Genomic DNA, 115,343 nt, shown 5'->3' with positions numbered 1-115,343 from the left:
TGGGAAGGATAAAAACATTGTCATCTCTAAAAGTGATTTTAAAACAGGTTTGATGAGTCATTTTTTGTTAACCGATAATACCGTTATTAAGAAGAACAATTACAACATTCCAGAGCCAATTGACGGTATCGAAATTTTTCCTAACAAACTTGAGGTTGTTTTTGTTCCGCTTCTAGCCTTTGATAATCATGGAAACCGTGTTGGCTATGGCAAAGGGTTTTATGATCGGTTTCTGTCTGAGTGCATGCCAGAAACTATAAAAATAGGGTTAAGCTTTTTTGAAGCAGAAAATGCTATTACAGATGTTTTTGAAAGTGATGTGAAACTGAATTATTGTGTGACGCCTAAGAAGATTTATCAATTTTAGTTATTACAAATCTCACAATACGTTTCTCTTAAATATTCATTAGCTAACAACTGAAATGTAACACCCCCATTATCAACAGAATTAAATAATTTACAAAATCGTTCTTTATTCATATTACTGGCATTTAGTAAAATTGTTCTATAATCTGAATCTTGGGTTAGTTCTTTATTTATTAAGGTTAAATTCAAATAATAAAACAGCAAATCTTCATCAATTTCAATGCTTCTGGCTTTATTTTCTAGTAATTCTACCGCCATATCAGTATTGCCATAGTAACTAAAAAACTGAGCTAAACTCAAATAATCATAATCAGATAACGGAAAATTTTTATAATTATTCCTAATGTATGACACCGATTTATCCTTGTTTACATAGTCTCCTTTTCGCATTAAGTTTTCAGCTTTAATAATATGAAAATTAACCAGCATTCTTGAAATAAGAGAATTATCTATGCCATAATTCTTTAAGGCATTTATTTGATTCTTCAACTTTATTTCGTCAATTTCAATAGCATTAAAACGCCAAAGCTTTATTTTAATCGCGGTAATATTATATTTTACTTCACCATCTTTTGGCACTAGTTTTTCAAGTTCAATCAATTCATTATAAACAATAAGTGCTTGCCTTATATCCAACATGTATTTATAAGCAGCATTTTTGTTGATTATTTTTGCAAACATCGCTTGTTTTGGTATTCGCATTTTTCTTAAAAATTCCGGAGAGATTTCGCTTCCCTTTAACTTTTGGAAAATAGAATTTTGAATCTCTATTGCATCATCTAATTGTTCTTCATTTATAGCAGAATTAAATTTCGCTAACAGCTCATTGGATAACATGCTCTTATACTTATCTTTCTTCTCTAGTTCTAATTCTAAAACTGCTTTTCTATGATTATTTAAAATTGGTTCAATTTCTTTAGAAAGTGCTCCCACAAGTTTTGCCTTTACTTGATTTTTAGTCAATTCTGCTAACTCTTTATATTTAGTATCTTTAATATCATTTAAAAATTCTACCCAATTTTCAGAAGATGACACACTAGTTTTTATAGTTGGTTTTTGAAATTTTTGTAACGCTGTAACAATACTTTTAGCTCGTTGTTCCTGCAATTCAATGTTATGCTCTAAACTCCCTTCGACCGATGAATAGGCTTTTATTTTAATGCTCTTAATATTAAAATCTGTCAATCTTAAAGAATCATAAATTGGTTTGATATCTTCTTGAGAATATTCAGATTTATTTTTTTTAAAAGGAATTTTAAACTTCAAGATTTTGTTTCTGAGTATAAAACCTTCTTTTTCTGATGATTTTATTTGTTTTGTGTCATAAGTTAAAGAATCTAAATACATACCCATATCGAGTAAATCCCAAGGGTAAGATTCTAAATTATAAATCACGTAGTATTGACATAAGTTTTTATTGCTTAAAAACAATATATTATATTCTAATTCTTTATTTATTAAGGTATCTGGAATCCTTCCCACATGCACGCGGAAAAAGTTGTCTCCGTTAGGTTTTAATCCACTTTTTATTTTCTGCGCATAGATAGGTTTGGTAAGAAACCCTTTAATTTGACTGTTTTCAATAGTTTCTAAATCGCAGCTGTAAACATTCTTTGATACTACATCAACAGCAATTCCATCGCCAGAATTTTTAAACAATTGATTAAGCCATTTTTTGTCGTTTATTTGAAAATAAAGATTATTTCCTTGCCGCTTAATTGCAAATTTAACCTCTTTAGGTTTTTGATTAAATATTTGAATACACTGTTGACACTTCTGATCTCTATCGTTACCAGGAAAAATAATATCATAAGTATTTTGAGAAATTATAATATTGGAGCTAACTAGTAAGAATACTTTAAGAAATAGGTGTTTAACTTTCATTATTTATCTTTTTGAGTTATTTCTTGCAAAAAGATAAAGTTAATAAATACAAACGATGTAGAAAATACTTACTTATTAGTATTTAACCTTTTAATCACTTTTTTTAGAAAACGCTTTTTTATTAAACACCAAAAGCATCATAAACCCAGTACTAATAGCCATATCGGCTACATTAAAAACAGGTTCGAAAAACGTAAAAAACTTACCACCAAAAAACGGTAACCATTCAGGTAAAAACCCTTTCCAAAGCGGAAAGTACAACATATCAACCACACGGCCGTGAAGCAATCCGTCATAGCCACCTTCTGCCGGTAAAAACGTGGCTATTTGTCCATGACTATCACTAAACAGTAACCCGTAAAATACAGAGTCTATAATATTACCTAAAGCTCCGGCAAAAATAAAGGCAATCGCCAATAACAACACTTTAGGACTATTCTTTTTTGTGGCATCAAACAACCAATATCCTATACCAAAAATTGCAACTATTCTAAACACCGTTAAAGCAATTTTAGCTGTTCGGTCTGATATGAACGACACAAAATCACTTATTTTTGTACCCCATGCCATACCATCATTTTCTACAAAATAAACTCGAAACCATTGGAATACGCGATACTCATCACCTAATGCAAAATGGGTTTTGATGTAAAATTTACTTATTTGATCAACAAGTAAAATTAAAATAATGATGATGATAGATTTTTTTAAGGACATCTATACGTAGCTTTCTAAAAATAAAAAACGTCCCAAATACTGAGACGTTTCAATATATAACTTACTGTAATTATTGTTGCATATTTTTTGCCTCAATACTCAAGGTAGCGTGTGGCACTAACTTTAAACGTTCTTTGTTTATAAGTTTTCCTGTAACACGACAAACACCATAGGTTTTGTTTTCAATACGAATTAACGCATTTTTTAAATCGCGAATAAACTTCTCTTGCCTAATAGCTAGTTGCGAGTTAGATTCTTTACTCATTACTTCGCTCCCTTCATCAAAAGCTTTAAAAGTAGGCGACGTATCTTCGGTACCGTTATTATGGTCGTTCATATACGCACTTCTTATAAGCTCCAAGTCGTTTTGTGCTTTTTGTATCTTTTCTTTGATTAATTCTTTGAATTCAGCTAAATCTTTATCTGAATATCTTACTGTATCTGTACCCATAGTTTTTTAATGTTTTTTAATAAACAATTTTGTATTTACATCATCAAATACAACATCAATACCATTGTTTAATTGATCCATAATTTCAAGTTCTTCGGTTAAGGTTTCTGCCTTAATATACGACATATTTGTTTCTACAGCCTTAACAATCTTATCGTCTTTTAGAAGTGTTACATCAATTCTATCCGTTACTTCAAATCCTGAATCTTTTCGTAAATTTTGTATTCTGTTTACCAACTCACGTGCAATACCTTCTTTACGTAAATCATCAGTTATTGTAACATCAAGGGCTACTGTTAATGCGCCTTCATTTGCAACTAACCATCCTTCAATATCTTGTGACGTAATTTCTACATCATCGAGGCCTAAAGTTATATTTTTTCCATTAATAACAAAGTCTAAAACCCCACTTTGTTCTATTTTGTTAATATCTTCTGACGTAAAGTTAATTACTGCATTAGCAATAGCTTTCATATCCTTTCCAAAACGAGGCCCTAAGGTTTTAAAATTAGGTTTTATTTGTTTTACCAAGATATCAGACGCATCTTCTAACAACTCAATTTCTTTAATGTTTACTTCATGTTTTATCAAATCAGACACCGCCAAAATCTCTTCTTTTTGCTGTTTACTAGTAACAGGTATCATTATTTTTTGAAGTGGCTGACGTACTTTAATCTTTTCCTTAGCTCTTAACGACAATACTAACGATGATATTGTTTGAGCGCTTTCCATTTTGCGTTCTAAAGACGCATCTACGTATAATTCATCAAATACAGGGAATTCACCTAAATGCACACTTTCAAAAGATTCTTTATGAGTTACTGAATTTAAATCCATATACAGCCTATCCATAAAGAATGGTGCAATTGGTGCTCCTAATTTAGCAATGGTAAGCATACACGTGTACAGCGTTTGATAGGCGGAAATTTTATCAGCTTCATAATCACCTTTCCAAAAACGTCTTCTGCATAAACGCACATACCAGTTACTTAAATGATCTTGAGTAAAATCTGAAATAACACGTGCTGCTTTTGTGGGTTCATAATCGGCATAAAAGGCATCTACCTTTTTAATTAAGGTATGTAATTCAGATAAAATCCAACGGTCTATTTCTGGTCGTTCATCCAATGGAATATCACGTTCAGAATATGTAAATCCATCAAGATTTGCGTAAAGTTGGAAGAATGAATACGTATTGTAAAGTGTTCCGAAGAACTTTCGTTTTACTTCTTCAATGCCCTCTAAATCGAATTTTAAATTATCCCAAGGATTTGCATTACTTATCATATACCAACGTGTAGCATCTGCACCGTAAGTTGACAAGGTTTCAAATGGATCTACCGCATTACCTAACCGTTTGGACATTTTTTGTCCGTTTTTATCTAAAACCAAACCGTTAGATACCACGTTTTTATAGGCAACAGAATCAAACACCATGGTTGCAATAGCATGAAGAGTATAGAACCAACCACGAGTTTGGTCAACACCTTCTGCTATAAAATCTGCTGGATACGATTCGTTTTTATCAATTTTTTCTTTATTTTCAAAAGGATAGTGCCATTGTGCATAAGGCATCGAACCAGAATCAAACCAAACATCTATTAAATCGCTCTCGCGTTTCATAGGTTTGCCAGTTTCTGAAACTAATACAATCTCATCAACAATGTTTTTGTGTAAATCGATTTTTGCATAATTTTCTTCGGAATTATTTCCGACTTCAAAATCTTCAAAAATAGCTTTTGAAAGCACTCCTGCAGACACTGCTTTCGCCATTTCTTGTTTTAGTTCTTCAACCGAACCAATACAAATTTCTTCTTTTCCATCTTCAGTTCTCCAGATTGGTAATGGAATGCCCCAATAGCGAGAACGTGATAAATTCCAATCATTCGCATTAGCTAGCCAATTACCAAAACGGCCAGTTCCTGTTGCTTTTGGTTTCCAATTAATCGTATTGTTTAAAGCAACCATGTTCTCTTTAACATCTGTTACTTTAATAAACCATGAATCTAGCGGATAATAGAGAATCGGTTTATCGGTTCTCCAACAGTTTGGATAACTATGCTTGTATTTTTCAACCTTAAAGGCTTTATTTTCTTCTTTTAATTTGATAGCCAATTCTACATCTACAGAACGTTCTGGAGTTTCACCATCATTATAATATTCATTCTTTACATATTTACCAGCGTATTCGCCCATTTCTGGACGGAACTTCCCTTGTAAATTTACCAACGGTACTAGGTTTCCATTTTCGTCTTTCACCAACATAGGCGGCACTTCTGGAACAGCCTGTTTTGCTACCAAAGCATCATCAGCTCCAAACGTTGGAGCGGTGTGAACGATTCCTGTACCATCTTCAGTGGTTACAAAATCGCCTGAAATGACTCTAAATGCATTTTCAGGATTGTCATTTGGTAAGGCATATGGTAATAGTTGCTCATAGGTTATGCCTACTAAATCTTTACCTAAAAATTCTTTAATTATAAAATAAGGAATCTTTTTGTCATCAGGTTTATAAGTTGATAATTTACTTTGATTTTCAACCTGAACAAACTTTCCAGAAAATTGATAATTAACCAATTTTTTAGCCAAAACAACTTTGATGGGTTCAAAGGTGTATTGATTGAACGTTTCAACCAACACGTAGTCAATTTTTGATCCAACCGTCAAGGCTGTATTACTTGGTAATGTCCAAGGCGTTGTAGTCCAAGCTAAGAAATGAATAGTGCCTTCATTTTGTAAAAAGTCGGGAAGTGATGCTTCATTAGCTTTAAACTGAGCAACTACGGTCGTGTCAGTAACATCTTGATAGGTTCCTGGTTGGTTCAACTCATGCGAACTTAAACCTGTTCCCGCTTTTGGCGAATACGGCTGAATAGTATATCCTTTGTACAACAAGTTTTTATTGTAAATCTGTTTTAATAGCCACCAAACAGATTCCATGTATTTAGGTTCGTAGGTAATATATGGATTATCCATGTCTACCCAATAACCCATTTTTTGAGTAAGGTCGTTCCAAACATCGGTATAACGCATCACAGCTTTTCTACAGGCGGTATTGTAATCTTCAACCGAAATGGTTTTTCCTATATCTTCTTTAGTAATACCCAATTCTTTTTCAACCCCTAATTCAATAGGCAACCCATGTGTGTCCCAACCTGCTTTACGCTTTACTTGAAAGCCCTTCATAGTTTTATAACGCGGAAAAATATCTTTAATAGCGCGTGCTAAAACATGGTGCACTCCAGGAAGTCCGTTTGCTGAAGGAGGTCCTTCAAAAAACACAAAAGGGGTATGCCCTTCGCGTGTAGTGACACTTTTTTCAAATACCTTATGTTCTTGCCAATAGTCTAGGATTTCTTCTGCAACTTTTGGTAAGTCAAGTCCTTTATATTCAGGAAATTTCGCGTTCATTATATCCAATTTCTAATCGAGGTGCGAAATTAAGGAATTATCCTTAAATGGTTAATTTTTAAGCAAAAAAAAACCAAAACAATTGCTTTGGTTTTTTTATAGAAAAATTATGATTATTAATTTACTATAATCTTTTTAGTAAGAACTTGGTTTGTATCTGTTCTAAACCATGCAATATAGGCTCCAGACGATACATTTGGTATTTTAAGTCCGTTGTTTAATGTTTCTTGTGACACGTCATTAAGGTCAAAAACAGATTGTCCTGTTATATTAATTAGTGAAAATTTAGTCACTGACCCATTTAACTTTTTGACAAATAAAGAACGTGTATTATTTTGATAGTAAATAAAGTTTTCAGTAGCCTTTAACTCTTCAATACCAAGTGTTTTTGCTTCAGATTGGAAAACGATTTCAAATCTATTATTAAATTTCCCTGCTTCTGATGTAAAGCTATACGGTGTCTCTTGGGTTAAATCAAAATATTCACCTGTCATATTATCTTTTAAATAAATTTCTTGGCTACTGTCAATATTATCAAGTTCTGATATTTTAAGTTCAAAAGAATTATTTCCAGACGAACTAAAGTTTAATGGAACTACTTTATCTTCTGTAATGGGGCCATAAGCTTGAATATTCATGTTTTTACCCTCAAAATTTAAGTTTAAGTCGTTATTGTTTAGTTCTCCACATTCGGCATCATAGCCATAATCATAACCGTCTGAAGTAATATCGCTAAAACCTAAAAGTAATTCTCTGTGAGCTTTAGGACCTTCAACAGAACTAAAATCTAAGCGGATTTTTTGAATTTCATCGGCTTGTGAGTCTGTCGCAGCCACTTGTTCTGTTAATTTTGTATTACTGGTTTTAAAAAATGTGGAGCCATTATCGTAATTACCCTCTACAAAATCTCCTTCTTTTATAAAAACTCTTTGATTGTTGTTAAACTCTACAGTTCCATCTGCAACAACCTCAACTATAAAACCTTGACCAACAGGCAAGTATCGCGTTGGTGTTTTGGTTCCATCTTGAGAAGCTGTTGCTCCATTAAAACCAACAAATTGATAGGCTCTTACACCTCCCATTTTGTTCACCTGAGCATAACCCCCTTCATAATCTTTTAAGTTATGTGAACTCCCTGCCCATTGTTGCCATAATTGCAAATCTCCACTTATAACACCCTGGTTGTCATCAATAAATTTATGGACATCTAATGCCGACGGATAAGGGTTTCCTAATAAACTAGTAGTGGCAGAAACCGAAACTTCTGAACCAGGTCCACCTTTATCTTTTACGTCCACTAAAATAGTACCATTGTTAGGTTTACCTTCAAATATATATTGTTCTTGAGTCCCACCGTTATCTGAACCTTTTTGTGTATACCCTACCCCTGGTTTTATATTAGATTTAGGCGTTAATTTTGCCCAATCCCAATAGGTTACACCATTCATATATGAATATAACCAATATGTGCTTATATAGCCCGCTTTAGAATATGATGAAGTAAATTGTACTGGGAAACCTGTGCCATCTTTAAGTAATTCTAACCTGAAATCTGTATTGTTTAAATTATTGGTTGATGCATTATTATCTGTTAAGGTTGTTGCCCCCGTAGCTCCCACTGGTGAACACCAATAGTTATACCAATATGAGCTAGAAACACCTTCTTGTCGTCTTAAAAGTTTACCTGTAGCTGATGTTACTAAATCACTGGTTGTGGTTTGTATTAATTGTGAATCGCCCTCAAGATTTAATGTTCCATTGAGCTCAAAATACCAAGAGTTTTCAACAAGATTGTCTCCTTGTACTGTTAGTGTACGATCTGAATCTATGATTAAACCATTGGTTTTAATAGAATGATTTAATGTAATATTATTTGAAATTTTTATGATACACCAATCTTTATTGTTTGACACATCTTCTATATCCCACACATCTCCATGTAACCATGTTGATTGATTTGACCACATGCCATCTTCATGGGTTATATAAGGTAAAGGTGCTGTTTGTTCTTGAATATTAGATATGTTATGAATATTCAAAGCATATCCGTTACTTGAATGGTCTGAAATTGATCCACTATTTATTGACGTCATTGGGTAATACGCTAACAAATCTGACCAAGAAACTTTGTTTCCTGAAGATAAATCTGCTATATCCTTTTGAACAATAGCTCCTTTTAAGTTTCCTGAATTATTTTCAATTTCCTGATACACCATTTGTTGTATTTGGCTATCTGTTAAAGACATATCAAACACTCTAACTTCATCAATATCCCCTTTAAAATATTCGGAATCTGTTAATTTATTTGAAAATCGGCCTATTTCAAAAGTATTATTAGCGTCACTTGTTACAGCGATTGGACTTCCTTTTTTTCCTATATTTTTTATGTTAACTAAAACGCCATCAATATAAAGTTTGATTAATCCTGTTGAACTGGAAAAACTTCCTGCAAGGTGATGCCATTCATCAAAATTAATCGCGTTACAATTTTTACAGCCCCCAGCGGATCTTTCTCTGTCTTTGGTTCTGATAGTAAATGTTGGAATATTACCATTTTTTAGCCATAATTTACAAGCGGCATCTTCAGTAGCAATAGTCATATCTTTAGAATTACCTACGTCAGATTTTACCCATGCCATTATAGTAACGTCGTTTAATCCATCTAACATTGAATCTCGAGATAAGTAATTATCTATCCCATTAAAATCCAACATAGCCTCAGTTGGTGGTTTTGGATTAGAATTAAAATAATCTCTATAATCTAAATCTCCACCAGAATTTATATCACTATTAGCATCTCCAAATGCATTGACTAAATCGTTTATATCTCCGGTTGATACTTCATCATTAACATCTAAATAACTTATTATGGTATCAAAGTTATCATCAAGACCATCATTATCAACATCTTTATTGTTCGCAGTACTTGCCTGTCCATTTTCATCAATATCTAGCACTCCATCATTATCAGAATCTGTGTCTAAATAATCTTTAATACCATCATTATCGGTATCTGCCAACTGACTTATATCTGTTCCACCCATTGCAGTTTCGTAAGCATCATCTAATCCATTATGGTTAGCATCTGTAATACTAGCACTAATATTACTTGGTGGGATATATCCAATAGTTGGTTGTGCTTCAACATTATCGGGTATGCCGTCACCATCACTATCAATATCTAGAAAATTCAATATGTAATCAGAATCATCTGAACTTTCTGCAACAACGTAGTTAACTGTGCCCGAATTTGGCGATGTTTGAACTGCATCAGGAATACCGTCTGTTCCAACTACATTGCTAACAACACCATTGGTATTGCTTTGTCCATGACCAGCTTCATCAGCATCAAAAATGCCATCGTTATCACTATCAAGATCATATATGTTTGCAATACCGTCACCATCTGTGTCTAAGTTTGAATTGGTTACTTTTACAGATCCTTCATCAAAATTTCCATAATTAGACATCGTAACCACATATGAATAGGTTCCTGGACTTAACGTAACCGTGCCTTGAACTAAAGTCCAAGGTGTTGCCTTTGATGATCCATTTTGAACTGGAATCGCTATTGTGCCTGTATCAGCCACTAAAGTAGCTCCAGTTTTATTATTTCCTATACCAGAGTAAATAGCAATTTTGGCGGTTGCCGAATTATTATTATCTCTTGGCGAGAAATATCCTGAATACGTTATATTAGTTGTATTAGCAATTGTAAAAGATTGGTATATATCTGCATTACCATTAATATCGAAATAATGCTGTTTAAAACCAACTTCATTCGTGTTAGGGTCTGCATCAAATGGAGGCCCTCCATTTCCGTAATTATAAACATCTCCATCAACCTGAACAACGTTTGGTGTACCACCTGATCCTAAATCGCCAGGGATTAAAATCCAAGGTAAAATGGTATTTGCATTGACACCTTCTCCAGCTTGATTATTACCGTTATTTGTTACAGGAACATTTTCAAACCCACCGTAACTTAATATGCTATTTTCTTGTTTATCTAAAATACCGTCGTTATCATTATCTAAATCTACACTATCATAAACACCATCGCCATCTGTATCTTTATCATTCGATATAAAATTAATTTTATAATCTTCAACTTCTCCGGTATACCAAGGTCCCTTTCCATTAAAATTAAATTCACATGAAGAGAAATCTGTATTTGTGCTAGTTCTAAAAGCAATTCGCATTCTTGAAGACCCTAATTCTGCTGTGCTGGGTACTGGAATACTTATAGGCACATTTAACACCTTATTACCTGGTGCGTATTGATCACTTACAGTAAATAAAAAGCGTTCGCCACTATCTTCAAAATCATTATCACTATTTTTATTGAAGTTCATCCAAACAACAACCGTGTTTACATTAGTATTCCAACCATTAAGTGTTACACTTATAGACCCATTAATTGTTTCACCAACAACAACATCTGTTGCTGCTACCGAAGAATAATAAGTATAATTACCTGTTGTTCCAATACTCGAATTATTAATAGTTCCAAATGAAACATTGGAAATATAATTTGTGTTATTAGATATAATGTTATTAGGCTTACAATATTGGGCTTGAAGTCGATGCGCAGTAAAGAATTCAATAATAAGCAATGTTAATATCACATAAGTGATATTGTAGTAATTTAATTTCATAAGTCAAGCATCTTATTTAGGACTATTTCATAAGTACTACTTAACTCTTGCTAGTAAAATGGATTTTAAAACTACTGAGGGAAGTATATTAGTTATAAAGAGAACAAAACCGTTTACCTTACATCTAATTGTACAAATTTAATATATTCTTTGTATGCGCAATAGGGAAAAGTGATTTTTTTTCGATAAAGTGATTAAAAAATCCGATTAAAAACCGATAAAAAATATGAAATACTTAAATAAACGACTAAAAACACTGCTTATTTGTGTGTAAAAAGCTACAATATTTAAGTTTTAATTTATTGTTTTTCAAATAATTAAAAATTACCGCGATTTTTAAATGTTAGAAACCTATTTAAACCAAGATACTTACCAAATCTTCAATTTTAGAAACCAGCTGAATTTTAATAACGGTAGGTTTAAGTGAAATTTTATTGTATTTGGATACAAAAATAGTTGAAAAACCTAATTTTTCTGCTTCTAAAATACGTTGCTCCACCCGTTGTACTGGACGAATTTCACCAGAAAGACCAACTTCTGCAGCAAAACAATAATCCTTTGGTAATGCCATATCTTCGTTAGAAGATAAAATGGAAGCTACAACCGCTAAATCGATCGCTGGATCATCAACATTGATGCCCCCCGTAATATTTAAAAACACATCTTTGGCGCCTAAACGAAAGCCTGCTCGTTTTTCTAAAACAGCTAATAACATATTAAGTCGTTTGGCATTAAAACCCGTAGCACTTCTTTGGGGGGTTCCATAAACCGCTGTACTTACCAAGGCTTGTACTTCAATCATTAACGGACGCATTCCTTCTAAAGTAGCAGCTACAGCATTACCCGACAGCTCTTCGTCCTTTTTTGAAATTAAAATTTCTGATGGGTTTGATACCTCTCGCAAGCCTGAGCCCTGCATTTCATAAATTCCTAATTCATTTGTAGAACCAAACCGATTTTTATTAGCTCTTAAAATTCTAAATACGTGATTTCTATCGCCTTCAAATTGTAGAACAGTATCTACCATATGCTCCAAAATTTTAGGCCCTGCAATATTACCGTCTTTTGTAATGTGTCCAATTAAAATTACGGGAGTTGCTGTTTCTTTAGCAAATTTAATTAGCTCCGTTGTGCATTCCTTTATTTGTGAAATACTCCCAGAAGAGGATTCTATATAATCACTATGAAGGGTTTGAATAGAATCGATAATAACAATATCCGGCTCTAAAGCTTCAATCTGTTTGAAAATGTTTTGAGTTTTTGTTTCAGTTAAAATATAACAATTTGTACTCTCTGAATGAATACGTTCTGCCCGCATTTTTATTTGCTTTTGGCTTTCCTCTCCAGACACATACAAGGTTTTATAGATCATTTTTAAAGCCACTTGTAAAAGAAGCGTACTTTTACCAATACCTGGTTCTCCTCCTAAAAGTATTAAAGATCCGGGAACAATGCCGCCTCCTAATACACGATTAAATTCTGAATCAAATGTATCTAATCTTGCTTCTTTTGACGTATCAATATCCTGAATACGCAAGGGTTTAGAGACGCGTTTTGTTGATGAACTTGATAATTTCCAATCAGTTTTTTCTTCCTTCTGAATAACTTCTTCAACTATAGTATTCCACTCTTTGCAAGCAGTGCATTGGCCTTGCCACTTTGAGTACTGACTACCACAATTCTGACAAAAAAAAGTTGTTTTTACTTTAGCCATATATACGTCCCATAAATGTGGGAATCTTATTTTTTAGTACCCAAAATCTTCTTTAATCGCATCGGCTTTCTCGAGCATTAAATCTTTAGTAATTCCACCAATTTCTTCAAGTATATAAGCCGATTGATATGTTTTCATAGCTTTTTTTGGTTCTCCTGTTTCTTCGTAAAAACGGGCTAAATAATAATTCCCTAAAAGAGTTTTAGGATATTCTTTACGAGCTAACTTTCCTAATTCCTCAAAATATTCAAATTCTTCTTTCTTTTCTATACAAGCTTCAATAGCTTTAAAATCATTGATTAGAATTTGTTTTTTTATACCAAACAACTCATTGATATCTTGGTATTTATTTTCAAGATATTCTACCGGAGATGTTTCTAATTTAAGTATTGTTTCTTTATACTCATCTTTACTAATGGGTTGGTACACCGAAAAAATATCTTCTAAAGCGTTTGGAATGGCATGTGCTGGAACTGAATAATGTGAAGGACCTTCAAAATTATCGAAATAATAAAATACCTTTTCATTATCAACGGCAGAGATACTTTGGTTTAACTCTGTTGTTCCTTCTTTGATAGAAGCTATATCATTAGTAGTTGTCGCTAAATAATAAAATGTCTTGTTGTTAAGATTTGTTAACCTATCTGGAATATAGGTATTCATTTTAGGGGCCAGTTCTGGGCTAACCACAATGTATCCCTTAAAAATTGGCTGTTCTTTAAGTAAAAAATAGTTGATAAAATTAGCTGTATCTCCATGACCCACAGCAACTTTAAAATTACCAATTCTATATTTTTTTTCTAAATAAGGAATTAACTCCGTCCCAATAAATTCGAAAAACTTAGCACCTGTTTCGATAGGAAGTGAATTTTGTCCTGAATACATACAATCATCAAAACGTTTATCTGATTGATTAACGCCAACCACGATAGCTTCTGGCATATCTTCCCAATAGGAATAATAATCTACATTACCTGCAACGGCTTCAAACATATAATCGCCATCAAACACAATAAACAAAGGGTATATTTTATCTGTGTCTTCACCGTAACCTCTAGGTAATTGAATTTTTAGTTCGCGTGATTCATCTAGCTTAGTAGACATAAAAGGCTCGTAAATAACTTGTGCCTCCATAGTTTTTATTGAGACCACCAATACTAAAATATAAATAATTGATTTCATGTGTTAATTTGTTTGATTTGAGATTTTATACAGGCAAGGTAACAAATAAAGCGAAAGTTTAAAAGCAAAGTTTTAACTGTTCTTTTGTCTGTTATAAATGGGCAAGTATATTAACGATAAACCGCCGATAATAATAATTAGAAGTGTTTGTGATGACCAGATAATCCAGCCAAACGCCAAACTTGGTTCTTTTGCAATTCCGAAAATTGAAAATGCTGCATAAATGGCTAATGGATATGAGCCTATTCCGCCATTAGTTGCAGCAATACTAAAACTTGCAGAAATAAATCCAATTAAAATGGCTCCTATTGAAATACTATCTAATTCTTCAACAGCAAACGACGTTACATAGAACATAAGCACATACATAACCCAAATGAATAGTGTATGGAAAATAAATGCCCATTTTTTTTTCATTTTAAAAATACTTAATATGCCTTCAATTAATCCGTTAACAAACGCTTTAACTTTTAATGCAATTAACGAGTTGCTTCTTTTAATAAAAACTAAAATCAATATAGCCATAAAAAGAAGAACTAGTCCGCCAGTCATGATTTTAAAAAGATTAAATCTGGATACAAAAAAATTATAAATAAATTCAAATTGAAGAAAGAGAGTTATTGCAATAATAGCTAGCATTACTATAACATCTGCAATACGTTCTGAAACTATGGTCCCAAATCCTTTTTCAAAAGGAACTTGTTCATAGTTGCTTAAAATAGACGCTCTAGCAACCTCGCCGGCTCTTGGAATAGTAAAATTGATTAAATAGGCCGAAAAAACAGCCATTATGCTATTTCCCAATTTAATTTTGTAGCCTAAAGGCTCCAGCATGAACCTCCAACGATAAGCTCTTGAAAGATGACTTAATAACCCAAAAAAAACACCTATAAAAATCCATTTATAGTCAGCCTTTTTAAAATAAACAAGTAATTCATCAAAAGACACTTTTGACAATGAATACCAAACCAAAAAAACTCCCAATAATAATGGGAGTATAATTTTTAGTGTTCTTTTAGTATTTTGATTCAACCGATTATTTTAACAAATTAGTGGCTTCATCTGGGAAGACTAAAGAGGGCTTAAATATTTTAGCCTCTTCAATATCCATAAAGGCATAGGTAATTAATATTAATGTATCGCCTACAGAAACTTTTCTGGCGGCGGCTCCATTAAGAGTAATTTCACCACTATTACGTGGCCCAGGAATAACATACGTATCGAGGCGCTCTCCATTATCGTTATTAACAATTTGAACTTTTTCGCCTTGAATAATATTAGCTGCATCCATTAAATCTTCATCAATAGTGATACTACCAATGTAGTTAAGGTCCGCACCTGTACATTTTACTCTGTGAATCTTAGATTTTACAACTTGAACTTGCATGTGGCAAAGATAATTAATTTAATGCGATATTATCAATAAGTCTAATATCACCTGCATATACTGCTATAAACGCTCTATATACTTTATTTTTTGATTTTCGTTTTACTGTTTTTAACGTGTCAACATCTGCAATTATAAAATATTCCAGTTTTAATTGTGGATGATTTTTAAACTGCATTGTTACCCACTTAGTAACTTTATCAGCACTTTTTGTGCCAAATTGTTCTTTGGCAGCTTTTAAAGTTTTATAAATGAATGGTGCTGCATTTTTTTGCTCATCTGTCAGTCTAGTGTTTCTAGAACTCATAGCCAGACCATTGCGTTCCCTATATATGTCGCAACCTACTACGTTAACTGGAATATTATAATTGTCTACAAGTTTTTTAATGATTTGTAATTGCTGAAAATCTTTTTCTCCAAAATAAGCATTGTCTGGTTGTATAATTTCAAACAATCGTTTTACGACTGTACCAACACCATCAAAATGACCTGCTCTAAACTTACCTTCCATCTCTAATTCAAGTCCGTCAAAATTAAATTTTCTAGACTTAGTATTTCCTTTGTATATAGCATCTACTGACGGAGCAAAAATCAAAATTTCACTCGAAATAGCTTCAAGAAGCTTAAGATCATCCTCTAAAGTTCTTGGATACGTTTTAAGATCGTTAACATTATTAAATTGTGTAGGGTTAACAAAAATACTAACAAAAACCTTGTCGTTATTAAGTAATGCTTTTTTAACCAAAGCTAAATGACCTTCATGCAAAGCCCCCATGGTAGGAACAAATCCAATTTTTAAATGTTGAGCCTTAATAGCTTCAATCACTTCATTAATTTGCTCTGAATCTGAAAAAACCTCCATTATTTAATAAAATTTTAACGGGTGCAAACTTAAGATTTTACAAGCAATCTGCATAAATTTTTGTACTTTTGCGTGTTTTTTATTTTGATTTTTATAAAGCTAGCCCTTTTCTAAATAGGCAAATGGCAATTTTTGATTTAAAAAAACGTGGTTATTTATGTTATATAGAGCCATTGAAAATGCAACAAAAACGAACTTATGAAAGATAAGAGGATATTATATGTATCATCTGAAGTAGTGCCTTATTTACCTGAAACCGAAATTTCTTCAATGTCTTTTGAGGCACCAAGATTGGTGAATCAACAAGGTGGTCAAATAAGAATTTTCATGCCTAGATACGGAAATATTAATGAAAGAAGACATCAACTACACGAAGTTATAAGATTATCAGGGATAAATTTGGTTATAAACGATCTTGATATGCCTCTTATTATTAAAGTAGCCTCTATTCCAAAAGAACGTATTCAGGTTTATTTTATTGATAATGACGAGTACTTTAAAAGAAAAGCAACTTTAACAGACGAAAACGGAAGCCTGTTTCCAGACAATGATGAGCGTGCTATATTTTTTGCAAAAGGCGTTATTGAAACCGTTAAAAAATTAAACTGGTCTCCAGACGTTATTCATGTTCATGGTTGGTTGGCTTCATTATTACCGTTGTACTTAAAAGAGTATTACAAGGATGAGCCATTATTTAGCGACAGCAAAATTGTAACCTCTATTTATAGTCAAAGTTTCGATGATACCTTGAATAAAGATATGCTTAACAAAGTGAAATTTGATAACATTGATGAAACTGCAATTGAAGTGCTTAAAGTTCCTTCTTACACTAACTTGATGAAAGTGGCTATCAATTATTCTGATGCCTTAATAGTTGGATCTGAAAACATTCCAGCTGATTTAGAAACCTATTTAAAAGATTCTAAAAAACCTGTTTTAGAATACAAATATAAAGACGAATTTGGTGAAGCTTATACAAGTTTTTTAAATTCAAAAGTTATTGCATAAACCTGTTGTTCTTCACAAAAAAGATATGAAAAAAATATTTAAAGCCCTTAAATTTACTAGTGTTTTCTTGTTAATTGCTGCCACATTTATTGGATGTGATAAAGAATTTAACACTATTGAAAGCGACGTTATTGGTGTGAAAAACTTCGAGACAGACCATGCTTTGGTGCCTATAACATCGTTTAACAAAAAACTCGATTCTCTTCAAATAAACAATCTACCGACTACTGAGCTTGGTGTGTTTAACGACCCTGTTTACGGACAAACAAAAGCAAGTATTATTGCGCAAGTAGTCCCAACATCATTTAGCCCTAGTTTTGGTGATAATCCAGCTATTGACTCTGTAGTTTTAAGTATCCCATATTATAGTAAAACGGCTGCAGACTCACCTGATGCAGATGGAAATACTGTTTACTCGATTAGTGATTCTTTATACGGAACTGCACCAATAAAACTAAGTGTTTACCAAAACAACTATTTTTTAAGAGATTTTGATCCGAACTCACAGACTAACGAGGCTCAAAAGTTTTATTCTCATGCTAATGGAGACATTAATGCCACAGATAATTTTGCAATAACAGAAAGTGGCTCTATTAATTTTGACGATTTTAAAGGAGATCTTATCTATGAAAATGGAAACTTTACGCCTAGTAGTGACGCTATTGTAGAAAAAATAGTGAATGGAGATACAGAAACCCTTGAAAGATCAATTCCTGCTTTAAGAGTTATGTTAGATCCTACTTTTTGGAAAACTGCCATTATAGATAAAGAAGGAAGTACAGAATTAAGTAACGGTAATAGCTTTAAAAACTATTTTAGAGGCCTATATTTTAAAGCAGAAGCAATTGGTAATGATGGCAATATGGTTATGCTCAACTTAAGATCCTCTGCTTCTAAAATAACTATATATTATTCTTATGATTCTACCATTACAACTGGAGAAAGACTTCAAAGTACTTATACGCTTAACTTTACAGGCAATATATTAAATACCTTTATTAACGATTATACCCCAGTTCCTTTAGCTAATGGAGACAAGACTAATGGCGATGAAAAACTTTACTTAAAAGGTGCTGAAGGTTCTATGGCAGAAGTTGATTTGTTTACAGGTACAGTTGATTATAATGGTGAACAAATTAGTGCATTAGATGCATTTAAAAAAACCTACAGAGCGGTAGACGCCAATGGAAACTATATTGTAAAAAACGGAAAGTTTGAATTAAAAAAACTCATTAACGAAGCTCAATTAGTAGTTTACGAAGATGAAAACATGACTGCTCCAGTTGATTATCATAAATATGATAGACTTTACGCTTATGATATTAAAAACAATATATTTTTAACCGATTATGATTACGACCCAACAGGCAGCACAACAGATCCATTAAACTCGAAATACGTTCATTTAGGACAACGCCAAACGGATGACAATGGAATTTCTAAATACAAAATACGTCTTACCGAGCATTTAAATAATATTTTACTTAGAGACTCTACAAACACTAAAATAGGGTTGGTATTGTCAACAAACGTTAATGAAACTTCTAGCTCAGACATTTTAAATAGTCATGATGCCGTAACAGGTGTGCCCTCAGCATCAATTATAACTCCAAGAGGTACCATATTATACGGTAGCAATCAAAATGTACCAGATAATAGAAGAATGGAATTAGAGGTCTTCTTTACAGACCCTAAATAAGATTTTAATTATTAAACATTATTCGGTAAAATTCACTTCTAATATGATTATAGAAGTGAATTTCATCGTTTAAAACAATAAGTTTACATAATATATTAGAGTTCGTTAAGATTTTTTATACATATTTGTTCAAAATTAAAAACCCAAATTAATTATGTGTGGAATTGTTGGATATATTGGATACAGAGAAGCCTACCCAATTGTTATTGAAGGACTTAAACGATTAGAATATAGAGGTTACGATAGCGCAGGTATTGCTCTATTCGATAACTCAGAATTAAAAGTATGTAAAACCAAAGGGAAAGTTGCAGACTTAGAAAATAAGTTAGCAGATGAAATTTCCATAAAAGGAAAAATAGGAATTGGACATACCAGATGGGCAACGCACGGTGTTCCAAATGATGTTAACTCGCATCCTCACTATTCAAATTCTCAAAATTTAGTTATTATTCATAATGGTATCATCGAAAACTACGAATCACTTCGTAAAGAGTTAATTTCTCGTGGATATACATTCAAATCTGACACTGATACCGAAGTATTAGTGAATCTGATTGAAGAAGTAAAAAAACAGGAAAACGTTAAATTAGGAAAAGCAGTTCAAATTGCATTAAACCAAGTAATAGGGGCCTATGCTATTGCTGTTTTTGATAAAACACAACCTAACGAAATAGTTATTGCTCGTTTAGGAAGTCCTTTAGCTATTGGAGTTGGCGAAGGCGAATATTTTATAGCTAGTGATGCTTCTCCGTTTATAGAATATACCAAAAATGCCATTTATTTAGAAGATGAAGAAATGGCTATTATTAGGTTAAACAAAGATATTAAGGTTAGAAAAATAAAAGATGATTCCTTAGTAAATCCTTACATGCAGGCGCTTCAAATGAACTTGGATCAAATTGAAAAAGGTGGTTTTGAGCATTTTATGTTGAAGGAGATTTATGAACAACCTAAAGCTATTACAGATACCTATAGAGGACGACTTAACAGAAATGAAGCTATCATAAAAATGTCCAGTGTAGAAGACAATATGAAAAAATTTCTTGCTGCAGACCGAATTATTATTGTAGCTTGTGGTACATCATGGCACGCAGGTTTAGTTGCAGAATATATATTTGAAGATTTAGCGAGAATTCCTGTAGAAGTAGAGTATGCTTCAGAATTTAGATATAGAAATCCTATTATAACAGAAAGAGATGTCGTTATAGCTATCTCTCAATCTGGAGAAACAGCCGATACGCTTGCAGCTATAAAACTAGCAAAATCTAAAGGTGCTTTTGTTTTTGGAGTTTGTAATGTTGTAGGCTCTTCAATTGCGAGAGAAACGCACTCTGGGGCTTATACACACGCTGGTCCAGAAATTGGTGTAGCTTCTACAAAAGCTTTTACAACACAAATTACTGTTTTATCACTTATTGCATTACGTTTAGCAAGAGCTAAAGGCACAATTTCTAGTTCAGAGTTCCGTCATCATTTACTTGAATTTGAAATGATTCCAAAGAAAGTAGAAAAAGCGTTAGAGTCTGATGCTCATATTAAAATGATTGCAGATATTTATAAAGACTCACGCAATTGTTTATACTTAGGAAGAGGCTATAATTTCCCAGTGGCACTTGAAGGTGCTTTAAAATTAAAAGAGATATCCTATATTCACGCCGAAGGTTATCCTGCTGCTGAAATGAAACACGGCCCTATTGCTTTAATTGACGAAAACATGCCTATTGTTGTTATTGCTACTAAAAAAGGACACTACGAAAAAGTAGTGAGCAATATTCAAGAAATTAAATCAAGAAAAGGAAAAATTATAGCTATCGTTACTGAAGGAGACGTTGATGTAAGAGCATTAGCAGATCATGTTATCGAAGTTCCTGAAACATTAGAATCTTTATCTCCATTATTAACGACTATCCCTTTACAATTGCTTTCTTACCATATTGCTGTTTTATTAGGTAAAAACGTAGATCAACCACGAAATTTAGCAAAGTCTGTTACGGTGGAGTAATCTTGAAAGGGGGTATTTATCGGATAATTATAATGGAGAGGTATTCTTAACTTGTATTGTTGAGATTACCTCTCCAAAATTTTGGGTTCTTCCAATTTCCAAAAATCAAGAAGAAAAATTCAATCTCATTAAAAAAATGAGAGATGATGGATTTACTTTTCTTGAAATAAGTGATTATCTAAATACTTCCGAATATAAACCTCAACGAACTGATAAATTTACTTCCCAACAAGTTTTTGGATTGTTTGATAAAATGAATAAACGGATAAAAAGATTACAAAAAATTAAACCACCAAAAGCTGTAAGTGTTGGGTTGATATTAAATGAATAATTCTTAAATTTGGTTCATGGGGAAAGGTGTTGTAATTATGTTAATTGTTTTTATCAGTGTTGGAATTCTTCATTTTATTTCAATTAGAATGATGAAAGTTTCAGATAACAAAAAACAAAAAACCAGAAAAGTATTTTGGTATTTTTATGGAGTGATATTTACTCTCAGTGCTATTGTTAATTTGATTGAAAAAGAAGAGTTAAATTTTATATTCTTCATACAAATGATTGTTGGAATATTATTTATTATTCTAAACTTCTTAGGAAAGATTGAAACAAAACCAAGTTAGTTTTACATTAACTCATTTCAATCTGGAGAATTGTCAAGTTTAATTACCGTAGAATAAGTTGTAACAGACTTTTTTAAATCTACACATATTAAATTTACTATTCAGTTTAATATGCTAATTTCTCAATAAAAGGCTATAATTTTGCTGATGATGCAAGTATTAACGCCTTTTTTTGACAAGAAACTACTATGCGCGCATAATTTTTTTATATTTATGTAATTATACCTCATTTTATTTTTTATATTGCCACACTTAAATTAAACTAACTTATAAATGAAAACAATTCTCCCAATTTTAATGTTGTTTTTTTGCGGATTAGCAAATGCACAAACAACAATTACTGGAACCGTTGTTGATGATAGTAGTCAACCTTTACCAGGAGCCAACATTATAATTGTTGGAACTTCTACCGGAACAGTTACTGATTTTGATGGTAACTTTACCCTGAAAACTAATCTAAATCCTCCATTTGCCCTGCAAGCAAGTATTATTGGTTTTGAAACAGTAACAGAACAGATTACTAAAGATAATCAAACCGTTAATTTTGTTTTAACTGAAGGAACCTCATTAGATGAAGTCGTTATTTCTGCTTCTAGAACACCAGAACGTATTTTTGAATCTCCTGTTACAGTAGAACGCTTAGGACTTAAAGAAATAAAAAACACGGCTTCAGTCGATTTTTATGATGGCCTTGAAAACCTTAAAGGTGTCGATGTAAACACAAACAGTTTAACTTTTAAATCTGTTAACACCAGAGGTTTTGCGACTTTTGCTAATAACCGGTTTATGCAATTGGTTGACGGCATGGACAACTCCACCCCTGCATTAAACTTTCCTATTGGAAATTTAGTTGGTATGATTGAAACCGATGTTCAAAGTGTTGAATTGCTTCCAGGTGCCTCCTCTGCTCTTTACGGTGCAAATGCCTTTAATGGAATATTATTTATGCGCAGTAAAAACCCTTTTGATCACCATGGAATAAGCGCTTATTACAAACAAGGAATAACATCTCAACAAGCCGCAGGAGATAATCCATACACTGATTTTGGCATTCGGGCAGCCTATAAATTTAGTAACAAATTTGCTGCTAAAGTAAACTTTGGTTATTTAAAAGGAACTGATTGGGCTGCGAATAGCCGAGTAGATAAAAATTCAAATGGAGGTACAAGAGAAACTAATATAAATTACAATGGTGTTAATGTTTATGGTGATGTGGTTGCTACAAATATTAGATCTAAAGCTCCATTAGCCTACAAATCACTTGTTCCAGACGTTTCTGTGAGTAGAACAGGTTATGATGAAGCGGACTTAACAGACTATAATGCTGAAAGCATTAAAGCAGATTGGGGTTTATATTATCGCCCTTTTGAAAATGATTTTGAAATATCTTATGTGGGAAAAGCAGGTACAGGTTCAACTATTTACCAAGGAAGTAACAGGTATCATATTGATGGTTTCTTCCAAGAACAGCATAAATTAGAAATAAGAAATAATAATTTCTTTCTAAGAGGCTATGTAGTTGGAGATAAAGCTGGAAAATCCTATGATATGGTGGCAACAGCTATTCAGATTAACAGAGCATGGAAAAGTGATACACAATGGTTTGGAGATTATATTGGTACTTATGTTCAATCAACCCTTGGTGGGGCAACAGACGCGCAGGCTCATGCAGCTGCTAGAGCCGTTGCTGAATCTGGTAGATTTTTACCAGGCACTCCTGAATTTAACGCTGCTTATAATAAAAGTATCAATGATCCTAATTTAATAACAGGTTCTAAATTTCAGGATGCTTCTAAATATTACCATGCCGATGGAAACTACAATTTTAGCCATTTAATTGATTGGGCTGAAATACAAGTGGGTGGGTCTTATAGAAAATATAAGTTAAATTCATCGGGTACTATTTATACTGATACTCCAGAAAATGGTCCTATAGATTATTCAGAATATGGAATTTACACTCAAATTCAAAAACCAATTGAGTTGAATGATGCTTTAAGTTTAAAACTAACCGGTTCTATTCGTTATGATAAATCAGAATTCTTTGATGGTTTCTTTTCTCCAAGATTATCTGCAGGTTTAACCATCAATAAAAACCATAATATTAGAGCCTCTGTACAAACAGGGTTTAGAAATCCAACAACCCAAGATTTGTTTATTGGTCTAGATACTGGAGCCTATGTTTTAATGGGTTCTGCGCCAGATAATTTAAATCGCTATTCAAGACCCTACAACATAAGTGATGCTGGTCAAGCACTTGGTCAACCAAGTACTATTACACAAACAGGTGCTACAGCTTATACAAATTCATATTCAAGAAGATCTGTAGAGCAACTTGCTGCAACTGGTGATCCTAGTGTTTTAAAAGTGGCCAATCCGGGCTTAGTAAAACCGGAGCAAGTTACTTCTGCCGAGGTAGGTTATCGAGGGAAATTTAAAAACCTAATTGTTGACTTTAGTGCTTATTACAATAAGTATAAAGATTTTATCTCTCAAGGATATGTTATAGCCCCATTGTATGGGACAGCAGGAGATAATTCCTTATCAGTGGCTGCAGTGGCCAATGAAGATTATCAAGTATATGGCACTTATACTAACGCAGAAGCCGATGTTAAATCATATGGTGCTTCAATTGGATTATCAACTAAAGTATTTGGCAATTTTGATTTAAGCGGAAGTTATACATTTGCAAAATTAGACTTTGACCAAGCTAAATATCCAGACTTCGTAACAAATTTTAATACGCCTGAGCATAAATTCAAAGCGTCTTTTGGAAATACAGAATTATTCAAAAACTTTGGATTTAATGTGTCTTACAGGTTTAGTGATGATTACTATTGGGAAGCGACCTTTGGTGATGGTGTAATACCAGAATATCATGTGGTTGATGCACAAATTAACTTAACCATACCTAGTATGAAATCTATGTTTAAATTAGGTGCAACTAATCTTACTGGAAAAGAATATACTACTGCTTTTGGAACAGGCTACATAGGTTCCATGTACTATGTTTCATGGACTATTAACAACTTATAAAAAAATTATTATGAATGCAAAATATATATGGCTGTTAATAATCCTATTAGGATTTACAGCTTGTAACACAGAAGAAGATCTTTCTAGAACTCCGGTAGTAGAACCATTACCAGAATTAACTACTGGAACGGCAGACTTTTCAAACTATGTAGCACTTGGTGCTTCTTTTACCGCAGGCTATACAGACAATGCTTTATTTAAAGCAAGCCAAGAAAATTCGTTTCCAAATATCATAGCAAAAGAATTTGCAAAATTAGGTGGCGGAACATTTACCCAGCCTTTAATGAATGATAATTATGGTGGTTTGGCCGCTGGAGGAAACCGAATTACAGATCCAAGGTTAGTGTTTGGAGGTGCTGGCCCTGTATCATTAGAATCCGTAATTGGTCCAGTAACTGTTAGTACAGACATTGTACTTAACAACCCAACAGGAACTTTTAATAACTTAGGTGTTCCTGGTGCCAAAAGTTTTCATCTGCTAGCAAATGGCTACGGAAACATAGCTAACTTTCCAGCAGCAGCCAATCCATATGCTATTCGCTTAACAGGAAGTTCACCGAACGCCTCTATTTTAGAATTAGCAATGGCTCAAAATCCTACATTTTTTACCCTATCAGAAATTGGTGGTAATGATGTGTTAGGGTACGCTACATCAGGAGGCGATGGATCCAATCCAATTACAGATTCTCCAACTTTTGATTTTGCGTTTAACACTTTAGTTACTATGCTCACTTCTGGTGGTGCTAAAGGGGTTGTTACTAATGTACCATACATTACAGATTTACCACATTTTACAACGGTTCCTTATAGTCCTTTAGATCCATCAAATTCAAGTTTTGGTCCGTTAATTCCAACACTTAATGGAATTTTTGGTCAATTAAATAACGTCTTTGCTTATTTACAATCAGTAGGAGCAATTACTAATGCAGAAGAACGCTCAATTGTTTTTTCTACGACTGCCGCAAGTGCAGTTGTAATAAAAGATGAGACTTTAACAGACATATCTGCTCAAATAGCAGGAGTATTAAGTGCAAGTCCCGAATTTGCCGGGTTATTACAAAGTTTTGGTTTACCAACAGACCCTGTTACAGTTGGTACAGTAGCAGCTTTGTTTGGTGCTAGTTATGGTCAATCAAGACAAGCAACAGCAAATGATTTACTTGTTTTGCCTAGTATGAGTGTTATTGGAACTGTAAATACTACGGCAATGCAAGCCTTAATGGGATATGGTTTATCTCAACAATTGGCAGCACAGTTTTCTACAGAAGGTGTAACACTTCCTCTTGAAGATAAATGGGTGCTAATACCTAGCGAGCAAGCCGAAATTAAAGCAGCAACAGATGCCTATAATGCTACCATTGCAAGTGTGGCTTCCTCAAACCCAAATGTGGCATTAGTTGATTTAAATAGCATTCTTGATGAGGCTGCAACCACAGGACTTGTTTCTGATAATTTTACACTAACGACTAGTTTAGTAACCGGAGGTGCCGTTAGTTTAGACGGTATTCATCTTACTGCAAGAGGTTATGCGTATATGGCTGACAAATTTTTAGAAGCTATAGATGCCGCTTTTGGTTCTAATTTTGTTGAATCTGGAAATGTAGCTAATATTGGTGACTATCCAACAAACTATTCTCCATTACTACAATAAGGAACAGAATAAAATAATATTACATAACGCCTTCTAGTTGAAGGCGTTTTTTATATCAAAAAAGAAAAAAAACAGCTTTTATTTTAAATTAAAAAATCTATCTTTGCACGCGAAAACATAACGCGAATTTTTTCAATTAAAACGCATAATATTAAACATATAAGCAATGGCTAAAGTCACAGGAAAGGTTGCTCAAATAGTAGGTCCAGTTATCGATGTTGAATTCGGATCTGATTCAGAACTTCCAAAAATTTATGATTCGTTAGAAATTAAAAGACCAGATGGGTCACTTTTAGTATTAGAAGTACAATCTCACATTGGTGAAGATACCGTTCGTACAATTGCTATGGATTCCTCAGACGGTTTAAGTAGAGGTACTGAAGTTACTGCAACAGGAGCTCCTATTCAAATGCCAATAGGTGAAGATGTTTACGGACGGTTATTTAATGTTATTGGAGATGCCATTGATGGTCTTGGTAATTTACCTAAAGCTGGAAAAGCTGGTTTACCAATTCACCGTCAAGCACCTGCGTTTGATGAATTATCAACCTCTACTGAAGTTTTATTTACTGGTATTAAAGTAATCGATTTGATTGAGCCTTATGCAAAAGGTGGTAAAATTGGATTATTTGGTGGTGCTGGTGTAGGTAAAACGGTATTAATTCAGGAGTTGATTAACAATATCGCAAAAGGTCACGGTGGTTTATCAGTATTTGCTGGTGTAGGTGAAAGAACTCGTGAAGGAAATGACCTTTTAAGAGAAATGCTTGAGTCTGGTATTATCAAATATGGTGAAGATTTTATGCACTCTATGGAAGAAGGCGGATGGGATTTAGCCAAAGTTGATAAAGCCGGAATGAAAGAGTCTAAAGCAACGTTTGTATTCGGACAAATGAATGAGCCTCCAGGAGCTCGTGCTCGTGTGGCATTATCTGGTTTAACTATTGCTGAATATTTCCGTGATGGTGCTGGTGATAGCCAAGGAAAAGACGTTTTGTTCTTCGTAGATAATATTTTCCGTTTTACACAAGCTGGTTCTGAAGTATCTGCATTATTAGGACGTATGCCTTCTGCGGTAGGTTATCAACCTACATTAGCAACAGAAATGGGTGCTATGCAAGAGCGTATTACATCAACTAAAAAAGGATCTATTACTTCTGTGCAAGCGGTATACGTGCCTGCGGATGATTTAACTGACCCTGCTCCTGCTACAACATTTGCTCACTTAGATGCAACAACGGTATTATCTCGTAAAATTGCTGAGCTAGGTATTTATCCAGCGGTAGATCCGTTAGATTCTACGTCTAGAATTTTAACTGCTGACATTTTAGGCCATGAACATTATACTTGTGCTCAAAACGTAAAAGAATTATTGCAACGCTATAAAGAATTACAGGATATTATTGCTATTCTTGGTATGGAAGAACTTTCTGAAGAAGATAAATTAGCCGTATCTAGAGCAAGACGTGTACAACGTTTCTTATCACAACCATTCCACGTAGCTGAACAGTTTACTGGTATCCCAGGTGTATTAGTTGATATTAAAGAAACAATCAAAGGATTTAATATGATTATGGATGGTGAATTAGATCACTTGCCAGAAGCAGCTTTTAACCTCAAAGGAACCATTGAAGAAGCTATTGAAGCTGGAGAAAAAATGTTGGCAGATGCTTAATTTGGTTAATGGTTATTCGTTGATAGTTTTTAGTTAAAACAGACAACAAACAATCCACAACTAACAACTAATAAGAAATATGTATTTAGAAATTGTATCACCAGAAGCAACCATATTTAGTTCAGAAGTAGATTCTGTATCTGTTCCTGGAGTTAATGGTGAGTTTGAAATGTTAAAAGATCACGCTCCAATTGTATCGCTTTTAAAACAGGGAACTGTTAAAATTAAAACGCACTCTCAAAGCCATTTAGACTTTGATCATCTTCACGGTGAAGTAATTCCTCATTTTGATGATAAAAAAGTACTAACGGTTAAGATTAATTCTGGAACAATAGAAATGAAAGACAATAAAGTTATTGTCTTAGCAGACTAATGTATTTTATAAAATATAAAAAGACGCCAAGCATAGCTTGGCATTTTTTTTGCATCAAACTTTTTAAAATACACTACTTTTCACTTTTAACCCTAGCTTATGGCCCCAAATAGCATAGTATAAAATGATGAAGTAACAAGGTAGCAAAATCCAATATCCACTCGTTGCGGCTTCAGCAGCTGCTGAAATATCATTCATGCCTTGCGCAATTAAATCTGCTTTATTACCATCAACCAATCTTCCGTATAACGGCGGAATTATTGCTCCACCTGAAATAGCCATTATTAACAAGGCAGAAGCCGTTTTTGTAAACTTACCAAGGCCCTTTAACGTTAAGGGCCATACCGCAGGCCAAACTAGTGCATTTGCCACTCCTAAAGCAGCAACAAATAAAACGGATGTATACCCTGTTGTAAATACAATGCATATTGAGAAGACAATACCAATTACGGCACTTGCTTTTAAAGCTGTAGTTTGACTAATAAATTTTGGAATTAAAATAGCTCCCAAAGCATACGTGGCTACCATAGCCATTAATGTAAAGGTTGTAAAAAAACGAGCATCAGCAGCGGGTATTCCTAAAGAAATTCCATAAGCTATAATAGTATCTCCAGCAATAACTTCAACCCCAACATACATAAACAAGGTTAAAACCCCTAACCATAAATGAGGGAATTGAAAAATACTCGTTTTCGACGTTGTTCCATCCTTTGATTCCTCAATGGGTTCAGCTTCAACATGGGGTAAAGGCGCTTTTAATATCAATAGGCTTAATACAATCAAAACAACGGTCATAACTATATAAGGTGTTACAACACTATCGGCCATAGTATCTAGTAATTGTCCTTTTTCAGAAATTGTAACGGTACTTAATTTCTCTTTAATTTCATCGATACCAGATAACAAAATTGTACCAAAAATTAAAGATCCTAATGCGCCTGCTACCTTATTGGCTATTCCCATAATGGCAATACGCTTTGCAGCACTTTCAATAGGACCTAATATAGTAATATAAGGGTTTGAGGCCGTTTGTAACAAAGTCATTCCTGCTCCTTGAATAAATATTCCTGAGAGAAACATCCAATACGTTCTAGCTTCAGCTGCTGGAATAAATACCAATGCACCTAATGCCATTATAAACAGTCCTAACGACATTCCTTTTCTATAGCCTATTTTCGATAAAATATAAGATGCCGGAAGTGCCATCACAACAAAAGAGATATAGGATGCTGAGGCTACTAAAAATGATTGTGCTGATGTTAATTCACTAATAGTTTTCATAAAAGGAATTAACGCACCATTAATCCATGTTACAAAGCCAAAAATAAAAAATAGCCCAGCAATAATTAAAATAGGAACTAATGTGTTGTTTTTTGATGATGGTATTGTTGTATCGTTGCTCATATTCTTTGATTATTTTATGCATTTATAATTATCAATTTTCATATGATTTAGTTTTCAAAATCTTTCTTGAATGAAATAAATAAAAAAAGAGGTTGACACGTGTTCAACCTCTTTTTATAAACTAAACTTTATACTATATGATTATTTTGCAAACCATAATTTTGTTGCCTGTACATCTGCTCCTTGAGCAGAAACTGCAGCAGCAAAATTTGGATTTGCTTGTGCACTAGATCCATAACGTAATCTTTGAGGATAAGCGCCGTTCAAGTTACCTAATGCGAAAATTGTAGGATTTGATACACCAGCATATAATTCTGAAGGATATCCTGTATCTCTAACTACTGCCCAGCCTTCGAATCCATCTGTGTAAGCATTCAACCATCTTTGTAATGCTATTTTTTCTAATTTTTCATCCATAGTACCCGCTGAAATATCAGCAATAGATGAATTAGCAATATAAGTTTCAGCATCACCCGTAGAAATATTCCATAATTTCATGGCCTCTACAATACCAGATGCAAATAACGCTTGAGCATCCCCTGTTTCTATACCTCTAACAACTGCTTCAGCCTGTAAAAAGTAAGATTCAGCACTTGTAAGTATGATTTCAGGGTAAGCATCCACTTGAGTTCCTCGTTTATGTGTTATAGTTTCACAAACAACTAGTCTAAATGTGTTGTTGTGATTTACTATGTTTTTTCCATATTAAAGAGATTCTATGGATTTACTTAAACATAAAAATCACACCCTCTTTATTACATTGGTAACAATCCCCCAAATAAGAAAATCATTGTCTTCCGTAATTCTTATAATAGGATAATCAGGGTTTTCTGGTTGTAGCCAAACCTCATCTTTATCTACTTTTAAACGTTTTACCGTAAATTCTCCATCCAAAAAGCAAACGGCTATTTTATTGTTTGTAGGTTCTAGACTTCTATCTATAACCAACAAATCGTTATCGTCTAGTCCCGCACCAATCATAGATTGACCACTTACGCGTGCATAGAACGTCGCTAGTTTATTTTTAACAAGTATGCTGTCTAAAGATAGTCGTTCTTCTCTAAAATCGTCGACAGGTGACGGGAATCCTGCAGAAATCCCTGTATCAAAGAAAAAAGCTCCTGAATTATCACTATCATCTGGAGTAAAGAAAGTTAGCGGTTTAGCGTTATGTCGTATCATATTTTCATCGTTCTTGTAACAACAAATATCTTTTTTAAATTGTTTTAAAGGTATAGAAATTTAAGGTTTATTCTGAATATTTATGGATTCCAATTCCACTTTTAATTCTTGAAACATATTCATAATACTGCTCAGTTTTAATTCTTCGGCTTTATACTCTTGCGTATTTATACAACAGGTAAACTCCCATAATTCTAAAATTTGATCTTTTTTAACTTCGTAAGGATTATAAAATCTATTATCACTACTCAAAATTAAAGTATCCGCATCTTTATCATAAACACGCTTATAAACTAGACCATCATCTTTAGTTAAAACAATATAGGTTCTCCCATTTTTAATGTCTTGAATATCTTCAACAAACTTGGCTACAATAAAAGATCCATCTTTTACGGGTAACATAGAGTCGCCTTTTATCGGAAAAGCACGATGAGTTCCCGTAGGTAAAAAAGGTAATTTAATTTTTTGTAATTGCTCTATATATTCAGGGTCTGCATAACCAGCTAAATAACCTGCTGACGCTTGTGCAGGAATAATTTCAATAAGGTCTTCGTTATTTTCATTAACTGTAATGGGAAATAATACGCGCTTACTCCCTATTTCTATGAATGACGTGTCTTTTGCCAATCTCAAATCATTCTTAACTAAAATATCAATAGGGATATTAAAATAGTTTGACAAGTCTATAAGCCTCTCTATTGGAGGCTCGGAGCGACCTTCTTCGTAAGATCCAATCATCGAACGTGTACATTTCAGTTCTTCTGAAAAACGTTCTTGAGAAAGCTTTTTTAACAATCTTAAGTGTTTTATGTTAATCTGAATAGGCGTCATCTTATCTCAATTTTTAACATTAATTGCTACAAATATAAGCAACAAAAACTACTATTTGTAGTTATTTTTGTTTAAAAAATCTACATGTATCTTAATTGCCACACATATTATAGTTTACGTTATGGCACCATAAAGCCAGAACAATTACTTGCTATGGCTTCTGAAAATGGCATACAAACATTAGCGTTGACCGACATTAACAATACGTCTTCATGTTTGGACTTTGTAAGGTTATCTGAAAAATATGGTATTAAACCTGTACTAGGTGTCGATTTTAGAAATGGTGCGCAGCAACAATTCATCCTCCTTGCAAAAAACAATAATGGCTTTAAAAATATTAACGAATACCTGTCTGCATTTTTACATGACTCCAATTTAAGCATTCCTGATATAGCACCAGAATTAGAAGACACTTTTGTTATTTACCCCTATATACATCACAAAAACTATCAGTTAAAGCCTAATGAATTTATAGGCATCAAACCTCAAGACCTTAATCATTTTAAGTTCTCTAAATGGTCCAAACTACAAAACAAATTAGTGGTTTTACAAACGGTTACTTTTGAAAATAAAAAAGGATTCAACACCCATCGGTTATTACGTGCTATTGACAATAATACTTTATTAAGCAAGCTTCCAAAAAGTGAAGAAGGCAAGGAAACGGATAAGATGTTACCATATGATGAATTATGTGGTATCTATCAGGAATTTCCAGAACTTCTTAAAAACACGTCATCCCTTTTAAATGAGTGTCATATTGCATTTGATTTTTCGCAAGAAATACCAAATAACCAAAAATCGTACACAAATAATGAAGCTTTAGATTTTAGGTTACTAAAAAAACTAACCTACAAAAATCTGAATTATCGCTATAAAAATCCAGACGACATTATTTATAGTCGTATTGAAAAGGAACTTGAAATTATAAAACAAAAAGGGTTTGTCTCTTATTTTTTAATCAACTGGAAAATTTTAAAATACGCCCGAAGCAAAGGTTATTTTTATGTAGGCCGTGGTAGTGGAGCTAACAGTATTATTGCTTATTTACTAAGAATTACTGACGTAGACCCCATAGAACTCGACCTTTATTTTGAACGGTTTATTAATTTATATCGAAAAAATCCACCCGATTTTGATATTGATTTTTCATGGACAGATAGAGACGACATTACCGATTATATTTTTAGTCGATTTAAACACACGGCTTTACTCACCGTTTATAACACTTTTAAATTTAGAGCTGCAGTACGAGAATTAGGTAAAGTTTTTGGCTTACCAAAAGCCGAAATGGATATTCTAACGCGTGGCAAATACAACATACATCAATTAGACAAATTATCCCAATTAGTAATTAAATACAGCTCATATATTCAAGGGTTTCCAAATTATTTGGGTATTCATGCCAGCGGTATTATTATTTTGGAAAAACCCATTCATTATTACACCGCCACGTTTTTGCCTCCAAAAGGCTATGCTACCACACACTTTGATATGATTGTAGCTGAAGACATTGGACTCTATAAATTTGATATTTTAAGTCAGCGAGGCCTAGGAAAAATTAAAGACACGGTAGATATTGTCAAATATAACCATCCTGAAAAAGCACCTATTGATATTCATGATATTAAGCGTTTCAAACAAGATGAACGTATTAAAGATTTACTAAGAAATGCCAAAGCTATCGGGTGTTTTTATGTAGAATCTCCAGCCATGCGTATGCTTCTTAAAAAATTACAAGTAGATCATTATTTAGGGTTGGTCGCTGCCAGTTCCATCATTCGGCCAGGAGTAGCCAAATCGGGCATGATGCGCGAATACATTTTGCGTTACCGCTACCCCGAACGTATAAAAAATGCACATCCCGTTTTACTTAGCATTATGCCAGAAACGTATGGCGTTATGGTATATCAAGAAGATGTTATAAAAGTAGCTCATATTTTTGGTGGATTAACTTTAGGTGAAGCCGATAAATTACGCCGCGGCATGTCTGGTAAGTTTCGTTCTCGTGACGAGTTTTTAGCAGTAAAACAACTTTTTTTTGATAACTGCAAAAAAAGCGGAAAGTCCGAAGCACTCACAGCAGAAGTCTGGCGACAAACAGAAAGTTTTGCAGGCTATGCCTTTGCTAAAGGCCACTCGGCTTCTTATGCTGTAGAAAGCTATCAAAGTCTGTTTTTAAAAGCCTACTATCCGTTAGAATATATGGTTGCAACCCTTAATAATTTTGGTGGGTTTTATAACACAGAATTGTATGTGCACGAAGCCAGAATGCATGGTGGTATTATTGAAGCTCCTTGCATTAACCAGAGTTTTAATGAAACCATTATCAAAGGAAAAACTATTTATTTAGGCTTTATGTTTTTACATGCATTAGAAGCAAGAATCATAAAAAAACTACTTATAGAACGTCAAAAAAATGGTTTATTTAAAAGTCTAGACGATTTTATAGACCGTGTTCCTATATCGGTAGAGCAAATTTCTATCCTCATAAAGATTAATGCCTTTCGATTTACAACAATCAACAAGCGTGAATTGCTTTGGGAAGCTCATTTAAAAATTAGTAAAGTGTCTATTGAAGATCCTATTATGACCTTATTTAAAACTGAAAAACTACATTATAAAACACCCCAGCTCCCTAGTGATTATTTAGAAAATGCTTTCGATGCTATCGAACTACTAGGATTCCCACTTTGTAGTCCTTTTGAATTACTGGAAACTGAATTAAAATGCACGCTTAAAGCCGAAGACCTCATAAAATACATTGGTAAAACGGTTAGTATCGAAGGCTATTTAATTACTACCAAAAACACCGCAACATCAAACGGAAAAATAATGCATTTCGGTACTTTTTTAGATTGTGATGGTGACTTTATAGACACGGTTCACTTTCCGCCCGTAGCATCAAAATTTCCTTTTAGAGGCAGAGGAATTTATAAAATAACAGGTAAAGTTATAGAAGAGTTTGATTGCATTACTATCGAAGTGAGAGCTATGGCAAAACTACCTATTATACAAGACCCAAGATATAGCGACCCATCGCCAAAATTTCTATCAAGAAGAAAACATAACATTATAAAAACATTGTAAATGAGTAACGAACGTGCCATAGTACACATGGATTTGGATACTTTTTTTGTGTCTTGCGAGCGCTTGCTTGATAGTCGTTTAATAGGTAAACCCATACTTATTGGCGGTACAAGCGATAGAGGTGTTGTGGCTTCTTGTAGTTATGAAGCCAGAACCTTTGGCATCCATTCTGCCATGCCCATGCGTATGGCAAAAATGCTTTGCCCTGAAGCTATTGTACTTCGTGGAAATTCTGGGGTTTATAGTAATTTCTCAAAAGACGTTACCGATGTTATTAAAGAAAACGTACCCATATACGAAAAAACCTCTATCGATGAATTCTATATTGATCTTACGGGAACGGATAAGTTTTTTGGATGCCACAAATTGGCATCCGAGTTACGCCAACGCATCATAAAAGAAACAGGATTACCAATTTCCTTTGGGTTATCTGTTAACAAAACCGTTTCTAAAATAGCAACGGGAGAAGCGAAACCCAACAATGAAATCAGGATTATTACAGGTACCGAAAAGCCTTTTTTAGCACCACTTTCCGTTAGAAAAATCCCAATGGTTGGCGAAGTTACTTATAAATCTTTATGCGATTTAGGTGTAAAACGTATTAAAACCATACAAGAAATGCCTATGGATTTAATGCACAAAGTACTTGGCAAAAACGGATTATCCATTTGGAAAAAGGCTAACGGTATAGATAATAGTCCTGTTGTACAATATCACGAACGCAAATCTATTTCTACAGAACGCACGTTTAATAAGGACACTACAGATATTGCTAAACTAAAAAGCATCATTATTGCCATGACCGAAAACTTAGCCTATCAGTTACGCCGAGGCAATAAATTAACAGCCTGTGTTACTTTTAAAATTCGATATTCAGATTTTCAAACCTATACACAGCAGCAGCATATCCCCTATAGCTCTATGGATCATGTTATTATGCCTGTGGTTTTAGACTTATTTAAAAAACTATATCATCGTAGATTATTGGTGAGACTTATTGGTGTTAAGTTTAGCCATTTAGTTGAAGGCGGGCACCAAATTAATTTATTTGAAGACGACGAAAAACACCTTCATTTATGTAAAGCTATAGACAAAATGCGTGAGCGTTATGGAGACAGAGCTGTTATAGCGGCAGCTGGTATGGAAGCAAAAACAATAAGTAGATGGAATCCATTTAATGGAGAACCTCCCCCGCTTTTAGCGAATAGGAGGCAGTGAAAATAAAACTCGTTTTTATATTTATGTTATGGTTGAGAACATCATTATACCTGAAAGACAACGTCCTTTATAGCAAAGAATAATCTCTTCGCGAAATCATACAGCCATCGTTATTGCTTAAAACAGCAATAGGAGTAACAGTTGTTGCAAACTACTAAATGTAAATGGCTTTAAAAATACATGGTTTTCATACATTTGTTTTGATGTATGATAAAGAATTAACAATAAGAGAGCCCAAAGTACCTTGGTTCAATCGTATCCTGTTTTCTGTTATATTTTCAGCTTTTTTAACATTTATCATTTATTTTTTTAGCGATAATGTTATTAATGAATTGACCACTTTAGACCTTGCCAATGTGACTTTTCATTTAATTTGGCTTTTTGGGGTATTGATTGTTTTTATTCTTCCCTTGATATCGAGACACTATATTCATTTTAATTTTTCTAATTTTAAAATAATGCATAGTTACTCAATTGGAATTTTCACTTATAATGAAAAATGGCAAAATTTAGAAGATCTGAAATACATATCTGTTTTTAATGCATATAGTGGCTATGAAATAAACCTATGGTATAAAAAAAATAAATTTTTGAGGGTATTTGCCCTAGAGGATTCCAACGAAGCTTTTGAAAAAGCTTTTTCTCTTTCTGAAAAATTAAATATTGATTTACTTGATGCTAGAATAAGAGGAAACCACAGGTGGGTTTATAAATCAGCCTATAGAGAAACTGGTAAAATTGAATATATAGATTAACTTTTATATTAAACTCAACTACAATTTATCATCGTTTTAAAAAAGCTTAGGACTCTTAATAATAGCATTGCCTGTGCGTTTATAGGTTACTTTAGTGCCATTAGCACAAAAATGGTATACGGCCTTTACTTTTTGTTCTTTAAACGACATCAGTATAACATCTGATATTTCGCAATTATAATCGTTAGCCACTTTTTGCTTTACATCCTCAATAGCGGCGCGTCCCCTTTTTAATTGCAATTGAATTTTACTGTTCAATTCGGGTTCAACAAAATCCTCGGCTAGATTACATGTGTTATTAGTAGCTGGCTTTTCCATATCTATATACTCCCATGTATTATCTGCTTTAAGTAAGACACGTCTGCCATCATCTGTTTTTACAATGATATTGTTCTGAGCAAAGCTCATACTTACAATAAAAAACAGGAACATAAAAAAGGTGGTTTTCATAATAGCGAGAATATTTAGAATATTCCAAAAGTACATTTTTTAGGGTAAAAAGCATAAACTAATCCTCAACATACTCTAAAATATCACTTGGCTGGCAATCTAGCGCCATACAAATGGCCTCTAAAGTTGAAAAGCGAATGGCTTTTGCTTTACCTGTTTTTAAAATAGAAAGGTTGGCGGTTGTAATGCCTATAATATCAGCCAATTCGTTGCTTTTCATGTTTCGCTTTTCCAACATATTATCCAGATTTACTAATATTGACATGAGTTATATTGTTAAGTCGTTTTCTTGCTTTAAAAGATTCCCTTCTTTAATAAGTTTGGCGATAATAAAGATAAAAAGAGCATATATAAAAATGGGGAAACCATTTGATAGTAACAAATTAATAGTTACGCCAATTTTATACCCTAAGTCATAACTCGCAGAATATGCTAAACCCTTATTTACAGCAACCGCAGGAAAAGATTGTGTCATTCTTAATACGAATTGAATCAAAAATAGCACAACACCAAAAAAGAAAAGTCCCTTACTAATTTTAACCAATTGTTCAGCGTTTTCAGAAATAAATAATTGATTTTTAATCAGACCCTGAATAACTTTTCTAAAAACATAAAGTAGAAAAAACAAGTAAATTAGAATAGCACAACTAACAACAGAAACAATAAGAAATCCCGTTTGTGTAAAATCATCAGGTATTTTAATTCCAAAAAACACATGTTTCTCAACTGTTCCATTCAAATAACTCTGTATAACATACCAAATCTGTCTGCCAAATAAATATACCAATCTTAAAGAAAATAATATTATCAGCCATCTTAAAATTAAAGCTACTTTTTTCATGAAATTATCGTTTAACAATAACAAACATATAAATAATTATCGTAAAACAATAATTTTCGTCAAAAAATATAGGTTTTACAAAGTGAGTTTGAAGTCTTTTTACAGACCATACATAGTTAATTAATTGAGACTAAATCATAAGCAGCTCTTAACTTCTTGACCACAATTTCAATTTCTTCTTCGTTTAAATCTCCATATCCAAAACGAATGCTGCAGGTATTTTTATTTTGATAAAGAATTATTTTGGGAAGAAACAAATCGTATTTCTGAGCTTGTTCAGCTAACTTAACTAAAGATATGTTTGATTTAAAGCACAGCCATAATGCTAAACCTCCCGATGGTTTTTCCCAATATAAGTGTTCCTTAAAATTTTTGGTGAGACAGTCGCATAAAAAATCGCGTCTTTGTTTATAGATTATAATGTTTTTCTTAATTAACCGATGTATTTCTCCTTCAAAAATAAGTTCGGATAACATTTGTTCCTGAATTAAGTCTCCTTGACTATCTAATAGTTTTAAATAGTTTTTAGCTTCCGAAATTAAATTCTCTGGCGCTATTACAAACCCCGTTTGAAAACTAGGAAACAAGGATTGTCCTAGTTTTCCTAAATAGATAATAACGCCATTGGCATCTGAACTCGCCATAGGTAACATAGCAGAGCCATCAAACTGAAAATCGTAATCGAAATCGTCTTCAATAATAGCAAACTGATAATCTTTAGCAAGTTGCATTAACTGCAAACGGCGTTCTACACTTAAAGTACACGTTGTTGGGTAATGCCTATTGGCACATACATACATGCAGCGAATGGTATGTTTTGTAAAATGTGTTCTAATGTAGTCTACATCGATACCATTATTATCTGTTGGAATAGTTTTTATTATAGCGCCAGATTGTTGAAAAATCATATTGGCTGCATAATTACTTAAATCGCCAACCAACACAATATCTTTTGGTTTTAATAATAGCTGAGATACAATATACAGACTCATTTCTATACTTCTTGTACTCATTAAATTATGAGATTTTATATGAAATCCGCGTGTGGCATTCAAATAATTACAAAGTTGAACTTCGAAGCTAGAATAAGAAGGTAACGTTGTTTGATTCCATTTTGAAATTAAAGATTTTCGTTTCATGGAAGCACTATACCATTTTGAAAATTGATGTGTTGGGTGCAATCTCAAATCTGGTTGCCCATCATTAATGCTGTATGTTTTTTGATTCTGTTCACGCGTAGGTGCCAAATTAAAAGACGGTTGAAAGGGAAAACCTGTAGTTTTTGAATAATCGTGTACCTGATCGATACGCTGCGAAGTTGCTTTAATTGACGCTGTTTTTTGTTCCGGAACTAAAACACAAGTCCCTTTATTTGGTATAATGTCTACCCACCCTTGAGAGGCTAATTCATCGTAAATGGCAACAACCGTATTTCTGTTAATATTAAATAATTCGCTAAACGTACGCGTACCAGGTAACCAAGTACCTTCTGTTAAATACCCACGTTGAATGGCGTTAATAATTTGTTGTGCAGCCTGAATATAAATGGCTGTTGAATTTGATTTTTCAAGAAAAATTAACTGCTTTAAAAGTGTATTAACCGGACTATTCATTATTTTAAAACTGGACTACTTAACTAGTCCAGAAAGTTACGAATTTTGCATCGTCCAAAAAGAGTCTATTACTTATTTATGAAAAAATACTATTTCTTAGGAGTATCTATATTAATGTCTGTAATGTTAGATGCCCAAAACGAGCAAATTACAAAACAAGATACGACGGCACTTGGTGAAGTAATCATCAACTCTACTCGAATAAGTTTACCTTTTAAAGAAAACTCAAGAACCATAACGGTGATTTCATCTGAAGATATTAAACAAAGTGCTGCTACCAACGTTGCCGATGTATTACAACAATTTGCAGGTGTTGATATACGCCGTCGAGGGACTTCTGGTATGCAAGCCGATTTATACATTCGCGGTGGTAGTTTTGATCAAACTCTGTTACTTATTGATGGTATTAAAGTAGATGATGCCCAAACGGGACACCACTCTATGAATATGGCACTGCCTCTTGAGGTTATTGAACGTATTGAAATTATTAAAGGATCGGCTGCTAGAGTATTTGGGCAAAATGCCTTTACGGGAGCAATTAATATTGTGACTAAAAAAAATCAGGAAAACTCGATGTCTCTTGGTGTTGAAGCAGGTTCTTACGCACAAAAAAATGCCTCAGTCACGGTAGCCAATAACTTAGAAAATTCTTCACATTTAGTGCATGTTTCAAGAAATGTTTCTGATGGTTACCGATACAATACCGATTACGACAATCAAAACTATTTTATAAAAAGCACCTTTAATAAGTCCAAATTACCTATTAATTTGATGACCGCTTTTTCCGAACGAAAATTTGGAGCAAATGGTTTTTATGCAAGCCCTACAGCTACCAATCAATATGAAGAAACACAAACCAGTTTGGTAGGTGTTTCAACTGAAATAAAAAAGGAACGTCTTACTTTAAAACCCCGAATGTATTGGAGACGCAATCAAGATGAATATATTTTTGTGCGTCAAGACCCATCAATTTACAGAAACCTACACCAAACGAATAAGGTTGGTGCCGAAATGAACATGCAATACAACTCCAATTTAGGGATCACTGGTTTTGGTATTGACATCGCAAAAGTATATCTATCTAGTAATAATTTAGGAAACCGAAACCGTTTTATGACCACTATGTTCCTTGAACATCTCTTTAAATTGGCTGATAATAAATTGGATATTACGCCTGGTGTTGCCGTTACTTATTTTTCCGATTTTAAATTTCATGCTTTTCCAGGAGTTGATATCAGTTACAAATTAAGTGACCAGTTAAAAGCTTATGGAAATATTGGCTACACGTACAGAATTCCAACCTATACCGATTTATATTATAGCGATCCTACAACACTTGGAGATGCTAACTTAAAACCTGAAGAAGCCATTTCTGAAGAATTAGGATTAAAATTTTTTACCAATCATTTTAGCGCATCGGTCGCATTTTTTAACAGAGATGCAGACAAGCTTATTGATTTTGTTAAAGACAATGCAGATGACCCTTGGCAAGCAACAAACATAAGACAACTAAATACCAAAGGCTTTGAGTTAGCTACCAATTTCAATTTTAAACTAGGCAACTTAAATCAAGATTTAAATCTGTCTTATTCGTTTTTAGAAGATGATATTAAAAGTTTAAATGTAAACTTTTCTAGATATTCCATTAATTCTTTAAAACATCACGTTACCTCAAAATTAAGTACCAGTTTTATAAAAAATGTCACTCAAAATATAGTCTACAAATACGCCGAAAGAACCAACGGAGAAAGTTATTCGGTAGTAGACGCCAGTATCAATGCAATATTTAATGGTTTTGAAGTGTCTGTAATTGCAAATAATATTTTTAATACAGATTATACGGAAACCAACTTAGTCCCTATGCCTAAAGGAAATATGCTGTTTGGACTCACCTATCATTTTAAATAATTACCGAATTTATTGTAACGAAAAAATAGTTTAAAACACCTATTAATAAAATTATATTTTAGTATTGTAAAACTCTTTTTAAAGTTTTATCTTACAAAACTATTTAAGTTTTATTATTATGGTTGAGTGGTTTTCAAACTTAGAGTTATTTCCTAAAGTTTATTGGGGTATAGCGTTAATAGCATCTTTAGTCTTTATCTTCATGATGCTTTTTACCTTTATTGGTGCAGAAACAGATGGTCTTGATGCAGACGTAGATACAGATATAGAGTCTGACACTGGTATAGGATTTCAATTTATAACCTTCAAAAATCTGGTTGGATTCTTTACCATATTTGGTTGGAGTGGCATAGCCTGCATAGATTCCGACCTATCAAAACCTCTTACCGTTATCATATCCTTAGTTTGTGGTTTAGCAATGATGGCTATTATGGCAGCCATGTTTTATTATATGCAAAAACTTAATGACAGCGGTACGCTAGACTTCAAAAATGCTATAAATGCTGTTGGTGAAGTTTATTTAACTATTGGAGCAAAAAGGTCAACTATTGGAAAGGCACATGTGAGAATTCAAGGTGCTTTAAGAGAACTTGAAGCGCTTACCGACTCTGAAACCGATTTAAAATCGGGTTCTGTTATCATAGTAAAAAATGTTACCGAAAACGGAATTTTAATTGTAGAACCACTTAACAAATAATTTATGCTACCACTTATTGCACAAGATGCCTTTAGTTTTGGACTTCCAATAACCATTATTGCAGCAGTCCTTTTTGTATTTATATTTTTTATTGTCCTTGTAAGGCGCTATAAACGTTGTCCTTCAGATAGGATTTTAGTAGTTTATGGTAAAGTTGGTGGTGGTCAATCTGCCAAATGTATTCATGGTGGTGCTGCGTTTATATTTCCCGTTATTCAAGATTACGAGTTTCTAGATTTAACACCCATGTCTATTGAGGTAAATTTAATTAGCGCTTTAAGTAGACAAAACATTCGTGTAAATGTACCCTCTCGTTTTACCATTGGGGTTTCAACAGAACCTGGCATTATGCAAAATGCCGCTGAGCGTTTATTAGGGTTAGGCTTACAAGATGTTCAAGAATTGGCAAAAGAAATTATTTTTGGTCAGTTACGTTTAGTCGTGGCTTCCATGGATATTGAAGAAATCAATTCAGACAGAGATAAATTTTTAACCAACATTTCACAATCTGTTGAATCTGAATTGAAGAAGGTCGGACTAAAACTTATCAACGTAAACATTACCGATATTGTAGATGAATCAGGCTATATTGAAGCTTTAGGAAAAGAAGCTGCGGCTCACGCCATCAATGCAGCACGTAAATCGGTTGCCGAAAAAACCAGAGATGGATCTATTGGTGAAGCCAATGCGGTACAAGATGAAAGAACGCAAGTGGCAGCTGCTAATGCACAAGCCGTTGAAGGTGAAAACAAAGCAAAAATTGCCGTAGCTAACTCAGATTCTTTACGTCGTCAACGTGAAGCAGAAGCAGAACGTGTCGCCATAGCATCAGAAAAAGTACAAAGTGCAAAAGCTTTGGAAGAATCATATGCTGCTGAAAAAGAAGCAGAAACTGCCAGAGCAGAGCGAGAGCGTTCTTCTCAAATGGCCGATATTATAGTTCCTGCAGAAATTGATAAACGTAAAGTAGAAATTGATGCCGAAGCTGAAGCTGAAAAAATTAGAAGACGTGCAAAAGGGGAAGCAGATGCTATCTTCTTAAAAGCTGAAGCTGAAGCCAAAGGTCTTTATGAAGTCTTAACCAAGCAAGCTGCTGGTTTAGATCAAATTGTAAAAGCTGCCGGTAACAACTCTAAAGATGCCGTGTTATTATTAATTGCAGATAAATTACCAGAATTGGTTAAAATACAAGCCGAAGCTATTAAGAATATTAAAATAGATAAAGTAACGGTGTGGGATAACGGCAATGGAAAAGACGGGAAATCGTCTACAGCAAATTTCCTTTCAGGTATGTATAAATCGGTTCCACCATTACAAGACATGTTTAATATGGCTGGTATGGAATTACCTGAGTATTTAAAGGGTAAAAATGTTGAAGAAAAAACTAAACCAGATATAGAACCCTCCACTGACAAAGCGGATGTTAAGGATTCAAAAGACAAAGAATAATATGAAGCTGTCTAAAAGGTAATCAAAAAACGTCATTATGAACGCAGTGAAGTAATCTGTTGTTGAAATACTAATAACTTACAGATTGCTTCGTTCCTCGCAATGACCTAAAAATATACTTTTTAGACAAAAACCTTTAGAATCAGATACATCCATCAAACGGCAAAGAGATTGATGATTCTAAGAATGAAAATAGAATTCAAAAAAACCGCTAGTTAGCGGTTTTTTTATATAAATTTATTGCGACTCTATTTTTAAAATATCAACGTAACATATCACTTGACTATGAGATTTTTTGTTTTTACACTACTTATTTGCTCTTTGAGTTGTACTCAAAAAAACGAAGACCCTATTTTAGAAGTCCTTTCATCAGATAATCCAAAAATTAAAAACGTAGTTGACCATATTCAAGATCACGAAGTTCAAATTTTATATACAGAAGTTAAAAGAAATGGCGACTCAGTATCATTTCAAGACTATAGCTTTCAAGTAAATGATAGTGTTTATTTTTATCCTGCAAGCACTGTAAAGTTTCCCATTGCTATTCTTGCTTTAGAAAAATTGAATACCAATAAGCAAATTAACAGAGACACCCCTTTTTCTGTTGAAGGCGACACGGTAGTAAGCACTTTTGCTACTGAAATAAAAAAAATATTTGCAGTTAGTGATAATGAAGCCTACAACAGGCTATTTGAGTATTTAGGACAAGATTATATTAACGCTAAACTATCAGAAAGAGGCATCAAAGCCAGAATTTCTCATAGATTATCTGTTCCAAATTCTGATGTAACCACTACAAAACCATTGGTTTTTTATGATAATAATGAGGCGGTTTTTAAAACAGACTCCACAGTAAACCAACCTGTTAAACCTTTACAACTCCAAAAGATAATCAAAGGACAAGGCTATATGGTTGGTGATAGTTTGGTTAACGAACCCATGGATTTTTCTCGAAAAAACTATTTACCCATAACCTCCTTGCACAACATTATGAAACAGCTTATGTTTCCTGAATTGTATCCGTACGACAAACAATTTCATTTATCTCCAGATGACAGAGCCTTTTTAATAAAAACCATGACCATACTTCCTCAAGAAGCTGGCTATACCTCAGATGAGTATTATGAAAGCTATGTGAAATTTTTAGTGTTTGGCGATTCTAAAAAACCACTTCCTAGTTATATCAAAATGTATAATAAAGTGGGTGATGCCTATGGCTACTTAACCGATTGTGCCTATATCGTTAATGAAAAAACAAACAAAGAATACATTATTACAGCGACGGTTCACGTTAACAACAATCAGATTTTTAACGATAATCAATATGAGTATGATACGATTGGATTTCCTTTTTTAGCCGAATTAGGAAGACAATTAATTAACTACTAGCGTCTTATGACTGAGGGAACACCTCATTTAGTTTGTTTTCAAAATAAGTATCTTTACAAAAACTAACTTATTATGAAACGTACTACGTTAGCATTATGTTTAGGTATATTATTATCTTTTAATGCTTATTCACAAAGAGACCCAGACATCTTCAATAAATTTGAATCTAAATTCTATGTCATTGATAACTACAAGATTAATGTAGAAGTCAAAGGAACTGGCGATCCTATTTTCTTTTTACCTGGCGGCCCAGGAAATTCTCATGACTATATGCAAGCCAATTTTGGCCAGTATTACAAAACCAATACGGTCGTATTTTTTGATTTTTTAGGACGCGGAAAAAGTGATGATGCCAAAGATAAATCTGAATATTCAGTTGAAAATGATGTCGCTCTTATTGAAAAGCTAAGAACGCTTTTAAAGTTTGATAAAATATCGATTGTTGGGCATTCTTACGGAACTGTGCCTGCACAAGCCTATGCTATTAAATACCCCAATAACGTTGATAAATTAATGCTTATTAGCGGTTTCCATAGTGGCACCATGTGGCAAGCGAACTGCGATAGCTACAACTTTTATGCTAAAACTCATTTTCCAGAAAAATGGAAACAAGTTGATTCTTTAAGAGCCTTAGGTTACGTGTCGAGCCAAGAACCATTAAAATCATTATATGCCAATATTCCAACCAAATATGTATATTATCACGATACATCTATTCAAGGAATTGCACCTAAAGAACCGTATCGCGGTTGGGCGAACGATGTCTATACCACTATTATTGGGAGAGATGGTGATTTTGATGTTAGTGGCAGCATGATTAACCAAGATTTTAGGCAACAACTAAAAAATGTAACCGCTAAAACACTCATAGTTGCTGGTAGGTATGATGGCGTATCTACACCCGAATTTAATGTGCAGTATAAAACTTTTATGCCACAAGCACAGTTTGTAATGTTTGAGAATAGTGGGCACAATCCCTATTTAGAAGAACCTGAAAAGTTTTATGCACTTTTTGATACGTTTTTCGAGCTAAAATAGTTGTTTTTTTATCTCAGATGTCACGGTTTTATACATTTGTTAAAGCAAAATATCCTAAATTCCAGAAGGTAAAACCTTTAAGAGAATATCAAAATACTATTCTTAATTTGGTAACGTTTGCTTAACTTTACAGATTCATTAAATAATATTAATGGCACTTAATCTACAAGATATTCCTAGGGTAAAAACTATTACCAAAGAGGAGTTTTTAAAACACTATTTTAAACCACAAAAGCCTGTGGTTATTGAGCGTTTTATAGAGGACTGGCCAGCCTATAGCAAATGGAATTTAGACTATATGAAAACGGTGGCAGGACATATAACCATTCCGTTGTACGATGACCGCCCAGTAGATTATAAAGATGGTTTTAATGAGCCTCATGCAACCATGAAAATGAGTGATTATATTGACTTATTAAAGCGTGAGCCTACCAGATATCGTATTTTTTTATGGAATGCATTAAAGGAAATTCCGGAGCTTCAAAAAGATTTTACTTTTCCAGATTTTGGTTTACGCCTTATGAAAGATATTCCTATGCTCTTTTTTGGTGGTTATGATTCCTATACATTTATGCATTATGACATCGATTTAGCCAATATTTTTCATTTCCATTTTCAAGGAACCAAAGAAATCATTCTCTTTGATCAAAAACAAAGTAACTATTTATACAAAATTCCGCACTCTTTAATAACCAGAGAAGATATTGATTTTAACAACCCCGATTTTATAAAATGGCCTCTACTTACTAAAGCTAAAGGTTATAAAACCCAACTCAATCATGGTGAGATATTGTATATGCCCGAAGGCTACTGGCATTATATGCGGTATATAACACCTGGCTTTTCTATGAGTTTACGTGCCATTCCCCGAAACCCAGTAAATTTAAGTAAAGCTGTTTATAACCTGTTGGTTATGAGAAACTTTGACAACATGATGAGACGCCTAAAAGGACAAAAATGGATTGACTGGAAAAACAACCAAGCCATTATACGAGCTCATACTAAAAACAGAATAACTTCATAGGTCATTTACTTGGTAAAACCCATTATTATTTGTATATTTTTTAAGAAAATTATTACGATGTATTGGTATCTTTGCCTCGTAATTTTAAAATAAAAAAGACATGAAAAAACTAATTTTAATAGCTAGCTTACTTACTGTTTCATTGATCAATGCACAAGCCTTTAAAGGTAATGGCGATGACAAATTTCAAATAGGTGCTAGTTTTCAAGATAATGCAACCGGAATTAATGCTAGTTACGATGTGGGTGTAGGCGAAAACATTTCGTTAGGTTTGTCTTCATCGTATGCCTTAAATGTAAATGAGGCCATTGATGCCAAGTTTCAAGATCGGTTTGATTTAAAAGCACGCTTTAATGCTAACTTAGGAAATGTGGTGAATATAGATGAGAACTTTGATATTTACCCAGGTTTAGATGTGAGCCTAAAAAACTTTGGTGGTCATTTAGGAATGCGTTATTTCTTTACAGATGGGTTTGGAATTTTTACTGAATTAAGCACCCCTTTTGCTAAGTTTAATACCGATACGTTAACACCTGCTGAAACATTATACAATCAGTTTACAGTAAATTTAGGAGCTACATTTAATTTATAAAAGCTCTTTATATCATTTTAAAAAGTGGAAAGCAAAACAATTGTTTTCCGCTTTTTTTATATGCAACCGTCATTGCGAGCAAAGCGAAGCAATCTCTGTCTCATCGAACCGTCATTGCGAGCAAAGCGAAGCAATCTTATGCTTTAAACTACAATTCAAAAGATTACTTCAGTCATTCTTCCTTCGTAATGACGTGCCTCCTTCGTAATGACGAGCTCAATCAAAATAAAACAGCCAGCCATCAGATAAATCATTCCACTCTGGATTGCTAGAGTTAATCAAATCCTCCTTTCGTTTTCTGTTTCCAGATTTTAATTGTTTTTCTCTTAAAATAGCTTGGTTTATATCTGAAAACTCTTCAAAATAAACCAATTTATCACAACTATATTTCTGTGTAAACCCTTTATAAGATTTTGTTTTATGCTGATATACCCTTTTTAACAAATCACTGGTAACACCGATATAAATAACGGTGTTGTTTTTATTAGTCATAAAATATACATGTGATTTGTGCATGATTAAATATACTAATTTATTGGTGTTTTCATTGAACCGTCATTGCGAGCGTAGCGAAGTAATCTCTGTCTCATTGAACCGTCATTGCGAGCAAAGCGTAGCAATCTTATGATTTAAACTACAATTCAAAAGATTACTTCAGTCATTCTTCCTTCGTAATGACGAAATGCACGTCATTGCGAGCGTAGCGAAGCAATCTTACCCTCATTGAAACGTCATTGCGAGCGTAGCGAAGCAATCTCATGATTACCAACTACAAAACTAAAGACTGCCACGTCATCAATTCCTCGCAGTGACGAATTGGAACCGTCATTGCGAGCAAAGCGAAGCAATCTCATGATTCTAAACTACGATTCAAAAGATTATGAATTCCAATTCAAAAGATTACTTCAGTCGTGCCTCCTTCGTAATGACGATAGGTTATTGTATCAACTCATTAGCCTTTTCATACACCAAATGCGACTCCCAGCCTCGGTATAAAAAATAATCCACAAACTTTTTTCGTTTCTTAAAAACGTTGGACTCTTTGATTGAATTGGCTCTTTTCTCGGCTAAATCATTAAAAACATCGATGTAATCCTCGTCAGATATTTCTGTAAGTGCTTGATTTATATTAACTTTGGAAACGTCTTTTTTCTTAAGTTCAAAAGCAATTCGGCGTTTCCCCCAATTCTTAATTTTAAACTTACCGCTAGCAAATGTTTTGGCAAAACGTTCTTCATTAAGAAAGTTATGTTCCAGCAGGTGAACGATAATCACATCGATAGCCTCAGGAATCATATGCATATTGGTTAGCTTGTTTTTAACCTCTTGATGACAACGTTCTTGGTACGCACAATAATGCTCTAGTTTTTTGGTAGCTTCTTGTACAGTATATGTTTTTTTGGCTTGCATAAACCCAAAAGTAACAATTGAAACAGACATATTAGGCATTTAAAAAACACAAAGTTTAATTTGAACGCATATGAATACAAAAATTACTTCTATAAAATTCCTGTCTCTAGTACTAACACTATTTTTTGCCGTGAGTTTTGGGTTTGGGCAATCTCAAATAATTATTAGTCAATACATAGAGACTTCATTTGGGTCAACTCCAAAAGGTATTGAAATTTATAATATTTCAGGTTCTGATATTACTTTTTCAGGTACAAATAATTTACAAGTTTATGTTGGAAGAAACGGATATCCTTGTGCCGATGGTTTCCCTGGAGCAGAAATCACAAGTGGAACTTTACGTGCAAATGAAGTTTGGGTAATTGGCACAAAAAATTTAACAGATTATGCAATCGCTAACGGAACTAACCTCTCTGATATTAAAGAATACGGTTTCGATTTTAACGGTAATGATGCCTTACAGTTATACTTAGGTGGTGTGTTACAAGATGCCTTTGGAACTTGTGGTGATGATCCTATTACAGCCTGGAGTGGTGGAGGTGTATCAACAGAAGGTAATAATTTACAAATTATAAATGGCTTATGTGATGGGGACACTGCAGGTTGGACAGACCCAAGCACAAGATTTACTCAAATTGCAGATGGACAAAATATGATAGGTTTTGGAAACGCACCGGCAGCATGTTGTCTTAATTCCTCCACTTGGACTGCTGGAGGATGGATTCCTAGTCCACCGACAGCGAATACCTCTGTAACTATTGATGCTGACTATGACACAGCTACTTATGGTAGTTTTTCTGCGTGCAGTTTAACAGTTAATTCTGGTGCTACATTATCAATTAATGATGTTATTAATGGGGCTCTTTCCAACACTTTTATTGAAGTACAAAATGATGTTGTTGTCGATGGAGCTATTCTTGTAAACCCACAAGCAGCATTTGTTCAAGTTAATGATGATGCAACCGTTAGTGGTGCCGTTTTAACAACCCCTAATTTAATTCAAGTTGAAAAACTAACAGCAGCAACAAATGCTTGGTATGAATATACCTATTGGAGTTCCCCTGTTTTTGAACCACAAATACAAGTTGCTTTAAGTGATGCTAACCCTACTAGAATTTTTTCATTTAATGCTCAAAATTATTTAGATGTTAAGAAAGAAACAAATAATGATGGCACAGCAAGCACTGGACAAGATGGTATTGATGATAATGGAGATGACTGGCAATTGGTAAGTGGTACTGACGTTATGAAACGTGGTGTTGGTTATGCTGCTACTCTTTCAGAATTCGCATATAGTACAGCTCCAGGAACCTCAGACAAACACATCAAATTTACATTTTCTGGGCCCTTTAATAATGGTGTTATTTCAGTTCCTATTTACAGAAATGACTCTGAAAAAGCTGATGAAAACTTTAATTTTATTGGTAATCCGTATCCGTCTGCTATTGATGCTAATTCATTTTTAGCTGCTAATACGGTGATAGCAACAAATGGTAGCGGAACTGATATTAATGGAAACCCTTATACAAATGGAGCCATCTATTTATGGTCGCAAAACACACCGCCTTCATCAATAGCAAATGGTAACGAAGATCGTAATTTTTCTGATTCTGATTATGCCATCATTAATGGAATGGGCGGTGTAGCTGGTGGCGATGGCGAACAACCAAATGACTTTATACCTTCAGGACAAGGGTTTTTTATTACAATGTCTGATTTAGCTACGCCTGTTTCAACCACTCCTAATACTGAGGGACAACCTATTGCGAAAGGCTACGTAACTTTTAATAACTCCATGCGTGTAAAAGGTGCTTCAGATAATAGTCAGTTTTTCAAAAATTCAAATACAAAATCCTATACATCAACATCAACTATAAACAAACTTTGGGTCAATTTAACCTCTGATAACGGTGTGTTTAATCAAACTCTTATTGGCTATACAAAAGGGGCTACCAATAATTACGATGGTGCCTATTTTGATGCAGAAAAAAATTCCAGTAGTAAAGCTGCCATTTTATACTCTACTATTGAAGGGTCAAACAAAGTGTTTGCTATTCAAGGTAAATCTGAAAGCAGTTTAAATGAAGATGAAATTATAAACCTTGGTTTTAGCACCCAAATTGATGTACCCACCCTGTACACCTTGTCTATAGCAAAACTACAAGGTGATTTTTTAAGTACTAATACCATCTATGTACTTGACAACCTTACCAATATCTTACACGATTTATCAACTTCCGATTATACATTTACATCAGACGTTGGTGAGTTTAACGACCGTTTTCAAATTGTATTTAAAGCTAGTAACACCTTATCTACGGCAGACGTTCAATTGGATAACTCGACGGTAAAAATTTTGCAAATTGATGATACGCATGTAAGCTTTAAAGCATCTAACAACCTCAACATTAAAACAGTGACTATTTTTGATTTGTTAGGGCGTCAATTATATCAATTAAAAGGAAGTCATAACATAGAAACGTATAAGTTAGCCAACCTAAAAAATGCTGTATTCATTGCTAAAATAGAATTATCTAATGGTTCAGTAATTACCAAAAAAGCCATTAAAAAGTAACTTATTGACTGTACTTCTAGTGTAACCCAGAGTCTTTTGAGCGCAACTCAAAAGACTCTGGGTTTTTACGTACTTATTTAAAAATAAAAAAAGACTGTTTCTACCATTTTAACTCGTTTCAACAAATATATTAACCATTAATCTAATTTTTATTGAACAATCTATCCTATATAATAAATTTGCTAAGTATTTGATTATCAGTTGTTTGAAATGCAATAAATTCCGATAAACTGCAAACAAATATAAAAAAAACAGATGAAAAGATATTACATGTAAAAATCGTCGATAAAACGACCATACATTTAAAATTAGTCCCCAAAACTATTTTAATTATGAAATTTAACTTTACAATTACCAAATTAATAGCGTTTACAATACTTTTTTTAAGCAGTGTTGCTTTAAGCAATGCTCAAACCAGTCTATATAATGAAACGTTTACCGCTAACAATGGTACAACGTCTACTTCTAACTGGTCTTCTAATAATTATTATACGTCCTGGTTGAGCCCTTTTGATGTAAATAACAATCAAATGAGATCGTTTTACTCTCAAGGAGAGGATGTATGGACAAGTTCATCTATTGATATTTCTAATTATACAGATTTAAATATCTCGCTAGATGTGAGCGTTAGTGGATGGGGAATAAATAGTAGTGATTATATTAGTGCCTATTATTCTATAGACGGTGGAAATGAAGTTTTAATACAATCTAAATTTAATAATTTTAGTGATACAACCATAACACTCAGTAATCTTCAAAATAATGGCTATTCCAACTTAACTATTATTGTTAAACTACGTAATGACGGGTTTAAATCTCACACCTTTGATAATGTAAATGTAACAGGAACATTATTAGATGCTATTTGGAGAAACAACAGTTGGATTAACGGTGTGCTTCCATCATCTAATAAAATAGTGACTATTGACGATGATTTTAATACTGGAATAAGAGGAAGTTTTAGTTGTAAAGAACTAACAGTTAATGCTGGTAAAACACTAACAGTTGACAATGAAACCTATGTTGAAGTGGAAAATGATGCTGTTATAAATGGTGACCTTATTGTAGAAACTAAAGGTGCTTTTGTACAAGTAAACGATAATGGAACATTTACCGGAACAGGACATGTTAATAAAACAACTGCCAATAAAAACGCCTGGTATTATTATACGTTTTGGGGCTCGCCAGTAGCAAACATGACTGTAGCAGAGGCGTTTCCTAATGTGTCTTCAAGCAGAAGGTTTTACTTTGAGGCGAGTAATTTTTTAGATGCTAATAATGATAATTTTGATGATGACGGAAATGATTGGCAAATAGCTCCAGGAAATAGTGTTATGATTCCCGGAGTAGCCTATGCAGTAACATCGTCAACCTCATCAACCTTTCCTGGTCCAGACTATGTAACCTTTACGGGTACCTTTAATACAGGAATCATAACTACACCTATAGCATATACTGGTGATGCAAATTCTGAAGGTCATCCAAATTTAATTGGTAATCCTTATGCATCTGCTATTGATTTTGATAAGTTATACGCCGAGAATAGTTCTGTAATAGAAGGTACTGTGTCCTTTTGGTCTCAAGCAACTCCAGCAAATAGTAGTGGGAAATTTAGTCAAAATGATTATGCCACTTATTCTGTTGGAATGCATGCTGGAGTAGCGGGTGCAAGCGAGGTGATTCCTACCCAATTTATACCTTCGGGACAAGGAGTATCTCTAACTGCAAAAGCGGATGGAATTTTGACTTTTAAAAATAATATGCGTGTAAAAGGAACTACCGATAATACCCAGTTTTTTAAATCATCAAACACTAAAAACACCACAAATAACATCGTTTCAAATAAATTATGGATTGATTTAAAATCAAACAACGGTGTGTTTAGTCAAATTTTGGTTGGATATGTTGATGGCGCCACTAATGACAATGATGGCTTAATGTATGATTCGCCAAAATCAGATTCAGGGGCCGCATTATTATATTCAACTATTCAAAATTCATCTAAAAAGTATGTTATTCAAGGTAAAAATGTAAACAGTTTGACTGATGAAGAAGTTATTGCTCTAGGCTTTAAAACTAAAATTACAGAAGCAACTGTTTATACTATTTCTATAGCGCAAATGGAAGGTGATTTTTTGAAAGGACATACAATTTATTTAAAAGATAACCTACTTAACACAATTCATGATTTATCTGCTAACGACTACACCTTTAGTTCGGAAGTTGGAGAATTTAATAGTCGTTTTGAAATTGTATTTCAAACCGCTGCTTTGTCGACAGATACAGCTACATTAGAGAGTAATACTGTTAAAATTTTCAAACAAGGACAAAATCAAGTGTGCTTTAAAGTAGCGAACAATACGTCTATTAAATCAATAAATATTATTGATTTACAAGGAAGAATGTTATATAAATTAAAGGGTGTTAACAGCGAAGAAACTTACAATCTTCCTCATTTAAATCAATCCATTTTTATTGCGAACATTGAATTATCGAATGGTTCTTTAGTGACCAAAAAAGCTATTTTAAATTAAGTTTAAAACTTGTCATTGCTAACTCAGTTAGTCACTAATTTAATGCCATTGCAAGTAAAACAAAGCAATCTATAGACTTTTTAACTCCAAATAAAAAGATTACGTCATCGCTTTGCTCCTCGTAATGACACTAGTTAGCCAAAAACCTGGTTTAATACCTGTAGCGATTTTGGTTTTTTAAAATCACCCAAATGAAGTTCGTAATACTGTAGCATCATGTTTAAAAATGCTTGACGCTGCTTGGAATTTATCTTTAACTGAGATAACTCATCAAACTTAGTATCAAGTAATTGCTTTAAGAGATTAAAATTATCACCAGATATTGTATAAGGTCCCATTGGCTTCAATTGAAACTTACCATCTTGAAGGTTAAAAAACGGGAAATCGACGGTGGTGTTTTCAGGATAAAACCCGAGATATTTTGTTAAGTTTAATAAAAAAAGCAAATGAAAGTTTGAACATTCGGTATGGGTGTCTAGCCACAATAAAGTGGTTTCTATATAGCTAAAAAGCGTGCTGTTTTCTTCTTCCTCCTTTAATATGCTTGACAGCACTTCGGCCAAAAACATAACGATAGCACTTTTTGATACATTAGAATGTAAGCTGCTGTACAAATGGTTAAGTTTGGCTTCTTTTATAGAGTGCAACGACCTGTTAGGGTTATAAACAATAACCAATTGTAATTGCGTTAATAATTGAAAATAGGCTGTTTTGGCAAGTCCTTTTTTGCTTTTTAAAACACCTCGTAATAAAAAACTCAGCACCCCGTATTGCTGCGTGTAACATTTTACAATTAAATCATGATCGCGATATCGTAGTTTTGAAATTACAATTGCATGGGTTGAAACAATCATTATCTAACGACCATTAATTTTATAACTCTGGTTTCGTAGGTATCCAAATCGGAAAGCATCACTAAATAAACCCCAGACGCTACCACGTTATTAGCAAGGTTTTTACCGTTCCAATAGGCAGTTCCGCCATCAATTTCAAGATTATAGCCATTATAACGTAAATTGGTTCTCGATTGGGCTTCGGCCACCAAATTACCTTCAATATCGGTTATTTTAATATTTACATTTTCTGAAATGTCTTTAATTTTGACTTTCTGATCTACGATATTAAACGTTGGACGAACAGGATTTGGATATACATAAGCACTTTGTAAGTTTTCCTGCGGATTAGAGCCTCCTGAATGAAAGGATACTAAGCCTTTACTAGTTGCAATATAAACCTCTCCCGTTGCATTATCAATGGAAACATCTTGTATATCATTTGATGGCAGCGGTGAATTATCCTTAGTAAAATGATGGATTGTTTTTTGACCATCATAACTCAAATAAAAAAGCCCAGAACCAATGGTGCCTATCCACTTGTTATTAGATCCATCGACTTCAATATCCGAAATAAATTGTTCAAATAATAATTCTTTTGGAATACCATCTTCTAGAATAATAATATCATCGGCTTGCACATTATCATCAGTAAAAAAGTTGGACGTATTGTATAAAATTCGTAAGCCTTTATGAGTGCCTATCCAAAGTTGATTTCTTTTATCTAAAGCAACCGTCCTGACAGACTTATCTGGTAAATTAGCTTCCTCACTTATATTTTTTAATAATGGATTTCCATTATTTTCATTAAAACCGATAACACCTTTAGAAAATGAAGAGATGAATTTTGTTCCTGAAGGATCAATAACTAAATTATTAAACCCCAAATTATCTTGAATAGGATCATTAATAATATTTGTAAAATCGTAGCTTCTCCATTCTTTGGTGCTTGGGTTATAAGACTTTAAAGGCTTATTAAGTAAAGATGTTATAGACCACAGTAATCCTGCACTATCAAAAACTAATCCAGACAACCTTAAACTAATATAGTTTGGACTACCAGGCAAGTAAAGAGATTCTAAACCACTGTTAGTTTGATCGTACCTGATTACTGCTTGATTATTTTCGACTTCTAATAACCCATCCTGAAAAGAACTAATAAAAACTTGACTCGTATTAAGAGGGTTTATAGCAATCGTGTTTAAATTTCTTGAATTAAATAGACTATCATAAGGAATATTAACCCACCGCTCATCTTTCAAATGACTTATTCCATAAGTTCGAAAAGGTGAAGGGTTGTAATAAATAGTATAATCTCCATATGTTACCCAAAGATTGTTGGGTGTTGCTTTTATAGAAAACGGGGTGTTTAATAAGGGTCCATCAGGATGTACCTCTTCAAAAGTAACTGGCGATAGTAATACCGTTTTTAACACTCCAAAATCGTTTGTTCCTATATATACATTATCTGACACAAGGCTTGCTGAAGAATACGTTGTATTATAGTCTGCATTTAGGCCTATTTGAGAAAGGATATTAAAATTAGCATCATACACAAAAACATTGCTTTTGGTGGTGACTATTAAATTATCATTAACCGATTTTACATCCAGCGGTGGGTTATCATATAATACTAATTCACTTAAAACATCATTTATAACGCTATAAAGCCTTCTGTTGGTTCTTATGGCGTACAAATTATCTTGCACAGCTTCAACAGCCAAAAAATCACCCGTTGTAACGGTTTGCCAATTTTGATAATCTATGAGATTAGGATTTGAAATAAGTGCTTTTCGCAATCCGTTTCCATCTTGGCAAGCCGCATACATATAATCGCCAAAAATGCTTGTTTGATTTACTTTGGTCTGACTTCCTAAATTTCCAATAAAATAGGTGTCTCCAAACTCTAGCCTATCTAAATTAAAAACAGATATTCCATAATTTGTAGCCACATACACTACATTGCCATAAGCGTTAAAGTGATTGATTCTTTTGTTTGTTGGTGGTATGGTTGCCTTGTCTATAATATCTACAAGAGTTAGTACATTATCATCGTTATCAAATGCGATTTCTATGAGTCCGTTTTCATAACCGATCATCAATAATTGATAAGCTTCGCTGTAATAAATGGTAGATATTTGCTCTCCAGACAACCCGTTAACCGTCGTAATTTCTTTGATATCATGAGTCTGTGTATCATAGCTAAAAACAGCATTTTCTGAAGCTCCATAAATTTTATTATTGCCTTGAACAACGTCTTTAATATTGTAAAACGAAAAATAGCCTTTCCAAAGCCCAGAAAAGTCTTGAGCAAAATAACAGAGCGGAAAGAGATAAATTGCAAATACAACTATTCTTTTAAACATAGATACTGTTTTAAACTTTCAAATATATTTATATCTAACGAGTATTACTTGAAAATGATATAAATATATAAAAAAAGCTCCCTCAATAAAGGAAGCTTTTTATTATAAATTATAGTTTTTGTTATACAATACCTTGGTCTAACATAGCATCTGCTACTTTAATAAATCCAGCAATATTGGCACCTTTTACATAGTTTACATAACCGTCATCTTCAGTACCAAATTTTATACATGCCATATGAATTGATGACATCATATGATGTAATTTGGCATCCACTTCATCTACGGTCCAATTTAATTTCATGGCGTTTTGAGACATTTCTAAACCAGAAACACCAACACCACCAGCATTAACTGCTTTTCCTGGACCAAAAGGAATTTTTGCGTCGTGCAACACTTCAATAGCTTCTGGAGTACATCCCATGTTTGACACTTCAGCAACATATTTAACGCCATTAGCAATTAATTGTGCCGCATCCTCACCATTTAATTCATTTTGTGTAGCACTTGGCATAGCTATATCACATTTTACCTCCCAAGGTTTTTTGCCTGGAACAAATATGGCTTCTGGGAACTCATCTGCATACGGAGAAACAATATCGTTATTAGACGCTCTAAGCGCTAGCAAATAGTCTATTTTATCGGCATCTAACCCTTTTTCATCATAAATATAACCATCAGGACCAGATATTGTTACTACTTTACCTCCTAGTTCTGTTACTTTAAGAGCTACCCCCCAAGCTACATTACCAAAACCAGAAACCGTTACTATTTTACCTTTGAAAGAATCGTTGTTAGATACTAACATTTCATTGGTAAAATAGGTAGCTCCAAAACCAGTAGCTTCAGGTCTAATCAAACTACCTCCCCAATTGAGCCCTTTACCAGTAAGAACTCCTGTGTTTTCTGATTTAAGTTTTTTGTACATGCCATACATATACCCAATTTCTCTTCCTCCGGTACCAATATCTCCTGCAGGAACATCTGTATTAGGTCCAATAATGCGCCATAACTCTAGCATGAAAGCTTGACAAAAACGCATAATTTCCGTATCTGATTTTCCTTTTGGATTAAAATCAGATCCGCCTTTGGCCCCTCCTAAAGGCAACGTTGTTAATGCGTTCTTAAAAGTTTGTTCAAAACCCAAAAATTTTAAAATACTTAAATTAACACTCGGATGCAGTCTGATACCACCTTTGTAAGGGCCTATAGCATTGTTAAATTGTATTCTGTAACCTAGGTTAACATGTACTTGCTCATCATCATCTAACCAAGAAACTCTGAAGGTTAAAACACGGTCTGGCTCAACTAATCGTTCGATAATTTTAGCGGACTCATATTGTGGGTTTTCGTTATAAATACTTTCAATAGATTCCAATACTTCATGTACTGCTTGTAAGTATTCCTTTTCACCAGGATGCTTGGTTTCAAGGTTTGTCATTATGTTTTTTACATTCATGATCTTTAAATATAAAAGTGTTTAAAATATAATGCAAAAATACCAATATTAAAATCAATAATTCATGATTTATGTTCGCATTTTTTATTAATTCAATAAATTAAGTTGAAATTTTATAACACATTATGTTACGCGGTTTAAAGTATATATGTACTACCTAAAATTAAATAGATTTACATTACATAAACCCCTCAGGCGGTAAATCATCTATAGAATTTTCTAAGGATTCTAGGTGCCTTGTGATTTTAAATCCAGACTTGAAAATAGCTGCTTTATTGCTTTTACCTTCAATAATAATAGTTAATGGATCCTTAAAACAAATGTGTCTTAAGTACTCATCTTCATAACAGGCTTCTTGTTTATTTAAATAGTCTAAATCAAAAGAGCCGTCATTCATAAAAGGATTAATAGTAAAATAGCCAACCTTGAAAGAGGTTAAATTTTGAAAAAAATGTGTGCCTTGACTTGGGTCGATTCTAAAATCATTTAAACCAGCTTCGACTATTATTTTAGCCGAAGAAATTTGAGGCCAAATAACAGGAATTCCTAGCCAAGGGTCGCTTGAGCCCCATCGTCCTGGTCCAACTAAAATGTATTGTTCATCTTTGTCAGTAAACTTTTTATTTATATTCTCGACCGCATAAGCTATTTCTCTTGTGTTTGCAGGGTTAAATGTTTCTGGCTTTACATACACAAAATTCTTTATATAATCATAAGTGCCATTTCCTAATGCAGATTCTGTATATATAATAGTATCATCAACATTAAAGTCTTCAGGTAATTCATTATTGGTTACAACACTTTCAACAATGGGTCTTATTTGTAAAAAACTAAAAATTCTTGGTTGCCCTTTGGGAACATCTAGGTTTACAGCAAACTCAATTTCTATTGGGTTTCTCATTTCTCGTTGCCCAACGTGCAATAAATCTTTTAAGATTTCTGGCAACGGAAACGAACCGTATTTTAAAACATTATCAAAAGTTACTACGCGTATTCCATCGTGTAAAACACCAGGTCTGATGATATTATTTTGCAAATCGTAAGTGGAAGCAACAAATTTTAAAGATGGATGGTTTTTAGCTTGTCTTAAAGTAACCTTCTTTTTATTAACACCCTCATTTATTGAAACTTTATAACTTTTAGGATCTAAATCTAGACCGTAAAAATATTGCTGTGTATCACGCTGGGTTGAATCTGGCGAAGACAATTGCAAGACTTTTTTAGGATGGTAAGGCGAAAAACGCAAACTACGGCCACCACCAACTATAATTTCACCCAAACCTAAAGCAATATTCGCAATTCCTTCATTTGGTTTTTCATTTCCAATAGGATAGAAGTTAATAGATCTTGCAACTCCCGAAATATTTGGATAGTAAATATCATCATATTGTTTACCTGTTAATTCTTGAAGAATAACAGCCATTTTATCTTCTTCTATGGTATGCGATGTTGCCTTTAAATAGGCCTTACTTGCTTGAAAAAAGGCTGATGCCATCACCGATTTAATAGCATTAGATAGGGTTTCCAGCATTTGGCTGTCGTTGGTGTTTGGAATCATATATGTTGCAAACACACCCGCAAAAGGCTGAAAATGGGAATCTTCTAGAACACTAGAAGAACGAACTGCTATAGGTCTTTTTACAATATTTAGAAATGCTTGAATATCCTCTAAAACCCATTGAGGCAGAGGTTTTGAAATAAACTTATTTAATATTTCTTCATCGCTATTTGAGTTAGCAGCAAACCTAATTAAATCGTATCGTTCAATAAACTCATCAAAAACTTCAGTACTTATTACAACGGTTCTGGGTATAGAAATATAAACGTCTTCATATTTCCTAAAAAGCTTATGACGTTTTAAAAATGAATCTATAAAAGCTAGTCCGCGTCCTTTACCTCCAAGAGAACCATCTCCTATTCTGGCAAAACCTAAATATTCATCATACTTCTCTTTATCAAATTTTACGATAACACCTTTAGACCTATAAATACTATAAGCCCTTATAGCTTTTATTAAAAATTCTCTAATTTGTTCTAGGTCGTCAAAATCATCATACTCTACATTACTAAATAGATTTGCTAAAGGGAATAAGGCTCTAGATTTGAGCCATTTAGAATATTCACTTCGCTTAGCATGATACGCAATAGACGCTTTACTAACCGTTTTTAAAGCTTTTTGGAGTTCACTTAAATTTTTTACAACCGCCAACACTTTCATTTGTTCTGGATCCCAAAACTCAAAATCACCAAATGAAAAATATTTATTGATATAGTTTTTTAAATCTGTTCCTAATGTTTCTGAGTGCTTGTATAAAAATTTACCTTTTAATTCATGGGTTTTTTCTTCATTATTGTTATCGGACGATTGAATTAAAAAAGGAAAATAACGTTGAGAACTTCGTACATATTTTAAAAATTCAAACCCTGCTTCTGGGTCTCTTTTGCCATCTTTAAAATAATTAACATCAGAAATTACGCCTAGTAAATTACTTTTATACTTTTCAAAAAGTTCTAAGCCTTCTTCATAAGTTGTTGCCAATAACATTTTTGGGCGCCCTCGCATAAGCATCATGCTTCTGTGCTCATTTAAGCCTTCAGACATAAAAGCGCGCGTTTGTTTTAAAAGAATTTTATAGATAATGGGTAAATATCTTGAATAGAATTTTAAAGAGTCTTCTACCATCAAGATGGCTTTTACACCAATTTGATTAATATCTCTTTTAGCATTCATTCTATCTTCTGTCAATTTTATAATTGCCAAGAAAATATCAACATTACCATTCCAGTGAAACACAGTATCGATAATGCCTTTATTACTCTTTTCTAATTTACTTCTTAATTCTGAAGAGTAAAAACTTAGAGCAGCAATTGGGACCTCCGGAAAGGCCCCTTTTATCTCTTTTGAAGTTTCGAATGCGTTATAATTACCAATATCTAACCACGTTATGACTAAGTCTATTTTAACTTCAGCCATTAGTTTTATAGCTCTTTTAGCAGAGTTTGCATGTACGAAATTTGGAGGATATCGTAAGTTTAAATCTGTATATTCGTTAAAAATGCGTTCATCTATTCTACCATCTTCTTCTAACATATAAAAATCATAGTTAGAACAAACTATAAGAACTTTATTAATTCTGTTTTGCATTAATTCTCCAAATGCAACTTCTTCAAATTCGTAATTTCTTAAATCTGGTAGTCTATTTTTATGCATTTTTATTTAAACTATAACGATGTTTTGTTTTACACGATACCTTGCGCTAACATGGCATCAGCCACTTTAACAAATCCTGCAATATTGGCTCCTTTTACATAGTTAATATAACCATCTTCTTCTGTACCAAACTCTATACATGCATCGTGAATGTTAGACATGATGCTTTTCAGTTTTAAATCTACTTCATCTCTCGTCCAGTTAAAACGCAACGAGTTTTGAGTCATTTCTAAACCAGACGTTGCAACACCACCTGCATTAGATGCTTTTCCTGGCGCATATAAAATTTTAGCTTTTTGGAATGCATGTACAGCATCAATAGTTGATGGCATATTAGCTCCTTCACTCACACAAATACAGCCATTTTTCAACAGCATTTTAGCATCGGCTTCATGAAGTTCATTTTGTGTGGCACATGGTAAAGCTATATCGCACTTAACTTCCCATGGTGTTTTTCCTTTTACAAATTTAGCATGAGGATAGTTTTCTAAATATTCACTTATTCGCCCTCTTTTCACGTTTTTTAGATTCATTACATACGCTAACTTATCTGCATCTATTCCTTCCGAATCATAAATATATCCAGAAGAATCAGATAATGTTAAAACTTTAGCGCCTAACTGAAGACATTTTTCTGCAGCATATTGCGCTACATTACCAGATCCAGATATAACAACATCCTTACCATTTAAATCTTCCTCTTTAGTTTTTAACATACTTTCTGCAAAATAAACAGTTCCATAACCTGTTGCTTCTGGTCGTATTAAAGAGCCTCCCCAAGATAATCCTTTACCTGTTAAAACCCCAGTAAATTCATTTCTTAATTTTTTGTACATACCAAATAGGAAGCCAATTTCTCTGGCACCTACTCCAATATCTCCTGCTGGCACATCTGTATTAGGGCCTATATGTCTAAATAATTCACTCATAAATGAATGACAAAAACGCATAATTTCATCATCACTTTTACCTTTAGGGTCAAAATCACTTCCCCCTTTTCCACCTCCCATTGGTAGTGTGGTCAACGCATTTTTAAATACTTGTTCAAAAGCTAAAAACTTTAAAATACTCATGTTAACCGTTGGATGAAAACGCAAACCGCCTTTAAACGGGCCTATAGCTGAATTCATTTGAATTCTATATCCTCTGTTTACTTGAATTTCACCAGAATCATCTACCCAGCACACCCTAAAAGTTAACGCTCTTTCTGGTTCTACCATTCTTAATAGAATGTTTCTACCGTAATAAATATCGTGCTCGACGATGTAAGGAATTACTGTTTCTGCAACTTCCTGAACGGCTTGTAAAAACTCTGGTTCTTGACCATTTCTTTCTTTTACAAGATCTAAAAATGCTTCAATATTACTTTTCATTTATTCAAATTTGAGTTAATAATTATGAACTTTTCAATATATTATAACAAAGATACGATATCTTCAAAAAAAAGCCGATTTTTTTATAATTTCATAATAAATAATTTTATTGCTATTTCTACGTTTTTATAATGATTTGATTCTAAATTCTGTTTTTATATATTTGCTAAGTTAATGCCTCAAAAAAATAAACCATAGTATGTTTAATTTTAAACATTTAGCTGCTGCGTTTTGCGTGTTTATAATAACGCAAGCAGCGTTCTCTCAATTTGGTTTTTCACCAGAAATTGGCATTATTGCTGGTCCTGTCCAATTTAGATCAGATTTTGGTAGTAGAACTGACAAGGCGACAAACATTGGTAATATGGGTTTTGGTATAGGTGTTGTTCAATACTTTAACTTTTCTTACCGAAGAAATTACTCAAATTTAATTAATAGAGACTCTTATTTTAATGATCACTTTAAAGTGCGTAATGAAATATCCTGGAATAAAACTAAATTAGAACATTTTGGACAATGGGTTGACCCTAGTAAAACCTCTGAAGATGCCAAAAGGCTAAGAGGGCACAAAGGAGTGGCTAATAATTTTGATATTGGAACACAATTAGAATTTTATCCTTTAAGTATTCATGCTTTTGAAGCTTTTACGCCTAGATTTGCACCATTTGTTAGTTTGGGTGTGCATTATACCTTTTTTTCTCCAGAAGTTAGCACAACCTATGACAATCCAAACCCTCTTGCTTATGGTAATGTGTTAAACCCTACCAATTTTTATTCTCAATGGGCTCCGGGATCCGTTGATGCCTCTTCTGGAAGTACGTTTTCTGTTGTTTCAAGTGTGGGTGTTCGATATAAACTTAATACCACGTCTGATTTAATGCTAGACTTGAGATGGCAATATTATTTTAATGACTGGGTTGATGGATTAAACCATCAATTAGATTATAATAAATATAATGATTGGTTACTATGGTTTAATGTAGGCTATATTTTTTATCTGGATTAAGACAAAGCCTGTTGTAAATCGGCAATCAAATCATCTACATCTTCTATACCAACACTTAACCGTATTAAAGAATCTACAATTCCTATTTTTTCACGTTCCGATTTTGGAATACTAGAATGTGTCATACTTGCTGGATGACCACAAAGTGACTCTACGCCCCCTAATGATTCTGCCAAAGTAAAAACTTTAAGGTTTTCAACTGTTTTAATAGCTTGCTTATAATCATTTCCTGTTATTGTAAATGATAGCATACCTCCAAAATCTTTCATTTGAGATTTTGCAATAGCATGATTAGGATGATCTTCAAAACCAGGCCAAAAAACCTTATCAATTTTTGGATGCGTCTTCAAGAAATAAGCTATAGCTTTTCCATTTTCACAGTGACGCTGCATTCTTACATGCAAAGTTTTAATACCACGTAATACTAGAAAACTATCTTGTGGACCACAAATAGCTCCACTGGCATTTTGAATAAAATATAACTTATCTGCCAACGCCTTGTCGTTAACGACCAAGCCTCCCATAACAACATCGCTATGGCCTCCCAAATATTTGGTGGCGGAATGCATCACGATATCTGCTCCCAGTTCTAAAGGTTGTTGCAAATAGGGAGTGGCAAATGTATTATCGACTGCTAATAAAATATGGTGCTTTTTTGAAAGTATTGACACTGCTTGAATATCAATAATATTCATCATCGGGTTCGTTGGCGTTTCTACCCAGATAAGTTTTGTATTATCATTGATGTAGGTTTCAATATGAGATACATTCTCCATTTCAACAAAATGAAATTTAATGCCAAAGTCTTGAAATATTTTAGTGAATAACCTATAAGAGCCTCCGTATAAATTATTAGTTGAAATAACCTCATCGCCAGGCTTTAATAGCTTCATTACAGCATCAATAGCAGCTAACCCCGACCCAAATGCTAGTCCATATTTACCGTTTTCAATACTTGCAAACGCACTCTCTAGAGCATGTCGTGTCGGATTATGAGTTCTTGAATATTCATAACCCTTATGTCCTCCGGGAGTTGTTTGTGCATAAGTCGTTGTTTGATAAATTGGAGGCATTACAGCACCATAAGCTAAATCGTGCTCTTGGCCACCATGTATAACTTTTGTGTTAAACTTCATTTTATGATGTATTTGTACAAAAGTACTTTATAATTCGGTGTATTCAAATGCAATATTTACCTTTAGGGTGTTTAATCTTGTATCTCAATGAAACGCTATCTTTTTATTCTTTGTTGTTTTTTTACTTTCATTTCTTGTAAAGAGGATCCCCTAATTACTTTTAAAGAAACCAGCATAACCGGAGGTAATAACTCAGCAGTCGAAGTCAATATTCCTTTAGCTGAAGGAGATACACCTGCCGTAAATTCTATCAATTCAATTATTGAAAACAAGGTGATTGCTTCTTTACAAATTGGAGAATATGATGATGATTCTAAAATAGAAACAATCAAAAAAAGTATTGATGCCTTTAATCAAGAATTTGATGCCTTTAAAAATGATTTTCCTGATAGCGATCAACACTGGGAAGCTCAAATAGATGGCGATATTATGTACCAGTCTGAAAGCTTAATAAGCATTGCACTAACGTCCTATATGGATACTGGTGGCGCCCACGGAAACTTAAACATTTCATTTTTAAACTTTAATGCAAAAACAGGAAAATTAATCGCAAACACTGATTTATTTAACGATAAAAAAGCCTTTTTTAAGCTTGCTAAAACCTATTACCAAAATAATATTGACGAAAAAGATGCGGTTTTTGATTCTGAAAACTTTGTGCTTCCAGCCAATATTGGTTATACCGAAGATGGAATTATTTTATTGTATAATACCTACGAAATAGCAGCCTATTCTGCAGGTACTTTAGAATTCACCATCCCGTATGATGATGTAAACTCACTTTTAGTTTTTGACACCACGCAATAAGGCCATAACATAGCCTAAATGCATACCTTCATGAAATAAAATAAACTGGAAAGCCTCATCAATAGTTGTTAAGGTGTTGCCTGTTGTTGAAACCGTATATTCTTTAAAGTTTTTAAAGAGGCCGTTATTAAAATCTTCTTTTGTTTTTTCAATTGTAGAAAATAGTAGCTCTTTTATTTCATCAACTTCTTGTTGATTTATAAATCCTTCAGGTTTTGTATCTTTCATATACTTAGCAATTAACGTATCGCTAACCATCATTGGTAATCCTGATAGTTTATAGGCTAATAGCTGTTGCGTAACAAGGATGTGCCCAACATTCCAGATAATGTTATTATTAAAGCCTTCTGGGATTTTATTTAAGTCTTCAAGAGATAAAGTTTCTAAATATTTTTTGAAAAATTTCCGGGTATTTGAAAGTACTTCTAAGGTAAAATGCATGGTATTTATTTTTTTATAAATATAGGTTAAATGATATAATTGCTTTATTTTGTTTTTAAATTATTAACAGATGAAAAAAGTATATTACCTAAAAACATGTAGTACCTGTATTAGAATTTTAAAAGAGTTGAATCTGCCTTCAGAATTTGTTTTACAAGACATTAAAACTGAAGAAATAACGGTTAAGCAATTAGATGAAATGAAAGATCTTGCAGGTAGTTATGAAGCTCTTTTTAGTAAGCGTTCCAAACTTTACAAAGAAATGGATTTAAAAAACCAAGCGCTTGAAGAACGCGATTACAAACATTATATTCTTGACCACTATACCTTTTTAAGCAGACCTGTTATTATTGCCAATGACCACATATTTATTGGCAACTCAAAACAAGTTGTTGAGCAAGCCAAACAGTATATTCATCAATAATAATTAGCCAACTTTTAAAGAAATACTTCTAAAATTCTGGCGTTTTCAGATTGTAATTCAATAGTACTAACGGCTGCAGGAATAAGCATGGTTTGACCTACTTGTAATGAAAACTGTTTGTCATTACAGGTTACAACAGCATCCCCTTCAACACACATATAAATAACAAACGAATCTAAATTACTGTAATCTTTCTTAACGGCTCCTTCAAGTTGAATAATGTTAGTTTTAAAATAAGGAGAATACACTAACTCACTAGAGTCGTTTTTCTTAAGCTCATAAGATGTTTTGTAGTTATCATACTGTTTGTAATCTATGGCATCTACTGCTAAATCTGTATGCAGTTCTCTCTCTTTTCCTGTTGTAGCATCAACTCGTTTGTAATCATAAATTCTATACGTTACATCAGAAGTTTGTTGAATTTCAGCAAGCATAACCCCGGCACCAATGGCATGGACTCTTCCTGTTGGAATGTAAAACGTATCACCTTTAGATATTTTTTCGGAATTTAATATTTCCAATACGTTGCCTTCCTCTAACTTACTTAAGTAGGTTTTTTTGTCAATATCTTGATTAAACCCTACAATTAATTCAGCATTTTTATCGGCTTGCATAATATACCACATTTCATTTTTTCCAAATGAATTATGGCGCTCCTTTGCTAATTCATTATTTGGATGTACTTGAATAGACAGCGGTGTTTTAGCGTCGATATATTTTATAAGAATAGGGAAATCGTTACCAAACGTTTTATAAACTTTTTCTCCAACCAATGCGCCTTTATAGGTCTTAATTAGTTCTTTTAAAGTTTTTCCTTGTAATTCACCTGAAGCAACCACAGAGACATCTCCCTCAACATCTGAAAGCTCCCAACTTTCGCCAATATTAGTTTTATCTGATTCTTTTTTAAATACTGTAGTTAGTTTTTCTCCTCCCCAAATACGTTCTTTTAATATGGGATAAAATGTAATAGGTGCGTTTAAAATCATAATTTATAGTTTTTAAAAAATCAACTAGATTCGTTTTTTGTGACTCCACCAGGATTCGAACCTGGATCTAAAGTTTAGGAAACTTTTGTTCTATCCCTTGAACTATGGAGCCAATTATTGATTACTCGAAAAATATATTATGCAAAAGAAACAAAATAAATAACTATATCCACAACAAAATAAGAAGTAATTGTAAGCAACTTAAACAATTAATTATTATTCGGACGAAAGGATTATATTTGGAAGGTTTCGATTATTAGTTTTAACGCTTTGTAAATTATATAACATCATGAAAAAAATTTATATTTTTTTATTAGTTATTTTAGGTTTATATGTTTTACTGCTTATTCCCTTTCCCTCAAATGAAAAAAACATTCAAAAGGCAACCCATAACCCTTTTATTTGGAACCAAGATAGCCTTTGGGAAGGTTTAGAAATAAGATTTCAAGAAGCTAAAAGAATTCCTTCTATAGAATTGGATTCTATTGTAAATGACTTGAGTTATAACGCAGATGCTCTATTAAATACTCTTGAAAACACAATAAGCAAACCAGACGATAGCCTATACAGTTTGATTGAGACTAATTTCTTTAACATAACCCCCTTAATTGCCGCACAACCAAAGAAATCAGATTGGTATATTAACTACTATAATAGGGTTAGAAAAAAGATAAAATCAGATTCTCGCTTTTGGAATATGAATCATATAAATGCCCGTAATACATCTTACCGCTTACTATATGGTATGAGAGCATCTGTAGAAGAAGTTTTATTACAATCAAATAATAATGATTTTATCTCTACAATGTATGTAACTGAAGAACCATCTGTAACGCCTTCGGTTAATATCCTAGGAATAAAAGTTCATAGTGGAGATTTATTGATAAGTCGGGGTGGTGCCGAAGTTTCAGCATTTATTTCAAGAGGAAATGATTATCCTGGAAATTTTTCGCACGTTGCAATTATTCATATTGATAAAGCTACAAATAAACCTTATTTTGTGGAGGCTCACATTGAAAAAGGTGTTGCAATATCATCACTTAAAACTTATTTGAATGATAAAAAATTGCGCTTTATAGTTATGAGACCTAGAAATGATTTACCTCAAATAGAATCAAATCCCATGCTTCCATATCAGGTTTCTTCATATATTTTTAAGGAATCGCAAACTAGACATATCCCATATGACTTCAAAATGGATTATTACGATTCTAGTGCTATGTTTTGTTCTGAAGTTGGTTCTTATGCCTATAAACAGTTTGGGATATCGTTATGGGAGTTTAAATCGACTATCTCGTCAGATGGAGTTATGGACTGGCTTAATACTTTTGGAGTAGAGAATTTTGTAACTCAAATGCCATCGGACCTCGAATATGACCCTATGTTAAGTGTTGTTGCAGAATGGAGGGATAAAGATATTCTTTTTCAAGACCATCTAGATAATGCCGTAATGGATGCTTTACTAAGTGAAGCTAATAATGGAGCAAAACTAGATTACAATATTTTTATGCTGCCGCTAGCAAGAGTTATTAAAGGCTACTCCTATATATTTAATATTATGGGCAAAGAAGGCGTGATTCCAGAAGGAATGGACGCTATAAGCGCATTAAAGAATAATAATTTTGTTGAAAAATTTCAAAATTGTAAGACACAAACAAAAGTAAAAATTGAGACTTTTAAAAAATTAAACGGCTATTTACCTCCGTATTGGCAACTTGTAAAAATGGCTGAAAACACACTCTCAAATTAAAACAAGAAAGACCTATATTTTAATATAAGCCTTTGTCTTCTTGCTAATTATAGATAAAATGCTATCTGTGATTTTAATTTTTAGGTGTTTTTTATCGTTTCGTGAAATGCTTTTGGATTAGTGATTCTAATTTAGTTCTGTCAATAGGTTTTGTTATATAATCATTACATCCTGCTTCCAAGGATTTTTCTCTATCGCCAGACAATCCATAGGCTGTTTGTGCAATAATGATTACATTTTTATTAAATTTTCTGATTTTGCGTGTTGCCTTATACCCATCCATTTCAGGCATTTGAATATCCATCAAAATCAAATCAATGTTAGGGTTTTTACTACACGCTTCAATAGCTTCTTTGCCATTTTTTGTAATTATAATTTCATTGCTAAACTCCCTTACATACATAGAAATCAATACCTCAGATGTTTCATCATCTTCAGCAATAAGAGTTGTCAAGTTTTTTACTTTATTTTCTAAATTATTACTAGCCTTAATCTGTTTGCTTATTTGGTTTCTATTCGTTTCAATAGTGTAAGGCAAGGTAAAATAGAATGTTGAGCCAATTCCTTCTTCGCTCTCTAACCATATCTTACCTCCAAGCATTTCTATATATGCTTTGGTAATTGACAACCCAAGACCAGCTCCTTGTCTGGCCATTTTATCCATTATGTCTGCCTGAATAAAACGCTCAAAAATAGCTTCTTGCCTATCTTTTGGAATGCCAATACCTGTGTCTTTTACAAAAAATTCTAATTCTGCTTTTTGATTGTGATTAACCGTTTCGTTATCTGTTTTTAAGACATATCCAAATTCTATGGAACCTTCGTTGGAATACTTAATGGCATTTTTTACAAGGTTGGTAAGAATGGCAAACAATTTTTCACGGTCGGTTTTAATGGTGGCTTCTTTTGTAGGCAAGGCCTTTTTTAAGAAAAGTCGCATCCCTTTGGCTTCAACTTCAGGTTTAAAAAATGTATAAATATATTCTATTTGCTCGTTGATATTTGATTCGTTGATATCCAATCTCATTAACCCTGCTTCTATCTTTGAAATATCAACAATATCGTTGATGATATTTAACATTCGCTTACCGCTTTTTTCAATTATTCCTACGAATTTTTGTTGCTGGTCGCCCGAAAGATTAGGTGTTTTTAGAAGTTCTGAAAAACCTAAAATACCATTCATTGGCGTGCGAATTTCGTGGCTCATATTCGCTAAAAAAGCAGATTTTAATCGATCGCTTTCTTCGGCTTTTTCTTTAGCAAAGATTAATTCTTCGTTTTGATTTTGTAAACTTATTTCTGCAGTTTTACGCTCTGTTATATCGTCAAAAATAGCAACAATTTCTCCTGATGGTAATTTGTAAATATAATTTTCCCTCCAACCTTCTCTTTGGTTATCTTTATAAAAAAATGGCGGTATGTGTACATCTTTTCCTGATTTAAATACGGTTTGAAGCGCTGTAAATAAAGAGCTTTTGTCCATATTAGGAAATTCGTTTAATAAGGTGGAACCTATGATATCCTTCGCCGATGTATTTGTAATTTTTTCGGCGGCTTTATTAAAATCAATAATTTCGAAATCTTTTCCATTTTTAATAGGTTGATAAATAGCTACACCGCTATTCATGTTTTCTACCATTTTACTATATTTTGCTTGGCTTTCTTCTGCGCTCTCTTTAGCCTTAATAAGGGCGAGTTCTATCTTTTTTATTTCAGTAATATCTTGAAATATTCCTGTTAGTTTTGTTGGTTTTCCATCAACAATAGTAACATCAGCTGTCGTTCTTACATTTATTTTTCGTCCTTTTGTTGTGTAAGTTTCAAGTTGTAAATCATAATTTTTGCCTTGCGTTATAGCGAGTTCTAAAGCATTACTTATAATTTGCTGTGATTCTGGCAGGAAATATCCTATACCTGCTTCAACTGTAGGATTAAACTCCTCAGGTGATGTATCATGAATTCTGTAAGTTTCACCAGTCCAATATAGTTTATTAGTGAGTAAATTTAGTTCCCATCCACCTACTTTTGCTATAGATTGTGATGCTTCTAATAATTGATTACTCCGTTTATAACTGCTATTTATTTGTTGCAAATTAAGTTCGCTTTCTTCAGCTTTTTCTTTAGCTTTTAATAATTCTAGTTGGGTTTTCTTAATGTCTGTAATGTCTCGAATTACCCCTATTAAATATTTTTTACCATTGCTATCTAAAAAACGAGTCTTATGTGTCGCAATTGTTCGAGTTTCACCACCTCTCACTGTAAGAGACTCTTCATTTATATTTTCAATCCCATCTTTAAGGACTTGTTTATCAATTTTTAAAAAAACTTCCTGCTCTTTTGGAGACACATCTTCAGCAAGTGTTTTACCTATTATTTCGTCTTTATTTAATCCGAACATATTGCAAAACGCTTCATTAACAAGAAGCAGACTACTATGCTCGTCTTTCACAAAAATGGGGTCACCAATCTTGTTAATTATATTATCTAGATATGTCTTGCTTTCCTCTGCTTTCTCTTTAGAAAGTAATAGTTGTTGTTCTAATTTTTTTTGCTTGGAAATATCAACATGGGTTCCAACCATTCTTATTGCTTTGCCATCAGCATCAAAAACAGCTTCTGCACGCGAGAGAATGTCAACCCAATGACCGTTTTTGTGTTTCATTTTAAACTCCATTACAAAGCGGTCAATTTGCTTATTAATGAGTTTCTGATGAAGCTCCCATGATTTTTTAACGTCTTCTGAATCTGTTATTTTTTCCCAGATAGAGAAATCATTAGGAATTTCATGATCTTCATATCCAAGCATTTTTTTCCATCCTGGAGAGTAATATATTTTATTGGTTATAAGGTCCCAGTCAAATAAACCATCGTTAGACGCATTCATTACCAGATTAAATCGTTCTTCGCTTTCTTTTAATTTCTTTTCTTCAGCATACTTTTCAGTTATATCAGAAAAAACCAGAACGACACCCCTAATTAACCCTTCTTTATTTATGATGGGAGCAGCGCTGTCGGCAATTTGATATTCGCTACCGTTTTTAGAAATTAAAACTGTGTGATTGGCAAGACCAACAATTTCACCTTTTTCCAAAACTTTTTCAACAGGATTCTCAACTTTTTTACGGCTTTCTGCATTTATAATGTTAAATACTTCGCTTAAAGGTTTTCTAACGGCATCAGCCAAACGCCAGCCACAAAGCTTTTCAGCCATCGGATTCATGTGCTCAACTCTCCCGTTTATATCTGTTGAAATTACACCATCACCGATAGATTGGAGCGTGATAGCTAAATTTTCTTCGCTATTACTTAGTGCTTCTTCTGCTAATTTAAGTTCGGTAATATCTCTAACGACACTTGTGGTACGAACAATAATACCGTCTTCCTTCTCAAATGTAAGCGAAACATCGGCTGTAAATGTTTCTCCATTTTTCTTTTTAAATATTTGTTCTGTTCTTAAAACATCAGACCCCTCATTAAAAAAGTTTTGTAATTTTTTGCCAAAATCTAAATAATTTTCCTCATTGGAGTAAAGAAAATCTGTGCCTTTTCCTATACATTCAGAGGGCTCATAGCCAATAGACCTAATACTTGTATTACACCACTCAATTACTCTCTCAGGCATTCTTACTGAAAACACAATATCCCATAAAGAATTAGTTAAGTTTTCAATAGAATCTCTACTTTTTCTTAACCGTTTTTCTACCTGTTTTCGCTCGGTAACATCAATAAAACTAATAACTATTTCTGTTATTTCTCCCTTAGTATTTAACACAGGAAAACCATTGATAGTCGCCCAAACCATGTGGTTTTTAATAGGATGGTAAATTCCTAATATTTGATTTTTTATTGCTTTCTTGCTTTTTACAATCTTATTAACAGGATATTCATCAAATGGTGCGGTGGTAAAATCTTCTTTTATAAATTTCCATGATGGATCAATGGCCTCTTTGCCTTTCATCTGATTATCGGTTAATCCCAATAATTCTGACGCTCTGGAATTATTCATCAAAATAGAAGTATCTGGAGCATGAACCACTATCCCCGCTTCAAGATTCTGTAACAACCCTATATATCTTGCCTCATTATTCTGAAGTGTATTTTCAAGAAAATCTCTTTGAGTTGACTTTAATAAAGAATCATATTTTTGCCTTAATTCCTGTAACTCAATAATGAGTTCTTCCTTCTTTTTATCATAGGTAGCCATAATAAATTTGGTTTTTTAACATGGATTTTCAATTATAGCATTTCTTTTTAGGATTGGCTCTAACTTTTCATATGAGAAACACGGGCATAATAATCCATTATTTACTTTATAATAGCAAACTGTTTATTCTGGAATTTGAAGTTATTTAATAAATTGGATGTAATAAATTTACAAAATATTATTACATCCATTGATATAATATATTGTAAATCATTAATAAAATTAGAAACAGCTAGTAACAATTTAGTTTTGAATATCATTTATTGAGGATTGCTTTCTGTAAAGTGAAACAAGTAATAAAATAGTTGAATTTAAACCAACACCTTGCTCAAATTTTTAACTTAAAAAATATTAAACAAAGTATACAGAAATCTTATAGAATAGTTTTATAAAATAAAAAAGCACCAGTATTAACTGATGCTTTTCTTTTATAACTTGCTCCCCCTCTTGGTATCTCCAAATTGCAGAGAAGAGGCCCCTTTTGGTTGGCTCAAAGAATTTCATGATAAAGCAACTGCTCAAGACATCAGAATTGACGTAATTGGAGTGCATTGGTACGATTGGGGATCAAAACCTAAAAACTCGCCAAATGAAAGTCCTCAAAATGTGTTTAACAGATTTAAAAATTACCTAAAAAGAGTGCACGACCTGTATGGTTTGCCTATTTGGATTACAGAGTTCAACGCCAATCCCAACAGATCTGCGGCTACCAATTACGGATTTATGCAGTTGGCCTTGCCATATCTGGAAACGTTGGATTATATTGAACGTTATTGCTGGTTTCAACCCAGTTCTGGAGTTGCAGATTGTTACACAGATTCCCGTCGAACCACGCTAACCGACGTTGGGGATTTTTATAATAACTTAGTTTCAACACCGGCAATTCCAGAAGTCAGTGTAACAGCCGATAGTAATTTGGATATTTACTACGCTAACTCTTTAGGCACCGCTGATTATGCAAAGCAACGTTTCTTGATTTTTCCAAATCCATCAACCGGATCCGTTATGATACGGTCATCCACTCCTATTTCTGCCTATAAGATCTTCAATTCACAAGAGCAATTGATAAAAAACGTCATGAATGTCAATTCCACAGAATCAGAAATACTCATGAATAATCATCCTAAAGAGGTGTATCTAATCCTTATCAAGGATACTCAAGGCAATACCTTTTCGGAAAAAATGATGTTGAGGTGAAATAGAATTTATTAAGACTAAAAAATTATTTTGAATAAAAAATCCTTTACATTTTTATAGAGGCTTTTTATTTTTTGTCATTCTTATATTAGCTTTCAGAAAGATTAGTAACATCAAAAAGCAAACTATTTTTTCAAAATTCATCCATTTTTTAGTTTTCGCTTATCTGTTTTGCCTATTCCAAATTTGCCTCTAATGTGATTCTATATGATTTGCTTTGTATTTAGAAAAACCAATTGGGCAAATGAAACCTATAAGTCAGAGAACCAGCATAGTTCTACAGAAAGACTGGAACTTGGTAAAGAATTTTATACCTCTTAAGTTTAATTATCTGATTTTTCTAACTCCTTTTTAAGAATCTCTATAATATTATTTATTCTTAACAACAAGTCCTCTTGATAATCATATCTAAGCTTTTCGATATAGGTTTTATAACATAAGAGCCCAAAAAATGCATCTTGTTCCAACAAGTACTTAATTGCATCATCCTCCTTAGGATCAGGAATTGTATCCAATTCATTTCCCTTACTCCTATTCAGTTTGGATAAAGAAAGTATTACAGGTGAAAGTATTTTTAGCATTTCATTCTTCAGATTCATACTTGTCTCATTGTCTTCGAAGCCTGCTTGATAAAATGAGTAAAATTCGGCCAACGTCTTCAACAATTCGTCATTTTTTACTAACTCAGAATTTCCACTACTGATTAATACATGGTATGAACCGGATATTATCTCCTCTCTCTGCCAGGCTAAAGCACCTTTCATAATTAACTTTTTTATAGAATCATTTTTGGGTAAAGGCTTTTCTCCTTCATATATTTGAATTAAAACATCGCTTCTTATTAAATCATTTTTTTGCTCCTTCATCGTGGATAGCAAAAGCTCTTTTGATTCTAAAAACTCTGACTTTAAGGAAAGGATTATTTTATGCTCTTGCTCTCTCCTTTTTCGTTCTTCATTCCAGTTATTAATATTTATTGCTATTAGAATGCCAATTACAACCAAAATAATTTCACCAATAGCATAGCTTAAGAATTTTCCTAACTTATTTTTCTTCAAAAAATTATATCGTTTTGTTCTATAGAATTTTATCATTTTTTTATATAATGATTGCTAACGGTTTGGCTTAGGCTTGGTTTCGTGAAAATCCACAAAGAATTTCTGCAATAACCCGAAAAGGAAAATTATTAGAAAAATGGGTACTATTGTTAGCATTTTAAATTATCACCTTTTACTTCCAAAAGGAGCTCTCTTTATCAAATAACTTATGGTGCTATGGTATTTATCTAGTCCTGCGGAAAAGGGCTTACGAGAAACAGAATAAATATTGGAACCTTGGTCGTTGTATATATCTATAGTCATTCTAGAATCAAATGTGTCTGTTGTTGATGAACTCCCTGAATTAATTTCTGTTCCTTTTCTCTTATATTTATTATCATCCTTTTCTCTATTAGATTTATAGGTGGTTACCGAAGAGCCGTAACTTCTTGTGCCGGTGTTTTCTATATCGTATGAGCCAAAAACCACGTTTTCTACACCTAAAAGTTCTGCCAATTCATTAGGCAACATATTTTGAAGCTGATCCACTGCGATATTATTTTTTGCTAATGTTGCATTTACTACTCTCGGGTCTATAACATCTATCATAGGAGCTTCTTCTTTTATAGTATTGGCACAGTCTATTTGAATTTTTTTACCAATAGCATCCTTATCTATCGTAGGCATATTTGTAATAATTCTAAATGGCAGAACAGCCATTTTTCCTTTTCTTGCTAAAGGATTTGAATTTTCAATGGTACGTTTTTTATTTGAATTTTTAGAAATTTGCTGAATTCTTCCACTAGCAAAAATAATCTTATTGACTTCTCCCTTTTTGATTTGATATTCTAGAGTTTCATTATCATAAATAAATGTGATAACTTGATCATTAATGGCCATTACTTTCCCTGATCTTTCTTCACCATTGAGCATAACCACTACATCTGATTTATCTTGAGCAAAACTTGAAATCGAAAAAAAGAATATTAAAAAAGTGAAAATAGAAAAGAAAATAGTTTTAAATAAATTTTTCATGGTTTCTAAGGTTTAATTCTTATTACCCGGCACGAATAGGACCTAAAAAATAATTGCTTGAAAATAGTGATTTCTGTTTTGGTTATTCGTTTATTGGCAATCTGCTTGCTCGTCTAATTTCGGTATCATCTTTTCTGCAGTATGGTCGGTAATTTCTATAAAAGAACTGGAGCCCATTACGGAGCCAGGTGTTTCTACTTTTAGATAATATGTTTTATCTTTTTCCAAATCCAACTCAAAATGATCAACAGCTGATTTTGCTTTTGAACCAGTCATTTGAACAGAGAATTTATGGGATCCTATTCCTAAATTTGTTTTAATGTAATGATGATTTTTTAGTTTGCAAACTAATTCGTTGTCTATAAAAACATTAAACCTTGTTAATGCCCCCATTGATTTGGTGTCTCGTATTAGATATAAAGTTGCCGTATCTGTATCAATGCTTTCCTGTGAATAAACGATTGTCGAGAAAAAGGAAAAAACGAAAATTGTAAGTAAAGTTTTCATAGTAATTGAGTTAAAGTCGTTCTTAAAAGTAAAAAAAAATTGCAATATATCATTGCAAAATAAAATATTTTGTACTTTAAAAGCCTCATTTTTCAATCTAAATGGATATTCATTATAACAAAAGATGTATTTGTTCAGTTATTATCATATGTTTCTCTCTAGGCATTGATGCGCAAATTTCTACCCTTAAACTGGCTTCTGATATTTGGCCTCCCTTTACCAATGAGAGCCCAAAGAAATCAATAGCATTAGATATTGTTAATGAAGCCTTATCGAGAAATAATATTCATGTTTCAAATAAAATAATTGAATTTAAAAAGGTTTTAAATGGAATCGCTGATGGTAAATTTGATGGCTCAGGGGCTATTTGGAAAACACCTGAAAGAGAGCATACGTTACTTTTCTCTGATGCTTATTTAGAGAATCGGTTGGTTCTTGTAGGGTTAAAGGGAATGGATGTCAGTTTTACGAGGATTGCAGAACTCACTAACCGTAAAATAGGTTTAGTTCAAGGTTATGCATATGATAAGGCTCTAAAAAAAGCTCAAAATTTAGAAATCGTTTACAGCAATAATGACCAAGAGAATCTTGAAAAATTACTCGATAAAAAAATTGATTACATGCTAGTTGATCAGCTATTGATTCAATACCTTCTCAAATACCAGATTAATGATGTTCAAAACTACTTAAGTATTTCAGAAAAGCCGTTTCAAATTAGAAAACTTCATATGGCCATTCGGAAAGATTATCCACATGCTTCTGAAATTATATCAAAATTCAACAAGACCATAAAACTCATGATGCTAGATGGATCATATACTAAAATACTTAATTTAGAGAGTATACAAACAGATGTGAATGGTGATGGTATTGCCGAATTAGTAATTAATAGTGATTACATCGGTGAAAAATCACCAAGAATCAGCTATAATCTGTTCTATGACCAGAGAAATAAAAGTACTTCAGTTGAATTTTTTGTAAACGGAAAAATTTACAATAGCTGGGATCAGGTGCCTAAAAAGCAAAAAACACCTGGCTTTATAAAAGTTTCGGATGATTTTAATAATCCAGGGTTAAGAATTAAGCTGAATTAGCAAATACTCATTAACTTTCCAATTGAGCATCTTAAAAGTATTTGTACAGTTCTTATTCATATGGCGATTTTTTTCCTATGTCTAGGCGGAAGTACGGCTGAAGATTAAAATGTTTTTAGGCCATTAATTTATGTCCATTCTTTCATATGTTTATTCTGTTATTTCCCATAATTCCTCAACACTTTTTTTCATTTTTATAATTTTTGGGTTAAGTTTTAAAGCTTTTGAAGGAGCAAATGGGTTTGATAATATAAGGAAAATTATTTACGGCCTTATTTCTCGTATCAAACCCATTATAATAAAAGAATCCACTAAGGCTAAAAAAAACAATCTTCTTTTGCCTTCATTTAAGCTTAACAGCTTTTTTACATCAAGGTCATAAACACTATAATTTGAGGCCTCTTTAATCTCCTAGGAGTTGAGATGTATTTCATTAATTGGGGGTATTTATGAAAATAAACTTGATCTTACAAAAATTAATTTCCTCTGCTATTATATACAGTAATAGTCTTTATTTGATATTGAATTGTTTTCCATCTCGGTTCTAAACATTTTAAGAATATTTGACAGCTATGGATAAAATGAAAAAAGAAGTGGTTTAAAACAAGAAACCTCAACTAATGATAGTTGAGGTTTATTTATCTGCTCCCCCTCTTGGGCTCGAACCAAGGACCCTTTGATTAACAGTCAAATGCTCTAACCAACTGAGCTAAGGAGGAGTGTTATCTTTTCGCTTTTGCGAGCGCAAATATATATATATTTTTATTTACTACAAAACGACTTTTAACTTTAATTTAAAAAATATTACTAAAAATTAAAATTGAGTTTCACGCTGTCATTTTTATTAATAAAACTACCAACGTAAATAGAATATTTAAAAAACTTTTAATTAAAAATAGCTTTAAAAATATCATTACCGTTCGCAAACAAAACTAAGGCAATTAATATAATAAATCCTACCATTTGCGCATATTCCATAAACTTATCGCCTGGTTTTCTTCCAGACACCATTTCATATAGTAAAAACATAACGTGCCCGCCATCTAAAGCAGGAATTGGTAACAAGTTTAAAACTCCTAACATGATTGATAAAAACGCCGTGATACTCCAAAAAACTTGCCAGCTCCAAAAGTCTGGAAATATATCATAAATTGCTTTAAAACCACCTACTCCTTTATAGGCTCCAGTACTTGGAGTAAAAATAGCTCCTAACTGATCCCAATAAGAGGTTAGTCTATCTTTGGCTTTTTTTAATCCAACAGGAAACGATTCAAAAAAACCGTATTCTTTTGTTTCATATTTATAGTAGCCCAAAGCTTCTAATGTTTTCGGTGTGGAATTAGAAGCATATACAAGCCCAAGTTTAGCATCATCACTAATTGATAAAGGCACAACAACATCATGATTATCTCTTAAAACTTTAGCTTCTACTTGTTGCCCTTTGAATTTTTCTAAACCATCCTTTACTTGATCTGCATACTTTGTTTTGTAGTCATTTAACCCCAAAATAATATCGCCTTTTTTTAATCCACTATTTTTATTGAATGAGGTATCAGGAACTTCGACAACTACAAACGGCTCTCTTAAATTTATAAACCTTTTTTCTTTTGAGTCTAATAATTGAGATAAGAAATCTTCTGGCAATGTTACTGTAGATTCTTTTCCATCTCTTTCAATAGTAACTTTTTTACCAAAAAGGACTTTTTCCGAGATTTCTGAGAAATTCTTAATAGGTTCGCCATCTACTGCAATAATTTTATCTCCTGTTAACAACCCTGCTTTGTTAGCAACGGTGCTTTCAATCAATAAACCATCTTTAATATTATCAATTGGTAACACTATATCACCGTAGTAATAACTCATTCCTATATAAATAAAAATGGCTAGTAAAAAATTAACCGTAACACCACCTAGCATAATAATTAAACGTTGCCAAGCTGGTTTAGAACGAAATTCCCATGGTTGTGGTGGTTGTGCCATTTGCTCGGTATCCATACTCTCGTCAATCATCCCTGAAATTTTAACATAACCGCCTAGGGGTAACCAACCTATACCGTAAACTGTGTCTCCTATTTTCTTTTTAAAAAGTGAAAACTTTACATCAAAAAATAAGTAAAATTTTTCAACTCTTGTTTTAAATGCCTTTGCAGGTAAAAAATGCCCAAATTCATGTAATATGATGAGCAAAGATAGACTCAATAAAAATTGAGATATTTTAATAACAAACTCCATATATTGTTAATCAAATTTTTTAATCGCACAAAAGTACGCTTTTAAACCAACTTTAAAAAACCAATTCAATTTCGTAATTCCTTTTAACAATAATTTAAATATGCATAACATTTAATGTGTACAAATTTCATTGTATTTTTGCTATAATTTGAATCCTATTTTTTAACACATGCTGTCATTTTTTAAAGAGTACAAGAAGTTTGCCATTGTTTTTCTAATTATTTCAATAATTATCGTCTCTATTATTTATAACAAACTAAATGTGTACCAACCGCTTCCTGTATATCAACCTGCTATGGTAAGTACAGATTTGGTTGATAGCACCATTCAATATCAAAAAAAGTATCATAAAATAGCCGACTTTAACCTTACAAATCAAAATGGAAAAACCATCACCCAAAATGATTATAAAGATAAAATTTATGTAGCCGATTTCTTTTTCACCACATGTCAAACTATTTGCCCTATTATGACAAATCATATGGCTACTATTCAAGATAGGATTAAGAATGATGATGATGTCATGTTACTGTCTTTTTCTGTAACTCCAGAAATAGACAGTGTGGCACAACTAAAAAAATATGCTATTGAGAAGGGTGTAGATGATAGCAAATGGAATTTAGTAACGGGAGATAAGAAACAAATTTATGATTTAGCACGAAAAAGTTATTTAGCAGTTAAAACTACTGGCGATGGTGGTCCGTTTGATATGATTCATACCGAAAATTTTATGCTAATAGATAAAAAGCGTCAAATTAGAGGGTTTTATGATGGTACCAATCCTGAAGATATTGACCGTTTAATGGATGATATAAAAATTCTAAAACAAGAATACGTCCAATAGTTTTTTGTTAACTATTTTTTTAGCCTGAAATTTTACATTACTTTTGCTTCTTTAAAATCAATCTAAATAAGCTTGGAAGACAATTTAGCAAATTTAAAACGCGGAGAACGCTGTGTCATTACAGACGTATCGTCTATTCATATTCCATTAAAACTCCTAGAAATGGGTTGTTTACCTGGAAACTATGTAGAACTTGTTCAAGTTGCTCCTTTTCAAGATCCCATGTACTTAAACATAAACGGAACACATTTAGCTATTAGAAAGGAGACCGCTATTCATATTTTAATTAAAAAAATAGCGTATGAGTAAGCAAATAAATGTTGCTTTAATAGGAAATCCTAATACCGGAAAAACATCGGTTTTTAACGCTCTAACAGGTTTAAACCAAAAGGTTGGTAACTACCCAGGCATAACGGTTGAAAAAAAAGAAGGTATTTGCAAATTACCTCGTGGCGTTAAAGCACACATTATTGACTTACCTGGAACGTATAGTTTAAATGCTTCTTCGCTTGATGAAAATGTGGTTATTGAATTGCTTTTAAATAAAAATGATAAGGATTTTCCTGATGTTGCCGTAGTTGTAAGCGATGTTGAAAATTTAAAACGAAACCTATTACTTTACACACAAATTAAAGATCTAGAAATACCTACCATTTTGGTTATTAACATGGCTGATAGAATGGATTACAAAGGAATTTCTCTTGATTTAAACTATCTTGAAGAACGCCTTAAAACTAAAATTGCTTTAGTAAGCACAAGAAAAAAACAAGGTATTGATAGGCTTAAAAGTTTAATTACCAACTATAAAGAACTCTCAATAAATCATTGCATAGACCTTTCTGAAATTGATAAAAATTATTTTGAAAATTTAAAAACAGCTTTCCCAAACCAACTTCTTTATAAACTTTGGCTTGTTATTACTCAAGATGTAAACTTTGGAAAAGCAGATAGAAACGAAATTGATGCGGTTACTAATTTTAAAACTAAAAGTAAAGCAGATTTAAAACGCTTACAACAGAAAGAAACGATAAAACGCTACCAATTTATAAATGATGTTCTTAAAAAAGGGCAGACTATTGATATTGCCAGTGCCAAAGATTTAAGAATGCAGTTTGATAGAATTATCACTCATAAAATATGGGGCTATCTCATATTTTTTGTGATTTTACTAACCATTTTTCAAGCCATTTACGATTGGTCTAGTGTGCCCATGGATTTTATTGATAAGACGTTCGCCGTCTTAAGTGAATGGACAAAAACCCAATTGCCAAAAGGAGCTTTTACTAATTTGCTTGCCGAAGGTGTTATTCCAGGCCTTGGAGGTATAATTATTTTTATACCTCAAATAGCATTCTTATTTTTATTTATTTCAGTGTTAGAAGAAAGTGGCTATATGAGTCGCGTGGTATTTTTAATGGACAGAATTATGCGTCGTTTTGGCTTAAGCGGAAAAAGTATTGTCCCGCTTATTTCGGGTACCGCTTGTGCTATTCCAGCTATTATGGCCACCAGAAATATTGAAAGTTGGAAAGAACGTCTCATAACCATTTTAGTAACGCCTTTTATTACCTGTTCGGCACGGCTTCCTGTATATTTAATCATCATTTCTTTAGTCATCCCTGAAGGACGAATTTTTGGTCTTGGTTATCAGGCACTAACCCTTATGTTTTTATACCTTATTGGCTTTCTAGCAGCAATCATATCAGCCTATATTTTAAACAGAGTGCTAAAAATAAAAAGTAAAACATTTTTTGTTGTTGAAATGCCCAATTATAAATTACCTCTAATAAAAAATGTAGCCATTACGGTTTTAGAAAAAACAAAAGCATTTGTGTTCGGTGCCGGTAAAATTATTTTAGCTATCTCAATAGTCCTATGGTTTTTAGCCTCTTATGGCCCAGGCGAAAACTTTAATGATGCAGAAACCATCACTAAAAAAGAATATGCTAATCAAAATTTAAGTGCTGAAGAATTGCATCAAAAAATAGCTTCTCATAAACTTGAGCACTCCTATATTGGTTTAACAGGACGTGCTATTGAACCTGCAATACGTCCCTTAGGATACGATTGGAAAATAGGAATTGCTATTGTAAGTAGTTTTGCGGCTCGTGAGGTGTTTGTTGGTACACTTGCTACTATTTATAGTGTTGGTAGTGACCAGGAAGAAACGATTAAAAATAGAATGGCTGGTGAAATAAACCCCATTCTTGGAGGACCTCTATTTAATTTTGCCTCTGGAATTTCGCTTTTATTGTTTTATGCATTTGCCATGCAATGCATGAGTACCCTAGCGGTTGTTAAAAAAGAAACCAATAGCTGGAAATGGCCTGCGCTTCAATTAATTATTATGAGTGGCTTTGCCTATATTGTCGCCCTTATTGCATTTCAAGTCTTGAAATAAACCTATTATTTTTGTAAAATAACGCTCATAAAAACGACTCATATAATTATGAATCCATTTATCCAAAATATATTAGCAATTACAGCTCTAGTTTTAGCTATAGGATTTTTAATTACAAAATTTTTCTTGAAAAAAAAGAACTCTAAAAAGGCTTGTGGCGATGATGATTGCGGTTGCCATTAAACCTTCTTTTTTTAAAATATAAGTCTCCAAATTTGAGCTACTAAAAACGTAACCACAAACCCTAAAATCACTGGCATTATAGAAGCAAAAACTGTCCATTTTAAGCTTTTTGTTTCCTTATAAATGGTGTAAATGGTGGTACTACATGGATTGTGTAATAAACTAAATAACATCAAATTAATGGCTGTTAACAACGTCCAACCACCTGCTCTTAATAAATCTCCAGTAGCATTCATAGAGTCTAATTCAAACATGACACCTGCTCCAGCACCGCCTGAAGTTCCTGTAACCAACACCGTCAGCATTAAAATAGTGGGAATCACTATTTCGTTAGCAGGAATGGCCACAATATAAGCTAGCAATATAACACCATTTAGTCCTAAAAGAAATCCAAAACCATCCATAGAATCTATAGCCCAAGCCGCAATAGTTTCATTACCAATATAAATATTAGAGATTAACCAAATAACTGCCCCAGCAGGCGCTGCAAATACTACAGCGCGCCATAATACAATTAAGGTTCTATCAATTAACGACGTGTAAATAGTTTTCCAAAAACGTGGTGGTCTGTAAGGTGGTAATTCTAAGTTAAACGTCGAGACTTCTCCTTTTAAAACCGTTTTTGACAATGCCCATGATACAGTAAACATAAATGCCATCCCTAAAACAGCTATTCCAATAACAGCTAATAACGATGCTACACTCGACAACGACTCAGGAACAATAGCTCCTATAAAAATAGTTGCAATTAATATTTGTGTGGGCCACCGTCCGTTACAAAGCGAAAAATTATTAGTAATAATCGCTATTAAACGTTCTCTGGGACTATCAATAATTCGTGTTGCAACCACCCCTGCAGCATTGCACCCAAACCCCATACTCATAGTTAATGCTTGTTTTCCATGTGCTCCTGATTTTTTAAATAACGCATCTAAATTAAAAGCAACACGAGGCAAATACCCAAAATCTTCAAGCAATGTAAACATGGGGAAAAAGATAGCCATTGGAGGCAACATCACCGCCACAACCCATGCCACCGCTAAATAAACACCATCAATTAAAAACCCAGACAGCCACCATGGCATATTGATACTAGCGGCTCCATTTTTTAATGCTGGATGAATGGTATCTAACAATACATTTGCTAGTAATGATGATGGATAATTTGCTCCAACAATGGTAATCCATAATACAACTCCTAAAACTAAAAACATAATAGGAAACCCAAATGCTTTACTCGTTACAATCTTATCTATTTTAGCATCTAATCGAAATCGTTTGTTAGACGTATCAGATTGCACGGTGTCTTTTACAATTTCTGAAGCATCTGCATAAATACTTTCTGTTAGATTATCGTGAAAGTCATCACCAATTTGCCAACGCAATTCGTTAGATAATTCAATAATAGAATCGATATTTTTTTTGTTCATTTGAAAAAATTTAAACGAGTTCTCCTGACTTTAACGCATTAATTATTTGAGTATCGCCTTCAAGTAACCTAAAGGCAATCCATCGGCTATTAGGAATACCGGGAAACTCTTTTTCAATCTCTGTTGTTAATTTTTTTACTGCTCTATCTATGTTATCAGGAACACTTTTTATGCGATGTGGTTTACATACAATGGTCCCATTTGCAATATCACTAATCGTTTGAATAAGTTCTGGAATTCCTTTATTAAATCGAGCACTCGTTGGAACCACTGGTATTCCTAAATCGCGAGCCAATGTTCGTTCGTCAATAGAAATATGATTGCGTTTAGCTTCGTCCATTAAATTTAAACACAATACTGCTTTATCGGTAATTTCTAAAATTTGAAGAACTAAATTTAAATTGCGCTCTAACCTATTCGCATCAGCAACAATAACCGTGACATTAGGTTTTCCAAACAAAATAAAATCTCTAGCAGCCTCTTCATCTTCAGACGTTGAAAGCAATGAATACGTTCCTGGCAAATCTACCAATTTGAACTTTTGTGTATTGTATTCAAAACCACCCTCAGCTCTGGTCACTGTTTTACCGGGCCAATTTCCTGTGTGCTGTCGCAGCCCAGTTAAGGCATTAAAAACCGTGCTTTTTCCTGTGTTAGGATTTCCAGCTAAAGCCACTACAAAATCAAAATCATCTGTATGGATTCCTAATTTTTTTAACCCTTCTGCGTTAAAATGAGCGCAAGTTTCACAAGCACTTTTTATTTTTGTTTCCATAATTTAGTCTCTTTTAATAAGGATTTTTGCCGCTTGATCTTTTCGTAATGCAATCGACGTTCCTTTAATTAAATATGCGTGTGGTTCTCCCAACGGATTCATTAGATCGATGCTAATATTCGCTCCTTTTACAAAGCCTAAATCTAACAAGCGTCTTCTGCTTTCTCCTCTACTTTCTTTTGATATCCCAATAATTTTTGCAGTTTCATGTTCATCTAAACTTGATAATCTTGCAATATTATCTTCAACAACAACTTCATTTTCAATAGGTGCCACCGTTAAATTAGCCGCTACAATAGGTGCTAATTTAAATTCTTCGCCTTCTGATAAAAACACAATACGCGTCGCGTTATTTTCAACCACTCTAACAAGGGATCCTATATGAATTTTTTCAGCAATAATTTGTTTGTAAATAACCTCGGGCTCATCTTCTATATGCGTTATTCTTCCTATAGAATTTACAGGTAATAAGGGTAATTCTACTCCATTTACTTGAGCTACTTTACCTGTTTTAGTTGGAATAGGGTCTCCATGTGGATCAAATTTAGGATTACCCAAACGAACTGACAACTGCTCTGCTTCATCATGAGTTAGGACATGTTCCATCGACTCTGCTCGATCGTGCCATTCTGATCTACTAAACCCTGTTTTATCTGCCAAATAACGCTCCCATAATCGATGAACCCGTACAATCCGAAGGGCATATTCTCTTCCGGTATCTGTTAATTTTAAGATATCAGATTCAAAATATATCAAATCATTAATCGTCATTTTTTTTATGGCATCTACAACCCTGGTATGATTAAAACCCAAGACCTGAACCAAGGTTTTCATATCTACTTTATTACCTGAATTTTCAAAATGGTATAACTGTTTTAAGATGTCTTCAATAATGGTTTTCTCATTACTTCCAAAATTCTTTTTCAGAATCCAAAACCAACCTTTTATTGGTCTAAACAAAACAAAAAGCAATACTGCAATAACAAAAAACAGAATTAATGCCGATATGGGATTGTATGTAGTCATCTTACACGCTTAAATATAAATTTTGTGCTACTTCTTTTGAAATGATCATCTTTTTAGTGGTTGTTTCTATCGTTAAAGAATTATCAAAAGGCTCAAAATCTAATACTTTAATAGTATCTCCAAGAGCCAAATTGTTTTTATTTAAATATCTTAAAAACACATCTGAGGAATCTTTTACAAATGACAAAGTGCCTTCTTTTCCTGTATCTATTTCTAAAATATTAATGCTTTTTATAGGTGAATAATTTCCATCCTTGTCTGGAATGGGATCGCCGTGTGGATCATGTGTTGGATACTCTAAAAAAGCATCTAGTTTATTAACTAATTGCAATGATTTAACATGCTCTAACTGTTCGGCTATATCATGAACTTCATCCCAAGAAAAGTTAAGTTTATTTACTAAAAACACTTCCCAAAGACGATGCTTTCTAATAACTAATGCAGCAGCTAACCTACCTTCTTCGGTCAAACTAACACCTTGATATTTAATATAATTGGCTAAATTTTTGGTAGCTAATTTTTTAATCATATCGGTTACTGAGGATGCTTTAGATTCAATATGCTCAGCAATGGCGTTTGTGCTAACCGCTTCCTTACCTTGCTTACCTAAATGATAAATGGCCTTTAAATAATTCTCTTCAGATAATGTAACCATATTATAGAAATATGGTTCAAATGTACATATATTTACTTACATATAAAAATATTTTTAGACAAGACTAAAAATTACTTGAAATTTGAATATTGTTTTTATGTATCTTTAGTTTTGATAAATTAAAATGGCACAACACAACGAACTTGGTAAAAAAGGCGAACAACTAGCCGTTAATTTTCTGATTGAAAAGGGCTATGATATTGTGGAGCGCAATTATCGTTTTGATAAGGCTGAAGTAGATATCATCGCCCAAAAAGAAAATGTTCTTGCCATTATTGAAGTAAAAGCTCGATCGACTTCCGACTTTGGAAATCCGCAGGATTTTGTTAAACCCAAACAAATTCAGCGTTTAGTAAAAGCTGTTAATGAATATGTTATTGTTAACGAATTAGATATTGAAGTTCGCTTTGATATTATTGGTATTGTTAAACAAGGAAAGCAATTTAAAATTGAACATTTAGAAAATGCATTTTATCACTTTTAAAGATGCTTTTTATCAAAAAACGATTTCAAATCTTCAACCGTGTCTGGTTTAGCAATAATACGTTTATCTTTATCTAAAACAAAATAAGTAGGCGTTGCGGTAACGTTATAATCATCTCCTATTTTATTATCCCATTTACCTAAACCTAGGACATGAATAAAGTCTGGAAAATCCGTAATTTTTTTAGACCAATTTTTATCATCGTCTTCTAAACCAACAGCTACCACTTGAACATCTCCTTTGGGTAATGTTTCTATGTACGATTCAAGAATTGGAATCTCATGTAAGCAATGTGAGCACTCACTACTCCAAAAAACAACAACATAATAGTCTGACCCGTTTAAACTACTAAGCCTTTTCCCATTATCAGTGCCATCTAAACTAAAATCGGGTGCTTTACTTTGTAGTGATGTTTTTTTAAATTGCAACAAGCCATTTACAAGAACTTGATCATTTAATGATTTTGCAATATCTAATAAATAGGCATCAGAAATATAGTTGGCAACACTTTCTTCCTCCAAGTCTAGCATTTTTTCCCATAACTGCAATAATAAGCTACTTTTAATAATTATTGGAGCGTCTTTCATGGCTAGATAAAAAGCATCAATATTCTTTTTATACGAATCTAATTTATCATCCCCACTAGTCGTCATTCCAAGCACATAGTTATACATACGATCCGACAAAAAACTCGAACTTTGAAGTGTTTTATTATTAAAATCTACATTATCAAAAAAATGATTTTCTAAATTACCTATATACGTTTTTATATCTTCAAACTGATTTGGAATATAAGGCCTATTAGCTTTTATAAACTCAAGTGCGATAGCTCCTTTAGCGGCGTCTTCAAAGTTTTTCTGAGTCTCGCGTTGGGTTTTGAAGATATTCATTAAAGCAGAAGTATCCGTACTTTGTTGTCTGTAAAAATTGCCTATACTTTGGCTAATCTTAGTCATGCTACTTGAATAATTCGACATTAATTTATTTTCAGTAGATTGTTGATAGCTTATTCCTTTTTCTGAATCGAAAGTCAGTTCAATATCTTCTTTACCATTATAAATAACATCAAAACTGTACTCGTCTTTAGGAATGGCATATACAATTTTATACATGCCTGGCGCAACCGTAGAATCCAGTTGTAATTCAAAACTTCCATCCTTTTTTACCTCAGAACTTGTAACATATTCAGTTGAAACAGGCAATATTTTGTATAATAGTGCATGCTTATAATCTTCTGCATTGGTAAATGTTCCTTTAATGGTATGTTGTGCAAAAAACACGCTAGGTAATAAAAAAACCGAAACTATAATTTGTTTTAACATGCTATAAATTTATTTAAATATCCGCAATAATCAAGCCACAATAGGTTGTAATTTTGTTAAAGCTTGCCGAACTGATTTAACTGATTCAAACGTAAGTAATAACCGTAAACCATTGCGCGTTTGAGTTTCTTTCATTTTACAACTGTTAGGATTTGCTTGTACAAACTGCAGCACTTTTGTAAAGGCTTTACTTTGATAAAAACTACTTTGTTGATCATTAATAAAATAGCCGACTAGTTTACCATGCTTCATAATCAATTTTTCGAAACCAATTTTACTAGCAATCCATTTAATTCTTACACTATCTAATAAATCTATCACAGGAACTGGCAGCTCTCCAAAACGATCTATAAGTTGTGCCTCGAAAGTTTTAAGTCCTTCTTCATCTTTAATCGTGTTCAACTGTGAATACAGGCTCAAACGTTCTGAAATATTATTGATGTAATCATCTGGGAATAGCAATTCAAAATCGGAATCTATCGTAATATCTTTCACGTATTCTTTTTCAACAGAATCGTCTTGATATAAATCTTTAAACTCATTTTCTTTTAATTCTTCAATCGCTTCATTTAATATTTTCTGATAGGTATCAAAACCTATTTCATTGATGAATCCGCTTTGTTCACCTCCCAATAAATCGCCAGCACCACGAATCTCTAAATCTTTCATAGCGATATTAAAACCACTGCCTAGTTCAGTAAACTGCTCTAAGGCAGTAATACGTTTTCTGGCGTCATCAGTCATTGCTGAATATTCGGGTGTAATAAAATAGCAGAATGCTTTTTTATTACTTCTACCCACACGACCTCGCATTTGATGTAAATCGCTCAATCCAAAATTATTGGCATTATTAATAAAAATAGTATTGGCGTTAGGTACATCCAATCCGCTTTCTACAATGGTGGTACTTACCAAAACATCAAAAGCACCATCCATAAAGGCTAACATCAATTGTTCTAATTTTTTGCCATCTAATTGGCCATGACCAATACCTATTTTAGCATCGGGCACCAAACGCTGAATCATGCCTGCAACTTCCTTAATATTTTCAATACGGTTGTGAATAAAGAAAATTTGTCCGCCGCGCTCAATCTCATAGCTTATGGCATCACGAATGGTTTCTTCGTTAAATCGAATCACATGACTTTCGATAGGATATCTGTTTGGTGGAGGTGTAGTGATAACTGATAAATCGCGCGCAGCCATTAAACTAAACTGCAGTGTTCTTGGGATTGGTGTTGCGGTTAAGGTCAACACATCAACATTGTCTTTTAAAGTCTTTAGTTTTTCTTTTACGGCGACGCCAAATTTCTGTTCTTCATCTACAATAAGAAGTCCCAAATCTTTAAACTTTACATTTTTATTAACCAATTGATGTGTCCCAATAATAATATCAACCTTTCCGTTTTCAAGGTTTTCTAGAGTTTCTCTTTTCTCTTTTGCGGTTCTAAACCGGTTTAAATAATCGACAGTTACAGGAAAATCTTTTAAGCGTTCTGAAAATGTGCGTGAATGCTGATAGGCTAAAATAGTGGTAGGCACCAACACGGCCACTTGTTTTCCGTTATCAACGGCTTTAAAAGCGGCTCGAATAGCGACTTCGGTTTTCCCGAAACCAACGTCACCACACACAAGACGATCCATAGGGCGCTCGCTTTCCATATCGGCCTTAATATCGGCAGTTGCTGTGCTTTGATCTGGGGTGTCTTCGTAAATAAAAGAAGCCTCTAATTCGTGTTGCATATAACTATCTGGATTGTACTGATAGCCTTTTTCGGTTTTACGCTTTGCGTACAACTTAATTAAGTTAAATGCCACATGTTTTACGCGCGCTTTTGTTTTGGCTTTTAAGGTTTTCCAAGCGGTACTTCCAAGTTTATATATTTTTGGTGGCTTGCCATCTTTACCATTAAATTTAGTGATTTTATGTAGTGAATGGATGCTTAAATACAGCACATCGCGCTCGCCATAAACCAACTTAATGGCTTCTTGCTTTTTGCCTTCGACATCTATTTTTTGTAGCCCACCAAAACGACCAACACCATGATCTATATGCGTCACGTAATCACCAATATCTAAATTAGTCAGCTCTTTTAAGGTGATGGCTTGTTTTTTAGCATAACCGTTTTTAACATGAAATTTATGATAGCGCTCAAAGATTTGATGATCGGTATAACAAACCACCTTATTTTCGTTATCCACAAAGCCTTGATGCAAGGACAATACAATAGTTTTATAGGGTTTTACTTCGAGATGTGAATCGTCAAAAATGTCATGAAATCGTTTCGCTTGTTGCTCACTTACACAAGCGATATAATTGGTAAATCCATTATCGTAATTGGAATTTAAATTTTCAATAAGTAAGTTAAATTGTTTATTGAAGGTTGGTTGCGGAACAGTATTGAAACTAATTTCGTTTAGAGTTTGATTCGTTTCGCTCGCAATGACGGTTTTTTGAAGCGTAGAAACACTTCCAAATTCAACTAAATTAAAATCTGATAATTGCTTTTTAAGAAGCAAAGAATTACAAAATAATTCACTAGGTTCTGCATGCTTTATATCTGTCGATAATCTTTTAAAAGCCTCTTCTGCTTTTGAATAAAAATCATCTATTCTCGAAAAGAACAAGTCGGCATTTTTAAAAAACACGACTGTCTTTTGCTTGCTATATTTTAAAAAACTCTCTCTCTGCTCATCTAAAAATTTATTTTCTACATTGGGAATGATACTAATCTTTTTTATTTGCTCAAGAGATAATTGGGTCTCAACGTCAAAAGTACGTATACTATCGACTTCATCGCCAAAAAATTCAATGCGATACGGTTCGTCGTTCGAAAAAGAAAAGACATCAACAATACCACCACGCACAGAAAATTCACCTGGTTCTGTAACAAAATCCACGCGTTTAAACTGATACTCAAAAAGTACTTCGTTTACAAAATCAATGGAGAGATTGTCACCAATAGCAATTTTTAAAGTATTACGTTCCAGTTCCTTTCTGGTAACCACTTTTTCAAAAAGTGCATCGGGATAGGTCACAATAATCGCCGGTTTTTTACGCGAATTTATCCTATTTAAAACTTCAGCTCTTAATAACACATTAGCATTATCAGTTTCTTCAATTTGGTAGGGCCTACGGTAACTTCCGGGGTAAAAAAACACATCTTTATCGTCGCACAATTGCTCTAAATCATTCAAATAAAAAGCCGCTTCTTCTTTATCATTAAAAATTAGTAAAAACGGCTTTTCTACTTGTTTAAAAACATTTGAAATAATAAAGGAAAGCGATGAGCCAACTAACCCTTTAAGGTGGGTATTACCTTGATTTTTGGCAATAGCCATTTGAAGATTTTGCGATTGCAAAACCCGTGAATACGTTTGTAACAAAACTGTTTTACTCAACTAAATACGTTTGTTGCGATTAGTATTACCTGTTTTTTAAAGTAATAGTGCGGCAAATATAGTTTAAGAATTACTAAAAATGAATTTAGATTTGTTATTTTTATATAATAGATTGTTTCAATTATTGAGTACTTTTTTTAGTTAGAACAACTTATAAAACCTAACAGGTAAACAAAAAATTTTGTTTGCAAACTAAAATAACAAACATATTTTTTTGTTAAAAAAACGAAAAAAATATGTAGGTTTGCAGCATTAAAAATAAAAGTAGATGTCAATTTCAGATTTATTTGATAGCGGGTTTAAAAAGCGAAATGAAGATCATTTTGCCGCTATTGTTCGTGTAGCTATGGCCGATGGGATTATTACACCAGAAGAAAAAGCCTTTTTAGATAGATTAGCTAAAAATTTAGATATTGATGAAGGTGACTATAAAGACATTCTAAAAAATTACCAATCGCATCCTATTAATCCACCCGTGTCTTACGACCAGCGTTTAGAACGTTTATACGACTTGGTACGTATGGTGCATGTAGATCAAATACATGGTGAAAATGAGCTTAAACTCTTAAATAAAATAGGAGTCGGACTAGGATTTCACGCTGTAAACGTAAGATATATTGTTGATAAGGCATTAACGGTTGTTGCAAGTGGTGCAACTTTAGAGACGTTTATTTACGAAATAAGACATATGAATCAATAAATTTAGTATTGTTTTCATAAAAAAAGCGAACCCATGGGTTCGCTTTTTTTTATCTATGTAATTTTAATTGAATACGCTTTCGTGGAATATCAACCTCCAATACTTTTACAATTATTTGTTGATGCAAACTTACATGTTCATTCACATCTTTTACAAAAGCATCGGCTAAATTTGAAACGTGAATGAGTCCGCTTTCTTTAATGCCGATATCAACAAAACATCCAAAATTGGTAATATTATTCACAATGCCAGGAAGCAACTGCCCTTCTCGTAAATCATTAATCGTTTTGATGTTTTGATTAAACGTAAATACTTTAGCTTGTTCTCGAATATCCAAACCCGGTTTTGCAAGTTCTTTAATAATGTCTTCAAGCGTAAGCAAACCGACAGCATCTGAAACATAATTTTTCAAAGGAATCATTTTAAGTAGTTCTTTGTTCTCTATTAAATCTTGAACCGATTTACCTAAATCCTTTGCCATTTTTTCAACAATATCATAACTTTCGGGGTGTACAGCCGAATTATCTAACGGGTTTTTTGCTTCCTTAATTCGTAAGAACGCAGCGCCTTGCTCAAAAGCTTTATCACCTAATCGTGGCACTTTTTTAATGTCTTTTCTCGAGGTAAATGCGCCATATTCATTTCGGTATTCAAAAATATTTTCTGCTAACTTGGGTCCAATACCAGATACATAGCTCAACAGCGGTTTACTGGCTGTATTGATGTTTACACCAACAGCATTTACACAATTTTCAACAACCATATCTAAGGATTTTTGAAGTTTGGTTTGATCGACATCGTGCTGATATTGCCCAACACCAATGGATTTTGCATCAATCTTTACTAATTCTGCCAACGGATCTTGCAAACGTCTTCCAATAGACACAGATCCTCGCACGGTAACATCATAATTTGGAAATTCTTCTCTGGCTATTTTTGATGCCGAATAAATACTCGCACCGGCTTCACTCACCGCAAACACCTGAACATCATTTTTAAAATGAACTTTCCGTATTAAAGCTTCTGTTTCTCGCGATGCCGTTCCGTTTCCTATGGCAATGGCTTCAATTTTATAAGCATCGGCCAAGGAGCTTATTTTTTTCATAGCGCCAATAGCGTCGCTCTTTGGTGGATGCGGATAAATGGTTTCGTTATATTTTAATTGCCCTTGAGCATCTAAACAAACCACTTTACAGCCCGTTCTGAATCCTGGGTCGATAGCCAAAACCCGTTTTTCACCAATTGGCGAACCTAACAATAATTGTTTTAAGTTTTTTGCAAAAACAGTAATAGCAGATTCGTCGGCCTTTTCTTTAGCATTTTGAAGCGCCTCGTTTGATAATGCTGGAAACACCAAACGCTTATAAGCATCTTGAATAGCTAATTGAATCTGTTCTGAACATGCATTATTAGAACGAATAATTCTATCTTCAATGTTAGAAAGCGCTTTCTCGTCATCAATTTCGATTTTAACTTTAATGAACCCTTCTTTTTCAGCTCTTAAAATGGCTAATAATCTGTGTGATGGAATACGACTTAACGACTCAGACCAATCAAAATAATCTCGAAATTTTTGAGCATTTTCATCGTCTGATTTCGCTTTTACTACTTTCGTGGAAATCATGGCAAAACGTTCTAACTGACGACGAATGTTGTTTCTAACATCGGTGCGTTCATTCACCCATTCAGAAATAATATGGCGGGCTCCTTCTAAAGCTTCTTCAACCGAATTTACCTCGCCTTTCACATATTTTAATGCAATCGATTCAACATCATTGGCATTCTGACTCATGATGATTTTTGCCAAAGGCTCTAGTCCGTTTTTTCTAGCAGTTTCGGCTTTTGTTTTTCGGCTTTTTTTATAGGGTAAATATAAATCTTCAAGTGTTGTAATATCTTGAGCAGATTCAATTTTTTGTTTTAATTCAGGCGTTAAAACATCTTGTTCTTCCAAAGCTTTTAAAATGGTTGTTTTACGCTTTTCTAAGGCTTCAAATTGTTCTTTAAATTTTACAATATCACCTATTTGAACCTCATCTAAATTACCAGTGCGCTCTTTTCGGTAACGCGAAATAAACGGAATCGTACAATCACTGTTTAATAACTCAACAGTATTTTTGATAGAAGGTTCTGGAAGCTGCGTTTGGCTGGCAATAAATTGTATAAGTTGCATGACTTAAAAAATTAAATGAGCCGCAAGTTAGAAAAGTATCTCACTTTTTGGCTCATTTTTTTAAATTCTTAGGCTACTTTTTTTATCAAATCGAAACAAGGGCACTTCGAGCACCGGTGCCCTTTCTTCTTTTTGTATTTATTACAGCACTCTTTCTTGGTTTTATTAGAAGAAATAACACCAAGTTCTTTTAATTTTTTAATCGCTTTTTTGTCCTTTTTTTTGCCCAAAACCTGAGTATATTAAACTTTAAACAGCGCCTCCTTGAGGAGATGCGGCACTTACAACGCTTAGTTGTTGAATGTCTCTATCAAATAAATATAACCCGCCTTTATCGTCTCCAATCATATTAATCTTATCTAAAATAGTACGTGCTACGGCTTCTTCTTCAATCTGTTCAGAAACGTACCATTGTAAAAAGTTATGTGTGGCGTAATCTTTTTCTTTTAGTGTAATATCGACCAATTCATTAATACTTGTAGATACAAAAATTTCATGTTTCAAAAGAAGTTCAAACATGCTTTTAATGGTTTCAAATTCTATTTCGGGTTCATCAAGTTGCGAAATTTTGGCATGTCCGCCACGTTCATTCACAAACTTAATTAGTTTAAGCATGTGGTCTCGTTCTTCCTGAGACTGGGTGTACATAAAAGTAGCAATTCCCTCAAGTCCTTTAACCTCTGCCCAACAGGCCATGGCTAAATAAATTTGAGACGATTCTGCTTCTATTCTAATTTGTTTATTTAGTGCTTCTTGGATAATGTTTGATACCATTTGTTTTATTTTTTTGTTAAGATTTCTAACTTATATTCTTTAACGTTGCTAAAAGTAATATCTAGTTTTTGTTTATAACATGATATAAATCAGATTATTGTTTTTTGATGAGTATTCATAAACGTTAATCTCTTCTCTCTTCTTTAACGATACTATTAATTAATTTATCTTGAAATTATTGTAAAAAAAATCTCGATTTCAAGATAACATTGAAATCGAGATTTATCCAAGTATAACATTATCTTTTAATTGCCTGCTTGTGCTTTAGCGTCTTGCACCATTTTTTCATTTGGTAAAATAGCAATATTTACACGTCTGTTTTTAGCGCGTCCTTCTGCTGTATTATTATCATAAAGTGGTTGTGTTTCACCAAACCAGTTGGTTGTAAGTCTTCCACTCGATATACCGTTTTGTGATAAATAATTCGTTACGGCATAGGCTCTATTTTTAGACAGTGTCATGTTATAATCTTCAGATCCTTGACTATCTGTATGGCCAACAACCAAAATATTAGTATCTGGATATTCTTTAAAAACACCAATTAATTTATTTAATGTTGCTTTTGATGCACTATTGATATTATATTTATTTGTATCGAAATACACACCGCTAGTTTCATCAAAAGTTACCACAATACCATTATCTACACGTTCTACTTGAGCACCTGGAATTTCTTCTTCTATTTGTTGCGCTTGTTTGTCCATTTTGTTTCCAATAAGAACACCGGCACCTCCACCAACAACACCACCAATAACAGCTCCTAATTCACCATTACCACCTTTACCAACATTATTACCAATAATAGCTCCTAAAATAGCACCACCTGTCGCGCCAATAACAGCTCCTTTTTGTTTGTTATTCGCATTTTGAATAGCACTACAGTTTGTTAAACTTATTATTAAAACGAGTGTAAAAAGCGTTATTCCAATTTTATTTATAAATCTTTTCATTTCTTTTTTATTATTTATTAAAGTTCATTGTAATTGTAAACGGTTTTCCATCAACATATACAGTTTGTTGCCATTGCATAGATACCTCTGACAAAGACGTTAAACTTAATCTAAAACCTTGATTTGTATCAGATTTATGCTTTGCATCTGTTGGCTTTAACAGAAAGTCATAAAGTCCAGTATCTGCATTAACTTCCTGAATTGTAAAAACAAAATTTCTTACTCCTGTGGTACAACTTGTCTCATTAATAGAATAGGTTCCTGTGTTATTGTTAGGAATGAATTGCCATGTACTTCCTTCAAAACAATCTTTAGAGGTATCATTAAGTAAGGTTACATTATATTTTCCTATTTCACTATATGTTATTGAATTTAAAGTCCAATCACCTTTAATGACTTTTTTGGAGTCTCTAACGGTTTTTGACGACCCACAACTGAATAATCCAATTGCTAAAAAAATTAGTAGTATCTTTTTCATAATTATTATAGTTATTTTATTTTACAAAGGTTTAAATTTTTTGATGCTTTTACATTACAAGATTATATGATTAGTTTATATGATTTCCATTTAAAAGATGGATTATTATTGTTGAAATAATATCAAAATATAGAAGCTTTCATCACTAAAAGGATTAATTATTTCTTGAATATCATAATTTATTTGTTACGATTTAATATACGAACACTATGCTATATTAGACTTTAAAACAATTCAAAATTTAACTTAAAGGCAATAATTAATCTATATGCTTTTTTTGAAAAGCTAAAACTAACTTATCTTCAATCCGTTAGTAATAGAAGCATCATCTGGATTTACAAAAACCAATTTTCCTTCTTCATTTTCAGTCATTAAAATCATGCCTTGGCTTTCTACACCACGAAGTTCTCTTGGTGCCAAATTAACTAAAACGGTCACTTTTTTTCCAACAACTTCTTCAGCCGTAAAACTTTCAGCAATTCCTGAAACAATGGTTCGAACGTCAATGCCTGTATCAACTTTTAAAATCAATAATTTCTTTGCTTTCGGCATTTTTTCGGCTTCAAGAATCGTTCCTACACGCATGTCTAATTTTGTAAAATCATCGAATGTAATCGTATCTTTTTGAGGTTCTACGGTCTTATTGGCGACTTCATTTACTTTTTTACTCGCAATGAGTTTATCTATTTGGATTTGAATCGCCTCATCTTCAATTTTTGAAAACAATAATTCTGCTTTGCCTATTTGGTGTCCTGATGGAAGTAGGATTTCTTTTGTACTTATGTCATCCCAACTTAAATCGTCATTACGAGACTCAATTTTATGAGAGGTGGCAAGCTGCTTATTTGAAGAGATAACCACATCGCTTTGCTCCTCGTTATGACGTAACCCGAGAATGCCTTTAAGCTTTGTTGACGTAAACGGCAAAAACGGTTCACTTAAGGTTGCCAAAGCACTTGCAATTTGCAAAGCTACATACATAATGGTTTGTACACGAGATTCGTCTACTTTAATGACTTTCCAAGGTTCTTCGTCGGCTAAATATTTGTTTCCTAAGCGCGCTAAATTCATTAATTCTTGCTGTGCTTCTCTAAATCGGTAGCGCTCAATAGAACTCGAAATCACATTAGGATACGTTTTAATAGCAGCTAAAGTTTCTTCATCTACTTGAGAAAACTCATTTGGATTTGGAACAACGCCATTGTAATATTTATTGGTTAACACAACCACGCGATTAATAAAGTTTCCAAAAATAGCAACCAATTCATTGTTATTTCTGGCTTGGAAATCTTTCCAAGTGAAATCGTTATCCTTGGCTTCGGGTGCATTAGCTGTTAAAGCGTAACGTAACACATCTTGCTGATTTGGAAAATCAATCAAATACTCTGGTAACCAAACCGCCCAATTTTTTGAGGTTGATAACTTATTGCCTTCCAAATTTAAAAACTCGTTCGCCGGAACGTTTTCTGGCAAAATATAAGAGCCTTCTGCCTTTAAGACTACTGGGAAAATAATACAGTGAAATACAATATTATCTTTACCAATAAAATGAACTAGTTTGGTGTCTTTGTCTTTCCAATATGGTTCCCAATCTTTCCCGACGCGTTTTGCCCATTCTTTTGTTGAAGATATGTAACCAATAGGCGCATCAAACCATACGTACAATACTTTTCCTTCGGCACCTTCTACCGGAACGGGAATTCCCCAATCTAAATCTCTGGTTACGGCACGAGGTCTCAAACCATCATCAATCCACGATTTTACCTGTCCGTATACATTAGGTTTCCAATCTTTTTTATGACCTTCTAAAATCCATTCTTTTAAAAAAGCTTCATGCTTATCTAAAGGTAAAAACCAATGTTTTGTTTGTTTTAAAGTAGGTACGTTTCCAGTGATAGCGGACTTCGGATTAATTAAGTCGGTCGCATTTAAACTGGTTCCACAGTTTTCACATTGGTCACCATAAGCTTCTTCATTACCGCATTTTGGACAAGTCCCTGTTACAAATCGATCGGCTAAAAACTGATTCGCTTTTTCATCATATAACTGTTCTGAAGTTTCCTCAATAAACTCGCCTTTATCATATAGAGTTTTAAAAATTTCGGAAGCTGTTTCATGATGAATTTTTGCCGAAGTACGCGAATAATTATCAAAAGAAATTCCGAATTCTTCAAATGATTGCTTGATAATAGCATGGTATTTATCAACAACATCTTGAGGCGTTACACCTTCTTTTTTTGCCTTAATAGTAATAGGCACGCCATGTTCGTCGCTTCCGCAGATAAAAGCCACATCATTATCTGTTAATCTTAAATAACGTGCGTAAATATCAGCTGGCACATAAACACCCGCCAAATGGCCAATATGAATAGGGCCGTTTGTATAAGGCAATGCCGCTGTAATGGTATATCTTTTTGGTTTATTCATCAATCTTAATTAAAATGTCATTGCAAGAAATGTTGTGACGAATCAATCTCATATTATGAAACTCAAAATAAACAGATTACTTCGTTTCTCTTGTAATAACGAGTCATTTTTAAGCCACAAAAGTACACATTTTGAAGGCTATTTAGAAAAAAAATGTACATTTACATTATGCAGGAATCCCTACTTATTTTCTTTTAAATTTGAACAGAATAGAAAACATTACATTATGATATTTAAAAAACTAATTTTAATCCTTTTGTGCACTATAACAACTACGGTTTTTTCTCAAGATAAAACCACACAACCACCCTATTTAAAAGCAGGCGATACCGTTGCTATTGTCGCTCCTTCAGGGGCCTTAATAAATAAAGAAGATAAAATAGAACAATCTATAAACCTATTAAAAAGTTGGGGCTTACATGTGGTTGTTGGTGACAATGTTTTTAAAGTATATAACCATTTTGCTGGTACCGATGATGAACGTTGTGAAGATTATCAAAAAGCGTTAGATGACCCAACTATAAGTGCTATATTATGCGCAAGAGGTGGTTATGGAACGGTTAGAATTTTAGATAAATTAGACTATTCTAAATTTAGAAACCACCCCAAATGGCTGATTGGCTATTCCGATATTACAGCATTACACAACCAAATGCAAAATGAAGGCTATCAAAGTATTCATGGACTAATGTGCACCAGTATGCAAGACGACTTAAGTGAAATAAAAGAAACCATTTCAACCTTTAAAGATGCTATTTTTGGAAATCCTTTAGCCTATACGTTAGAAGGTTCTGAGTATAATAGACCAGGGAAAGCTACTGGGGAATTAATAGGTGGTAATTTAACGTTATTACATACCATGTTGGATTCTAAAACCAGCATGGACACCTCTGGAAAAATATTATTTATTGAAGAAGTTGGCGAATACAAATATCATATAGACCGTATGTTACAAAGCTTAAAACGTGCTGGCTATTTTGATAATTGTAAAGGAGTTATTGTAGGCGATATTTCTAACGTTCGAAAAAACACAACTGACTGGGGTTCATCTGTAGAACAACTCATTGTAGATGCGCTTTCTGAATATGATTTTCCTATAGCGTTTAATATGCATGCTGGCCATGAAGATGATAACAGAGCGATGATTTTTGGTAGAACAGTTGATTTAACGGTTGGCAAAGATAAATCTACGTTTGTTTTTGAGGAGTAAAAATCACACTCCAAACTGCTTCAAATGATGATCTAAATGTTTATAAAATAAATTGTTCCATTCTTCAGACGTTAATTTACCAAAAGAATGTGATGGTTTATTGTTAAAATAAGCCGAACCTAAGCTTTGCGTTTTCTTAATATAATCGATTAATCGCTGTTTTTCTTGTTCGAAATTTTTAGAATCTGAAATCACAAATTCAGGAGCTGTTCTGCTGTTTTTTTTATATGGTTTTTCACTAACAACATAAGGTTTTACAATAGCTTTAAGCATCCATTTTTTAAAAGGGTTTGGTTTTACTTGCTTGGGTTCGTAAATCATTTCGTAAGTCACATTACAATGCGCTAACATTTGGTCGACACTCATTTTTCCCCATTGCGGTTTTGCGTAAGCATCTAATTTATCAAGTCTGTCAATTATGATGTTAGTCTCTTTTAAGTCGAAAATATTTTTCATTTTGAAAGTATATTAGTCATATAAAATTAAGCGTAATCTAATATACAAACAAATGATTGAAGTTGATAACTTAAGCTAAAACGACTTATTCAATTTTTCCAATTCACGTTTCAATTCCTCGACCGTGACCTCCTTAAAATCAAACTCCAAACTAGGCTTTGTCTGCGTTTGAGTTTCTACAATATCAAAATACAATTTTCCATTATCCTTTTTAATAGCAATCAATACTATTTCTTGAGCATTTGGCACATTTTTAAAATAAAATTCACCATTAATTTTCCTGCTTGGAATCACACCAGATATAGATTTGAAAACCATATTTACTGTAGTTCCTCGATAATCATTTATTTTTAATAAATATTTAATGTTGTTACTGCTGTTTACAAACCTATCGCAGTTTATCCAACCTAAATTAGAACTTCTTAAAATATAATTATTGACTTCTGAAACGCTTATATTAAAGCTGTCTTTGGACTTTAATCTATCTTCAAAACTCATATTAACAATAGAATCTCGAATAGCATTCGTACCAATGGGCATCGCATTAGTACTGTTTAAAACCATTCCAGTGGTTCCATCTACTTCAAAAATAATGGGTAATGAATATGGCACTGTAACCGCTTTCCCTCTTTGTTTTCCTGGTTGCATTTTTGGTAATAATGAAAGCACTCTGCTTGCTTCTCGTTCTAAATCTGGATGACTTGATCTTGTTCTAATAGCAACAACTTCACCTTCAATATTAATTTTGAAAATGACATTTATTCGTTGCCGTCCCCTTAAACCAAGATTTGTTATAATTTTCGGATTAAAATTTCTTTGAATAAATGCATCGATAGAATCTTTCATGCATCTTTTACCAGAGGTATTTTGTAAATTTTCGCAACCTGGATATACCGGAATTTGTTCTATAACAGCAAAAGGGACCTCAACATCTTCTTCAAAAATTTCATTTTTAACTATTGGAATATCTTGCTTTTCAGGCGTCCAGTTTATGATTCCTTCTTCCCATTCACCTGAAAAAAGTTGCATGTTTTCCTTTTTAACTTTTGAAGGAAATACAATTTCGATACTTGTGTTTTCCTTGAGTTTTAAAATAGATTCGTTCAGTTTTGCTTCAACATGCAACATACCTCCAGTTTCTAATAAATTTCCATTAGATGTGGTTGTTAAATTGGCTAATAATATATCTGAAAGTTTATAAAATTCGGTAACATTCAATGCTAACTTACCTGCTATTTCGCGATTATCTGTCGTTATAAATGAATTCGCTTTAATGATTAACTTAGTGCCTTCTTTGCAAATTAAAGTGGTGTCCTTTTCAGAAGAAATAGTGAACGTTTGAACTACTTTTTCGTGAATTTCAACCTCGGCAGATAGTTTTTCTGTTAGTCCGATTTTACTGGATACCATTTGTTTTTCAACCTTTACTTTTTCTGTCGTCAAAGTATCTTTAATCCCTGTTGAGTCTTTTAAAACAGGTTCTGAAAACACAGAATCTAAAACTATCTTAGTAGTTGTATTGTTATTTGGTTGCACTCCGGGTTTTATAGTAGTATCTGTTTTTAAATTAATATAAATTAATGCCGAAACCGTTAAAACAACCACCGAAATTCCTAAATATTTGAACCAGATATTTCTAACATAAATTTGCTTTGCTTTATTAATTTCGGTCTTTAAAGTTTGTCGTTTTAAGCCTTCTAAAAAAACGATGTGGTCTTCATACAAACTATTAAATTCGGCATCTGTTTTTAATCTATTTTCAAAGTCTTGACGTTCGCTTTTTGATAGTTTATTGTTTAAATAGTTATTTATTAACTCTATATGTTGAATGTGTTGTTCCATGGTTTTCCGAATTAAGATTGTTCATTGTTACTTGTTTGATAGATGTCTTTTGCTTTGGTTAAGCACTTGTACTTCTGGTTTTTGGCAATCTTTTCAGATTTAAAATTCATCACGTTTGCAATGTCTTTAAAAGACAATGCTTTGTGATAAAACAGTTGTAAAAGTTGTTGACATCGTTCTCCTAATTCAAGAAAGGCACGCTCGGCACGTTGGTACTTTTTTTCTTCTAAAATACTATGAAAACAGTCTATTTCGGTGTCGTTAAAATTTTTCAGTTCCTCTTTTGAAAATTTCTTTTGAGTATTCTTCCAAAGAAATCGAGATACTGAATATAGATAGGTGTAAAATGAAGATGTAAGTTTAAAATCTGATTTCTCTAGATTTCTATTGAGTATAATTAAGGCTTCTTGAAACACATCTGAAGCGTCGTGTTTTTGTCCGCCTTTTGATACAATTAAAGCTTCAATTTTTGGATATAAGCTATATAATTTACTGAAAGCTTTTTCGCGTTGACCATTTTTGAAAAGTTCTAAGATTTTTTTGTCATTCATAAAACTGGTTTATTACTTAATGGTCAATACACCCAAAGGTCTCCCTTAATTTTTGACAAATTTAATACTCTTCTTATAATTGACTATGAACACAACAAATTACTACCTTTTCTGGAATGACAAAAGACCAACCTTTCTCCATTTCATCAGTTACTTATTAAGTATTTAGCACTTGTCCAAATTTTTTCTGAAACTCTTACATAGATTAGGGTACTTAAGCAATAATTTTATAAATTTAAAAAAATAATTTTATAAACTAAATGGACAACCATACACAAACAACTAGACAAGAAGATGTTACATCTAACCCAGCGCCACTTGGCTTGATGGGTTTTGGAATGACTACTGTACTTTTGAATATTCATAATGCCGGTATTTTTGAGCTTGGTTCTATGATATTAGCAATGGGTATTTTTTATGGCGGATTAGCTCAAGTCATCGCGGGAATCATGGAATGGAAAAAAGGCAATACGTTTGGAACAACGGCCTTTACTTCTTATGGGTTTTTCTGGCTCACCTTGGTCGGACTAATTACATTGCCTAAAATGGGATTAAGCGCTGCTCCTGAGAAGTTAGCTATGGTGGCATATTTAATAATGTGGGGGATTTTTACTGCCGCTTTATTTATAGGTACTCTAAAATTAAACAGAGCCTTACAATTTGTGTTTGCTTCGTTAACATTGCTTTTCTTTTTGTTAGCTCTAGCTGATTATACTGAGAGCGTTGCCATAAAACACATTGCTGGGTATGTTGGAATTGCTTGTGGGTTTTCAGCAATTTATACAGCATTGGCTCAAGTACTTAATGAAGTGTATGGAAAAACAATAGCTCCAATTGGACCTATGAAAAAATAACATAACCACTAAATTCCTGTTTCTGGTTTAGAGACAGGAATTTTGTTCTATTTATAATAATATGTAGTTAGTAAAAAACCCTTCTTACAGTACACTCTTTACTTTAAACACCAAGCCCTTTTGTTTTTGCAACCGCTCTAAAACCCGCGCTCTTTCTGCAACTGTTCGTAAGCAGCTTGTACTTGCCTAAACTTTTCTTCAGCACCTTTTTGGTGTTCTTTTCCTAAGTGAATCACTTTATCTGGATGGTATTTTTTAGCCATCGTTCTGTAAGCTTTCTTAATATCATCATTGGTGGCAGATTTATTAACCTCCAGAATTTTGTAAGCGTTATCGGTACTTTCATAAAACATAGCTTTTATACTTTCATAATCGCTATGATTAATGCCTAAATAACCCGCAATGGTATAAATTTGAGCAACCTCATCCTCGGTTACCATACCATCAGCTTTTGCTATCCCAAATAAAAAATGTAATAGTTGTAAGCGAGACGCATGTTCCATCATTTGCCTAATCTGCAAACACACCTGTCTGGTAGAAATATTTTGTTGCTTATTTATTTCTTTAAACAACCTAAATGCTTGATTGGCGCGTTCTTTACCATACATACCAACAAACTGCTGTCTCACAAAGTCTAATTCGCGTTGGTCTTGTTTGCCATCTGCCTTAATAACTATAGAAGCCAATATAAGTAAGCTAACTTCAAAATCTCCTGGTTTTGTTTGTGGTCGTTGTCGTGTTTGTTGCCCATGATATACGGTGCTCGCATTACCACCAGACATCCCATCAACAACACTTCCCAATGCCAATCCTAAAATAGCTCCAATAGGGCCACCAAACGACCATCCTAATGCAGCTCCTATCCATTTTGAAAAACTCATGTAAGTATCAATTTTATTTATCGTCAAATATAATATTTGTTAGTTGATTGCCTGTCTGTTTTGTTACACAATTGATATATTTGCAATCAGATTTAGTTAATTTTTAAAATTTAAAAATATGTATCCAGCAGAATTAGTAAAGCCAATGCGCGAAGATTTAACCAAAGTTGGTTTTGAAGAATTACATACTGCCGAAGCTGTAGATGCAGCTTTAGCGAAAGAAGGCACAACCTTAGTGGTTGTAAATTCAGTTTGTGGTTGTGCTGCAGCCAATGCGCGTCCAGGAGCGAGAATGAGTTTGCAAAACGCAAAAAAACCAGAACATATAGTCACTGTTTTTGCAGGAGTTGATAAAGACGCTGTTGATAAAGCAAGACAACATATGGTTCCGTTTCCTCCTAGCTCACCAAGTATTGCTTTATTTAAAGATGGCGAATTAGTGCACATGTTAGAGCGTCACCATATAGAAGGCAGACCTGCTGAAATTATTGCAGAAAACCTTATGGATGCTTACAACGAGTATTGCTAAAAAGATTTGAAAGTCTAAAGTTTTAGACTGAAAAAGAAAAACCACGACAAAATCGTGGTTTTTTTATTTATTTTTGAATCATGTTAAAAGTACTATCATATCCATTAACCATTATTTATTATCTGTGTTTTTTATTAACACTAGTTATATTTCATCCTATACAATGGTTTTGTTTTAATGTTTTTGGATATCAAGCTCATAAAAAAAGTGTTGATGCCTTACAGTTTTGCTTAATGCGTTGTGCTAATATTTTAGGCACCCGTTTTACATTTATAAACCCTTATACAATTGACACCAATCAGCCCTTAATTATTGTTGCCAATCACCAAAGTTTTCATGATATATACCCCATTACGTGGTACATGCGCAAACACCATCCTAAATTTATTAGTAAAATAGAATTAGGAAAAGGCATCCCGAGCGTGTCTTATAATTTACGTCATGGCGGCGCAGCTTTAATCGATAGAAAAAATCCGAGACAGTCATTACCAGCACTTATGAAATTTGGCGACTATATTGAAACTAATAAACGAAGTGCCGTTATTTTCCCCGAAGGAACCCGAAGTAAAAACGGCGTTCCAAAATCGTTTCAAACCAAAGGATTAGATATTTTATTTAAAAAAATTCCATCTGCGCTCGTTGTTCCTATTTCAATAAATAACTCATGGAAGATGTTTCGTTACGGTAAATTCCCCATGGGTTTGGGCAATCATCTTACGTTTACCGTTCATAAGCCCTTAAAAGTTAGTACCTTTACCAATAAAGAGGAGCTTATAAATACAATAGAAGCTACTATAAAAAACAATATACAACCATAAATAATATATATGTCATTAAAAAATGTTCGTTTAGAAGTCATGCAGTTTTTGGAAAAAGATGTCGATTCCTTAATTGAAAAATACTTAATTCCAATTGATAAAATATGGCAACCTACAGACTTTCTACCAAACTCAGAAGGGCATACCTTTTTTGAGGATGTTAAAGAAATTAGAGAATTATCAAAAGAATTACCCTACGATTTCTGGGTGGTTTTGGTAGGTGATATGATTACCGAAGAAGCCTTACCAACTTATGAATCCTGGTTAATGGATGTTGAAGGCGTCGACCAAGTTGAGGGTCAAAACGGATGGTCTAAATGGATACGCCATTGGACTGCCGAAGAAAACAGACATGGCGATGTGCTTAACAAATACTTATACTTATCGGGTCGGGTAAATATGCGCGAAATTGAAATAACCACACAGCACCTTATTGCAGATGGTTTTGATATTGGTACCGATAGAGATCCGTATAAAAACTTTGTATATACCAGTTTTCAAGAATTAGCAACCTACATTTCTCATAACAGAGTTGCTAAAATAGCTACTAAAAGTGGTAACAAACAATTAGGGAAAATGTGTAAAATAATTTCTGGTGACGAAATGAGACATCATCATGCGTATTCAGAATTTGTTGACCGTATTTTTAAAGTTGATCCTAGCCAAATGATGATGGCGTTTCATTATATGATGAAACAAAAAATTACCATGCCAGCTCACTTTTTAAGAGAATCTGGAGACAAAATAAGTACCGCCTTTGAAGAATTTTCGAATACAGCACAACGTATTGGGGTTTACACATCAAGAGATTATGTAGACATTTTACAAAAACTCATTGTACGTTGGGAAATTGATAAAATTACAGGTCTTACCGATGAAGCCGAAAAAGCAAGAGATTACCTCATGAAACTGCCAGAAAGAATGTTACGATTAGCAGATAGAATGAAAATTCCTGAAAACTCATTCCAGTTTAAATGGGTTGAACCAGCAGTTATAAAATAAATTCATATTAAAAATTCCTTTCGATATGGAAAGGAATTTTTCTTTTTATCATATTATGACTTCAAAAGAGCAAATTAACGAAACCATCTCATTTGTAAAACAACAATTAGCCGATGCCGAAGGTGGTCACGATTGGTTTCATATAGAGCGTGTATATAATAATGCCGTGCTTATTTCTAAAAATGAGCCAGTAGATTCGTTTATTGTTGCTCTTGGCGCTTTATTACATGATATTGCCGATAGTAAATTTCATAATGGCGATGAAACCGTTGGACCAAAAATAGCACGAGAATTTTTATTTAAATTGAATGTTGATTCATCTATCATAGAACACGTTATTAATATTATTGAAAACATTTCATTTAAAGGTGGTAACGAGGCACAGCAATTTAACTCGCCAGAATTAAGTGTGGTACAAGATGCAGATAGATTGGATGCTCTTGGTGCCATAGGTATTGCGCGTTGTTTTAATTATGGTGGCTTTAAAAACAGACCGCTTTACAACCCAGATATTAAGCCTAATCTTAATATGAGTAAAGAGGAATATAAGGCTTCAAAAGCACCAACCATTAATCACTTCTACGAGAAGTTACTTTTATTAAAAGATAAAATGAATACGCAAACTGGATATAAAATAGCTTTAGAAAGACACCAATATATGGAGGGCTTTCTAAAACAATTTTATAAAGAATGGAATGGGCTTAATTAAACAAGTGATGTCTGTTCAATAATCTTTTTAATTTCCTTTCTGTAGTTAGAGGCACTTTTTCCTGTTATCTCATTAAACTGTTTGTTAAAATGTGAAAAGTTGTTAAACCCACATTCATAACAAATATCCGCAATACTTAATTGACTTTCATTCAATAATTTAGTCGCATGTACTACACGATATTCATTCACAATTTCAGTAAATGTTTTTCCAGTTGCTTTTTTGAAGAATCTACAAAACGCCGGCACGGTCATACTAACTTTATCTGCAATCTCTTCTAAACTTATATGTCTTTGGAAATTGGTGTTTACAAACTTAAAAATGATATCAATTTTAAAACTGTCTTGCGGTTTTGTTTCAAATGCAAATCCATCTGCATTTAATAAGGAATAATCTTCAGATTTTGCTAAGTCATTTAGAACTTCTAGAAGCATTAAAATCCTTTCAAAACCTTCTAAATCTATTAAACTTTCAATTTTGGGTCCAACTAATTTCTTTGCTTCAGGTCTGTAAAGTATTCCTTTTTTAGCACGCTCAAATAAATTAGCGATTCCATTCATCTCAGGTGCATTAAAAAATCCTTCCCCTAAAAAATCAGATTTAAACTGAACAACAGTTTCAGTACCATTTGCAGTTAATCTATCTGTAAATCCGTTATGGGGCAAATTAGATCCTAACAATATAAGCTGACTGTTATTAAAATATGAGAGGTGATTTCCAATATGTCGTTTACCTTTACCTTTATTTACATATACCAGTTCTAACTCTGGATGAAAATGCCAAAAGGCAAAGTTATTTTCCCTCTTTTCAGTATGTTGTTTAATTAATAAAGAACTACCAAAGCTTGGGCTCACTTTTTCGAATGTAGGTTTCTTATTAGGCATAATTCTTTTTGCTACAAATTTACGACATAATTATTTTAAATAGTATATATAATTAACAATAATATATACTATTTTACCTTAACAATTTGTTAACTATATATTTACAGTTAAAATAACATACAAATTGACCAAAATGGATGTTTTTTAACGGGCTAATGCATGATACATTTGTCATGTTGAACGTTAAAAAAACCAAGTCATGAAAAAAGTAATTAAAAAAAGTATTTTAATGGGAGTTATGTTAACTACCCTATTAAGCAACGCTACTAACGAAGGTTCTTCTTTTATTCCTAAAAAAGAAAAAGATATTTCGAGAACAATGGTTACCATAAACGATGTTAAAAAAGGACAAAAATTGGTAATTAAAGATGTAAATGGTTTTGTACTATACAAAGAACTCTTAAAGGAAGCTGGAATTTATACTAAAACATTTGATTTAACCGAGTTGCCGGATGGTGATTATGTCTTTGAATTAGATAAAGATTTACAGATAAAAACAATTCCTTTTAGTGTATTTTCAAATGAAGTGACCTTTGATAAAGAAAAGGAAACAACTATTTACAAACCCTATATAAGATTAAAAGACAATTACATTTATATTAATAAACTAGCTTTAAACGAAGCTCCTTTAGATGTGAAAATTTATTATTCGGGTGATAGTAATACTGGTTATAAAGAATTAATACATTCTGAAACTATTAAAAACACCAAAAGTATTGGAAAAGTATATAAACTTTTAAAAGATGCTCCCGGTAAATATAGTGTAGAACTAAGTTCAGACAGCAGAACCTATCAAGAATCTTTTACTCTATAACCAGTAATTATAATTTGTTGGTTAAAAAAGGTGTACAATTAAGTACACCTTTTTTTTGATTAATCTTGAGTATTTATCCTTTCAGTAATCCTTAAAATTATTTCTACCACTAATATTATACTATTGATGTTATTCACATTAAAAAATTACATACATCTATAATTAACATGCTTACTATTAATAGTTAATTTCAACAAAAAGCTTATAAACATATATTAATTTAACCTAAGTATATGCTATTTTAACTTAACATTAAATTAACATAGAATAAATTGATAAAATAGCATATAAATTAGTCAAAATTGATGTTTTGTAACAGAGTCATCCATTATAAATTTGTACTGTAATTATTAAAGAACCAAATCATGAAAAATAGAAAAACAATAATTAATAAAAGTATAGTAGCAGGATTAATGCTAACAGCATTAGTTGGCCATGCAAATGATAGTTTTAAAACTAATCCTATCAACAACATCAATAAAACAATCATTACTTTAAATAATGTTAAAGAAGGAAATCAATTATTGATTAAAGATCTTAATGGTATTGTTATTTACAGAGAAGCCATTAAAAATACAGGAACATACTCTAAAGGTTTTGATTTAACAGCGCTTCCAAAAGGAGATTATTTCTTTGAATTAGAAAAAGACATTGAAATTAAATCAATTCCATTTAAAGTTGAAGAAAAAAAGGTGGTTGTTAATGAGAACGAAACGACCATTTATAAGCCTTATGTATCTACAAAAGGTAAATGTGTGTTTGTAACTAAATTGGCTTTAAATAAAGAGCCTTTAAGTGTAAAAATTTACTCAGAAGATGGTGTTTTACTTCATTCTGAAACTATTAACGATACAAAAACAATTGAAAAAGCTTATAAACTTGCATTACACGGAGACTATAAAATGGTGCTTTCGTCTAATGGAAGAGAATATTCAAAATACATCTCAATTTAAAGTTTGATGTGATATATTCAGTTTAGTTTAGTTTGTTAAAAAGGTGAGTTCTATGAATGGCTCACCTTTTTTAAGGTATTTATTAAAAATTTAGGTTAAAATAGAATAGAATATCGTTAATATAGATGTTTTAATGGCGGCTCAAGAGCCTTATTTTTGTATAAGAATTTTGAGTTTACAAAAGTTCACATCACGATATATGATGTATTATTTAGTTTAGTTTAGTTTGTTAAAAAAGTGAGTGCCTAGGTACTCACTTTTTATTTTTAGCCTTTTATTATTTATTTACCTGGAAAGTTTGCTTTTCGCTTTTCTAAAAAGGCAGTGGTTCCTTCAACAAAATCTTCTGTCCCAAAACAATTACCAAATTCTTTTATCTCAATATCAAAACCATTAATTCCATCAGTATAATTGGCGTTAATGGCCCTAATGGCTGCACTAATTGCTACTGATGAGTTATTAGTGATTTTAGTTGCTAACTTTGTACATAACGGTATTAATTCTTCTTGAGTTGTTACATGATTAACTAATCCATAGGTTAATGCTTGATTAGCATCAATCATTCCTGCAGTCATAATCATTTCCATAGCACGACCTTTTCCAACCAAATTTGGTAAACGCTGTGTACCACCGTATCCAGGAATTACGCCGAGTGATACCTCAGGTAGTCCCATTTTTGCATTATCACTAGCCACTCTAAAATGGCAAGCCATAGCCAATTCTAATCCGCCTCCAAGCGCAAAACCATTCACAGCAGCTATAACAGGTTTAGATAGATTTTCAACAAAATCAAATAATATGTCATGACCTTTAGCGGACAATTTCTTTCCTTCTTTCACATCAAAATCTGCAAATTCACTAATATCTGCACCTGCTACAAACGCTTTTTCTCCACTTCCAGTTACAATAATAACCTTAACCTCACTATCTTCCTCAGCAGCTTTAAAAGCCTTATGTAATTCTTTGATAGTCTCCTTGTTTAAAGCGTTTAGCTTGTTAGGTCGATTAATAATTATGGTGTTTATACTATTAGTGACTTTTGATAGAATGTTATTATAACTCATGTTTACTTAATTTACTTTTATATGTGTATGTTTTTATCAGCAGTTAATTTTCTTTAGGTAATATTACTTTAAAACTGGTTCCTATGTTGGTTTCAGATTTAAAAGAAATACTGCCTTTGTGCATTTCAACTATATTTTTAACCATGGCAAGACCAAGCCCCATACCACTAGATTTGGTAGTAAATTTAGGTTCAAATACCTTATGCTTATTCTCTTCAGAAACACCAGAACCATTATCTGAAACCGTTATTACAACATCATTATTTTGAGATTGAACACTTACAACTATTTTAGGTTCTTTAGTATCTGGAATGGCCTGAATAGCATTTTTTACCAAATTGGTTACCACTCTAATAAGTTGTGTTCTATCAAACTTAGCAATAATTTCATCAGTATCCGAACTGAAAACAATATAATCTTCGTTAAATATGTCTAAAGCCAATTTTACTGTTTTAACCACATTAAGTGTTTCGCTTTGTTGCGCTGGCATTTTTGCAAAACTTGAAAAAGCTGAAGCTATAGAACTCATGGTATCAATTTGCTGAATCAATGTTTTAGTGTATTCATCTACTTTTTTGTAAATATCTTCGTCTGAAGGATCAAATTTTCTTTGGAAGTTTTGAACGGTTAAACGCATAGGGGTCAACGGATTCTTAATTTCATGAGCCACTTGTTTTGCCATTTCTCTCCAGGCTTGCTCACGTTCACCTGTTGCTAATTTTACAGCACTTTCCTCAAGCTCATCAATCATGCTATTGTATGAATTAACTAATATTGAAATCTCATCACTTGCATCTTCAATCTCAATTTTTTGATTACGCTTTTCTAAACGCGTCGTGTTAATTTTTTCACTAATGGTTTTTAATGATTTTGTAATATATTTTGATAACCAAAAAGCAATGGCTACAGCAATAAGCATTACAAAAGAATAGGCAATAAATAGCCTTATTAAAAATTC

The 115,343-nt window shown here is 33.1% G+C and carries 91 protein-coding genes, 2 tRNA genes and 1 pseudogene (2 of these 94 only partly in view); 42 read left to right on the top strand and 52 right to left on the bottom strand.

The annotated features are described in order from the left end of the window. Positions 1-367: the 3' portion of a 5-formyltetrahydrofolate cyclo-ligase gene (locus G5V56_RS01960; RefSeq protein WP_166960483.1), read on the top strand. It extends 197 nt beyond the left edge of the window; the window shows 367 of its 564 coding nt (coding positions 198-564); the start codon falls outside the window, past its left edge; it ends in the stop codon at positions 365-367. Here the strand turns inward: G5V56_RS01960 and G5V56_RS01955 are convergent. From G5V56_RS01955 to panC, 10 genes are all read right to left on the bottom strand, one after another. Further along, positions 364-2,250, bottom strand: a complete 1,887-nt coding sequence (locus tag G5V56_RS01955) for a hypothetical protein (protein WP_166960480.1) — start codon at positions 2,248-2,250, stop codon at positions 364-366. The two genes, G5V56_RS01960 and G5V56_RS01955, sit on opposite strands and share 4 nt — an antisense overlap. A gap of 90 nt (positions 2,251-2,340) precedes the next feature. Next, positions 2,341-2,967, bottom strand: coding sequence for a lipoprotein signal peptidase (locus tag G5V56_RS01950; protein ID WP_166960477.1), 627 nt, complete (start codon positions 2,965-2,967; stop codon positions 2,341-2,343). Between the two features lie 70 nt (positions 2,968-3,037). Further along, positions 3,038-3,418 (bottom strand): TraR/DksA family transcriptional regulator, encoded by a 381-nt coding sequence (locus G5V56_RS01945; RefSeq protein ID WP_166960474.1) that lies wholly within the window; start codon positions 3,416-3,418, stop codon positions 3,038-3,040. Positions 3,419-3,424: 6 nt separating this feature from the next. Then, complete coding sequence (ileS, locus tag G5V56_RS01940; protein WP_166960471.1) at positions 3,425-6,829, bottom strand: isoleucine--tRNA ligase; 3,405 nt, start codon at positions 6,827-6,829, stop codon at positions 3,425-3,427. A gap of 116 nt (positions 6,830-6,945) precedes the next feature. Beyond that, positions 6,946-11,487 carry a LamG-like jellyroll fold domain-containing protein gene (locus G5V56_RS01935; protein WP_166960468.1) on the bottom strand — a complete coding sequence of 1,514 codons (4,542 nt, stop codon included), beginning with the start codon at positions 11,485-11,487 and terminating at the stop codon, positions 6,946-6,948. A gap of 355 nt (positions 11,488-11,842) precedes the next feature. After that, the gene (radA, locus tag G5V56_RS01930) at positions 11,843-13,201 is read right to left on the bottom strand and encodes a DNA repair protein RadA (RefSeq protein ID WP_166960465.1); all 1,359 of its coding nucleotides are present in this window, start codon (positions 13,199-13,201) and stop codon (positions 11,843-11,845) included. 33 nt (positions 13,202-13,234) lie between these two features. Next, positions 13,235-14,383 (bottom strand): alpha/beta hydrolase, encoded by a 1,149-nt coding sequence (locus G5V56_RS01925; protein WP_166960462.1) that lies wholly within the window; start codon positions 14,381-14,383, stop codon positions 13,235-13,237. 72 nt (positions 14,384-14,455) lie between these two features. Next, positions 14,456-15,415, bottom strand: a complete 960-nt coding sequence (locus tag G5V56_RS01920) for a lysylphosphatidylglycerol synthase transmembrane domain-containing protein (protein ID WP_166960459.1) — start codon at positions 15,413-15,415, stop codon at positions 14,456-14,458. A gap of 4 nt (positions 15,416-15,419) precedes the next feature. Next, on the bottom strand, positions 15,420-15,770 hold the full coding sequence (gene panD, locus G5V56_RS01915) for an aspartate 1-decarboxylase (RefSeq protein WP_166960455.1): 351 nt from the start codon (positions 15,768-15,770) through the stop codon (positions 15,420-15,422). Positions 15,771-15,783: 13 nt separating this feature from the next. After that, positions 15,784-16,632, bottom strand: coding sequence for a pantoate--beta-alanine ligase (panC, locus tag G5V56_RS01910; RefSeq protein ID WP_166960452.1), 849 nt, complete (start codon positions 16,630-16,632; stop codon positions 15,784-15,786). Positions 16,633-16,830: 198 nt separating this feature from the next. Here panC and G5V56_RS01905 point away from each other — a divergent pair, with 198 nt between their 5' ends. From G5V56_RS01905 to G5V56_RS01865, 9 genes are all read left to right on the top strand, one after another. Next, a complete protein-coding gene (locus tag G5V56_RS01905; RefSeq protein ID WP_166960449.1) occupies positions 16,831-17,640 on the top strand; it encodes a glycogen/starch synthase in 810 nt (269 codons plus the stop codon). Positions 17,641-17,665: 25 nt separating this feature from the next. Continuing rightward, on the top strand, positions 17,666-19,339 hold the full coding sequence (locus G5V56_RS01900) for a DUF4270 domain-containing protein (protein ID WP_166960446.1): 1,674 nt from the start codon (positions 17,666-17,668) through the stop codon (positions 19,337-19,339). Between the two features lie 154 nt (positions 19,340-19,493). Beyond that, positions 19,494-21,341 carry a glutamine--fructose-6-phosphate transaminase (isomerizing) gene (gene glmS, locus G5V56_RS01895; protein WP_166960443.1) on the top strand — a complete coding sequence of 616 codons (1,848 nt, stop codon included), beginning with the start codon at positions 19,494-19,496 and terminating at the stop codon, positions 21,339-21,341. A gap of 136 nt (positions 21,342-21,477) precedes the next feature. Continuing rightward, positions 21,478-21,672 carry a hypothetical protein gene (locus tag G5V56_RS01890; RefSeq protein ID WP_166960440.1) on the top strand — a complete coding sequence of 65 codons (195 nt, stop codon included), beginning with the start codon at positions 21,478-21,480 and terminating at the stop codon, positions 21,670-21,672. 16 nt (positions 21,673-21,688) lie between these two features. Then, positions 21,689-21,961 carry a hypothetical protein gene (locus G5V56_RS01885; protein WP_166960437.1) on the top strand — a complete coding sequence of 91 codons (273 nt, stop codon included), beginning with the start codon at positions 21,689-21,691 and terminating at the stop codon, positions 21,959-21,961. A gap of 273 nt (positions 21,962-22,234) precedes the next feature. Then, the gene (locus tag G5V56_RS01880; RefSeq protein WP_166960434.1) at positions 22,235-24,997 is read left to right on the top strand and encodes a TonB-dependent receptor; all 2,763 of its coding nucleotides are present in this window, start codon (positions 22,235-22,237) and stop codon (positions 24,995-24,997) included. A 10-nt stretch (positions 24,998-25,007) separates the two neighbouring features. Continuing rightward, positions 25,008-26,648, top strand: a complete 1,641-nt coding sequence (locus G5V56_RS01875; RefSeq protein ID WP_166960431.1) for an SGNH/GDSL hydrolase family protein — start codon at positions 25,008-25,010, stop codon at positions 26,646-26,648. A 166-nt stretch (positions 26,649-26,814) separates the two neighbouring features. Beyond that, on the top strand, positions 26,815-28,323 hold the full coding sequence (atpD, locus tag G5V56_RS01870; protein ID WP_166960427.1) for a F0F1 ATP synthase subunit beta: 1,509 nt from the start codon (positions 26,815-26,817) through the stop codon (positions 28,321-28,323). A 79-nt stretch (positions 28,324-28,402) separates the two neighbouring features. Next, the gene (locus G5V56_RS01865) at positions 28,403-28,696 is read left to right on the top strand and encodes a F0F1 ATP synthase subunit epsilon (RefSeq protein WP_166960423.1); all 294 of its coding nucleotides are present in this window, start codon (positions 28,403-28,405) and stop codon (positions 28,694-28,696) included. A gap of 63 nt (positions 28,697-28,759) precedes the next feature. Here G5V56_RS01865 and G5V56_RS01860 read toward each other — a convergent pair whose 3' ends face one another. The 4 genes from G5V56_RS01860 to G5V56_RS01845 all read right to left on the bottom strand — a co-directional run bounded on the left by G5V56_RS01860 (position 28,760) and on the right by G5V56_RS01845 (position 32,113). Continuing rightward, positions 28,760-30,100 carry a sugar MFS transporter gene (locus G5V56_RS01860; protein WP_166960420.1) on the bottom strand — a complete coding sequence of 447 codons (1,341 nt, stop codon included), beginning with the start codon at positions 30,098-30,100 and terminating at the stop codon, positions 28,760-28,762. Positions 30,101-30,241: 141 nt separating this feature from the next. After that, entirely contained in the window at positions 30,242-30,724 is a 483-nt protein-coding gene (locus G5V56_RS01855) for a SusD/RagB family nutrient-binding outer membrane lipoprotein (RefSeq protein ID WP_240911193.1), read from the bottom strand. Positions 30,725-30,841: 117 nt separating this feature from the next. Continuing rightward, on the bottom strand, positions 30,842-31,282 hold the full coding sequence (locus G5V56_RS01850) for a LexA family protein (protein ID WP_166960417.1): 441 nt from the start codon (positions 31,280-31,282) through the stop codon (positions 30,842-30,844). A gap of 60 nt (positions 31,283-31,342) precedes the next feature. After that, positions 31,343-32,113: an XRE family transcriptional regulator gene (locus G5V56_RS01845; protein WP_166960414.1), complete on the bottom strand. Its 771-nt coding sequence runs from the start codon at positions 32,111-32,113 to the stop codon at positions 31,343-31,345. A gap of 84 nt (positions 32,114-32,197) precedes the next feature. Between G5V56_RS01845 and G5V56_RS01840 the strand changes: the two genes are divergently transcribed. The 3 genes from G5V56_RS01840 (at position 32,198) to G5V56_RS01830 (ending at position 37,173) form a co-directional block, all read left to right on the top strand. Further along, positions 32,198-35,200, top strand: coding sequence for a DNA polymerase III subunit alpha (locus G5V56_RS01840; protein ID WP_166960411.1), 3,003 nt, complete (start codon positions 32,198-32,200; stop codon positions 35,198-35,200). Then, positions 35,201-36,418 carry a DNA polymerase IV gene (dinB, locus tag G5V56_RS01835; RefSeq protein ID WP_166960408.1) on the top strand — a complete coding sequence of 406 codons (1,218 nt, stop codon included), beginning with the start codon at positions 35,201-35,203 and terminating at the stop codon, positions 36,416-36,418. It abuts the gene before it with no gap. A gap of 164 nt (positions 36,419-36,582) precedes the next feature. Beyond that, on the top strand, positions 36,583-37,173 hold the full coding sequence (locus tag G5V56_RS01830) for a hypothetical protein (RefSeq protein ID WP_166960405.1): 591 nt from the start codon (positions 36,583-36,585) through the stop codon (positions 37,171-37,173). A gap of 36 nt (positions 37,174-37,209) precedes the next feature. On the opposite strand, the gene G5V56_RS01825 is transcribed toward G5V56_RS01830, so the two are convergent. From G5V56_RS01825 to G5V56_RS01810, 4 genes are all read right to left on the bottom strand, one after another. After that, positions 37,210-37,623: a DUF3157 family protein gene (locus G5V56_RS01825; protein WP_166960400.1), complete on the bottom strand. Its 414-nt coding sequence runs from the start codon at positions 37,621-37,623 to the stop codon at positions 37,210-37,212. A 58-nt stretch (positions 37,624-37,681) separates the two neighbouring features. Continuing rightward, positions 37,682-37,888, bottom strand: coding sequence for a helix-turn-helix domain-containing protein (locus tag G5V56_RS01820; RefSeq protein WP_166960397.1), 207 nt, complete (start codon positions 37,886-37,888; stop codon positions 37,682-37,684). Between the two features lie 3 nt (positions 37,889-37,891). Beyond that, positions 37,892-38,464 carry a DUF2975 domain-containing protein gene (locus G5V56_RS01815; protein WP_166960394.1) on the bottom strand — a complete coding sequence of 191 codons (573 nt, stop codon included), beginning with the start codon at positions 38,462-38,464 and terminating at the stop codon, positions 37,892-37,894. A 116-nt stretch (positions 38,465-38,580) separates the two neighbouring features. Further along, a complete protein-coding gene (locus tag G5V56_RS01810; protein WP_206285855.1) occupies positions 38,581-40,077 on the bottom strand; it encodes an aminotransferase-like domain-containing protein in 1,497 nt (498 codons plus the stop codon). Between the two features lie 78 nt (positions 40,078-40,155). On the opposite strand from G5V56_RS01810, the gene G5V56_RS01805 reads away from it, so the two are divergent. The 7 genes from G5V56_RS01805 (at position 40,156) to G5V56_RS01775 (ending at position 48,174) form a co-directional block, all read left to right on the top strand. Further along, positions 40,156-41,985 carry a TonB-dependent receptor plug domain-containing protein gene (locus tag G5V56_RS01805; RefSeq protein WP_166960390.1) on the top strand — a complete coding sequence of 610 codons (1,830 nt, stop codon included), beginning with the start codon at positions 40,156-40,158 and terminating at the stop codon, positions 41,983-41,985. Between the two features lie 118 nt (positions 41,986-42,103). Continuing rightward, a complete protein-coding gene (locus tag G5V56_RS01800; RefSeq protein ID WP_166960386.1) occupies positions 42,104-42,682 on the top strand; it encodes a hypothetical protein in 579 nt (192 codons plus the stop codon). 3 nt (positions 42,683-42,685) lie between these two features. Beyond that, positions 42,686-44,131 (top strand): flotillin family protein, encoded by a 1,446-nt coding sequence (locus G5V56_RS01795; protein WP_166960383.1) that lies wholly within the window; start codon positions 42,686-42,688, stop codon positions 44,129-44,131. Between the two features lie 285 nt (positions 44,132-44,416). Next, positions 44,417-45,520, top strand: a complete 1,104-nt coding sequence (locus G5V56_RS01790) for a serine hydrolase (RefSeq protein ID WP_166960380.1) — start codon at positions 44,417-44,419, stop codon at positions 45,518-45,520. Between the two features lie 72 nt (positions 45,521-45,592). Further along, entirely contained in the window at positions 45,593-46,558 is a 966-nt protein-coding gene (locus G5V56_RS01785; RefSeq protein WP_166960377.1) for an alpha/beta fold hydrolase, read from the top strand. A gap of 151 nt (positions 46,559-46,709) precedes the next feature. Beyond that, on the top strand, positions 46,710-47,582 hold the full coding sequence (locus G5V56_RS01780) for a cupin-like domain-containing protein (RefSeq protein WP_166960374.1): 873 nt from the start codon (positions 46,710-46,712) through the stop codon (positions 47,580-47,582). 100 nt (positions 47,583-47,682) lie between these two features. Beyond that, entirely contained in the window at positions 47,683-48,174 is a 492-nt protein-coding gene (locus G5V56_RS01775) for a DUF6646 family protein (RefSeq protein WP_166960371.1), read from the top strand. A gap of 216 nt (positions 48,175-48,390) precedes the next feature. Here G5V56_RS01775 and G5V56_RS01770 read toward each other — a convergent pair whose 3' ends face one another. Together G5V56_RS01770 and G5V56_RS01765 are read right to left on the bottom strand one after the other, a co-directional pair. After that, complete coding sequence (locus G5V56_RS01770) at positions 48,391-48,690, bottom strand: GIY-YIG nuclease family protein (RefSeq protein ID WP_166960368.1); 300 nt, start codon at positions 48,688-48,690, stop codon at positions 48,391-48,393. Between the two features lie 420 nt (positions 48,691-49,110). Then, complete coding sequence (locus G5V56_RS01765) at positions 49,111-49,584, bottom strand: regulatory protein RecX (protein ID WP_166961105.1); 474 nt, start codon at positions 49,582-49,584, stop codon at positions 49,111-49,113. Positions 49,585-49,654: 70 nt separating this feature from the next. Here G5V56_RS01765 and G5V56_RS01760 point away from each other — a divergent pair, with 70 nt between their 5' ends. Next, a complete protein-coding gene (locus G5V56_RS01760; RefSeq protein ID WP_166960365.1) occupies positions 49,655-52,159 on the top strand; it encodes a hypothetical protein in 2,505 nt (834 codons plus the stop codon). 332 nt (positions 52,160-52,491) lie between these two features. Beyond that, positions 52,492-54,693, top strand: a complete 2,202-nt coding sequence (locus G5V56_RS01755; protein ID WP_166960361.1) for a hypothetical protein — start codon at positions 52,492-52,494, stop codon at positions 54,691-54,693. A gap of 134 nt (positions 54,694-54,827) precedes the next feature. Here the strand turns inward: G5V56_RS01755 and recO are convergent, their stop codons facing one another. The 5 genes from recO to gdhA (G5V56_RS01730) all read right to left on the bottom strand — a co-directional run bounded on the left by recO (position 54,828) and on the right by gdhA (G5V56_RS01730) (position 63,935). Then, a complete protein-coding gene (gene recO / locus G5V56_RS01750) occupies positions 54,828-55,547 on the bottom strand; it encodes a DNA repair protein RecO (protein WP_166960358.1) in 720 nt (239 codons plus the stop codon). Continuing rightward, on the bottom strand, positions 55,547-57,892 hold the full coding sequence (gene porZ / locus G5V56_RS01745) for a type IX secretion system anionic LPS delivery protein PorZ (protein WP_166960355.1): 2,346 nt from the start codon (positions 57,890-57,892) through the stop codon (positions 55,547-55,549). Before porZ ends, recO begins: the two co-directional genes overlap by 1 nt. Positions 57,893-58,013: 121 nt before the next feature. After that, positions 58,014-59,351 (bottom strand): NADP-specific glutamate dehydrogenase, encoded by a 1,338-nt coding sequence (gene gdhA / locus G5V56_RS01740; RefSeq protein ID WP_166960352.1) that lies wholly within the window; start codon positions 59,349-59,351, stop codon positions 58,014-58,016. A 178-nt stretch (positions 59,352-59,529) separates the two neighbouring features. Beyond that, the gene (locus tag G5V56_RS01735) at positions 59,530-62,562 is read right to left on the bottom strand and encodes a PEP/pyruvate-binding domain-containing protein (protein WP_166960349.1); all 3,033 of its coding nucleotides are present in this window, start codon (positions 62,560-62,562) and stop codon (positions 59,530-59,532) included. Between the two features lie 29 nt (positions 62,563-62,591). Beyond that, positions 62,592-63,935, bottom strand: a complete 1,344-nt coding sequence (gene gdhA / locus G5V56_RS01730; RefSeq protein WP_166960346.1) for an NADP-specific glutamate dehydrogenase — start codon at positions 63,933-63,935, stop codon at positions 62,592-62,594. A 199-nt stretch (positions 63,936-64,134) separates the two neighbouring features. Between gdhA (G5V56_RS01730) and G5V56_RS01725 the strand changes: the two genes are divergently transcribed. Then, complete coding sequence (locus tag G5V56_RS01725) at positions 64,135-64,941, top strand: THC0290_0291 family protein (RefSeq protein WP_166960343.1); 807 nt, start codon at positions 64,135-64,137, stop codon at positions 64,939-64,941. On the opposite strand, the gene G5V56_RS01720 is transcribed toward G5V56_RS01725, so the two are convergent. After that, on the bottom strand, positions 64,938-66,077 hold the full coding sequence (locus tag G5V56_RS01720; protein WP_166960340.1) for a cystathionine gamma-synthase: 1,140 nt from the start codon (positions 66,075-66,077) through the stop codon (positions 64,938-64,940). The two genes, G5V56_RS01725 and G5V56_RS01720, sit on opposite strands and share 4 nt — an antisense overlap. 87 nt (positions 66,078-66,164) lie before the next feature. Between G5V56_RS01720 and G5V56_RS01715 the strand changes: the two genes are divergently transcribed. Beyond that, complete coding sequence (locus G5V56_RS01715; RefSeq protein ID WP_166960337.1) at positions 66,165-66,884, top strand: DUF3298 and DUF4163 domain-containing protein; 720 nt, start codon at positions 66,165-66,167, stop codon at positions 66,882-66,884. Here the strand turns inward: G5V56_RS01715 and G5V56_RS01710 are convergent. Next, complete coding sequence (locus G5V56_RS01710; RefSeq protein WP_166960334.1) at positions 66,861-67,325, bottom strand: DinB family protein; 465 nt, start codon at positions 67,323-67,325, stop codon at positions 66,861-66,863. The genes G5V56_RS01715 and G5V56_RS01710 overlap by 24 nt on opposite strands. A 70-nt stretch (positions 67,326-67,395) precedes the next feature. Between G5V56_RS01710 and G5V56_RS01705 the strand changes: the two genes are divergently transcribed. Then, complete coding sequence (locus tag G5V56_RS01705; protein ID WP_166960331.1) at positions 67,396-67,749, top strand: arsenate reductase family protein; 354 nt, start codon at positions 67,396-67,398, stop codon at positions 67,747-67,749. Between the two features lie 14 nt (positions 67,750-67,763). Here G5V56_RS01705 and G5V56_RS01700 read toward each other — a convergent pair whose 3' ends face one another. Next, complete coding sequence (locus G5V56_RS01700) at positions 67,764-68,738, bottom strand: type I phosphomannose isomerase catalytic subunit (RefSeq protein ID WP_394366168.1); 975 nt, start codon at positions 68,736-68,738, stop codon at positions 67,764-67,766. Between the two features lie 40 nt (positions 68,739-68,778). Continuing rightward, positions 68,779-68,850: transfer RNA gene (locus G5V56_RS01695), tRNA-Arg, on the bottom strand. A gap of 177 nt (positions 68,851-69,027) precedes the next feature. Between G5V56_RS01695 and G5V56_RS01690 the strand changes: the two genes are divergently transcribed. After that, positions 69,028-70,488, top strand: a complete 1,461-nt coding sequence (locus G5V56_RS01690; protein ID WP_166960328.1) for a YiiX/YebB-like N1pC/P60 family cysteine hydrolase — start codon at positions 69,028-69,030, stop codon at positions 70,486-70,488. 91 nt (positions 70,489-70,579) lie between these two features. Here G5V56_RS01690 and G5V56_RS01685 read toward each other — a convergent pair whose 3' ends face one another. Continuing rightward, the gene (locus G5V56_RS01685; RefSeq protein ID WP_166960325.1) at positions 70,580-74,692 is read right to left on the bottom strand and encodes a PAS domain-containing hybrid sensor histidine kinase/response regulator; all 4,113 of its coding nucleotides are present in this window, start codon (positions 74,690-74,692) and stop codon (positions 70,580-70,582) included. 447 nt (positions 74,693-75,139) lie between these two features. On the opposite strand from G5V56_RS01685, the gene G5V56_RS01680 reads away from it, so the two are divergent. Then, positions 75,140-75,889 carry a glycosyl hydrolase gene (locus G5V56_RS01680; protein WP_166960322.1) on the top strand — a complete coding sequence of 250 codons (750 nt, stop codon included), beginning with the start codon at positions 75,140-75,142 and terminating at the stop codon, positions 75,887-75,889. A gap of 323 nt (positions 75,890-76,212) precedes the next feature. Here the strand turns inward: G5V56_RS01680 and G5V56_RS01675 are convergent, their stop codons facing one another. The 3 genes from G5V56_RS01675 to G5V56_RS01665 all read right to left on the bottom strand — a co-directional run bounded on the left by G5V56_RS01675 (position 76,213) and on the right by G5V56_RS01665 (position 78,468). Next, complete coding sequence (locus G5V56_RS01675; protein WP_166959333.1) at positions 76,213-76,983, bottom strand: DUF6090 family protein; 771 nt, start codon at positions 76,981-76,983, stop codon at positions 76,213-76,215. Between the two features lie 129 nt (positions 76,984-77,112). Then, entirely contained in the window at positions 77,113-77,961 is an 849-nt protein-coding gene (locus G5V56_RS01670; RefSeq protein ID WP_166960319.1) for a hypothetical protein, read from the bottom strand. Positions 77,962-78,051: 90 nt separating this feature from the next. Continuing rightward, complete coding sequence (locus G5V56_RS01665; protein ID WP_166960317.1) at positions 78,052-78,468, bottom strand: DUF2846 domain-containing protein; 417 nt, start codon at positions 78,466-78,468, stop codon at positions 78,052-78,054. 101 nt (positions 78,469-78,569) lie between these two features. Here G5V56_RS01665 and G5V56_RS01660 point away from each other — a divergent pair, with 101 nt between their 5' ends. Beyond that, entirely contained in the window at positions 78,570-79,562 is a 993-nt protein-coding gene (locus G5V56_RS01660; RefSeq protein WP_166960315.1) for a substrate-binding periplasmic protein, read from the top strand. Positions 79,563-80,207: 645 nt separating this feature from the next. Here the strand turns inward: G5V56_RS01660 and G5V56_RS01655 are convergent. Together G5V56_RS01655 and rseP are read right to left on the bottom strand one after the other, a co-directional pair. Then, positions 80,208-80,281: transfer RNA gene (locus G5V56_RS01655), tRNA-Asn, on the bottom strand. 166 nt (positions 80,282-80,447) lie between these two features. Next, positions 80,448-81,794 (bottom strand): RIP metalloprotease RseP, encoded by a 1,347-nt coding sequence (gene rseP / locus G5V56_RS01650; RefSeq protein ID WP_166960312.1) that lies wholly within the window; start codon positions 81,792-81,794, stop codon positions 80,448-80,450. 169 nt (positions 81,795-81,963) lie between these two features. On the opposite strand from rseP, the gene G5V56_RS01645 reads away from it, so the two are divergent. The 4 genes from G5V56_RS01645 to G5V56_RS01630 all read left to right on the top strand — a co-directional run bounded on the left by G5V56_RS01645 (position 81,964) and on the right by G5V56_RS01630 (position 85,222). Continuing rightward, positions 81,964-82,638, top strand: a complete 675-nt coding sequence (locus G5V56_RS01645) for an SCO family protein (RefSeq protein ID WP_166960309.1) — start codon at positions 81,964-81,966, stop codon at positions 82,636-82,638. A 72-nt stretch (positions 82,639-82,710) separates the two neighbouring features. Next, positions 82,711-82,947: a FeoA family protein gene (locus tag G5V56_RS01640; RefSeq protein ID WP_166960305.1), complete on the top strand. Its 237-nt coding sequence runs from the start codon at positions 82,711-82,713 to the stop codon at positions 82,945-82,947. Further along, the gene (feoB, locus tag G5V56_RS01635) at positions 82,940-85,039 is read left to right on the top strand and encodes a ferrous iron transport protein B (protein WP_166960298.1); all 2,100 of its coding nucleotides are present in this window, start codon (positions 82,940-82,942) and stop codon (positions 85,037-85,039) included. The genes G5V56_RS01640 and feoB (G5V56_RS01635) overlap by 8 nt, the downstream gene beginning before the upstream one ends. A gap of 48 nt (positions 85,040-85,087) precedes the next feature. Continuing rightward, entirely contained in the window at positions 85,088-85,222 is a 135-nt protein-coding gene (locus G5V56_RS01630; protein WP_166960294.1) for a FeoB-associated Cys-rich membrane protein, read from the top strand. 11 nt (positions 85,223-85,233) lie between these two features. Here the strand turns inward: G5V56_RS01630 and feoB (G5V56_RS01625) are convergent. The 3 genes and pseudogenes from feoB (G5V56_RS01625) to G5V56_RS01610 all read right to left on the bottom strand — a co-directional run bounded on the left by feoB (G5V56_RS01625) (position 85,234) and on the right by G5V56_RS01610 (position 89,108). Further along, positions 85,234-87,415 (bottom strand): annotated as a pseudogene (gene feoB / locus G5V56_RS01625) (ferrous iron transport protein B). A gap of 15 nt (positions 87,416-87,430) precedes the next feature. Then, on the bottom strand, positions 87,431-88,453 hold the full coding sequence (locus G5V56_RS01615) for a metal-dependent transcriptional regulator (protein WP_166960277.1): 1,023 nt from the start codon (positions 88,451-88,453) through the stop codon (positions 87,431-87,433). 1 nt (position 88,454) lies between these two features. Then, positions 88,455-89,108, bottom strand: a complete 654-nt coding sequence (locus G5V56_RS01610) for a metal-dependent transcriptional regulator (protein ID WP_166960270.1) — start codon at positions 89,106-89,108, stop codon at positions 88,455-88,457. Positions 89,109-89,232: 124 nt separating this feature from the next. On the opposite strand from G5V56_RS01610, the gene G5V56_RS01605 reads away from it, so the two are divergent. Then, the gene (locus G5V56_RS01605; RefSeq protein ID WP_166960267.1) at positions 89,233-89,592 is read left to right on the top strand and encodes a YraN family protein; all 360 of its coding nucleotides are present in this window, start codon (positions 89,233-89,235) and stop codon (positions 89,590-89,592) included. On the opposite strand, the gene G5V56_RS01600 is transcribed toward G5V56_RS01605, so the two are convergent. Together G5V56_RS01600 and mfd are read right to left on the bottom strand one after the other, a co-directional pair. After that, positions 89,589-90,914: a TlpA family protein disulfide reductase gene (locus G5V56_RS01600; protein WP_166960264.1), complete on the bottom strand. Its 1,326-nt coding sequence runs from the start codon at positions 90,912-90,914 to the stop codon at positions 89,589-89,591. The genes G5V56_RS01605 and G5V56_RS01600 overlap by 4 nt on opposite strands. Positions 90,915-90,944: 30 nt before the next feature. Then, on the bottom strand, positions 90,945-94,316 hold the full coding sequence (mfd, locus tag G5V56_RS01595; RefSeq protein ID WP_166960261.1) for a transcription-repair coupling factor: 3,372 nt from the start codon (positions 94,314-94,316) through the stop codon (positions 90,945-90,947). A gap of 268 nt (positions 94,317-94,584) precedes the next feature. Between mfd and G5V56_RS01590 the strand changes: the two genes are divergently transcribed. After that, the gene (locus G5V56_RS01590; protein WP_166960258.1) at positions 94,585-95,016 is read left to right on the top strand and encodes a tellurite resistance TerB family protein; all 432 of its coding nucleotides are present in this window, start codon (positions 94,585-94,587) and stop codon (positions 95,014-95,016) included. A 49-nt stretch (positions 95,017-95,065) separates the two neighbouring features. Here the strand turns inward: G5V56_RS01590 and G5V56_RS01585 are convergent, their stop codons facing one another. From G5V56_RS01585 to metG, 5 genes are all read right to left on the bottom strand, one after another. After that, a complete protein-coding gene (locus tag G5V56_RS01585; protein WP_166960255.1) occupies positions 95,066-97,189 on the bottom strand; it encodes a Tex family protein in 2,124 nt (707 codons plus the stop codon). Between the two features lie 249 nt (positions 97,190-97,438). After that, the gene (locus tag G5V56_RS01580) at positions 97,439-97,963 is read right to left on the bottom strand and encodes a ferritin (RefSeq protein ID WP_166960252.1); all 525 of its coding nucleotides are present in this window, start codon (positions 97,961-97,963) and stop codon (positions 97,439-97,441) included. 245 nt (positions 97,964-98,208) lie between these two features. Beyond that, positions 98,209-98,913 (bottom strand): OmpA family protein, encoded by a 705-nt coding sequence (locus G5V56_RS01575; protein WP_166960249.1) that lies wholly within the window; start codon positions 98,911-98,913, stop codon positions 98,209-98,211. A 10-nt stretch (positions 98,914-98,923) separates the two neighbouring features. Further along, positions 98,924-99,391, bottom strand: a complete 468-nt coding sequence (locus G5V56_RS01570; protein WP_166960246.1) for a lipocalin family protein — start codon at positions 99,389-99,391, stop codon at positions 98,924-98,926. Positions 99,392-99,682: 291 nt separating this feature from the next. After that, positions 99,683-101,818 (bottom strand): methionine--tRNA ligase, encoded by a 2,136-nt coding sequence (metG, locus tag G5V56_RS01565; RefSeq protein ID WP_166960243.1) that lies wholly within the window; start codon positions 101,816-101,818, stop codon positions 99,683-99,685. A gap of 226 nt (positions 101,819-102,044) precedes the next feature. On the opposite strand from metG, the gene G5V56_RS01560 reads away from it, so the two are divergent. Next, entirely contained in the window at positions 102,045-103,028 is a 984-nt protein-coding gene (locus G5V56_RS01560; RefSeq protein ID WP_166960239.1) for a S66 peptidase family protein, read from the top strand. A gap of 3 nt (positions 103,029-103,031) precedes the next feature. Here G5V56_RS01560 and G5V56_RS01555 read toward each other — a convergent pair whose 3' ends face one another. From G5V56_RS01555 to G5V56_RS01545, 3 genes are all read right to left on the bottom strand, one after another. Then, complete coding sequence (locus tag G5V56_RS01555; RefSeq protein WP_166960235.1) at positions 103,032-103,484, bottom strand: DUF1569 domain-containing protein; 453 nt, start codon at positions 103,482-103,484, stop codon at positions 103,032-103,034. A gap of 75 nt (positions 103,485-103,559) precedes the next feature. Continuing rightward, positions 103,560-105,326 (bottom strand): energy transducer TonB, encoded by a 1,767-nt coding sequence (locus G5V56_RS01550; RefSeq protein WP_166960232.1) that lies wholly within the window; start codon positions 105,324-105,326, stop codon positions 103,560-103,562. Between the two features lie 11 nt (positions 105,327-105,337). Next, positions 105,338-105,877 carry an RNA polymerase sigma factor gene (locus G5V56_RS01545; protein ID WP_166960229.1) on the bottom strand — a complete coding sequence of 180 codons (540 nt, stop codon included), beginning with the start codon at positions 105,875-105,877 and terminating at the stop codon, positions 105,338-105,340. A 260-nt stretch (positions 105,878-106,137) separates the two neighbouring features. Here G5V56_RS01545 and G5V56_RS01540 point away from each other — a divergent pair, with 260 nt between their 5' ends. Next, positions 106,138-106,731 carry an acetate uptake transporter gene (locus tag G5V56_RS01540; protein WP_166960226.1) on the top strand — a complete coding sequence of 198 codons (594 nt, stop codon included), beginning with the start codon at positions 106,138-106,140 and terminating at the stop codon, positions 106,729-106,731. Positions 106,732-106,868: 137 nt separating this feature from the next. Here the strand turns inward: G5V56_RS01540 and G5V56_RS01535 are convergent, their stop codons facing one another. Next, positions 106,869-107,612 (bottom strand): TerB family tellurite resistance protein, encoded by a 744-nt coding sequence (locus G5V56_RS01535; RefSeq protein ID WP_166960223.1) that lies wholly within the window; start codon positions 107,610-107,612, stop codon positions 106,869-106,871. A 118-nt stretch (positions 107,613-107,730) separates the two neighbouring features. Here G5V56_RS01535 and G5V56_RS01530 point away from each other — a divergent pair, with 118 nt between their 5' ends. From G5V56_RS01530 to G5V56_RS01515, 4 genes are all read left to right on the top strand, one after another. After that, on the top strand, positions 107,731-108,141 hold the full coding sequence (locus G5V56_RS01530) for a BrxA/BrxB family bacilliredoxin (protein WP_166960220.1): 411 nt from the start codon (positions 107,731-107,733) through the stop codon (positions 108,139-108,141). A gap of 80 nt (positions 108,142-108,221) precedes the next feature. Further along, a complete protein-coding gene (locus G5V56_RS01525; RefSeq protein WP_166960217.1) occupies positions 108,222-108,959 on the top strand; it encodes a lysophospholipid acyltransferase family protein in 738 nt (245 codons plus the stop codon). A 9-nt stretch (positions 108,960-108,968) separates the two neighbouring features. Then, positions 108,969-109,961 carry an acyl-ACP desaturase gene (locus tag G5V56_RS01520; RefSeq protein ID WP_166960214.1) on the top strand — a complete coding sequence of 331 codons (993 nt, stop codon included), beginning with the start codon at positions 108,969-108,971 and terminating at the stop codon, positions 109,959-109,961. A 55-nt stretch (positions 109,962-110,016) separates the two neighbouring features. Continuing rightward, positions 110,017-110,670, top strand: coding sequence for an HD domain-containing protein (locus G5V56_RS01515; protein ID WP_166961099.1), 654 nt, complete (start codon positions 110,017-110,019; stop codon positions 110,668-110,670). Here the strand turns inward: G5V56_RS01515 and G5V56_RS01510 are convergent. Further along, a complete protein-coding gene (locus G5V56_RS01510) occupies positions 110,667-111,554 on the bottom strand; it encodes an AraC family transcriptional regulator (protein WP_166960211.1) in 888 nt (295 codons plus the stop codon). The two genes, G5V56_RS01515 and G5V56_RS01510, sit on opposite strands and share 4 nt — an antisense overlap. Positions 111,555-111,753: 199 nt before the next feature. Between G5V56_RS01510 and G5V56_RS01505 the strand changes: the two genes are divergently transcribed. Continuing rightward, positions 111,754-112,368 (top strand): hypothetical protein, encoded by a 615-nt coding sequence (locus tag G5V56_RS01505; protein ID WP_166960208.1) that lies wholly within the window; start codon positions 111,754-111,756, stop codon positions 112,366-112,368. 365 nt (positions 112,369-112,733) lie between these two features. Then, complete coding sequence (locus tag G5V56_RS01500) at positions 112,734-113,321, top strand: hypothetical protein (protein ID WP_166960204.1); 588 nt, start codon at positions 112,734-112,736, stop codon at positions 113,319-113,321. A 281-nt stretch (positions 113,322-113,602) separates the two neighbouring features. Here G5V56_RS01500 and G5V56_RS01495 read toward each other — a convergent pair whose 3' ends face one another. Together G5V56_RS01495 and G5V56_RS01490 are read right to left on the bottom strand one after the other, a co-directional pair. Further along, positions 113,603-114,385 (bottom strand): enoyl-CoA hydratase/isomerase family protein, encoded by a 783-nt coding sequence (locus tag G5V56_RS01495; protein WP_166960201.1) that lies wholly within the window; start codon positions 114,383-114,385, stop codon positions 113,603-113,605. A gap of 43 nt (positions 114,386-114,428) precedes the next feature. After that, positions 114,429-115,343: the 3' portion of a sensor histidine kinase gene (locus tag G5V56_RS01490; protein ID WP_166960197.1), read on the bottom strand. Its footprint extends 540 nt past the window's final position; 915 of the gene's 1,455 nt are visible here — the last part of the coding sequence; its start codon lies off the right edge, out of view — the gene reads right to left on this strand; it ends in the stop codon at positions 114,429-114,431.

The sequence above is a fragment of the Yeosuana marina genome (assembly GCF_011762485.1).
GTDB classification, from domain to species: Bacteria; Bacteroidota; Bacteroidia; order Flavobacteriales; family Flavobacteriaceae; genus Yeosuana; species Yeosuana marina.
Note: the sequence above shows the minus strand (reverse complement) of the source record. Positions and strands in the feature narration are given on the sequence as shown.

Coding starts and splice junctions, on each gene's coding strand:
- G5V56_RS01645 (WP_166960309.1), top strand. CDS start 81,964: ATGCTGTCATTTTTTAAAGAGTACAAGAAGTTTGCCATTGTTTTTCTA.
- G5V56_RS01755 (WP_166960361.1), top strand. CDS start 52,492: ATGAAATTTAACTTTACAATTACCAAATTAATAGCGTTTACAATACTT.
- recO (WP_166960358.1), bottom strand. CDS start 55,547: ATGATTGTTTCAACCCATGCAATTGTAATTTCAAAACTACGATATCGC.
- metG (WP_166960243.1), bottom strand. CDS start 101,818: ATGAATAAACCAAAAAGATATACCATTACAGCGGCATTGCCTTATACA.
- G5V56_RS01520 (WP_166960214.1), top strand. CDS start 108,969: ATGTCATTAAAAAATGTTCGTTTAGAAGTCATGCAGTTTTTGGAAAAA.
- G5V56_RS01690 (WP_166960328.1), top strand. CDS start 69,028: ATGAAAAAAATTTATATTTTTTTATTAGTTATTTTAGGTTTATATGTT.
- feoB (WP_166960298.1), top strand. CDS start 82,940: ATGAGTAAGCAAATAAATGTTGCTTTAATAGGAAATCCTAATACCGGA.
- G5V56_RS01830 (WP_166960405.1), top strand. CDS start 36,583: ATGGCTTTAAAAATACATGGTTTTCATACATTTGTTTTGATGTATGAT.
- G5V56_RS01885 (WP_166960437.1), top strand. CDS start 21,689: ATGGGGAAAGGTGTTGTAATTATGTTAATTGTTTTTATCAGTGTTGGA.
- G5V56_RS01780 (WP_166960374.1), top strand. CDS start 46,710: ATGGCACTTAATCTACAAGATATTCCTAGGGTAAAAACTATTACCAAA.
- G5V56_RS01810 (WP_206285855.1), bottom strand. CDS start 40,077: ATGAATAGTCCGGTTAATACACTTTTAAAGCAGTTAATTTTTCTTGAA.
- G5V56_RS01760 (WP_166960365.1), top strand. CDS start 49,655: ATGAATACAAAAATTACTTCTATAAAATTCCTGTCTCTAGTACTAACA.
- G5V56_RS01610 (WP_166960270.1), bottom strand. CDS start 89,108: ATGGTTACATTATCTGAAGAGAATTATTTAAAGGCCATTTATCATTTA.
- G5V56_RS01815 (WP_166960394.1), bottom strand. CDS start 38,464: ATGAAAAAAGTAGCTTTAATTTTAAGATGGCTGATAATATTATTTTCT.
- G5V56_RS01905 (WP_166960449.1), top strand. CDS start 16,831: ATGAAAGATAAGAGGATATTATATGTATCATCTGAAGTAGTGCCTTAT.
- G5V56_RS01900 (WP_166960446.1), top strand. CDS start 17,666: ATGAAAAAAATATTTAAAGCCCTTAAATTTACTAGTGTTTTCTTGTTA.
- G5V56_RS01500 (WP_166960204.1), top strand. CDS start 112,734: ATGAAAAATAGAAAAACAATAATTAATAAAAGTATAGTAGCAGGATTA.
- radA (WP_166960465.1), bottom strand. CDS start 13,201: ATGGCTAAAGTAAAAACAACTTTTTTTTGTCAGAATTGTGGTAGTCAG.
- G5V56_RS01770 (WP_166960368.1), bottom strand. CDS start 48,690: ATGCACAAATCACATGTATATTTTATGACTAATAAAAACAACACCGTT.
- G5V56_RS01820 (WP_166960397.1), bottom strand. CDS start 37,888: ATGTCAATATTAGTAAATCTGGATAATATGTTGGAAAAGCGAAACATG.
- G5V56_RS01630 (WP_166960294.1), top strand. CDS start 85,088: ATGAATCCATTTATCCAAAATATATTAGCAATTACAGCTCTAGTTTTA.
- G5V56_RS01525 (WP_166960217.1), top strand. CDS start 108,222: ATGTTAAAAGTACTATCATATCCATTAACCATTATTTATTATCTGTGT.
- G5V56_RS01660 (WP_166960315.1), top strand. CDS start 78,570: ATGGATATTCATTATAACAAAAGATGTATTTGTTCAGTTATTATCATA.
- panD (WP_166960455.1), bottom strand. CDS start 15,770: ATGCAAGTTCAAGTTGTAAAATCTAAGATTCACAGAGTAAAATGTACA.
- G5V56_RS01505 (WP_166960208.1), top strand. CDS start 111,754: ATGAAAAAAGTAATTAAAAAAAGTATTTTAATGGGAGTTATGTTAACT.
- G5V56_RS01765 (WP_166961105.1), bottom strand. CDS start 49,584: ATGCAAGCCAAAAAAACATATACTGTACAAGAAGCTACCAAAAAACTA.
- G5V56_RS01510 (WP_166960211.1), bottom strand. CDS start 111,554: ATGCCTAATAAGAAACCTACATTCGAAAAAGTGAGCCCAAGCTTTGGT.
- G5V56_RS01845 (WP_166960414.1), bottom strand. CDS start 32,113: ATGACGCCTATTCAGATTAACATAAAACACTTAAGATTGTTAAAAAAG.
- G5V56_RS01795 (WP_166960383.1), top strand. CDS start 42,686: ATGCTACCACTTATTGCACAAGATGCCTTTAGTTTTGGACTTCCAATA.
- G5V56_RS01945 (WP_166960474.1), bottom strand. CDS start 3,418: ATGGGTACAGATACAGTAAGATATTCAGATAAAGATTTAGCTGAATTC.
- G5V56_RS01715 (WP_166960337.1), top strand. CDS start 66,165: ATGAAACGCTATCTTTTTATTCTTTGTTGTTTTTTTACTTTCATTTCT.
- G5V56_RS01850 (WP_166960417.1), bottom strand. CDS start 31,282: ATGATACGACATAACGCTAAACCGCTAACTTTCTTTACTCCAGATGAT.
- G5V56_RS01705 (WP_166960331.1), top strand. CDS start 67,396: ATGAAAAAAGTATATTACCTAAAAACATGTAGTACCTGTATTAGAATT.
- G5V56_RS01935 (WP_166960468.1), bottom strand. CDS start 11,487: ATGAAATTAAATTACTACAATATCACTTATGTGATATTAACATTGCTT.
- G5V56_RS01890 (WP_166960440.1), top strand. CDS start 21,478: ATGAGAGATGATGGATTTACTTTTCTTGAAATAAGTGATTATCTAAAT.
- G5V56_RS01775 (WP_166960371.1), top strand. CDS start 47,683: ATGAAAAAACTAATTTTAATAGCTAGCTTACTTACTGTTTCATTGATC.
- G5V56_RS01720 (WP_166960340.1), bottom strand. CDS start 66,077: ATGAAGTTTAACACAAAAGTTATACATGGTGGCCAAGAGCACGATTTA.
- G5V56_RS01950 (WP_166960477.1), bottom strand. CDS start 2,967: ATGTCCTTAAAAAAATCTATCATCATCATTATTTTAATTTTACTTGTT.
- G5V56_RS01615 (WP_166960277.1), bottom strand. CDS start 88,453: ATGACTACATACAATCCCATATCGGCATTAATTCTGTTTTTTGTTATT.
- G5V56_RS01675 (WP_166959333.1), bottom strand. CDS start 76,983: ATGATAAAATTCTATAGAACAAAACGATATAATTTTTTGAAGAAAAAT.
- G5V56_RS01800 (WP_166960386.1), top strand. CDS start 42,104: ATGGTTGAGTGGTTTTCAAACTTAGAGTTATTTCCTAAAGTTTATTGG.
- G5V56_RS01875 (WP_166960431.1), top strand. CDS start 25,008: ATGAATGCAAAATATATATGGCTGTTAATAATCCTATTAGGATTTACA.
- G5V56_RS01825 (WP_166960400.1), bottom strand. CDS start 37,623: ATGAAAACCACCTTTTTTATGTTCCTGTTTTTTATTGTAAGTATGAGC.
- G5V56_RS01515 (WP_166961099.1), top strand. CDS start 110,017: ATGACTTCAAAAGAGCAAATTAACGAAACCATCTCATTTGTAAAACAA.
- porZ (WP_166960355.1), bottom strand. CDS start 57,892: ATGTTTAAAAGAATAGTTGTATTTGCAATTTATCTCTTTCCGCTCTGT.
- G5V56_RS01725 (WP_166960343.1), top strand. CDS start 64,135: ATGTTTAATTTTAAACATTTAGCTGCTGCGTTTTGCGTGTTTATAATA.
- G5V56_RS01580 (WP_166960252.1), bottom strand. CDS start 97,963: ATGGTATCAAACATTATCCAAGAAGCACTAAATAAACAAATTAGAATA.
- gdhA (WP_166960346.1), bottom strand. CDS start 63,935: ATGAAAAGTAATATTGAAGCATTTTTAGATCTTGTAAAAGAAAGAAAT.
- G5V56_RS01590 (WP_166960258.1), top strand. CDS start 94,585: ATGTCAATTTCAGATTTATTTGATAGCGGGTTTAAAAAGCGAAATGAA.
- atpD (WP_166960427.1), top strand. CDS start 26,815: ATGGCTAAAGTCACAGGAAAGGTTGCTCAAATAGTAGGTCCAGTTATC.
- G5V56_RS01790 (WP_166960380.1), top strand. CDS start 44,417: ATGAGATTTTTTGTTTTTACACTACTTATTTGCTCTTTGAGTTGTACT.
- G5V56_RS01600 (WP_166960264.1), bottom strand. CDS start 90,914: ATGTTAAAACAAATTATAGTTTCGGTTTTTTTATTACCTAGCGTGTTT.
- G5V56_RS01670 (WP_166960319.1), bottom strand. CDS start 77,961: ATGAAAAATTTATTTAAAACTATTTTCTTTTCTATTTTCACTTTTTTA.
- G5V56_RS01575 (WP_166960249.1), bottom strand. CDS start 98,913: ATGAAAAGATTTATAAATAAAATTGGAATAACGCTTTTTACACTCGTT.
- G5V56_RS01555 (WP_166960235.1), bottom strand. CDS start 103,484: ATGAAAAATATTTTCGACTTAAAAGAGACTAACATCATAATTGACAGA.
- glmS (WP_166960443.1), top strand. CDS start 19,494: ATGTGTGGAATTGTTGGATATATTGGATACAGAGAAGCCTACCCAATT.
- G5V56_RS01955 (WP_166960480.1), bottom strand. CDS start 2,250: ATGAAAGTTAAACACCTATTTCTTAAAGTATTCTTACTAGTTAGCTCC.
- G5V56_RS01735 (WP_166960349.1), bottom strand. CDS start 62,562: ATGCATAAAAATAGACTACCAGATTTAAGAAATTACGAATTTGAAGAA.
- G5V56_RS01545 (WP_166960229.1), bottom strand. CDS start 105,877: ATGAATGACAAAAAAATCTTAGAACTTTTCAAAAATGGTCAACGCGAA.
- G5V56_RS01865 (WP_166960423.1), top strand. CDS start 28,403: ATGTATTTAGAAATTGTATCACCAGAAGCAACCATATTTAGTTCAGAA.
- G5V56_RS01665 (WP_166960317.1), bottom strand. CDS start 78,468: ATGAAAACTTTACTTACAATTTTCGTTTTTTCCTTTTTCTCGACAATC.
- G5V56_RS01605 (WP_166960267.1), top strand. CDS start 89,233: ATGGCACAACACAACGAACTTGGTAAAAAAGGCGAACAACTAGCCGTT.
- G5V56_RS01840 (WP_166960411.1), top strand. CDS start 32,198: ATGTATCTTAATTGCCACACATATTATAGTTTACGTTATGGCACCATA.
- G5V56_RS01550 (WP_166960232.1), bottom strand. CDS start 105,326: ATGGAACAACACATTCAACATATAGAGTTAATAAATAACTATTTAAAC.
- G5V56_RS01805 (WP_166960390.1), top strand. CDS start 40,156: ATGAAAAAATACTATTTCTTAGGAGTATCTATATTAATGTCTGTAATG.
- G5V56_RS01925 (WP_166960462.1), bottom strand. CDS start 14,383: ATGAAATCAATTATTTATATTTTAGTATTGGTGGTCTCAATAAAAACT.
- G5V56_RS01880 (WP_166960434.1), top strand. CDS start 22,235: ATGAAAACAATTCTCCCAATTTTAATGTTGTTTTTTTGCGGATTAGCA.
- rseP (WP_166960312.1), bottom strand. CDS start 81,794: ATGGAGTTTGTTATTAAAATATCTCAATTTTTATTGAGTCTATCTTTG.
- G5V56_RS01530 (WP_166960220.1), top strand. CDS start 107,731: ATGTATCCAGCAGAATTAGTAAAGCCAATGCGCGAAGATTTAACCAAA.
- G5V56_RS01700 (WP_394366168.1), bottom strand. CDS start 68,738: ATGATTTTAAACGCACCTATTACATTTTATCCCATATTAAAAGAACGT.
- G5V56_RS01535 (WP_166960223.1), bottom strand. CDS start 107,612: ATGAGTTTTTCAAAATGGATAGGAGCTGCATTAGGATGGTCGTTTGGT.
- ileS (WP_166960471.1), bottom strand. CDS start 6,829: ATGAACGCGAAATTTCCTGAATATAAAGGACTTGACTTACCAAAAGTT.
- G5V56_RS01710 (WP_166960334.1), bottom strand. CDS start 67,325: ATGCATTTTACCTTAGAAGTACTTTCAAATACCCGGAAATTTTTCAAA.
- G5V56_RS01570 (WP_166960246.1), bottom strand. CDS start 99,391: ATGAAAAAGATACTACTAATTTTTTTAGCAATTGGATTATTCAGTTGT.
- gdhA (WP_166960352.1), bottom strand. CDS start 59,351: ATGAATGTAAAAAACATAATGACAAACCTTGAAACCAAGCATCCTGGT.
- G5V56_RS01860 (WP_166960420.1), bottom strand. CDS start 30,100: ATGAGCAACGATACAACAATACCATCATCAAAAAACAACACATTAGTT.
- G5V56_RS01540 (WP_166960226.1), top strand. CDS start 106,138: ATGGACAACCATACACAAACAACTAGACAAGAAGATGTTACATCTAAC.
- dinB (WP_166960408.1), top strand. CDS start 35,201: ATGAGTAACGAACGTGCCATAGTACACATGGATTTGGATACTTTTTTT.
- G5V56_RS01685 (WP_166960325.1), bottom strand. CDS start 74,692: ATGGCTACCTATGATAAAAAGAAGGAAGAACTCATTATTGAGTTACAG.
- panC (WP_166960452.1), bottom strand. CDS start 16,632: ATGGAGGTTTTTTCAGATTCAGAGCAAATTAATGAAGTGATTGAAGCT.
- G5V56_RS01785 (WP_166960377.1), top strand. CDS start 45,593: ATGAAACGTACTACGTTAGCATTATGTTTAGGTATATTATTATCTTTT.
- G5V56_RS01560 (WP_166960239.1), top strand. CDS start 102,045: ATGATATTTAAAAAACTAATTTTAATCCTTTTGTGCACTATAACAACT.
- G5V56_RS01585 (WP_166960255.1), bottom strand. CDS start 97,189: ATGCAACTTATACAATTTATTGCCAGCCAAACGCAGCTTCCAGAACCT.
- G5V56_RS01495 (WP_166960201.1), bottom strand. CDS start 114,385: ATGAGTTATAATAACATTCTATCAAAAGTCACTAATAGTATAAACACC.